A 110,102-nucleotide genomic window follows, 5' to 3' on the forward strand; every position below is an offset into this window, starting at 1 on the left:
AACGGCCGGCGCCCGCGGCTTCTGAGGAAGCGTGGCATGCTTATGTCTACCTGCGCGAAAACCCGGGCGGAAGAATTCGTGAATATTGGCATCACGCGGCCGGTTGCCGTCGCTGGCTTGTCGTTGAGCGGGATAATCTGACCCACGAGGTTTTTGCCGTCAGCGATGCGCGTGACGATGCGAAGGGAGGTGCGGCATGACCTCTTCCCGTATCGCCGATGTCGGTTTGGTCGATCGCGGTCGCGTCGTAAAGTTCTCGTACGATGGCCGCGCCTACAAGGGGTTTGAAGGAGACACGCTCGCCTCGGCGCTTTTGGCCAATGACCAGATGCTGATGGGGCGCAGCTTCAAATATCACCGGCCGCGCGGACCGGTGACCGCCGGGCCGTCGGAACCGAATGCGCTGATGACGATCGGCGCCCAAGCCCGCTGCGAACCGAATACGCGCGCGACCGTGGCCGAGCTTTACAATGGCATGGTGGCGAAGAGCCAGAATGCATGGCCGTCGCTGAAATACGATCTCGCCGCGATCAACGGTCTGCTGTCACCAATGCTGGGCGCGGGCTTTTACTACAAGACTTTCATGTGGCCGGCAGCGTTCTGGGAAAGGCTCTACGAGCCTTTGATCCGCCGCGCCGCCGGTCTCGGCAAGGCCGTCCTGGCCACGGATCCGGACCGTTATGAGAAGAGCTGGGCGCATTGCGATCTTCTGGTCATCGGTTCCGGCCCGTCCGGGCTGATGGCGGCGCTGACGGCCGGTCGCGCCGGCCTGCGCGTCATCCTCGCCGAACAGGATTTTCGCCTCGGCGGATCGCTGCTTTCTGAGACGGCGGTGATCGGTGGCGTTTCGGCGCCGGATTTCGTGGCGGCGACACTGGCCGAACTCGCAGCCATGCCCAATGTGACGATCATGCCGCGCACCACCGTGTTTGGCTGGTATGACGACATGGTTTTCGGTGCCGTCGAAAAGGTGCAGAAACACGTGGCCGTCCCGAGCGCCGACAAGCCGGTGGAGCGGCTGTGGCGCATCGCTGCCGGTCGCGCCGTCCTCGCCTCCGGTGCCGAAGAACGGCCGATCGTCTTCGGCGGCAATGACCGACCCGGCATCATGACCGCCGACGCCGCGCGCACCTATCTCAACCGCTATGGTGTTGCCATCGGCCGTAAGGTGGCAATCTTCACCAATAACGGATCGGGGTATCGCACAGCAGCCGATCTGTCCGCGCGCGGTGTCGATATTGCCGCCATCATCGATAGCCGCGCGACGTCCACGGATTTCGCGCCCTATGGCGTGCGCGTGATCCGCAGCGGCTCCATTGTCGATACGAAGGGCGGCAAGCGTCTTTCGGGCATCATGACCAACCGCTTCGGTTATGACGAGATGATCGAGTGCGATGCGCTCGCCATGTCCGGCGGCTGGTCGCCGATCGTGCACCTGATGTGCCAGCGTGGCGCGAGACCGGTGTGGTCGGAAGCGGCGCAGGCATTCATGGCTCCGAATGTGGGGCCTCTGTTTACCGCAGCCGGTTCGGCGGCCGGACAAACCACGATTTCCGAATGCCTGCGCGATGGCGCGGTAAAGGCGCATGCGGCAGTGGAAGCAGTCGGCGGCGTGATAGGAGATCTGAATACGCCGGAGGTCGAAGGCGAATACGATCCGTCCTTTGCGCCGCTGTGGTATGTGCCGGGCGCGCGTTCAAAGGCGTTTGTCGATTTCCAGAACGACGTCCGTATCGATGATCTGGCGCTTGCGACCCGCGAGGGCTTCGGCCATGTCGAACACGCCAAGCGCTACACGACGAGCGGCATGGCGACTGATCAGGGCAAGCTCGGCAACGTCAATGCCGTGGCGCTGCTGGCCGGCATGCGCGGTGTTTCTCCGGCCGAAGTCGGAACCACGACATATCGTCCGTTCTACACGCCGGTTTCCTTCGGGGCCTTAGCGGGTACTGCGCGCGCCGAACAGTCGCGGCCGATCCGTACCTCGCCGCTGCATGGCTGGGCCAAGAGGAACGGTGCCGCCTTTGTCGAAAGCGGAGCGTGGTATCGGTCGGCCTATTTCGTGCAGGGTGAGGAGAAGAGTTGGCGGGAAAGCGTTGATCGCGAAGCGCTGAACGTGCGCAAGAATGCCGGTCTCTGCGATGTCTCGACACTCGGCAAGATCGAGATTTTTGGCGGTGATGCGGCAGAGTTCCTCAATCGCATTTATTCCAACGCCTTCCTGAAACTGCCGGTCGGCAAGGCGCGGTATGGCTTGATGCTGCGGGAAGACGGGATCGTTTTCGATGATGGCACGACCAGCCGACTTTCGGAAAACCATTACGTGATGACCACGACGACCGCCTATGCGGCTGAGGTGATGGCGCATCTGGAATTTGCCGCGCAGACGTTCTGGCCGGATCTGGACGTGCGGCTCGTCTCCGTCTCAGATCAGTGGGCGCAAATGTCATTGGCGGGGCCCAAGTCGCGAACCATCCTGCAGAAGCTTGTCGAGGACGATCTCTCCAACGCTTCCTTCCCTTTCCTTGCAGCCGGAAAAGTGCAGTTAAAGGGTGGGCCGGAGGCACGTTTGTTCCGCATCTCGTTTTCGGGCGAACTGGCCTATGAACTGGCGGTGCCGGCCGGTTACGGGGAGGCGGTGGCGGATGCGATCATGGACGCGGGTCGGGACGAAGGGATCTGTGCCTATGGCGTCGAGGCGCTCGATGTGCTGCGGATCGAAAAGGGCCATGTCACCCATGCCGAACTGGATGGCCGCACCACCGCAGACGACGTGGGCTTGAGCAGGATGATGGCAATGGCCAAGCCGGACTTTATCGGCAAGCGTCTTTCCAGTCGCTACGGCCTGACCGCCGCCGACCGCCTGCAGATGGTCGGTCTGAAGCCGGTGGAGCGTGACAAGCCGCTGAAGGCCGGCGCCGCACTTCTGCGCGAAGGCGCCGAACCATCGATGACGGCGGGGCAGGGGTTCGTTTCGTCCGCCTGCTTCTCGCCGCATGTCGGCCAGTGGATCGGGCTTGCCATGCTGAAATCCGGGCGCGAGCGGATCGGCGAAAAGATCCTTGTCTGGGATGCCGTACGGGGCAGCGAGTTTCTTGCGGAAGTCTGCGCGCCTGTCTTTGTCGATCCCGAAAACCATAACCTGCATGTCTGAGGTGCTGCCGATGTCGATCCCGTTTACGCCGCGGCATGTCCTGGAAGACCGCATGAGCGGTTACGAGCCGAGCCCGAATGCCAACCATCTGAGGGTGATCCGCAGACCGGTAATCTTTTCCGTGATGGCGCATTCGGACCATCAGGATGCGGTGGTCGGGGCGCTGTCGCGGGTTGCGGATATCGTTGCGCGCTGGGTCAGTCCGTGGGACTGGCTGGTCCTGTCGCAAACGGCGGGCGCTGCAACGGTCGCGGCATCGCTCGGCGCCATTTCCGGCCTCTCCTTTGCCGAGCAAAGCGATGGTCAGGTGCTGATGGCGATCTCAGGCCCGGATGTGCGCAGGATTCTTGCCAAATGCGTGGCGGTTGATCTGCATGCGGATGTGTTTGCCGAAGGTGCCGGCGGGCCGATGATGATCTGTCGCGTCGTCGGCCATCTTGCCCGCACCGGTGCCGATGAGTTCGAAATCATCGTGCCGCGCTCCTATGCCGCCTACGTTTTCGACGAATTGCGGGAGGCCGGACGCGAATACGCGATGACACGCGGCTTTGGCGAATGACGCATGTGCGCGCCGGTCGCGTGCGACGGCACGGTGCGCAAAGAGATCAAGATCAACGAAATATGCCGGGCAGCTAAAATTGCTTCCGCACCCGGTTTCCGCACAGTTTTTGTGATATCGCTGCCGTGTTTTTAGGGCTGATGAGCGTTATTGCGCCATCCTGGGCAAAAGCCCATTAATTTTTTTCTGCCTCTTTCTTTTGCACTTCACATTTCTATCGAAACGGGTAGGAATCAAAAAAATTGAAGATCCCATAAGGGACGCGAAACGAAGAGATGCGGCCATTGCGAGCAGCATCCCAGGGGAAACTACATGGAATATTTTATCCAGCAGCTCGCCAACGGGCTGACTCTCGGATCGATCTATGGCCTCGTGGCAATTGGTTACACGATGGTTTACGGCATTATCGGCATGATCAACTTCGCCCACGGCGATATCTTCATGCTCGGCGGATTTGCTGCCTTGATCGTCTTTCTCATTCTCACCACGTTCTTTGCAGGCATTCCGGTGGCGCTCGCGTTGCTGCTGATGCTCGTCATCGCCATGCTGATGACCGGCCTGTGGAACTGGACGATCGAACGTATCGCCTATCGCCCGCTGCGCGGTTCGTTTCGCCTTGCGCCGCTGATCACCGCGATCGGCATGTCGATCGTGCTGTCCAACTTCATCCAGGTGACGCAGGGCCCGCGCAACAAGCCGATCCCGCCGCTGGTGACGGATGTCTACCACATCGGCAACATCACCATCTCGCTCAAGCAGATCCTGATCGTCGTGATCACCTCGGTCCTGCTGTTCGCCTTCTGGTATATCGTCAACAAGACGCCGCTTGGCCGCGCCCAGCGCGCCACCGAGCAGGACCGCAAGATGGCGGCTCTTCTTGGTGTGGACGTCGACCGCACGATCTCGATCACCTTCATCATGGGTGCGGCACTCGCTGCCGTCGCCGGTACCATGTACCTGATGTATTATGGTGTCGCCTCGTTCAACGACGGCTTCATTCCGGGCGTCAAGGCGTTTACCGCAGCCGTTCTCGGCGGTATCGGCTCGCTGCCGGGCGCCGTTCTCGGCGGTCTTCTGATCGGCCTCATCGAAAGCCTGTGGTCGGCCTATTTCTCGATTGCCTACAAGGATGTCGCAACCTTCGCCATCCTCGCCATCGTGCTGATCTTCAAGCCCACCGGCATTCTTGGCCGGCCGGAAGTGGAGAAGGTGTAACATGGCGACCGGTTATCAAAACGTGCAGGAAGACGTGATGGCCAAGGCCGTCAAGGAAGGTGCCGTCGCCGGCATCATTGCCTTCCTGATGTTCCTCGTCTTCGTCGGCATCGAAACCTATCAGGACATCAACAACCAGCTGGTCTGGCGCACGCGCTGGGGTCTGCTTGCCGTCTTCGTCGGCGTTGCTGCCGTCGGCCGCTTCCTGACCGTGGGTTTCATCAAGCCGCATCTCGACAAGCGCAAGCTTGCCAAGGCGAAATCCGGCGTTCTGGAAATCTCGGAAGAGAAAAGCTTCTTCCACAAGCATTTCCTGAAAATCGCTCTGGTTTTTCTGCTCTGCTATCCTTTCCTGGCAATGATGATCTTCGGTCGTCAGGGCTCGCTGAAATATGTCGACAATTTTGGCATCCAGATCCTCATCTACGTGATGCTCGCCTGGGGTCTCAATATCGTCGTCGGCCTCGCTGGTCTGCTCGATCTGGGTTACGTCGCCTTCTATGCGGTCGGCGCCTATTCCTACGCGCTGCTGTCCTCCTATTTCGGCCTCTCCTTCTGGCTGCTGCTGCCGATGGCCGGCATTCTGGCAGCCCTTTGGGGCATCATTCTGGGCTTCCCGGTTCTAAGGCTTCGAGGCGACTATCTGGCCATCGTGACGCTCGCATTCGGTGAAATCATCAGGCTTGTGCTGATCAACTGGACGGATGTCACCCGTGGCACCTTCGGGATATCCGGTATCGCCAAGGCTTCGTTCTTCGGCATCTGGTCCTTCGACGTCGGGGCAGCGAACAATTTCAACAAGGCCTGGGGGCTTCCGTCTTCCTCGGTCTATTACAAGATGTTCCTGTTCTACGTCATCCTGGCGCTCTGCATGCTGACGGCCTATGTCACCATTCGGCTTCGCCGCATGCCGATCGGTCGCGCCTGGGAAGCCCTGCGTGAAGACGAGATTGCCTGCCGCTCGCTCGGCATCAACACCGTCGCTACCAAGCTGACGGCCTTTGCCACCGGCGCCATGTTCGGCGGTTTTGCGGGTTCGTTCTTCGCGGCCCGTCAGGGTTTCGTGTCTCCGGAAAGCTTTGTCTTCCTGGAATCGGCGGTCATTCTCGCCATCGTCGTTCTCGGCGGCATGGGTTCGCTCACCGGCATCGCCATTGCGGCGGTGGTCATGGTCGGCGGCACCGAGCTGCTGCGTGAAATGGAGTTCCTGAAGCACGTCTTCGGGCCTGATTTCACACCCGAACTCTACCGCATGCTGCTGTTCGGCCTGGCGATGATCATCGTCATGCTGTTCAAGCCGCGTGGCTTTGTCGGCACCCGTGAACCGACCGCTTTCCTGAAGACAAGAAAGGCTGTCTCCGGCAGCTTCACCAAGGAAGGCCACGGCTGATGGCGACGAGTACGACAATGACAAACGATACGATCCTCAAGGTCGAACACCTGTCGATGAAGTTCGGTGGCCTGATGGCAATCAACGACTTCTCGTTCGAAGCCAGGCGCGGCGAAATCACCGCGCTGATCGGCCCGAACGGCGCCGGCAAGACCACGGTGTTCAACTGCATCACGGGCTTCTACAAGCCAACCATGGGCATGCTGACGCTCAAGCGCTCGAACGGCAAGGAGTTCCTGCTGGAGCGTCTGCGCGATTTCGAGATCAACAAGGTGGCGGGCGTTTCCCGTACATTCCAGAATATCCGGCTGTTTTCCGGCCTGACGGTTCTGGAAAACCTGCTCGTCGCCCAGCACAACGCGCTGATGAAGGCGTCCGGTTACACGATCCTCGGTCTGCTTGGCCTGCCGGCCTACAAGACGGCGGCCAGGGAAGCCATCGAGAAGGCGCAATACTGGCTGGAAAAGGCCGATCTGATCGATCGCGCCGACGACCCGGCGGGTGACCTTTCCTATGGTGCGCAGCGCCGTCTGGAAATCGCTCGCGCCATGTGCACCGGTCCGGAACTGCTCTGCCTAGACGAACCGGCCGCCGGCCTCAACCCGAAAGAATCGCTGACGCTGAATTCGCTGCTGCGCGGCATTCGCGACGAAGGCACGTCGCTGCTCCTGATCGAGCACGACATGTCCGTGGTCATGGAAATCTCCGACCACGTCGTGGTTCTCGAATATGGCCAGAAGATTTCGGATGGCACGCCGGATCACGTCAAGAACGACCCGAAGGTGATCGCAGCCTATCTCGGCGTCGAGGATGAAGAAGTTGAACAAATCGAGGAACAGCTCGACCATGCTACCGTCGAAGGAGGGACCGTCTGATGGCCGGTGAACCCCTTCTCAAAGTCCAGGGTGTCGAAACCTATTACGGCAATATCCGCGCTCTCTCCGGCGTCGATGTCGATGTCCACCAGGGCGAAATCGTCAGCCTGATCGGGGCGAATGGCGCCGGCAAGTCGACGCTGATGATGACCATCTGCGGTTCTCCGCAGGCAAAGAACGGTCAGGTCATCTTCGATGGCGAGGATATCACCAAGCTGCCGACGCACCTGATCGCTAGGCGGCGCATCGCCCAGTCGCCGGAAGGCCGCCGCATTTTTCCGCGCATGACCGTGCTCGAAAACCTGCAGATGGGCGCCAATCTCGACAACCTCAAATATTTCAAAGAGGACGTCGAAAAGGTGTTTGCGATGTTCCCGCGCCTGAAGGAACGCCAGACGCAGCGCGGCGGCACGCTTTCGGGCGGCGAACAGCAGATGCTGTCGATCGGCCGTGCGCTGATGGCGCGTCCAAAGCTGCTTCTGCTCGATGAGCCGTCGCTCGGCCTTGCCCCCTTGATCGTCAAGGGCATTTTCGAGGCGATCAAGAAACTCAACAAGGAAGAGGGGCTGACCGTCTTCCTCGTCGAACAGAACGCGTTTGCGGCGCTGAAGCTCTCGGACCGCGCTTACGTCATGGTCAACGGCCGCGTGACGATGTCGGGTTCCGGCAAGGAATTGCTGGCCAACCCGGAAGTTCGTGCCGCCTATCTCGAAGGAGGCCGGCATTGAGCGCGATCCTTTATACCCTCTCGATGGGGAGCAACTGACATGCAGGGCCTGTTTTTCGAAGACGATACGACGGTTCGCTATTTTCTGCGCGGCATCGTCATGCTGCTGGGTTTCTGGACCGCATGGCGGGCCGGCAAAGCGGCGGCAGAAGGCTGGAACGGTTACCGCGAAGTGGTGATTTATGCGGTGCTTCTGACCTGCGCCATGCAATTCCTGCATTACGCCCTGTTCCAAGGTCCGTTCATAAACGCCTTCTATTTCAGTCTGGATCTGGTTCTTCTGATTGGTTTTGCGCTGGCCGGTTTCCGCATCCGCCGCACCAAACAGATGGTGCAGAACTATTACTGGCTCTACGAGCCGACCTCCGCGTTTTCGTGGAAGAACAAAGATTGACAGCCGGTCTAAACTGAATTCAGATCGGCCTGAACAAAAACAAGAACAAGAACAATAACACACCAAAAGGTGGAACAGCTTTCCGGCGCAGCGATGGTGGGTGCTGCGCTGGATCCCAAAAAACCGCTCACCTCATAAATAACTGGGAGTTATTCAATGAAGAAGTCTCTTCTTTCCGCTGTTGCGCTGACGGCCATGGTTGCCTTTGGCGGCAACGCCTGGGCTGACATCGTCATCGCGGTCGGCGGTCCCTTGACCGGCCCGAACGCCGCATTCGGTGCACAGCTCCAGAAGGGCGCCGAACAGGCCATCGCAGACATCAACGCTGCCGGCGGCATCAACGGCGAAAAGCTGACGATCGCGCTCGGCGACGACGTCTCTGACGCCAAGCAGGGCGTTTCCGTCGCCAACAAGTTCGTCGCTGACGGCGTGAAGTATGTTGTCGGTCACTTCAACTCCGGCGTTTCCATCCCGGCGTCTGAAGTTTATGCCGAAAACGGCATTCTCGAAGTGACGCCGGCTGCAACTAACCCGGTCTTCACGGAGCGCGGCCTGTGGAACACGTTCCGCACCTGCGGCCGCGACGACCAGCAGGGCGGCGTTGCCGGCAAGTATCTTGCTGAAAAGTTCGCCGATGCCAAGGTCGCCATCATCGACGACAAGACGCCCTACGGCCAGGGCCTCGCGAACGAGACCCAGAAGGCCTACAACGCGGCCGGCAAGAAGGAAGTCGTGCGCGAAGGCGTCAATACCGGCGACAAGGATTTTTCCGCGCTCATCGCCAAGATGAAGGAAGCCGGCGTCTCGATCATCTACTGGGGTGGCCTTCACACCGAAGCCGGCCTGATCATCCGTCAGGCGAAGGACCAGGGCCTGAAGGCAACGCTCGTTTCGGGTGACGGTATCGTCTCCAACGAACTCGCCTCGATCGCCGGCGACGCCGTCGAAGGCACGCTCAACACGTTTGGCCCGGATCCGACGCTGATTCCGGAAAACAAGGCGCTGGTCGAAAAGTTCAAGGCCGCAGGCTTCAACCCGGAAGCCTACACGCTTTACTCCTACGCCGCCGTTCAGCTGATCGCCGAAGGCATCAAGGCTGCCGGCAGCGCAGAAGATGCGGAAGCCGTTGCCGCCAAGCTCAAGGAAAGCTCGTTCAAGACCGTTCTTGGCGAAATCGCTTTCGACGAGAAGGGCGATCCGAAGCTGCCGGGTTACGTCATGTACGAATGGAAGAAGGGGCCGGACGGCCAGTTCAGCTACTTCCAGCAGGGCAGCTAAGGCCCGACCGGCCTTTAGCCCCAAAACATTCAGGGAGCCCGGTATCACGCCGGGCTCTTTTGCCTTCTGCGATGGATAGAGCGTCCTTGCGAAAGGGGGAGGGAATGACCGTCGATCCGCAGTCAACGCTCCGAGAGGCGCTTGAAGCCGCTTGGTCGATTGAGACGTCGAGCAAATGGCAGCCGGACAATCCGGCTTGTGGTCAATGCAGCGTGACGGCGCTCGTCGATCAGGACATGCGGGGCGGCGAACCTGCCAGGACCAGGGTTGAAGGGGCATGGCATTTCTACAATATCGTCGAGGGTAAGCGGCTCGATTCTTCCGCGAGCCAGTTCGCGGTGCCGGTCGCCTATTCCGACACCATCGCCAGCCGCGAGGAAGCGTTTTGCGACACATTACCCGAACAGTATCGGCTATTGTGGGAGCGGGTTCAGATCGGATTGCCGGGACGGCGAAGGGACGAGCCATGACGTACCAACTCGGCCGAGTGATCGACCATGTGCATCTGCGTGTTTCGGATCTCGAAGCGAGCAGGACGTTCTATCGGGCGATCTGCACGGCCCTGAACCGTGAGGACGCGTGGCGCGACGAAGGCGACCACTTCATGATCGATGAACTCTATTTCGATGCCGCGGATGACGACGTCTCGCGGATACACCTTGCGTTTCAGGCTTCTACCGCCGAAGATGTTGACGCATTCTTCCGTCTGACGACAGCCGCTGGTGGCCGGCCCAACGGCGCGCCCGGCTTTCGCTCCTACCACAACGCCTATTACGCTGCCTTCGTGCTGGATCCGGACGGCAACAATATCGAGGCCGTGTGCGATGTCTCGGCGGTTCGCGATGCAGTGAGCGTCAAGGTGGAGCGCATCGGTACCGGTTGAGGGCGGCGGCCCGCGGCGTTACAGTTTGCGGCTCACTTTCCCTCGTTCCCGCGTCGCTTCATGTCGCGTTCGGATTCGGTCTCTTCGTCCACGGATGCCCGTTCATCCTCGATTTCCACCTTGATGGGGCCGTTTCCCTGCTGCCACGCCTGTTCGACGGCTGTAGCGGCATCGCGGGCGGTTTCGGTTTCGACGGCGGATTCCTTGCCGGCAAGCGGCTTGACCTTGAACGACATGACGCGCTCTCCCTGTTTCCAGCATAAGTCCTTTGCCGACAACCGCTACCGGCAGCTTCTGTTCCGCTGGAGATGGCGACGATCACAATTCATGCAGAACGCGCGTGGCCATGACGGCCGCGGAAGCGCGGTTTTCGACGCCGAGCTTCATATAGATCTGTTCCAGATGCTTGTTCACCGTGCGTGCTGACAGGCCGAGAATATCGGCGATATCGCGATTGGCCTTGCCCTTGGCGATCCACAGAAGCACTTCGGATTCGCGCTGGGTCAGCGGAAAATGCTTTCGCAGCACGGCATCGTCGGGATGCTCGCGTGCGGCGGTGAGACGGAACAGGAACTCGTCCGCGCCGATCGCGCCGAGATACGAAAAGCGCAGACCGGCCGCCTGCAGCACGTCATTGCCGGGCGAGGGCAGCAGAAAACTGGCATCGCGGGAAAAGCCGGGCTTGTTGCGCTCGGCCAGCCAGCCGGCGATGCGCGCGGCGACGAGCTCAAGGCCGTCATCGCTGCCGGTCGTAGTATTGATCAGCCGGATCGCCTGCGGGGTGCACCAGTGCACGGCGCCGGAGCTGCGCGCAGCCAGCAGATGCCGGCCCGCGGCATCGAGCGCCACGCGGGCGCTCTGGGCGGAGCGGGCATTGGACAGGTGCACGCGGATCCGGGCGCGCAACTCGTCAATATTGATCGGCTTGGTGAGGTAATCGACACCGCCGCTATCGAGCGCGTTGACAACATGTTCGGTCTCGGTGAGACCCGTCATGAAGATTACCGGCACCTGCGCCAACGCCCCATGCGCCTTCAATCGGCGGCAGGTTTCGAACCCGTCCATGTCCGGCATGACTGCATCCATTAGGATCAGATCGGGGGTGATGCGTTCGATGATGGAAAGGGCGGCCTGACCGGACGTCGCGATCAGAGCGGAAAAGCCTGATTTCTCGAGCGCTTCGGTAAGAAAACCCAGCGCGTCGGGGCTGTCATCGACCAGAAGCACGATATCGCGCGGCGTCGTTGCATCAGACATGGTCGGTATTTTCCTCGTCGAAACGGTTCAGGAAGGCCAGATAGCCGGCCATGTCGAAGGCCTGCACATAGGCGCCGGCCTGTTCGGCGAAAGCGCGGTGTTCCGGGGCTCTCGCAATTTCGGCAAGTTTCTGCTCGATGCCGCGGACGTAGCCGATTTCGCCCAGTTGCAGGAGGTCCTGCAGGTGCGCGTATCCGGGGCTTTCGATGGCAGCCTTTTTCGGAGCCGGCGCGGTCGGCAGGTTGTCCTCATAGATCCATGTCAGGCCGAGATGGACGGCGAGCTTGTCGGCGAGGCGGCGCAGATCGACCGGCTTGGCGATCGCGTCATTATGCCCGTCGGTGCCTTCGGGCATTCCGGCGCCATCGCCGATATTGGCCGACAGCATCACGATCGGCGCCTTCTGGTCCCGTTCGCGCAAGCGGGCCACCAATTGCCAGCCGGTCATGCCGGGCATCGTGATGTCGACAAGGAAGATGTCCGGTTTGACGCCTTCGATCAGCGTCAGGCATTCCGGACCACCTGCCGCCGTCAACACGACGAAATCCAGCGGCGCCAATGCCTGCCGCATCAGTTCGCGGTGGTCCTCATTGTCGTCAACGATAACGATGGTGCGGCGCGGGCCGGTATGGCCAATGATCTTCTTTTCCGCTGCCGGCGCGGTACTGGGACGGTGCACGGCCGACAGCATCAGCCGCACCTTGAAAGTGGAACCCTGATCCTTCACGCTCGACACGGTGATCTCGCCGCCCAGCGTACTGGTTAGAAGCCGGGTGATGGTGAGGCCAAGGCCGAGGCCGGGCATTGGGCGGATATTGTCGGCCTCTCCGCGCTGAAACGGTTCGTAGATCCGGCCGAGATCCTTCTCCGCGATGCCGCGGCCGGTGTCGGAAACGAGGAAGGTGGCGACCTGACTGCGATAGGAAATATCGAAACCCACGGTGCCGTGGTCGGTAAATTTTATCGCGTTGGACAGCAGGTTGACGAGAATCTGGCGCAGGCGCTTTTCGTCGGTGCGCACATATTGCGGCAGGCTCCGGCTGCGATCGTGTAGGAAGGTCAGGCCCTTGGCATGCGCCTGAAGCGAAAACATCTCGACGATCTGGTCGAGAAAATCCTGGATGTTGATCTCGTTGGAATAGACCTGAAGCCGCCCGGCCTCGATTTTCGAGATGTCTAGCAGGCCGTCGATCAGGCCGGACAGATGATCGGCGGAACGCTTGATGACCTTGATGGCCGATTGCCGCGGTGCAGGGATGGTTTCGTCGCGCTCAAGAATCTGGGCATAGCCGAGCACGGCATTCAGCGGCGTGCGCAATTCGTGGGAGAGGCCGACGACATAGCGGCTCTTGGCCCGGTTGGCGGCCTCCGCGGTTTCCTTGGCCTCCTGCAGGGCGGCATCGGTTTTTTTGTGCGCGGAGATTTCCTTGAGCAACAGGGTATTCTGCCGCGAAGATTCCTCCTCGGCCACCACCCGGCTGTCATGGGCAAGCACATAGAACCACGAGACGATACCCGCCATGATGGCGAAGACGAAGAAGACGATGGAAATCGTGCCATATATGATTTCGGCATTGGCGGGGGCGGCCTCGCCGGCCTGATAGGCGATCATGGAAAGAATAGCCCCCATGGCCGAGATGGACAGGACGGCAGTGGTAGCGTAGCGGCCAAGCCTCGTCGTCAATCTCGCGATGACGGTTTCAGATAAAAAGGTGCGGGCGACGGCACCGATCTGCGTGTTCAGCCGCGCATGCGGCTTGCACATGTCGTGGCAGCGACTGTCGAGCGAGCAGCAGAGGGAACAGATCGGTGCCGCATAGGCGGGACACCATGCCATGTCCTCGTGCTCGAACGGGTGTTCGCAGATGGAGCAGGTGATCGAGCCGAGGGACGACCAGCTTTTGCGCGGTTTGCGGGCGAGATAGTATTTTCCCTTGGTGACGAAGGCGATGGCCGGCGACAAGACAAGCGCGACCAGGGTCAGATAGGTCGAGAGCGAGGCCCAGAGACTTCCGAACAGGCCGAAGTGAGCGGCGAGCGCCAGCATCGCCGCGCCGGACATGGCGCCGATGCCGACCGGGTTGATGTCGTAAAGATGGGCGCGCTTGAACTCGATGCCATCAGGCGACAGACCGAGCGGCTTGTTGATGAAGAGATCGGCGGCGATTGTGACCAGCCATGACATGGCGATGACCGAGAAGATGCCGAGCGTCGCTTCAAGCAGCCGATAGATGCCGAGTTCCATCAGGAGCAGGGCAATGGCGACGTTGAAAACCAGCCAGACGACCCGGCCGGGATGGCTGTGGGTGAGGCGTGCGAAGAAATTCGACCATGCGAGCGAGCCGGCATAGGCATTCATGACGTTGATCTTCAACTGCGAGACCACGACGAAAGCGGCCATCAGCATCAGGGCGGCGGTTTCGTTGGGGATCATGTAACCGAAGGCGGTGAGATACATGTGGGCGGGATCGGCGGCCTCATTCGCGGGTACTGCGGTCGAGAGCGTCAGCACGGCGAGGAAGGAGCCAGCCAGCAGCTTTGGCACGCCGACGACCACCCAGCCGGGGCCGGCGAGAAACACGGCGAGGCGATGCCGCCATTTCCGCATTCCTTCCGGCGGAAGAAAGCGCAAAAAATCGACCTGTTCGCCGATTTGCGGCATCAGCGCCAGAATGACGGCGGAGGCCGCGCCGAATTCGAACAGATCGAAGGGGGCGGCGCCGCCGACCTCTCCGTTGGAATGGCCGATGCCGGCAAAGGCGCGCCAGAGATCGAATTTTTCCCAGTCCAGAAACGCGATGAAAACGAAGGGAAGAATGTTGAGGACGATCCAGAAGGGTTGGGTCAGGAGCTGGAAGCGCGAGATCATCTGCACGCCGTAGATGACCAGCGGGATCACCACCATGGCGCTGATGATGTAGCCGATCCATGCCGGAATGCCGAAGGCAAGCTCCAGCGCGCCGGTCATGATCGAGGCCTCGATCGCAAACAGCATGAAGGTGAAGCCCGCATAGATCAGCGAGGTGACGGTCGAACCGATATAGCCGAAGGAGGCGCCGCGCGTGAGAAGGTCTATATCGACGCCGTGGCGGATGGCGTAGCAGCTGATTGGCAGGCCCACGAAAAGCATGAGGACGGCAGCGGCGATGATGGCGAAAAACGCGTTGGTCGTGCCGTAGGAAAGGGTAATTGCGCCACCGATCGCTTCGAGCGCCAGAAACGAGATCGCGCCGATCGCCGTGTGCGCGATGCGGCTGGAGGAAAACCGCCGCGCGCTCTTGGCGGTAAAGCGTAGCGCATAGTCTTCCAGTGTCTGGTCAGCGACCCAGCGATTGTATTGACGCCGGACCGGGATGATGCGTTGGCGTGCGGCCATGCCTTAAAATCCAGCAGTTTTGCATCGAGTTCGATATTTAGGCAGTTTCAACCGCCGCGCTGCATTTGGCAAGGCGCCGAGAGGTGTGCCAACCATTGTTTTGCCGGATTTTCCCCGCCAGTGCTGTGCCGGCTATACAAACATGTCGACGTGGTCGTGCCGAACTGCCATGCTCAACACGGCTCGTGCCGGCATGGCCTGTCCCGTTCGCTTCGTCCTGTCATAAAAAACGGTGCAGGGCGGTCGTGGTCCGCTGGCCTTGCCCGATCAACTCACCAATTCAGGCGTTTCCCGTGACATCCACACTCAACAATGCACCAGAACCTTCGCAGGATTTCGGCACGACCGGCATTGCGCCGATGGAGCGCGCCAGCCCGGTCACCCGCTTTTTCATGGGCATTGTCGCCTGGGCGGAAAAGCTGAACTTCAAGCATGCGAAGCTCGGCAACCCGCCGGTCTACGATAATGCCACCTTCCCTTGGGCGGCGGACATCGAAAAGGCGGCACCGGCCATTCGCGCCGAACTCGATCGCATCCTCGTGCGCAAGGACGAGCTGCCAAGCTTTCAGGACATTTCCACCGATGTGAAGACGATCTCCACCGATCATGGCTGGAAGACCTTTTTCCTGCTCGGTTTCGGCGTAAAATCCGAACAGAACATCAGGGCCTGCCCCGAAACATGGAATGCCTGCCAGAAGATTCCCGGCTTGACGACGGTGATGTTTTCGATCTTCGAGCCGGGGAAGCACCTGCCGGCACATCGCGGTCCTTACAACGGCGTGCTGAGGCTTCATCTCGGCCTTATCGTGCCGGAAAATTCGGGCGACAATCTCGCCATCCGCGTCAAGGACCAGATCTGCCACTGGGAGGAAGGCAAGGTGCTGATCTTCGACGATGCCTATGAGCATGAGGCCTGGAACCACACCGACAAGACCCGCGTCGTCATGTTCGTGGACTTCGTCAAACCGCTGAATTTCCCGGCCCGGCTGGTCAACTGGATGCTGATGCATATGGCGATCTTCACGCCCTTCATCCGCGAGGGACTGGATAACCACAAGGAGTGGGAAAAGAAGTTTTATGCGCAGGCGGAGGCGCTGAGAAACAGGCCGGGGTGATCTTTACCGGCGATTGCCCCGCTCAAGCATGGCGGGACGTCCCCCGTTTCCTCTCGGTCTCCCCCCAGGCCGGCGTTCAGTTCTCACCTGCGGCTACGTCATTTTGCGTATTCTTGTTTGCAGGGCAGCGGCCGATAGTCCGCTTAAGCAGGCGTTAACAAGAGGCTTTGCCCGCCCTGCTTGAACGAACAAGAAGAGGGGTTCGACCATGACTTTCAGAGCAAAACTGGGAGGCGCGCTGCTGGCCGCCGCTTTGTCCACGACGGCCTTCCACGGCGCGTGCGCGGCCGACGATACGATCAAGATCGGCGTGCTGCATTCGCTGTCGGGCACGATGGCGATTTCCGAGACGACGCTGAAAGACGCCATGCTGATGCTCGTCGAAGAGCAGAACAAGAAGGGCGGCGTTCTCGGCAAGAAGCTCGAAGCGGTTGTGGTCGACCCGGCGTCCGACTGGCCGCTGTTTGCCGAAAAGGCCCGCCAGCTGATCAGCCAGGACAGGGTGGCCGCCGTCTTCGGTTGCTGGACCTCGTCTTCGCGCAAATCCGTCCTGCCGGTGTTTGAAGAGCTGAACTCGATCCTGTTCTACCCGGTCCAGTATGAGGGTGAGGAATCCTCGCGCAACATTTTCTATACCGGTGCCGCGCCGAACCAGCAGGCCATCCCGGCTGTCGATTATCTGGCTGAGACCGAAGGCGTCGAGCGCTGGGTTCTTGCCGGCACCGACTATGTCTATCCGCAGACTACCAACAAGATCCTGAAGGCCTACCTGATGTCGAAGGGCGTCAAGGAAGAGGACATCATGATCAACTACACGCCCTTCGGTCATTCCGACTGGCAGACGATCGTCTCCGACATCAAGCAATTCGGTTCCGCCGGCAAAAAGACCGCCGTCGTCTCCACCATCAACGGTGACGCCAACGTGCCGTTCTACAAGGAGCTCGGCAACCACGGCGTCAAGGCCGAAGACATTCCGGTCGTCGCCTTCTCCGTGGGTGAAGAAGAGCTTGCCGGTCTCGATACCGCGCCGCTCGTCGGCCATCTCGCCGCCTGGAACTATTTTCAGTCCGTCGATGCGCCGGTCAACGCCGAGTTCATTAAGAGCTGGCACGCCTATACCAAGAACGACAAGCGCGTCACCAACGACCCGATGGAAGCCGCCTATATCGGTTTCAATGCCTGGGTGAAGGCCGTCGAGGCTGCCGGTACGACCGAAACCGACAAGGTTCTGGACTCGATCATCGGCGTGTCCGTGCCGAACCTGTCTGGCGGCACCTCCACCGTCATGCCGAACCACCACATCACCAAACCGGTGCTGATCGGTGAAATCCAAGCCGATGGCCAGTTCGAAATCGTGCAGGAAACGCCTGCCGTCGTCGGTGATGAATGGTCGGATTATCTGCCGGATTCCAAGGACCTTATCTCCGATTGGCGCAAACCGATGGAATGCGGCAATTTTAATGTCGCTACGGGCAAGTGCGGCGGCAAGGGCAGCTGATTTGTTTGACCTCGGTGGGGCGCCTAGCCCCTCACCAACAAAACGCTGACCTGGCTGAAGCCAGGTCAGGCTGCTGACATAAGGTTGCGAACCTCTCCGCCGTCATCCTCGGGCCCGTCCCGAGGATCTGCAACTGCCTGCTATCATCGATGTGGTTAGATCCTCGGGACAAGCCCGAGGATGACGAAGAAATCGAATGGCAGGTGAGGGGCTCTGGCGGCAATTCGCCGACGAGGGCTGATGCCATGACGACACGACACCTCCTTCGAATTTGCGCCTTCGTGCTGGCACTTGCCTTCTCGGCTCAGTCCTTCGCGCAGGCCGTCGACCCCAAACCGCTGTTCAACCAATTGGCCGATGCCAATTTCAACGAAGCGGAAAAGCTGGTCGCTGAAATTGCCGCCACCGGCGACACCCGCGTCGTACCGGCGCTCAACGCCTTTGCCGAGGGTGATCTCTATTTCCGCAAATCCGACAAGGCCGTGTTTGCCGCCAAGGCTGCCGGTTCGCAGCTCGATCTGATCGATCCGGTGACGGGTGAGAATGGCGGGCAGGTCGCAAAGGGCGCGGTCACGAAAATCAAGGTCAACAACAATCTGCGCCGCGCCATTCGCGCGGCTCTTGGCGGACTGACGCTGATGAGCCCGGATCGTGGTGCGCGTCTTTCTGCTGCCGACGCCATCCTACGCTCGCCAAGCGCCGAGGCGTTGGAGCTGGTGGAGGCAGCCCTTGCCAAGGAAACCGACGCGCAAGTGAAAGCCCGTATGGAAGAGGCACGCGCCGTGTCGCTGCTCTCCTCCGATCGTTCCATCGACGAGAAGCGCGCGGCGATCGAAACCATTGCCGGCCTCGGTGCCTCCGGTCTCGGTGTGCTGAATTCCGTTTCGTCGTCCATCGATGCCAGCCTGAAGCCTGATCTCGATGCGGCGATCACCGCGATAGAGAACGAACAGCAGATCTGGAACATGGCGCAAAATGTCTGGTACGGCATGTCGCTCGGTTCCGTGCTGCTGCTGGCTGCCATCGGCCTTGCCATCACTTTTGGCGTCATGGGCATCATCAACATGGCGCATGGCGAAATGGTCATGCTCGGCGCCTATTCCACCTTCTTCGTGCAGCAGGTGATCCGCGAAAATGCGCCCGGCCTGTTCGACTGGTCGCTGGCCATAGCGCTGCCGGTGGCCTTCCTCGTCACCGGTGCCGTCGGCCTCGTCATCGAGCGTGGCGTCATCCGTTTCCTCTACGGCCGGCCGCTGGAAACCCTGCTTGCCACCTGGGGTGTGTCGCTGATCCTGCAGCAGGGCATCCGCACGATCTTCGGCCCAACCAATCAGGAAGTCGGCAATCCGTCATGGATGTCCGGTTCGTTCCCGCTCGGCGGCATGACGATTACCTGGAACCGACTGTGGATCGTCGTCTTTTCGCTGTCTATCTTTGTCGGCCTGCTGCTCCTTATGAAGCGTTCCGCCTTCGGCCTGCAGATGCGCGCCGTCACCCAGAACCGCCGCATGGCTTCGTCCATGGGCATCCGCACGCCGTGGGTGGATGCCTTCACCTTTGCTCTGGGCTCAGGCATTGCCGGTATCGCCGGCGTCGCGCTCTCCCAGATCGACAATGTCTCGCCCAATCTCGGCCAGAGCTACATCATCGATAGTTTCATGGTCGTGGTGTTCGGTGGCGTCGGCAATCTCTGGGGCACGCTGGTGGGTGCGCTGTCGCTCGGGGTGTTCAACAAGTTCCTCGAACCGTCCGTCGGGGCCGTGCTCGGAAAGATCCTCGTGCTCGTGCTGATCATCCTCTTCATCCAGAAACGTCCGCGCGGCCTGTTCGCGCTCAAGGGAAGGGCGATCGAAGCATGATTTCCGCCTTCATTTTCCGCGCGCTGAAAGGGCATATTCTGGCGACGGTCGCGGTCATTCTCGCCGCCGCGGTTTTGGTGCCGGCCTCCAACCTGCTTCTGCCGGCCGACTACGCCCTGCATGTCCCGACCTATGTCATGTCGCTGATGGGCAAATATCTCTGCTATGCGCTCTTGGCGCTGGCGCTCGATCTGGTCTGGGGGTATTGCGGCATCCTTTCGCTCGGCCATGGCGCGTTTTTCGCGCTCGGCGGTTATGCCATGGGCATGTACCTGATGCGGCAGATCGGTTCGCGCGGCGTCTACGGCAACCCGGACCTGCCGGATTTCATGGTCTTCCTCAACTGGAAGGAACTGCCGTGGTTCTGGTACGGGTTCGACATGTTCCCGTTCGCGATGCTGATGGTGCTGTTCGTGCCGAGCCTGCTCGCCTTCGTGTTCGGCTGGTTCGCGTTTCGCTCAAGGGTGAACGGCGTCTATCTGTCGATCATCACCCAGGCGATGACCTACGCGCTGATGCTCGCCTTCTTCCGCAACGACATGGGGTTCGGCGGCAATAACGGCCTCACCGACTACAAGGAAATCCTCGGCTTTTCCGTGCAGGCCGCCAGCACCCGCGCGGCGCTGTTTGCGCTGTCGGCGCTGATGCTGGCGCTTTGCTTGCTGATTGCATCCGCCGTCGTCAATTCGAAATTCGGCAAGGTTCTGGTCGGTGTGCGCGATGCTGAAAGCCGGGTGCGTTTCCTTGGTTTCCGCGCGGAAAACATCAAACTGTTCACATTCGTGGTTTCCGCGATGTTTGCCGGGATCGCCGGTGCGCTGTTTGTGCCCCAGGTCGGCATCATCAATCCGGGTGAGTTTGCGCCGGCCAACTCAATCGAGGTCGTGGTGTGGACGGCGGTCGGCGGGCGCGGCACGCTGATCGGGCCGATCATCGGTGCGGTTCTGGTCAATGCCGGCAAGAGCTATTTCACTGGCGCCTTCCCGGAACTCTGGCTGTTTGCACTGGGTGGGTTGTTCATTGCCGTGACGCTTTTCCTGCCGAAGGGGATCGTTGGCACCATCCAGAATGGCTGGTCGGTCCGACGGGCGCTGAAGGCGGCGAGCGGTGCCGAAAAAGGCCGAGGCGACGCCGCGCCGATGCCCCAGGCGGCGGAATAGGAGAGGGCGAAAGATGAACACAATTGCCGAAACACGCTCCAAGAGCCTTCTCTACCTCGAGGACGTTTCCGTCTCCTTCGATGGGTTCAAGGCGCTGAACTCGCTGTCCTTCGTGGTCGAGCCGGGAGAGCTGCGCGCCATCATCGGCCCCAATGGTGCTGGCAAGACGACGATGATGGACATCATCACCGGCAAGACACGACCCGACACGGGCAGGGTTCTGTTCGAGGACGAGATCGACCTGACGAAAAAGGACGAGGCGGATATCGCCCAGCTTGGCATCGGCCGCAAATTCCAGAAGCCGACCGTGTTCGAAAGCCATACGGTCTGGGACAATCTGGAACTGGCGCTGAACCGTCCGCGTGGCGTCTTCTCGACGCTGTTCTACAAGCTGTCGGCAGACGACACGGCCCGTATCGAGGAAATCCTCGACACGATCCGCATGGGCCATCGCAAAAACGACCTCGCCGCCAATCTCAGCCATGGCCAGAAACAGTGGCTGGAAATCGGTATGCTGCTCGCTCAGGAGCCGAAACTTCTGCTGGTGGATGAGCCGGTGGCGGGCATGACCGATGCGGAAACGGCAGAAACGGCAGTGCTGCTGCGGGAAATCGCCAAGAGCCGCTCGGTCGTGGTGGTCGAGCATGACATGGGGTTCATCCGCGAGCTTGGCGTGAAGGTGACGTGTCTTGCGGAAGGATCTGTCCTTGCTGAGGGCTCGATCGATTTTGTGTCCAGCGATCCAAAGGTTATCGAGAACTATCTGGGGCGGTGAAAATGTCGAATTGTGTATGCTCCGGTCCAGGTCTTTTACCGGTTCTTCCTGCGTGGGTGGATCCTCGCGTCAAGCTTGACGATGACGGGTGTGTGTTTGCTCACGGCGCTTACAGCCATCGTCGGAGTGTCATCGACCTATATTCAGGTACGCATCGCAAAACCTCTTTGTCGTCATCCTCGGGCTTGACGCGAGGATCCAATCACAAGCGCGTCGTGCGGGGAGGTTCCTCATGCTGACAGTCAACAAGGTCAACCTCCATTACGGTGCCGCCCAGGCTCTGCGCGGTGTCTCCATCAATGCCGAGATGGGCAAGATCACCTGCGTGCTTGGCCGCAACGGTGTCGGCAAGTCGTCGCTGCTGCGCGCCGTCACCGGCCAGAAGCCGGTGAGCGGCGGAACGATTTCCTTCGATGGCACCTCGATGAACGGACTGTCGCCCTATGTCCGTGCCAGCCGAGGCATCGGTTACGTGCCGCAGGGCCGCGAAATCTTTCCTTTGCTGACGGTGAAGGAGAATCTCGAAACCGGTTATGCGCCGCTCGCTCGTCACGATCGCACCATACCCGAGGATATCTTTACCCTGTTCCCGATCCTGAAATCTATGCTCTCCCGCCGGGGCGGCGACTTGTCCGGCGGGCAGCAGCAGCAGCTGGCGATCGGCCGCGCCATGGTCACGCGTCCGAAAATCCTCGTTCTGGACGAACCGACCGAGGGCATCCAGCCGTCGATCATCAAGGATATTGGCCGCGCCATCCGCTATTTGCGGGATACGACCGGCATGGCGATCCTGCTGGTTGAGCAATATCTGGATTTCTGTCGCGAACTTGCCGACCACGTCTACATCATGGATCGTGGCGAGATTGTGCATGAAGGGGGGGCAGAGACACTGGATACGGCAGAAGCAAGGCGGCACCTGACCGTTTGACGCGTTTTTTCCGCCACAGCAGCCGTTTATTGCATGGCTGCTACCCGGAGCAGCCATTTAAATCGCCTCTAATAAATGTTATTCAGCTGCCATTCAGACAGACAAAAACCACCCCGCACCCGACAATGAGGCGCTTGATGGCATTTGAACGCATGAAGGCTCGATCTGGTTCCCAGGCTCTTGGCACTTTTTTCGCCACCGGAGCCTTTCTTTTGGCCGGGGGATTGGGCGTCGCCCAAGCCGGCTGCGGTGAGGGTTTCAAGCCTGGCCGCCATGTCGCCACGATCGAGGCCGACGGCGTTCAGCGTTCCGCCGTCTATTCTGTGCCCACCTCCTATACCGGCAAGGACAAGGTAGCGGTGGTCTTTGATTTCCACGGCAGCAACAGCAATCCGAACGGTCAGCTGACCCGCAGCTCCTGGGACAAGGTGGCGGAAAAGAACGGCTTCATTGCGGTGGCGCTGCAAGGCAGCCTGCCGGGCAAGACACCGGGCACGTTCGCCTGGAACGTGCCGCATGTCGAAGTCAGCAAGGAAATCATCCCGACCGGCGGCCAAGGCGGCCTCGACGAGATTTCCTTCATCGATGAAGCCGTCGATGAGGTAAAGGAAGATTTCTGCGTCGATCCCAACCGCATCTTTGCCTCCGGCTATTCCGGCGGCGGTCGCATGCTGTCGGCCTATCTCTGCTCGGGTGGCGATGAATTCGCCGCTGCCGGCTTCGTGAATTCGCTGCGCGCCGGTCGCCCGGTCGAGACCGATGGCAAATGGGCGCCTGAAAAGGCCAATTGCAGCCCGGCCAAGCCGGTTTCGATCGTTGCCTTCGCGGGCGAAAAGGACCGCCAGAACCCCTATACGGGTGGCGGCGCCGCCTATTGGCAATATGGTTTCAAGACCGCCATCCAGCGCTGGACGGATCTCGACGGCTGCACCGGCAATGGCCGCACCTCGAGTGTCAACGGCGTGACCTACGGCATCTACGACACCTGCAAGAACGGCGCGCGCATCGCCGCCTATTCCTTTGCCAACGGCACGCATGACTGGCCGAAGCCAACCGAAAAGGAAACGGTGATCGCCGCCGCGACCGACAGTGCCAATGGCGTGGTCAAGGTGTCTGCGGCTGCCAAGAAGCCGGCTTTCGATGCCAATATTGACCCGGCCTACCGCATGTGGGACTTTTTCGGCAAGGCCGACAGCACCGATGTCGTGGCAACCGCCGCTCAAGCCAAGGCCAAGGTAACGGAAGCCGCTGCAAAGGACTGCATGGCAACCGGCGACAGCCAGGAAATGACGTGCAGGACCAACCAGACCACCGAGATGCGCCGCAGCGGGCAAGGGGCGAAGGGCGCCTTGTAACCAAGGCGTTCGAGGGCCGCACGCGGCTTGCGCAACTCTATCAGGAAGGCTGCGCAAAAATCCGCCTGCCGGAGACCTTTTCCCCGGACATGGAAGCGGTTCTGATCAATACGTCCGGTGGCTTGACCGGCGGAGATCGAGTGGGGTGGAAGATCGTCGCTGGCGGTGGGACGGCAGCGACGATCACGACCCAGGCCAACGAAAAGATCTACAAGGCCTCCGCCGGCACGGCGGCGCTTTCGACCCGTATCGAAATCGGTGAGGGCGCGGCCCTCCACTGGCTGCCGCAGGAGACCATTCTCTTCGACCGGTCCTCGCTGACCCGCAGCCTCGACGTCGATCTCGCAGAAAATTCCGAATTTCTGGCCGTCGAAGCGGTTCTGCTCGGCCGCAAGGCGATGGGCGAGGCGGTGGCGAATGGCTTTTTCCGTGATCGCTGGCGCATCCGGCGGGCCGGAAAGCTTATCCATGCCGAGGACCTGCGTCTGGAAGGCGCGATCGAACCTTTGTGCGCGCAATCCGCTGTTCTCTCCGGCCAGGTCGCGTTTGCGACGCTGTTTTGCACCGGCCCTCGCACCGAACTGCTTCTGGAGCCGCTAAGGCAGGTGCTTGGTGCTTCAAATGGCGGCGCAAGCTGCTGGAATGGAAAGCTGGTCGCTCGTATCACCGCGGCCGACGGTTTCGCCTTGAGAAAAATTCTCGTACCGGCAATTTCCGTATTGCGTAATGGCGCAGCAGTGCCGAAAGTCTGGCATATCTGATCAGACCAGCCGGGACGTTCCATGAATCTCACGCCACGCGAAAAAGACAAGCTGTTGATTTCCATGGCGGCGATGGTGGCGCGCCGGCGTCTCGAGCGCGGCGTGAAGCTCAATTATCCCGAGGCCATTGCGCTCATCAGCGATTTCGTCGTTGAGGGAGCGCGCGACGGCCGTTCCGTGGCTGATCTGATGGAGGCGGGCGCGCATGTCGTGACCCGCGAACAGGTGATGGACGGCATTGCCGACATGATCCACGACGTGCAGGTGGAAGCGACGTTTCCGGATGGAACGAAGCTTGTGACCGTTCACGAACCGATCCGTGAAGGAGAGCGCCGATGTTGGCACTGCGACCGAGTTGCGAATGCTGTGATCGAGATCTAGCCCCCGACAGCCGCGAGGCGATGATCTGCACATTCGAATGCACGTTTTGCGCCGATTGCGTAACCGCTGTGCTCGGCGGCGTCTGTCCCAATTGCGGCGGCGAGTTCGTTCGCCGGCCGGTCCGTCCGCCGGCTGCGCTCGCACGCCATCCGGCCTCGACCGAACGGGTCTACAATCCCGATGGTTGCCGGCGACAATCGGCTTTAACCGCCTGAAGGAGCGATTCATGATTCCCGGTGAAGTCATTGCGGCAGAAGGCGAAATCGAGCTGAATGCCGGCGCCGAGACGGTTTCGATTGACGTGTCAAACACGGGAGACCGACCGATCCAGGTGGGCAGCCATTACCATTTTTTCGAGACCAATGAGGGCCTGTCCTTCGATCGCGACCGGGCGCGCGGCATGCGGCTGGATATTCCCGCCGGCACGGCCGTGCGTTTCGAACCAGGCCAGACGCGCTCTGTGACTTTGATCCCGCTCTCGGGCAAACGCGCAGTCTATGGATTCCAGCAAAAGATCATGGGGACACTCTGAAATGTCGACCGAACGCTATGTCGGCGGTTGCCAATGCGGCGCGCTGTCTTTCGAGGCGGATGCCGATCTCGACAAGATGGTGACCTGTAATTGCCCGCATTGCCAACATCTTGGGGCGGTTCTGGCGTTCACGCCACGTGCTGTCTTCTCGCTGAAATCTGGCGAAGAGAACCTGACCGAATACCGGTTCAACTCGAAAAAGCTGCAGCACCTGTTCTGCAAGACCCGCGGCATCCGGAGCTTTTCCTACGGCAATGCAAGCGATGGCGCGGAAATGGTGGCACTTGATGTGAATTGCCTGGAGGGCGTCAATCCGCGCGCGCTGACCTCCTTTCATCATGATGGGGCAGCCGCGTGAAATGGATGGGAGCCGCAATATGCTGAAACTGGCGATGATGCCGCTGCTGTGCGGATGCGTGCTGCTGGTCGATGCACCGATCTCGAACGGTCAGGAGCCGGATGTCGATTGCAGCAACGCTACGACGCAAACGGACATGACGATCTGTGCACGGGAGCGTTACGCGGAGGCCGATGACGCGCTCAATACCCAGTACAGGATAACCCGCGACGCGATGCGTCGTCGAGATGCCGACGACATTCCCGAAAACAAGGGTGCCGAGGATGCTCTCGTCAAGGCGCAGCGCGCCTGGATCGCCTATCGCGACGCGCAATGCGTTTCGGTCGGCTTCCAGGCGAGGGGAGGTTCGATGGAACCGATGCTCGTTGCCAATTGCCAGGCAGAGATGACGCTGAACCGCGCCGAGGAACTCCACAAGATCGCGCAGGGTCTGGAAAACTGACCCTGCTCGGCAAATGACCGCCACGCCCACCAGAGGCCAGAGGTAGAAGGTTAGACCATGTCCTACAAGATGTCGCGTGCCGCCTATGCCTCCATGTTCGGTCCCACGACCGGCGACAGGGTGCGTCTCGCCGATACCGAACTTTTCATCGAGGTGGAGCGCGATTTCACCACCTATGGCGAAGAAGTGAAATTCGGCGGCGGCAAGGTCATTCGCGACGGCATGGGGCAGAGCCAGGCAACGCGGGCGCAAGGGGCGGTCGACACCGTCATCACCAATGCGCTCATCGTCGATCATTCAGGGATATACAAGGCCGACGCCGGCCTCAAGGACGGCCGCATCCATGCGATCGGCAAGGCCGGCAATCCCGACACGCAGCCGGGCGTGACGATCATTATCGGGCCATCGACCGAGGCGATCGCCGGCGAGGGCAAGATCCTGACCGCCGGCGGCATGGACGCGCATATTCACTACATCTGCCCCCAGCAGATCGAAGAGGCGCTGATGAGCGGCATCACCACCATGCTGGGTGGCGGTTCCGGCCCGGCGCACGGCACGCTTGCCACCACCTGCACCGGTGCCTGGCATATCGAGCGCATGATCGAAAGTTTCGATGCTTTTCCGATGAACCTCGCACTCGCCGGCAAGGGCAATGCAGCGCTTCCCGCACCGCTGGAAGAGATGATCCTGGCTGGTGCTTCTTCACTGAAGCTGCACGAGGACTGGGGGACGACGCCGGCTGCGATCGACAACTGCCTGAGCGTTGCCGACGCCTTCGACGTGCAGGTGATGATCCATACGGACACGCTGAACGAAAGCGGTTTTGTCGAGGATACGGTTGCCGCCATTGCCGGCCGCACCATCCATGCCTTCCACACCGAAGGGGCGGGCGGCGGCCATGCGCCCGACATCATCAAGGTCTGCGGCCATCCGAACGTCATCCCGTCCTCCACCAATCCGACGCGGCCCTATACGGTCAACACGCTCGCCGAACATCTCGACATGCTGATGGTCTGCCACCACCTGTCGCCATCAATCCCGGAAGACATCGCATTCGCGGAAAGCCGCATCCGCAAGGAGACGATCGCGGCGGAAGACATTCTGCACGATATCGGCGCGTTCTCGATCATTTCCTCCGACAGCCAGGCCATGGGTCGGGTCGGAGAGGTGGCGATACGCACCTGGCAGACAGCCGACAAGATGAAACGCCAGCGCGGGGCGCTGAAGGAAGAGACCGGCGACAACGACAATTTCCGCGTCCGTCGCTATATCGCCAAATACACGATCAATCCGGCCATCGCGCATGGCGTCAGCCACGAGATCGGTTCGGTGGAGGTTGGCAAGCGCGCCGATCTGGTGCTGTGGAACCCGGCCTTTTTCGGCGTGAAGCCGGATATGGTCCTGCTCGGCGGTTCGATTGCGGCCGCCCCGATGGGCGATCCGAACGCCTCGATCCCGACGCCGCAACCGATGCATTATCGCCCAATGTTTGCGGCCTATGGCAAGCTGCGCACCAATTCCTCCGTGACCTTCGTGTCGCAGGCATCGCTCGACGGCGGTCTGGCGCAGCGTCTGGGTGTTGCCAAGAAGCTGCTGGCCGTGAGGAATGTGCGTGGCGGCATCGGCAAGGCGTCGATGATCCACAATTCGGCGACGCCCCATGTGGAGGTCGACCCAGAGACCTATGAAGTGCGGGCAGACGGCGAGTTGCTCACCTGCGAACCGGCGACCGTTCTGCCGATGGCGCAGCGGTATTTTCTGTTCTGATGGCCATTTTGTCGAGCGCCCCATGAGACGGTTTTCGCGCTGGCTGCTGGTGGCCATGATGGTCGTTCCGCTTGTCGGCGCCATCGGCACATTTCTGCCGCGACCCTTGCTTGCGCCGGAACGACCGGTGCTTGCCGCAGATACGCGCCGGATCCTCGTCCTTTCCAATCCGATCCATACGGATATCGCCATTCCGCTTGATGATGAGACCCGCGCCGCCTACGCGTTTCTCGGTGCGAGCGGTATCCCGGTGGCTGATCCCCGTGCCCGGTGGCTGGTGATAGGCTGGGGTGGACGGTCGTTTTATCTGGAAACGCCAACCTGGGCCGACCTCAAGCCGATGCCGCTCTTCCGCGCCCTGACCATCGACCGCTCGGTCATGCATGTCGAGCTTGCCGGACCCATCGACGAAAGCCATCCTTCGGTGCGCGCCTATCTCCTCTCGCCAGCCGCTTTCCGGCATCTGTCCAGCTTCATTGAAGCAAGTTTCGTGCGGGATGGAACGACGGTTCGGCCTATCCCGGATGCCGGATACGGAGCCTACGATCGGTTCTTCGAAGCGCATGGCGCGTTCAATGCCCTTGTCGGGTGCAATACCTGGACGGCGGCCGCACTACGCGCCGCAAGCCTACGCACCGGCTGGTGGAACCCGTTGCCGCAGACACTGGTGATGTCGCTCGATCTCTACAATCGATCCGAAGAATGAACACGGTCTTGGCCGAGAAATGCTTCCTGTGAATAGCTGCTGTGCAGTGCGGGATTTTGCCAAGTTTGATGCTGCACCGCGGGAAAAATGCCTTTAGAAGCGTTCTCATCTGCTCCGGGACGGGGCAAATGTTCAATTCTCTGGAGACAGTCATGCTGGGCAAACGCGTTCCCCAAGTCACATTCCGCACCCGCGTCCGCGACGAGGCCGTTGGCGGCCCGAACCCCTATCGTTGGCAGGACATGACCTCGGCCGATTATTTCGGCGGCAAGCGCGTCGTGCTGTTTTCGCTGCCGGGCGCCTTCACGCCGACCTGCTCGACTTTCCAGCTGCCCGATTTCGAAAAGCTGTTTGCCGATTTTCAGGCCGAAGGCATCGACGCGATCTACTGCATGTCGGTCAATGACGCCTTCGTCATGAATGCCTGGGCGAAGAGCCAGAATCTGGAAAATGTTTCGGTCATCCCGGACGGTTCGGGTGAATTTACCCGCAAGATGGGCATGCTTGTCGCCAAGGACAATCTCGGGTTCGGCATGCGCTCATGGCGTTACGCCGCCGTCGTCAACGATGGCGTTGTCGAACAGTGGTTCGAGGAAGAAGGCTATTCGGACAATTGCGAAAGCGATCCCTATGGTGCCTCTTCGCCGCAGAACATTCTCGACAGCCTGCGCGCGATCAAGGTTGCTGCCGAGTAAGCGGATCTTCCCTGTAAGTGATACTTGAAAGCCCGGCCTCGTGCCGGGCTTTTGCTGTCAGTCTCTGGGCCCCATGGTGGACCACAACGGCTGGCCGATGCTTTGCAGAAGCTCCGGCTGAACCCCGTCGATGCGCGCAAGCACGGCGCGGGCCAGTTCACGGCCAGCCAGCCGCACGTCCTCGGTGACGGTGAGAATTTCGGGGCGGATCCAGTTCAGGAATTCCGCGGACTGCTTGGCAACGACATCTACGTCGATACCCAGCCTGCGGCCCGCCGCCTCGATCCCTGCAATCAGCGCAATGGTCGAGGAACCGCTCAGCGACACGATCCCGTCCGGTGGTTCGGCCAGCCGCGACAGTCGTTCCGAATGGGTGCGAAGATCGTCAAGTGCCGTTTCCGTCGTCAGCCTGCCCATGGGAATTTCCGTCGCCCGAAAATCGCCAAGCGCCCGCTCGAAACCCAACCGGCTGTGCATATGGTAGGAATACCGGCTTTGCGGGGCCAGAAGCGCGATTCGGCGACGGCCGCGCTTCACCAGCCGTTCGACGGCCTGGTAGACATAGGCCTCGTTGTCGAAGTCGTGAAACGGGTGAGCTATGCCCATATCGGTGCGACCGTGCGTGACGAAGGGCAGATTGCGTTCCGTCATCAGCCGCACCCGCGCATCCTCCGGTTCAAGACGGGAAATGATGACGCCGTCGGCCGATCCGGTGTCAAGAATATAGCGGACCGGCACCATCGGGTCCTTCTCGTAGGAATGCGGGGTGACGACGAGATGATACTGTGTGCCGCCCAGAACCTCGGAAATTCCTTGCACCATCTGGCTGGTAAAACCCATCAGCTCCTGCTCGATGCTGAGCACGAGGGCGATGACGTTGGTCTTGCCGGTGCGCAGACGGACGCCGGCGCGGTTCGGCTGGTAACCCAGCTGACGCGCCACCAGCCGCACACGCTCCTTGGTCTCGGCGCCGATATCAGGCGCATCCTTGAGCGCGCGCGAAACGGTGGTGATCCCAAGACCGGTCATGAAGGCGATCGTCTTCAGGGTGGGCCGTTCGTGGCCGGTGATCCGGCTGGCGGGTCGAAGATCCTGTTCGTTCATGATGTCACGACATAAGAGGGCAGAGACGTCGCGCGTCCGCAAGCCGACCTCATACGGCAAAAAACTGTAACGTTACAGCAGATTCTTTGGGGAGGTTTCCCGCACTTGGCGCATTCTGCAATCCTGCATAGGTACAACGCATGCGCACAAAATTTTTTTCGGTTGCACGAAAGCCCGCCCAAAATTCCGCATGTCGTCGGTAAGTACTGGCGCTTTCGGAACTCAGGCGGACCTTGCCAATTTCTCGTGTAAATTGAATCTGACACTTGCGGCAAATTATTCCACGCCGTCCGGCTTGCCACTCGCGGATCTTTCTCATAGCTTTTTACTGCAACGTTTCAGTGAGGGAGGAGACTCATGCGTATTCGTGCTTTTGCGGCTGTAATGGCCGCCACCGTGGCGCTGCCTGTGATGGGCCAGGCGGCGGATCTGGAGGTCACGCATTGGTGGACGTCGGGCGGCGAAGCCGCAGCCGTCCGGGAGCTTGCGACCGCCTTCGACGCCACCGGCAACAAATGGGTTGATGGTGCGATTGCCGGCTCCGGTAGCACCGCGCGCCCTATCATGATCAGCCGCATCACCGGCGGCGATCCGATGGGGGCCACCCAGTTCAACCATGGCCGACAGGCCGAGGAACTGGTGCAGTCCGGCCTGATGCGCGACCTCACCGAGGTCGTGGAAAAGGGTAAGTGGAAAGAGGTGATCAAGCCGGCCAGCCTGCTCGACAGCTGCACTTATGAGGGCAAGATCTACTGCGCCCCCGTCAACATTCATTCATGGCAATGGCTGTGGCTGTCCAATGCCGCCTTCGAGAAGGCCGGCGTGCCTGTTCCCAAGGACTGGAACGAGTTTGTCGCCGCCGGTCCGAAACTGAAGGCGGCCGGCATCCAGCCGCTGGCCCTGGGCGGCCAGCCCTGGCAGGCCAACAATCTGTTCGACGTTCTGGTCCTGTCGATAGGCGGCAGGGAAATTTACGAAAAGGTCTACAAGGACAAGGATGAGGACGCCGCCGGCGGACCGGAAATCGCCAAGATTTTCGCAGCCGCCGATCAGGCGCGTGAACTCGCCCGCGGCAATAATGTGCAGGACTGGAACCAGGCCACCAATCTGGTCATCACCGGCAAGGCCGGCGGCCAGATCATGGGCGACTGGGCGCAGGGCGAATTCCAGCAGGCCAAGCAGGTGGCCGGCAAGGACTATAGCTGCCTGCCGGGCCTCGGCCTCAGTGAAATCCTGGCGACGGGTGGCGACGCCATCTATTTCCCGCTGCTGGACGATCCCGAGAAGACCAAGGCGCAGGACATGCTGGCCCAGACCATCGTCGATCCGAAGGTGCAGGTGGCATTCAACCTGAAAAAGGGATCGGTGCCGATCCGCAGCGATATTGATCTGGCGGCCGCCAATGACTGCATGAAGAAGGGGATCGAGATCATCGCCAAGGGTGGCACCACCGCCAGCGTCGATCAACTGCTGTCCACCGACACGATGAAGCAGAAGGAGGATCTGATGTCCGAATTCTTCGCCAAGGCCTCGATGACACCGGAAGCCGCGCAGGAACGCTTCGTCGAGATCATCGGCTCGGCCGACTGATCGTTCCGTCACGATCCAGACCGCCTTCGGTTCCATGCCCCCCCGGGGATGGCGCCGAAGGCCAAGGCCGCGCCTTGCGCCGGCCGATCGAGGAGGACCCATGCCCCATTCCATCCCGTCAGGAACGCAGCCGCCCGGATCGGTGGCGTCATCCGTCGGCAAGCCGTCGAGCCGTTCGCGCGGCCGTCCGTCCGGCCGACCCAGCCAGCTGTTTCGCAATCTCCATTCCAAATTTGCCTCCATCCCGATGATCTTCGTCGCTCTGGTAATCTTCCTTGGCGGTTCCATCTGGACGGTGGTCTATTCCTTCACCAATTCGCGGCTTCTGCCGCGCACCAATTTCGTCGGTCTCGATCAGTATGAACGGCTATGGGGCTCGGCGCGCTGGATCGTGTCGATTCAGAATCTGGCCATCTACGGCATCCTGTCGCTGGTGTTCTCGCTGGTCATCGGCTTCGTGCTGGCGGCCCTGATGGACCAGAAGATCCGTTTCGAAAACGTCTTCCGCACCATCTTTCTCTACCCTTTCGCGTTGTCTTTCATCGTCACCGGCCTTGTCTGGCAATGGGTTCTCAACCCGGAATTCGGCATTCAGGCGATCGTGCGCTCGCTCGGCTGGACCACGTTCGAATTCAATCCGGTCTATGATGCCGATCTCGTCATCTACGGCATCCTGATCGCGGGCTTGTGGCAGGGCACGGGGCTTGTCATGTGCCTGATGCTGGCCGGCCTGCGCGGCATCGACGAGGATATCTGGAAAGCGGCGCGCGTCGACGGCATCCCGATGTGGCGCACCTATCTCTTCATCGTCATCCCGATGATGCGGCCGGTCTTCATCACCACGCTCGTCATCATCGGCGCCGGCATTGTCAAACTCTACGATCTCGTGGTGGCGCAGACATCTGGCGGACCGGGCAATGCTTCCGAAGTGCCGGCCAAATACGTCTACGACTACATGTTCCAGGCGCAAAATCTCGGCCAGGGCTTTGCCGCCTCGACGATGATGCTTCTCACCGTGGCGATCATCATCGTGCCCTGGGCCTATCTCGAATTCGGAGGGCGCAAGCGTGGCTGACGTTTCCACTCTCAATACAACCGTCGTGGGTGCCGAGGCATCAGGGATGCCGACCGCCCGCCAGGGGCGCGAGCCTCGCGGCAGGCGGCCGCGCCGCGTCCTCTCCAGTCGCAACATCATGCTTTACGGCATTCTCGGGCTGGCTGCGCTCTATTACATGCTGCCGCTCTATGTGATGGTGATCACGTCGCTCAAGGGCATGCCTGAAATCCGCCTCGGCAACATTTTCTCGCCGCCGGTGGAGATCACGTTCGAGCCATGGGCGAAGGCCTGGGCGCAAGCCTGTACGGGGCTGAATTGCGACGGCCTGTCGCGCGGCTTCTGGAATTCGGTCAGGATCCTTCTGCCGTCGGTCTTCGTCTCCATCCTGGTCGCATCGGTTTCGGGCTATTCGCTGGCCAACTGGCGCTTCAAGGGATCCGAACTGTTCTTCGCGATCCTTATCATCGGGGCCTTCATCCCCTATCAGGTGATGATCTACCCGATCGTCATCGTGTTGCGCGAAATGGGCATTTACGGCACGCTGACGGGGCTGGTCATCGTGCATACCATTTTCGGCATGCCGATCCTGACGCTGCTGTTTCGCAACTATTTCGCCTCGCTGCCGGAGGAACTGTTCAAGGCTGCCCGCATCGACGGGGCCGGCTTCTGGCAGATCTATTTCCGCATCATGCTGCCCATGGCACTGCCGATCTTCGTGGTGGCAATGATCCTGCAGGTCACCGGCATCTGGAACGACTTCCTGTTCGGTGTGGTCTTCACCCGTCCCGATACCTACCCGATGACGGTGCAGCTCAACAACATCGTCAACTCCGTGCAGGGCGTGAAGGAATACAATGTCAACATGGCCGCGACGCTTCTGACGGGCGCCGTGCCTCTCATCGTCTATTTCGTTTCCGGCCGCCTTTTCGTCCGCGGCATCGCCGCCGGCGCAGTGAAGGGATGACCCCAATGAACGTAATTCCCATGCCCGTTTCCAAGGCCGGACACAGTGTATCGGTGCGTGAGCTTACCCTTTCCTTCGGGGCGCTGACGGTTCTGGAAAATCTCAATCTCGATATTCACGATGGCGAATTCCTCGTCTTGCTCGGCTCGTCGGGCTGCGGCAAGTCGACCCTGCTCAACTGTATCGCAGGGCTTCTGGAGCCGACCGACGGGCAAATCTTCATCAAGGACAGGAATGTCACCTGGGAAGAACCCAAGGACCGTGGCATCGGCATGGTGTTTCAGTCCTACGCGCTCTACCCGCAGATGACGGTGGAAAAGAACCTGTCCTTCGGCCTGCGCGTCGCCGGCATGGCGAAAGAGGATATTGCCAGACGCGTGGCACGCGCCGCCGAAATCCTGCAGATCGGGCCGCTGTTGCAGCGCAAGCCGGCAGCCCTTTCCGGCGGCCAGCGCCAGCGCGTGGCGATCGGGCGCGCACTGGTGCGCGACGTCGACGTGTTCCTGTTCGACGAGCCGCTATCCAATCTCGATGCCAAGCTGCGTTCGGAACTGCGCGTGGAGATCAAGCGGCTGCACCAGCAGCTGAAGAACACGATGATCTACGTGACCCATGACCAGATCGAGGCGCTGACGCTGGCCGATCGCATTGCCATCATGAAATCCGGCGTCATCCAGCAACTCGACGATCCGATCACCATCTACAACCGCCCGACGAACCTGTTCGTGGCGGGTTTCATCGGCTCGCCGTCGATGAATTTCCTGCATGGAGAACTGGCGCAGGAGGGCGGGCGCATGGTGTTCCGCGCCCATGGTGTCAGCTTCGGACTGGATGGCTATCAGGGCGTCGAGCCGCTGCGGGCCGGTGCCAGGGTCGTGCTCGGCGTCCGCCCCGAACATATCCGCGTCGATGGCGACGCGTTAGGCGGGGAAGAACACGAGGCCGTGGTCGATATCGAGGAGCCGATGGGCGCCGACAATCTGATCTGGCTGAAACTGGCCGGCCACACGATTTCGGTGCGGGTCGGCGGCGCGCGCCGCTATGCGGTCGGAGCAAAGGTTCGGCTTGGCTTTGACATGACCATGGCATCGCTGTTCGATGCCGAAACGGAAGCGCGTCTGTGACGCCTCCGCGCATTCCCGTGGGCTCGGGTCGGCAATCCGATCCGCCTTCGCAGCGGTTTTCGATTTTCAAGGAGGATGGACATGAGCACTTTCGGTTTCCAGCTTTACAGCGCCCGCAATTTTCCGCCGCTTTCGGATGTTTTCAAGCTCGTCGCACGTGAGGGCTACCGCGAGGTTGAGGGTTATGGGGGGCTTTACGCGACGCTTGACGAGCCTGGCCTGAATGCCATGCGGGCTGAGCTCGATGCCAATGGCCTGACCATGCCAACGGGCCATTTCGGCCTGGACCTCCTTGAAAAGGAACCGGAAAAGGCGATGCTGATCGCCAGAACGCTCGGCATTTCGGCTCTTTATTGCCCGCATCTGGCAGCCGACCAGCGGCCGGCCGATGCCGAGGGATGGTATGCGTTCGGCAAGCGGCTGCAGGAGGCCGGCAAGCGCTATCAGGATGCCGGCTACACGTTCGGCTGGCACAATCACGATTTCGAGTTCGCTCCGTTGGCCGACGGTTCCACGCCGCAAGAGCAGATCTTTGCCGGTGGCCCCGATCTGTCCTGGGAGGCGGATATTGCCTGGGTAATCCGAGGCGGCGCCGATCCGTTCGCCTGGATCGAAAGCTACGGCAAGAAGATCACCGCAGTGCATGTGAAGGATATCGCCCCGCAAGGCGAAAACGCCGATGAGGACGGCTGGTCCGATCTTGGTCATGGCACCGTGCCCTGGAAGGAACTGCTGGCGGCGCTGCGCCAGACGCCCGCCAAACATTACGTGCTCGAACACGATAATCCGAGCGATGTCACACGGCTCGCCAAGCGGTCCATCGCATCCTTCAACACCTACTAATTTCAAACCCTCGGAGTTATCCATGTCGAAGGAACTGGGCGTCGGCATCATCGGATGCGGCAATATTTCCATCACCTATTTCCAGCTTGCGCCCCTATTCAAGGGGCTCAAGATCCTCGCCTGCGCTGATCTCGATCCGGCAGCTGCCCGGCTGCGCGCGCAGGAATATGGCGTGACGGCGCAATCGGTGACGGAACTGCTTGCCAATGACGAACTGGACGTCATCGTCAACCTCACCATTCCGGCGGCGCATTTCACCGTTTCGAAAGCCATTCTGGATGCAGGCAAGCATCTCTATTCGGAAAAGCCGCTGACGATCACGCTTGAAGAGGGCAAGGAATTGCAGGCGCTCGCCCGGGCGAAGAACCTTGCGGTCGGCTGCGCGCCCGATACGTTTCTCGGCGGGTCGCATCAGCTGGCGCGCAAATATATCGATGAGGGTGGCGTCGGTCGCATCACGTCCGGCACATGCCATGTGATGAGCCCGGGAATGGAAATGTGGCATCCCAATCCCGGCTTCTTCTTCCTGCAGGGTGGCGGACCCATCCTCGATCTCGGTCCCTATTACATCGCCAATCTCATCAATTTCTTAGGCCCGATCAAACGTGTGGCCGCGCTGACCTCGATGGCGAACCCGACCCGCACGATCTCCAGCGAGCCGCTGAGGGGGCAGGTCATTCCCGTCGAAACGCCAACCAGTATTCATGCCCTCCTGGAATTCGTCGGCGGCGCGACCATCACGCTGTCGGCGAGCTGGGACGTGTGGTCGCATCGTCATGCCAACATGGAGCTTTACGGCACCGATGGTTCGATCTACGTGCCCGATCCGAACTATTTCGGCGGCACGGTCGAGGCGAGCGGGCGCGACAAGACCATTCTGCCGCTGGCCGACTGGGACCATCCCTTCGCCAGGGTGAACCAGCAGCGGCCGGAAGGACCGCGCGCCAATTATCGCACGGCGGGACTTGCCGACATGGCGGCGGCCCTGATCGACGGACGCGACATACGCTGCTCGATCGACCGGGCGCTGCACGGCGTCGATGTCATGACCTCGATCCTCAAATCGGGGCAGGACGGCAATTTCGTCGCTACCACCACGAGCTGCACCCAGCCGGCTGCTTTCGGCATCGACGAGGCACTGGCGCTGTTGCGCTGAACGCCCGTGTTGCCCACCCGGCTCCGTCCGCCGCGCGCCCGATTGCGCCGGCGGACGATCCGGCAATCCAGGAGACCTCATGATCCGCAACCCTATCCTGCCGGGTTTCAATCCCGACCCCTCGATCTGCCGCGTCGGTGAGGATTACTATATCGCCACCTCCACGTTCGAATGGTATCCGGGGGTGCAGATCCACCATTCCCGTGATCTGGTGAACTGGACGCTGATAAGACGGCCGCTGGAACGCGCAAGTCAGCTCGATATGCGCGGTAATCCCGACAGTTGCGGCGTGTGGGCGCCCTGCCTGTCTTACGCCGACGGCCGGTTCTGGCTTGTCTTTACCGACGTCAAACGCCTCGACGGCAATTTCAAGGATGCCCATAACTATATCGTCACGGCCGAGACCATAGAGGGCGAATGGTCGGATCCGGTCTATGTCAACTCCTCCGGTTTCGATCCGTCGCTGTTTCACGACGACGACGGCCGGAAGTGGTTTCTCAACATGCAATGGAACCATCGTACCGAAAGTTATGGCGGCGCGCCGAAATCGCCCGCCTTCGACGGCATTCTGCTGCAGGAATGGGATGCTGACACCGCAACGCTCAAGGGTCCAATCCGCAATATTTTCGCCGGAAGCCCGCTCGGCCTTGTCGAAGGGCCGCATCTGTTCCGTCGCAACGGCTGGTATTACCTGACGGTGGCCGAGGGTGGCACCGGCTACAATCACGCTGTCACCATGGCGCGGTCGCGGTCGATCGAGGGACCCTACGCGCTGCATCCGGATATGCATGTCATTACCGCCAAGGATCACCCGCAAGCGCCGTTGCAACGCGCGGGCCATGGGCAATATGTCGAAACGCCGGACGGGCAGGCCTATCACACGCATCTCTGCGGGCGGCCGCTGGCACCGCATCGCCGCTCGCCGCTCGGCCGCGAAACGGCTTTGCAGAAATGCGTGTGGATTGACGACTGGCTGTATCTCGCGCAGGGCGGTGTCGTGCCCGATTTGACGGTTCCGGCACCGGCCGAGGCCGTTGCCGTCGAAAAGCCGGCGCGCAACGAGACCGTCTTCGACACGCCGGTGCTGCCTGCTGACTTTCAATGGCTGCGTTCACCTGCCCGCGAGCGGCTGTTCAGTTTGAGCGACCAGCCCGGTCAATTACGGCTGTTCGGACGCGAAAGCCTCGGCTCGTGGTTCGAGCAGTCCCTCGTGGCCCGGCGGCAGGAACACCACCGGTTTCGCGCCGAAACGACGCTTGCCTTTTCTCCCGACACCTACCAGCAGGCGGCGGGCATCGTTCACTATTACAACCGCCACAAGTTTCATGCCGTCGCCGTCACGCTTCACGAAAAACTCGGCCGCGTCGTCACCCTGTTTTCCTGCCCCGGCGATTATCTGAATGCGCGCATGGTATTTCCTGCCGGTAGCGGAGAGGCGCTCGCGCCAGGTGCGGTGGATCTGGCGCTCGAGGTGCGCGACAACGACCTGCAATTCTTCTGGCGGCAGGCGGGCGCAAATGCATGGCAGGCGCTCGGACCGATCCTCGATGCCGGCGTGATTTCCGACGAGGGCGGGCGCGGCGAGCATGGGTCGTTTACCGGCGCTTTTGCTGGCATGTTCGCCTTCGACACGTCGGGCCGCGGCATGCCGGCCGATTTCGCGCATTTTGCCTATGAAAGCCTGGCATAGGGCAGGGATCGCCTCGGCTTTTTTATCGGGCGGCAGACCAACCGCTCTTGTGCTCGACCGCGCGGATGGCAATGATGGCGCACAAACATCGGGACATCACGCATGCAGCACATCCATTCATACCGCCCGGCCGGCGAGATCAGCGATCCGCCGGTCGACACCGTCACCCTGCCGCATGACCTGCGTCATCTGCGGCGCAAGCTTCTGCACCTCTCGAATGGCGACATGGTCATGCTCGATCTCAAACAGGCGGTGCTGTTTCATCACGGCGATCGTCTGGTGCTCGACAATGGCGATACGGTCGAGATACAGGCCGCGCCGGAAAAACTGTACGAAATCAACGGACGCGATGCTCTGCACGTTGTCGAACTCGCCTGGCATCTGGGCAACCGCCACCTGTCGGCGCAGATCGAGGAGGGGCGGATCCTGATCCTGCGCGATCCCGTCATCCGGGCAATGCTGGAAGGACTGGGAGCCCGGGTCTATGACGTCGAGGAACCCTTTCAGCCGGTACACGGCGCCTATCACGCGCATTCGGGAGAGGGGCATTCCGGGCATGGGCATGGTCATGGGCATGGGCATGGGCATGGGCACTCCGGCCCTAGCGGCGGTCACGCGCATGCTCACGACCACGGTCATTCTGGCGACCACAGGAATGGCCACGTGCATGGTCCCGGCTGCCATCATGACTGATCCTGCATGAGCGGCCGGGCCTGACTGACCGAATGACTGACCCAACATGATCGAAACGACGGATCGCCAGCCCCATTCGCATCTCGACACGCAGGGCCTGTTGCGGCTGATGGCCTGGCTCTCGCCGGCCTTCCCGGTCGGCGGTTTTGCCTGGTCGGGCGGGCTCGAGCGGGCGGTGCACGACCGATTGGTCACTGACGCTGCGAGCCTGTCCCGATGGACCACGACGGTTCTGCGCCATGGTTCGCTATGGACAGATGCCGTGCTGTTTTGTCAGGCGTGGCGTCAGCATGCGGATCGACAGGCCGTGGAGGAACTGGCCGAGCTTGGGCTCGCGCTTGCCGGTTCGGCCGAGCGTCACGTCGAAACGCTGTCGCTCGGCACGGCTTTCGTGACAGCGGCGGTGGCGTGGCCGCATCCGGTTTTCGACTATCTGCCGCAAGACACGCCGTTTCCGGTCGCCGTCGGTGCAATTTCGGCTGCCCATGGGCTTGCCTGCGAGAAGGCGCTTGCCGCCTATCTGCATGCGGCGGTCTCCCAGTGGATTTCGGCCGCCATCCGGCTCGGTGTCTGTGGCCAGGCTGACGGCGTGCGGTTGCTTGCCGGCACGGAAGGCGCGATCGGCGCCATCTGCGAAAGCGCCGGAACGTTGACGCTCGACGATCTCGGCACCGCCACCGTGCAGGCGGAAATCTGCACCCTGCGGCACGAAGTCCAGCACTCGCGTCTGTTCCGCTCCTGATCCGCCACCGACCCTCCGGCCGGCGCTCTTCCGCCCTTCTTCCTGCTGCCGATATCCTCCGACCCTGCTGCCGTTTCGTCCGTGACGCCATCCCGCCGTCCCATCCGCCATCTAAGGCATCTTGCCCATTGCACCGTCGGACCGGCGGGCTATTCTGCCTGCAGCATAACGACAAGGACATCGGCGATGAAATCAGCAAACGGTCCCCTGCGGGTGGGTATTGGCGGGCCTGTCGGCTCCGGCAAGACGGCGCTGACGGAAAAGCTCTGCAAGGCCATGCGCGAGACCTATTCGCTCGCGGTCGTCACCAACGACATCTATACCCGCGAGGATGCCGAAGCGCTGGTGCGCTGCCAGGCGCTGTCGTCCGACCGTATCGTTGGCGTCGAGACCGGAGGATGTCCGCACACCGCCATCCGAGAGGATGCGACAATCAACCTGCAGGCCATTGCCGGGCTCAACCGGCGTTTTCCCGATCTCGACGTGGTGTTCATCGAATCGGGCGGCGACAACCTGGCTGCGACCTTCTCACCCGATCTTGCTGACCTCACCATCTACGTGATCTCCACCTGCCAGGGAGAGGAAATTCCGCGCAAGGGCGGTCCGGGCATTACAAGATCCGATCTTCTCATCATCAACAAGAAGGATCTGGCACCTTATGTCGATGTCGATATCGACGTGATGGACCGGGATGCGGCGCGTATGCGCGGGGCGAAACCGCATGTGTTCACCGATCTGAAGCGCGGTGATGGCGTCGAACATGTCGTGCGGTTTTTGGAAACGCAGGGCGGGCTTTGAATTCACAGGCTTGCGGCCCAGACGACGCCCCCACACGCCAGGACATGATGGCCGGCGACCGATGGCGCGCCATCGCCGGACCGTCCTGTCGCGCGGCCACAGGTTGTTTGCGGCGGGCGCTGCGCCGCATCAGTCGCGGACGGGCAAGATGGGGCCTGCCGGTTGCGGCAGATATCACGTTCATTCGGCGGCGAGCGGCGGTAGTCTCAGCACGTTATTGCCCTGGCTGCCCGGCGAACGGTCATCGCCTCTCTCACGTTCCATTCGGTTGACGCGTTCCTCGAGCGCTGCAAGCTCGGCGGCCTGATGGCGGCTTGCTTGGCTGAGCTGTTGTTCCGACAGCGGCAGTTCCTCCTCGTCCTTGCCGCCGACCAGACGGCCGAAGAGACGAGCGAGCAGGCGCGACAGGTCGTCCATGATGAGGAAGAAGGCGGGCACGACGAGCAGCGAGAGCACGGTCGAGACGATGATGCCGCCGATCACGGCGATCGCCATCGGCGCGCGGAAGGAGCCGCCTTCGCCGACGCCGAGCGCCGACGGCAGCATGCCGGCCGACATGGCGATCGAGGTCATGATGATCGGGCGGGCGCGCTTGCGGCCGGCTTCCACCATGGCGTCGACGCGGGACATGCCGGCATGTTTCATCTCGATGGCGAAATCCACCAGCAGAATGGCGTTCTTGGTGACGATGCCCATCAGCATCAGGATGCCGATCAGCACGGGCATGGAAAGCGCGTTCTGGGTGATGATCAGTGCCACCGCCACGCCGCCGATCGCCAGCGGCAGCGAGAACAGGATGGTGAAGGGCTGGATGACATCCTTGAACAGCAGGATCAGCACGACCAGAACCAGAAGCAGGCCGAGCAGCATGGCATTGGCAAAGCCCGCCAGCATCTCGCCCTGCACCTTGGCGTCCCCGCTTTCGGCCAGTTTCACGCTCGCAGGCAATTCGGTTTCCTCGACGATGCGCTTGAACTCCGCCGTCGAGGTTTCGAGCGCGGTGCCCTGCGGCACGTCGGAGCCGATGGCGACGACGCGGTTGCGGGCATTGCGCTTGATCGAGCTTGGCCCTTCCGAATAGTCGATATCGGCGACGCTGGAGAGCGGCACCGTGGCGCCAGAGGCCGTCTTCACCTTGAGCGCGCGGATGCGATCGAGATCGCGGCGCGTATCAAGCGAGGTCTGCACGCGGATGGGGATCTGCCGGTCGTCGAGCGAGATTTTCGTCAGCTGGGCGTCGATATCGCCGATCGTGGCGACACGCACGGTTTGGGAAATCTGCTGCGGCGTGACGCCCAGCCGGGCGGCCTCGTCCTTGCGCGGGCGGATCTGCAGTTCCGGACGGGGCAGGGCGCCATCCTGCGAGACATTGGCGAGGATGGGCGAGGCGCGCAGATTGGATTCGAGAAGCGCGACCGCGTCGTTCAGTTCGTCATTGTTGTCGGACAGAAAGTTGAAGGTGAGTTCGCGTTCCGCCCGGTCGTTTATCTTCGAAATGCGCACGTCCGGGATGGACTGAACCTTTGCGAACAGTTCCTTTTCGATATCCCATTGCGGGCGCGTGCGGCCATGGTCTTCCATCTTCGGCAGGTAGGCGCCGATCAATGGAAGGTTGCCCAACCCCTTGTTGACGATGGTTTTGAGCAGCGAGTGATCCATGTTGCCGAGGATGACGCGGATGGTGGCCCGGCGCAGTTCCAGATCGCCCTTGGGCGATGCTCCGCCCAGCACGAACACGCTTTCTACGCCCTCGAGATCTTTGACCGTATCGTAGATCTGTGCGCTGGTGGCGTCGGTCTCCTCGAGCGTCGCGTTCGGCGGCAGTTCGACGGAGAGTACGATGCGCGAGGAATCCTCGGGCGGCAGAAAACTGCCGGGCACTTTCGACAGCAGGAAGAGCGAGGCACCGAGGAAAGCGATCGCCCCGAGCAACGTCGCATAACGCCAGTACCATTTGTGGGTCGTGCCGGAGACGACCCTCGAATAGGCGCGCATCAGCCTTCCATCATTGTCGTGATGGTCGTCCATCGCATCTTCGGCCCGCATCAGATAGGCGGCCATGAGGGGCGTGATCAGGCGCGCCACCATCAGCGAGAAGAATACGGAAAAGGCAACGGTCAGGCCGAACTGGATGAAATACTGGCCGGGAATGCCCGGCATGAACGATACCGGCACGAAGACCGCGATAATGGTGAAGCTTGTAGCGATAACGGCAAGGCCGATCTCGTCGGCCGCTTCGAGCGCGGCGCGATAGGGCGTCTTCCCCATCTTGATGTGACGGGCGATGTTTTCGATCTCGACGATCGCATCGTCGACGAGAATGCCGGTTGCCAGCGTCAGTGCCAGAAAGCTGACGAGATTGAGCGAAAAGCCCATCACGTCCATGATCCAGAAGGTCGGCACGGCAGAAAGCGGCAGGGCGACGGCGGCGATCAGCGTGGCGCGCCAGTTGCGCAGGAACAGGAAGACGACGATGACGGCAAGGACCGAGCCTTCCACCAGCGTGTGCAGCGCAGCCTCGTAATTGCCGTAGGTGAAGTAGACGGAGTCGTCAACCATCTGGATCGCGACATCGGGATGGGCAGCGCGCACCTGATCGAGGCTTTCGGCAACGGTTTCCGCAACCGATACCTCGCTCGCGCCCTTGGCCCGAAACACCGCGAAAGTCACGGCCGGATTGCCATTGAATCGCGAGAAGGATTTTTCTTCGGCATAGGTGTCTGTGACGCGGCCGAGCTGCGACAGCTTGACGAAATTGCCGGTCGGAAGCGTGATCGTGGTGTTGGAAAGCTCTGCCACGTCACGGGCATCGCCAAGAGTGCGGATCGCCTGCTCGTTGCCGCCGATCTGGCCACGGCCCGAGCCGAGATCGACATTGGTGCCGCGCAGCTGTTCGTTCACTTCGGCCGCCGTGATGCCATAGGCATCGAGCCTTCCGGGTTCGAGCATGACCTGCACTTCGCGGTCCGAGCCGCCATAACGGTCGATGCGGCCCACGCCGCTCTGGCCCTGCAGCGCGCGCTTGACCGTATCATCCACGAACCATGACAGTTCTTCCAGCGTCATGTTGGGTGAGGAAACGGCGAAGGTCTGGATCGCCTGACCTTCGACATCGACCTTGGAGACGACCGGCTCCTCTACATCGGCGGGCAGATCGCTGCGGATGCGGTCAATCGCGTCTTTCGTGTCCTGAACCGCCTCTGCGGTGGGTTTTTCGATGCGGAACAGAACCGTCGTCGTCGACTGGCCATCGACCACGGTGGACTGGATCTCGTCGATGCCGCTGATCGAGGCGACCGCGTCTTCGACCTCCTTGGTCACCTGCATTTCCAGTTCGGCCGGCGCGGCGCCGTTCTGGATGACGGTGATCGACACGACCGGCACGTCGATATTGGGAAAGCGGGTGATCGGCAGCGCGAAGAAGGACTGGATGCCGACGAACATCAGAAGCGCGAAGCCGAGGATCGGCGCGATCGGATTGCGGATCGACCAGGCGGAGAAGTTCATCGCGACAATCCTCAGTTCGACGCTTGTTTCTGCGCTTTGCTATTCGCAGGTTCGGTGTTTTGCGCTTCAACGGGCGCGATGCGGTCGCCGTCGCGCACGAAGGCGCCCGCCTTGGCCACGACCTTGTCGCCTGTCTTGAGACCGCTGACGATCTCGACGAAACCCGCATCCTGTATGCCGGTCTCGATCTTTGCCTGCCGGACGACTTCGCCTTCCACCTTGCGGGCGACCGAGCCATCCCGACCGCTGGTGACCGCCGATTGCGGCAGTGCTGGCGCGGTCTTCTGCGCAACGATGACCTCGGCGCTCGCATACATGCCGGCGCGGGCGGTGCTGGTTGCGTCGACGACGATATGGACGGCGCCGAGGCGGGTGGATGCATCCACGGTCGGCGACACGAGACGCACGACGCCCTCGATACCATTGCGGTTGCCGGCGACACGGATGCTTGCCTTCTGATCCCGCGTGATCTTGCCGATGTCCGTTTCGGCCAGATCGGCGACGAGTTCGATAGCGCCATCGCGAATGATGTTGAACAATGGTTCACCGCTGCCGGCGGCGATTGCGCCCACCTTGGCGTTTTTCACCGAAACGACGCCTGCGACTGGCGATCTCACTTCGGTGCGGGCAAGCTTCAGGTCGATATCGGCGATCTGCGCGTCGACGACCTTGATATCGGCCTCGGCGACGCCGACCGCCTGCTGGGCGGCTTTCAGCTTGGCGTCTGCGACCTGTGCCTGTGCCTGGGCCTGCTCGACCTGCGAGATCGAACTCGTGCCGTTCTGGCCAAGCCGGGCTGTGCGGTCACGCTGGCGGATGGCATCGTCATAGCTCGCCTGCGCCTCGACGACCTGGGCCCTTGACTGCGCGAGCCCGGCCTCCGCCTTGGCCTTGTTGGCCTGATATTGGCTTTTCTGCAGGATCAACGCATCGCCATCGAGCAGGGCCAGCACGGCGCCGGCTTCGACCCGGTCGCCAACATCGACCGCCAGAGACTTGATCGGCAGACCGTCGACGAGCGGTTGAACCAGGATTTCATCGATCGGCCGGATCGTGCCGGTGGCGATGACGCGGTCGGTAAGCGGTCGTTCCGTCACTTCTGTCACGACAATGGCAGGCAATTTGGGTGCGGGCTTCGGCTGCTGCTCCTGTGCGAGAACAGATGGTGCCGCAAGGCAGATCAACGCAAGGACAGCGCAGGCGGAGAGGAATTCGGAGCGGCAGCGAAACATACGGACACTTTCAGTGGAATATGGGAGAGTAATCCAACGGCTACCGGTCGATCGCGCCTCCCAACGCAAAGCTACCAGTCAGATGTGTGTCTCGGCGTGCAAAAGCAAGGTTTCGCAGCTGCGGCGGCGGCCGGAACACATATAATCACCAATCAGCAAAAGTTTGGCGGATTTCTGGCCATGCCGGAGATCGCCTCACCGGCATTTCGGCAACGGACCCCAGCGCGTCCCGTCTTTGAAGGCAATGATGTAGCCCCTGGCGGATTTCGTCAGGTCGACCGTTTCGACCGCGCCGCTCTCGCCTTCGCTTTCGCACTGCGTCTTGATCTTGAAACCGCCGGCGGTCGTCATCGGCCTGTCCTTGAACGCGCAAAAGGCCGTGGCTGTGGTGATGCCCTCGGCATTCAGCAGGAAAAACACGTCAGCGCCGGACGATTCTCCCGTGCGGGCATAGGCGCAGCCCTCCTTGTTGCCATAGGCGCCATCCAGAAATGTGTCGGCATGGACGAGCGTGGCGGAGCTTGCGAGCGGCATGACGGTCAGGGCTCTAAGCAGGCAACCGAGGATCGGCATGGCTTTCTTCGCATGGGTGGACATCTCAGGCCTCGACCAGTTCCAGGCGTTTTTCGATGCGCAGGACACGCTCGTCCATCCGGTCAAGCCGGTTTGATATGATGGCATATTGCTGCCCAAGGATTCCAAGCCCGCCTTTGATTTCCTGCATGTCATCGGACAGGCGCTCGGTGGTTGCACGAATGGCGCGCAAATGTTCAAGGACGAGGTTTTCGACTGCCGGGGACATGCGGGAAGGCTCCGCGTTCGAACTGCCGGCAACTATAGCGGTCAATGCGGCCCGCGACAATCGCGATGTGGCGCCGCTGCCGGGTCCGGTTCGCGCAAAAAAGAAGCCCGGAGCGTTGCTGCTCCGGGCTCTTGTCTTTCCGCTGTCGCGAAGGCGATCAGGCGGCCGAGCGGTAACGGTTGCCTGCCGAAGCCTGATAGCCCTCTTCGAGCTTGAAATTCTGCAGGATGCTCTGCAGCTGGCGGCTTTCTTCGGCAAGGGTTTCGCTTGCCGCCGTGGTTTCTTCCACCATGGCCGCGTTCTTCTGGGTCATCTGGTCCATGTGATTGACCGAGGAGTTGATCTCGGCCAGCGCCATCGACTGCTCCTTGGCAGCGGTGGCAATCGATTCCACATGCTCGTTGACGCGGTTGACGAGGTCCTCGATCTCGAGAAGCGCATCGCCGGTGGAGCGGACGAGCGACACGCCGCCATCGACTTCCGATGCCGAGGTGCTGATCAGCGTCTTGATTTCCTTTGCGGCATTGGCGGAACGCTGGGCCAGTTCGCGGACTTCCTGGGCGACAACCGCAAAACCGCGACCGGCTTCACCGGCACGAGCGGCCTCGACGCCGGCATTCAGCGCCAGAAGGTTGGTCTGGAAGGCAATCTCGTCGATCACGCCGATGATCTGGCTGATCTTGTTCGAAGATTCCTCGATACGGCCCATGGCGGTAACCGCCGAGCGGACGATATCGCCGGACTTCGACGCGCTCTGCTTGGTCTGGCGCACCATGTCGCGCGCTTCGTTGGAGCGGGCCGAGGCGGCGCGCACGGTGGCGGTGATCTCGTCGAGCGCTGCTGCGGTTTCCTCCAGCGACGCCGCCTGCTGTTCGGTGCGTCTGGAAAGATCGTTGGCTGCGGCGGAAAGTTCGGCCGAGTTGTTGTTGATCGTGCCGGCGGCGCCGCGCACATTGTGCATGGTGGCGCGCAGCGTCACCATGGTGGCGTTGACGTTGCCCTGCAGTTCGGCAAACGCGCCCTGGAACTGACCTTCCATCGTCTGCGTCAGGTCGGCATCGGCAAGGGCTGCAATGACGCGGCGGACTTCGGTGACGGCGCTGTCGACGCTGGCCACCAGTTCGTTGACGCTGCGGGCGAAGCGGTTGAGGTCTTCGCTCTGATAATCCTTGTTGATCCGGGCGGTGAAATCACCGGCGACCGCGGATGCGACCACGACCGCAATGCTGGACTGGAGGTCGGTGCTGCGTTCGTGCAGAACGGCTTCCTGTGCCTTGAGCCGGTCCATCGCCAGCGCGTTCTGACGGAACACGTCGACGGCGCGCGCCATCTCTCCAATCTCGTCCTTGCGGTCCGCATCGACGGCGCCGCCTTCGAGATCGCCCTTGGCAAGGCGGGTCATCGCCTCGGTCAGATCACGGATCGGGCGGACGATCCCCTTGCGGGCTACCAGCGTGCTGATGATGCCGCCGAGCGCAATGAAGCCGAGCGCGGCGAGGGCGGAAATCAGCAGTGCGGTCGAGGAGGAGTCGACGGCGGACGCGCGGGCCTGCGCCAGCGACTTGCTGGAATAGGTGCTGTAGACCTTGACGGTATCGGTCACGACCTTCTGGCCGGCGAGCGCCTTTTGCAACGCGCCTCCGATCGCCGCTGTATCGGTCGGGTTCTTCTCGGCGATATCGACCATTTTTCGGATTTCGCCGAAATAGTTCTCCATGGCGCCACGGATCGTCTTCAACTGATCCGTTTCGGTGGCATCCGCGGTGGATTCAATCTTCGGGAGACGGCCGAGCATTTCGGTTGCGCGCTTGTCGGTTTCGGCACGAAAGTCCTTGGCCTTGTCCGGCGCTGCCGCCAGCTGATAGGTCATGCGGCTGATCGCAATGATATCGACGCGCAGGTCCATCGCCTCGCGCGCGACTTCCTCGCGGGTGCCGACCGAGATCATTGCCTGCTGAAGGCCGTAAAGCCCGCTGCCGGCAACGCCGGCGATGACGACGGATGAGAGACCCATCACCACCGTCACAATCCCTAGTTTCTTGGAAATTGCGATATCTTTGAATGCCATAGGACCTACACCCCACCCAAAACTGCAGAACACGAAGGCGCGCGGCGCTCCCGGAATGAGAGACGCTTCAGCTTGCTTGTGCGACAATTTGGCACGCGGGCACTAATTGCCGGTTAAAAATGTCGGCAATTCGTGGTGTGGCGCGAAGAAGTGCGCGTTTTCCGATAAAGGGTCGGCGCGCTTGCCCGAAATTTGTTGAGCGTCATCGTCAACTTTAATGTTTACTCTCAAAATCAAGTTTACTAGGATGCACCTTGATCCTGCATTTCCGCTCTAGGAAATGGCTTGAGAATCGATTGCAGCACTTTGATTGCGAGACGAGATTGGTGATGGCGAAGAAGCAGAAGCGCAAGAGCGCCAACGGCGGTGCCGAAGAGCAGGCGCGTTCCGTTGCCGGCGTGACCGAGGCGCAGCAGGATATTCGCAGCTTTCTCTATGTTGGGGGGCGCGACTGCCAGGTGGCGCATCTGCGCGCTATCGCCAGCGCACACGGCGCCGAACTGATCCATCACGACGGCGGATTGCGCGAGGCGGTGTCGCGTATCGATACCGTACTGCCTTCGGTCGACTGCGTGTTCTGCCCCATAGACTGTATCAGCCACGACGCGTGTCTGCGCGTCAAGACAGGTTGCAAGAAGTTCGGCGTGACCTTCGTGCCGCTGCGCAACGGCTCCAAATCCAGTCTCGACCGCGCCCTTCAGACGATGAAGGACCGGCGTGAGGAACGCCGCGTTTCCTGATCAGCCTTGGGCGCAACGGGGCGGGACCCAGCCATCGGCCTGCGATCCGAGGGCGTAGGTCGGTAACGGAATGTTAATCCTTGTGCCTGTCCAGGCGCACTGGAAAGGCAGCGCCGGCGGCGGTGATCAGCCAGCCGAGCATCATCATCGATCCGCCCAGCGGCGCTGCAAACGGAAACAGCCTTTCTGCGAAGACGTGCCGTGACGCTAGGTCGCCGGCAAACAGGATGGTGCCGGTGCCCAGCACCAGCGCCGCAGCCGTTGCGGTGCGAAACCGGTCGTTCGCGAGATAGAGCCCGAGAAGGACGGGTGCATGCGCAAGACACATGGTGGAGGCCGCGCCGAGAAAGGCGGTGTCGCCGCCATGGCTGGCGGCAGCCGCCAGCGCCACCCCGGAAGCGCCGATGAGGCCGCTTCCCAGGAGAATGAACGGGCGCAGTTTATCCAGTCTCGCCAATGGTCTACTCCCTGTTTTGCATATGAAGGGCCAGCCGCTCGATGGGGGGCCAGATGATGTCGCGCAATTTCGGATTGTCGATCGTCTCATCAAGCGCGCGACGGAAGCAGAGCAGCCATTCATCGCGCTCGGCGGGGCCGATCGCCGCGCCGAAATGGCGCGAGCGCAGGCGCGGGTGGCCGTATTTTTCCACATAGACCGGCGGGCCGCCGAGATAGCCTGTCAGATACTCGTAAAGTCGGGCTTCGCTTCCGGCGAGGCTTTCTGGATGAATGGCGCGGCAGCGCGCTGCCTCCGGCAACGTATCCATCAACTCGTAGAACCGTCGCGTCAGCGCACGGACCGTGATGTCCCCGCCGATTGCGTCGTAAAGCGTAATCGTCTGTCCTGCTGCCATGCGAGATCCACCGTGTCGGAAAGACCGCCGGGATGCGAGGCCCGAAATACGATCGCCTAGATTTTCGATCATGTCCGGGACGTCTGTTACGCCGCGACAGGCACGACGGCAAGCGTCAGCGCGTCGCAGCCCAATGGCTCAAAGGCGATAAATCGTCGTGCGGGAGTGGTGCCGGAGATTGAGCAGGGAGGGGGTCGGTGCGCCGCGATCGCTGAGCGGCAGGGAATTGGTCTGCGACATGCCGCGATCGTGCGGCGAGACAGGCGAGTTAGGCGAGCCCTCAGGGACGCGCAAGGCGAGGTCGCGGGTTCGCATCCTTGCGGGACGCCACGAGTTATCGCGGACGTTGCCGGGTCGCAGCTTCAGCCCACGTTGATCGTTGAAGATCCGGGCCGGGACCCATTTTCCAATTCTGAGAGCAGGTACAGCATTTCGCGCTCAACCTGCACTTTCTGAATGCGCGCCGCGCTTTGCAGAAGCTGAACAAATGCCGCCACTGGCACATTATCTGCCTGAAGCAATTGCACGATCATCGGATCGTTGATCGCTTCGTGGATCGTCAGGTCACTCCTCATGTAGGCGCCTCCTTCGCTCCCGAGCAGTGCGTAGAAATTGCGCCGATTTGATGGTTTTCACAAGCGTTAATTAGTCGATTGAAATGTGCGAAGATTTTGCCGCTACCGGTGTCCCCGGCATCGACATCTGTGAAAAGTCTCGGGCGCATCCTATATGGGGCCAAGAATATTCAAAGATTGGAGCAAGTCATGACGACGGAACGTGCAGTGCTGGCTGGCGGCTGTTTCTGGGGAATGCAGGATCTGATCCGCAAGATGCCCGGCGTCATCTCGACGCGGGTGGGCTATAGCGGCGGCGAGGTGGCGAATGCCACCTATCGCAACCACGGCAATCATGCGGAAGCGATCGAGATCATTTTCGATCCAGCGCGGCTGAGTTTTCGCGATCTGCTGGAATTCTTCTTCCAGATCCACGATCCCTCTACCCCGAACCGGCAGGGTAACGACCTCGGTCCGAGCTATCGTTCGGCCATCTTCTATGTCGATGAAACGCAGAAGAAGGTTGCCGAGGACACGATTGCCGATGTCGACGCATCCGGCCTGTGGCCGGGAAAAGTAGTCACCGAGCTTTCGCCGGTCTCGGACTTCTGGGAAGCCGAACCTGAGCATCAGGATTATCTGGAACGCATCCCGAATGGCTATACCTGCCATTTCGTGCGTCCCAACTGGAAGCTGCCGCGCCGTCAAACAATGACAGCCTGAAATAGACGGTCGGGCAGTGACAGGTCGAGAATATCCGGCGCCCGGCCATGTCGGGCACCGTTTTTGACGGGAAACGGCCAAGGTCGCGTTAATAAGAACGCGGCGACATTGTCGAAGAGGCAACAAAAAAGGCCGGGCGAAACTCGCACCGACCTTCCTCACTTCATCTAAGCCGCGCTGCCAGTACATCCGTGGTCAGGCGGCGATGAATTTCTGTATGGCTGCAATATGGAAATACTTCGTGACGATTTCAAGACAGTTTGGCGAAAAAGCAGTTTTCGTCTGAAAAAGAGACGGGCTGGTGAGGTCACTGGCAACGCCGGCGGCCCGCGCTTCTGGAAAAGCCGTCCGATATGCTCAGTCGCCGCGGCTGAAGGGGATGCGCACGACCCGGCGGCTGACGAGGCGCAGGCTGCGATCCGGTTGCAGCACGTAACGTTCGATAACGCGATAGCCGAACGCGTTGTCGAATTCATGCGTGAGCGTGCTGCCGATGGGTGATTTGGTCAGTCGGGTGCGCGGCTGGCCGCCATAGGTGATGCTGCCCGGGATAGGCTGGATGCCGGGACCGGCATCGAAGGGCCGCATGGCGGGATCCGAAGTCGAGCTGCAGGCCGAAAGCCCAAGCACAAAGACAATGGAAAGCGATCGTTTCTTCATCGAATGGCCTCACCGAGCGGGATCTCTGCCTTTTATCTGGCGTAGCTCAAACGGATAACAAGGTTTTAGGCGCGGCGCGGAAGCCTGCGGCGGCGATTGCCGCGGCGGCATTTTGCGCTATTCCGGACATCCGCCGCAGGTAAAAGCAATATCGGGCAATCGGTCAATCGGAGAACGTTGATGATCGCGGTTCCGGGTCTGCAGGCCATGTCGACTACGCCGTCCTGCGGGCGCTTCTGAAGAGGGAAGCACGGTTCTGGCCCTTGTCCACGCGAGCGAGCGTGCAGCGGCATGGAAGGACCAGAACGTCTCCACTCACTTGGTGGATGTTCTGGCGTGACGGATGTTCTGGACACGCAGGCGCTGCATGACATGTTCAGGGAGGCGAAGCGCGCATTTGACGTTGGCGGTGGAGGATACCGGTATCGCGTATATCGAAGGACCGGAGCGGATCACCTCCCGCCGGATCACCTCCCGCCGGATCACCTGCCGCCGGATCGCCGCCCTCTTGTCGGATGTCTTGGGACATCGCGTCAGTATGGAAACGATTGCCGGCGAAGAGTGCGTGATCCCGACAAGGGCATTGCAGCGGCAGGTGGCGCCGAATTTTCCTTTGCTGCACCGGATCAACCTGGCCAAGGCCTCGTGTTTCTGGACTACCGGCGGTCCCGAGCCTCAGGAGGCGTTCGGAGCCAACGCCGTGGCTGCGGGGGCCGCGCTCGTCCTTTCGAACTTCCGCTCATCTTCAGCGGAATGCCGCCTGATGCGGGTCCACGTGTTCCTGCAATCTGGCCGCGACCAGCGCCTGCAGCCGCCAGAGGTTGCGATCATAGATGTTTCTTTCTGCAAGATCGACGATCGTTCGGCGAAGGTATTCCGCACAGGAACCGGCCGGGCCGCATGCCTGCGCCATGAGTGGGGCCGCCTCTGCAAGCGCAATCTTCTCCGTCAGCGGCGATGCTTTCGGGCTTGCCCAAAAGGTGAGCGCCCGCCGCGTTCCCGAGGGAGTGCGAACGGATACCCAGCGCATCATGTCACAGACCTCGGCATAACGGATTTCGCGGGCAAGCAGGATGCGCAGATCCTCGTCACGGTTCTCCGCGGACATTTTCAGGACGGCGCCCGAGCAGCTTCCGCCGGGTCTCAGCGCCAGCATGAGCCCCGGCGTCTTGGTGCTGGCCCTCAGGCGCTGGATGCGCAGCGAAAAGGCCCGGTGCCAGCCATGCGCGACGGCGGCTTCGCTGGCAGACGGCTCGAACCCCGGATTCCACAACAGCGACCCGTAGGCGAATATCCAGAGATCGTGGCCGGCCGCGTCGTGCTCGACCCTGCGGACAAGTTCGTCGAGTTGCGGACCGGTAATCGGCGTGCGGTCCGGCTCCGGTCCTTCGTCCTTTACCGCCCGCAACGTTTTAAGCACGAGGTCGGACGTAAGTTCCATTGTCCGGGCGGAAGGGCTTTGCGAGGATTTCGGAGGCATGATCGGTCCAAACATAGCGGAAGAAGGAGACGACGGAGGCACGAAAGCCTCCGTCGTTTGGTCGCTTAGCTTCTTACAAAGGCCAGCAGGTCCGCGTTCAGCACGTCGGCGTTGACGGTAAGCATGCCGTGCGAGAAACCCGGATAGGTTTTCAGCGTGCCGTTCCTGAGGAGCTTGATGGATTTGTGTGCGGAATCCGCGATCGGAACGATCTGGTCGTCCTCGCCGTGCAGCACCAGGGTGGGAACGCTGATCGCCTTCAGGTCTTCCGTCTGGTCGGTTTCGGAAAAGGCCTTGATACCGTCGTAATGCGCCTTGGCGCCGCCCATCATGCCCTGACGCCACCAGTTCTGGATCACGCCTTCGGACACCTTGGCGCCGTCACGGTTGAAACCGTAGAACGGGCCGGCCGGAACATTGCGGAAGAACTGCGCGCGGTTGGCGGCGAGCGCCGAGCGGAAGCCATCGAACACTTCCATCGGCAGGCCTTCCGGGTTCGCTTCGGTCTTCAGCATCAGTGGCGGCACGGCGGAAACGAGAACAGCCTTGGCGACGCGGCCGGCAGGCTGACCATGCTTTGCGACATAACGGGCGACTTCGCCGCCACCCGTGGAATGCCCGATATGAACGGCATTCTTGAGGTCGAGATGTTCGGCGACTGCAAACGCATCGGCGGCGTAATGATCCATGTCATGACCTTCCGCCACCTGGGCCGAACGGCCATGGCCGCGGCGGTCATGGGCGACGACGCGATAGCCGTTCTGCAGGAAGAACAGCATCTGAGCGTCCCAATCGTCCGACGACAGCGGCCAGCCGTGGTGGAAGACGATCGGCTGCGCGTCTTTCGCACCCCAGTCCTTGTAGAAGATTTCGACGCCGTCCTTGGTGGTGACATAGGCCATGGTTCTGTTTCCTTCGATAAAGTGGTGAGTGGTTGCAGCCTCTGCTGCATGGGAAAGGGAAGCTGGGATTGCAAAGGCGGCAGCGGCAGCGGCTCCGGAGAGCAGGGCGCCGCGGCGCGTCATGGGAAAATCGTTCGGTGTCATATCGGTTTCTCTCATCATCAGCACCTGGTCTCTGCGACCCCCGTGTTCGTCTGATGAAGCCATATTGAGCGGAAACGAGCGCTCCAACAAGTGCACCAATTGTGTCGAGATAATTGCGATTTTCGAAATTATCTGGTTAGGTCAGAACGTTCCTTACGCTGCTGAGGCGTTCCACAGTTATAGCCATAAGAACGCGAGCATCCGGATGCGGGAGTTCTCAGGCCTTCCTGTGAAGGCTGACGCGCATTCCTCACACCGGTCTGGTGCACTCCGTTTATTGTCTGGACCGAATGCGGCCGTTGATCGTTGAAAAAACAGGTAATCCTCACGAAAAAAATTGCCCGGGGTGAAATAATCGAATGAACGACTACAAGGCTCTGCGCATCTTTCTCCTGGCAGCCGAGAAGCGAAATTTTGCGCAAGTGGCGCGCGAAATCGACATGACGCCCGCGGCCGTCACGCGCGCCATCGCCGCGCTTGAAACGGAACTCGGCGTCCAGCTCTTCGTGCGCACCACCCGCCAGGTATCGCTGACGACGGACGGCGCGATCTTCGCGGCGCAGGTCCAGCCCGCGGTTAAGTCGCTCGAGGACGCGCGGCGCGAGATGATGAACGCCCATAAGGCGGAGGAGGGTCGCCTCAGGATCAGCGCGCCGACCTGGTTCGGAAAGGTCGTGCTGCCGCCGATCCTATCCGGCTTCAGGGACAAGTATCCGAAGATGTGCTTCGAGATCTCGCTGTCGGACGGGCTGGTGAACATCGTCGACGACGACTACGATCTCGCGATCCGCATCTCTTCCCAGCCCTCCGACAAGTTCACGATCTGGAGAAAGATCCGTGTCGTGCCCCGCATTCTCGTCGCAGCACCCGGCAGCCGCTTCGTTGGCATGTCGCATCCTCATGAGCTGACGCCGGACGATTGCCTGGCCTATAGCGGGGAAAGCCGGCGGGAGAACTGGGTCCTGTCCGACGGCGGCTCAAGCATTTCGATCTCCGCCGGTCGTGCCTTCAGCGCCAATAGCGGCGAGGTTCTTGCCGACATGGCCGCAGACGGGGTAGGGGTCGCGCTCCTTCCCGGCTTCAACATCGCGGCGCATATCCGCAGCGGACGTCTCGTGCATGTCTTCAAGGGATGGGCGCCGCCGGATCTCTGGTTGACGCTGTTCTATCCGCCCTATCAGGCGCTGCCGCCGCGCATCGCATCCTTCTCCAAGTTTTTCGAGGAACAGCTTCCGGCGCATATGGTCATGCTGGACTAGCAAGCGCGCACGGCGATCATGCCGGAACTTTCGCGCGCGCTCCTGGCGGGCGGACGCTCGGATTGTTCGCATTTTATTAAATATGTTGGCAAATACTCTGCGCCGAGGGGCGATCTAAATCTGGACAAGCGAGTTCATCTCGTGACCACGGAGCGGAGACTGCCATGTGTTTGCGTACAGTCCTTGTCGTTGAAGACGAGCCACTCATTCGGATGGTGCTCGCCGATACCCTGGCGGACGAAGGATACGACGTCGTCGAGGCCGGCAACGTCCTGGAAGCCGTGGCCGTCCTTGGCCAGCGGACGATCGACGCGGTCGTCACGGATATCGACATGCCTGGAGGCCTGAGCGGTCTCGATCTTGCCCGGATGATCTCGTCGACCCATAGGAACGTGCCCGTGATCATCGCATCGGGCAGACATTGTCTGGCTGAGGACACGCTGCCGGACCACGCCGTCTTCGTTGCAAAACCCTACGGGCCGGACGTCATCGCGACCATGGTCGGCGAGATGACAAGGCGAGACACGGTGCGGATGACCGCTTAAAAGAAGTCACCGATCCTGCCGGACTGGAAGACGATCTCCGGTTCGCCTTCCTCGCCGACCACCGGATCCCCTTCACGCTTGAAGGCGACCGCGCCCTCATGTTGGGCGGCAAGGCGCCGGGCCTGCGCAACGGCGGTTCCCTCGTCAGCGACACCCTGCGGCTCGCTGGTTGCGACCAACTGGTTTCGCCCGTCGAGCGAAAAGGCAAGCACGTAGAAAGCGGTAAACGTTCCAGGCATATGGGGATCTCCTTATGCCATGGAAACGCATTCGCGCGCCGTCGGTTTCGATGGCGCGCGAGGCTTGTTTCGTCCGCCGGCATCACCATCTTGATTGCGTCCTCGAACCTGGAGCCTCGAGATGGAAGACGCGCTCGTCGAAACGACATCCGCCTGCGAAATCGACATCCTTCTGCCGGAGCGTGAGGAACGCTGCGACGGCGGCACTGTGTGCCTCTGCTGCGGACGTCAGCGATCCATGATGGACGAAGACGGATGCGGCATCTGCGAAGAGTGCCTTGCACCGTAGTCGACGAAACTCGTTCGGCCCCAAGGTTTTGCTTCGGCGGCACTTGCTGTGATCAGGGTCGTTCTGATCGAGGGGCGATGCTGTTTTCTCGTAGGCCGTCCACCAGGGGCGGGATCACGGTGATCAGCGAAAGCGGCCGCTGGATCTGTCTGTGATTTTCGTCAAAAAATGGCGCACCCGACAGGATTCGAACCTGTGACCTTTGGAATCGGAATGCAAGCGTCAATTGCTTTCCGATGCTTCCTGTTGTTTTCCGAAACAGGCTAAGCCTATATAGACCAAGGGCGAGGAGCTTTCGCAAATTACAACGGTCATTCCTGAGTTTTCCGCGCTTTGCTTCCTGCTGCTTCCTATACGCTTCCTACAGCAGGGTCCAGAACCATGGCAAAACTCACCAAACGATTGATCGACGGACTTGCGGGCCAAGACAAGGACTACTTCGAATGGGATGACGAGCTGCCAGGGTTTGGCGTCCGCGTTTGGCCTACTGGTCGGAAGACCTATGTGGCCCAATATCGGTCCGGAAAACAGACGCGCCGGTTCAAGATCGGTGTCCATGGCGCCCTGACCGTCGAGGAGGCGCGCAAGGAAGCGAAGTCCGTTCTGGGCGACGTTGCTCGAGGTGAAGACCCTCAGCTCGACCGCTCCACCCGCCGCAAGTCTCTCACCGTGAAGGATCTCTGCGAGACCTATTTCGAGGCGGCGAACAGTGGCCTCGTGCTCGGCAAGCGCGGCAAGCCTAAGAAGGCATCAACGCTCTATGTCGATCAGGGCAGGGCGAAGCGGCATATCATTCCCTTGCTCGGCACCAAGCTCGTCCGCGACCTCACGACGGCCGATGTCGTCAAGATGATGAGAGACGTGACCGTTGGAAAGACGGCAGTATCGGAAAAGACCGACAAGCTCCGCGGGCGTGCCATCGTCGAAGGCGGGGCGGGTACCGCTGGTCAGTCCGTTACCCTCCTGAGCGCCATCCTGTCCTACGCGGCGTCAGAGGGCATCGTTCCCCACAATGTTGCCCGAGGCATCCAGAAGCCAGCCGTAGGCAAGCGCACACGGCGTTTGTCGCCTGACGAGTATCTGAAGCTTGGCAAGGCCCTGAACGAAGCTGACGGGGAAGTGTGGCAAGCAGTGGCGGGCATTCGCCTATTCATGCTCACCGGATTCCGAATGAGCGAGATAGCGGGCCTCAAATGGTCTGAAGTCGATGAGGCTGGCAGTTGCTTCCGGCTGGACGATTCGAAAGAGGACGCGTCCGTTCGCCCTATCGGGCACCCCGTCTTCAAGGTTCTGAAGTCCCTCCCGCGCCAGAAGGGCAGCCCTTATGTGCTTCCCGGCCCAAGGAGCGATGACGGATACTACACGGCGCTGGATGAGGCTATCGAGCGGATCACCAAGAAGGCAAAGATTACCGGCGTCACGTCTCACACGCTGCGCCACAGCTACGCCTCACTGGCTGGCGACCTGGGGTTCACCGAGATCACCATTGCCGCTCTGCTCGGCCATGCCGCCGGCAACGTCACCCAGCGATATGTGCATCACCTAGATACCGTCCTGATCGCCGCTGCGAACAAGGTGTCGGGTGAGGTCGATCGGCTGATGACCGGCAGGACAGCAGAGATCGTCGAGCTGCCTCGACGGGCCTAGAAGGGGATGTCGTCATCGTTGTTTGATGCGTCTGTCTCAAATGGGCTTTGATGAGTTTCGGCGAACTCGTCAGCTAGACGCTCTTGCCAGTAATTGTGGCGCTCTTGAACCATCTCGCGAAAACGCGGCTCGGTGGGAACCTTGTTCCAAATGACATCCGAGATCGTGTCGTCAATTCGCTCGATCAGGGAGTCCAAGCCTTGATACGTGTCCTTCGAGTCCTTCAACATTGAAACGGCGTTCGCCAGTTCCTCCAGCTTCTCCTCAAGCGTCACCTTCGGTGGGAAGGTTTTCTCAAGGCACCAGACGATTGCCTCGTTCATCGACATGCCGGCGAACTCGGCTTTTTCCTTGATGCGGTCCCGCATGCCAGGCGGAAGCCGCAACTGGAACTGGTCATAATCCTTCACCTTGGATTTTTCCCGCTTCATAATCAAAGGCTTCCCCAAATTATATCATTTTATGCTAGGTACAGCTTGACCTAACCACGGCTTTCCCTCTTAATGCAATCATAGCACAACATGCTATGTCAAACTTAGGAGGTAGTTAATCGATGATTAATCCTGACGTTCCCCGTCTGCGCCGCGCCGACGTTCCTGCATACCTCATGCAGAAGCATGGCATCCCTATTGCCGTGAACACCCTGAACAAGATGGCCACAGTCGGTGGTGGCCCTGCCATGCGCTACGCCGGCCGCATCCCGCTCTACGATGTCACCGATCTGGACAAATGGGCTGAAGAGCGCCTGTCCGGGCCGGTCACGTCCACATCGGGGCGCGCAGCATGACCTCCCAGAACGCAAAAGGCCCGGCAACCGCTCCAACGGTTCCGAGCCATGGTTCCAACATTCCCAGCGAGGAAATGAAAATGAACGAGAGCGTAAATAGCACGGCGTCCGCCGTAGCGCCAGCCACCCGTGAGTGGGAGCTGCTGAGGACGATCTACACCTACAAGGGTGAATGGAACACCTACCTCGCTCGATCTCTCGATGATGACCATACCCCGCGCATCTATGAGGAAGCCCTGAAGCGCCTTGAGAACTGGACCCAACCCGCAACGAACTTCTGTGAGGCACTGGCCGCGTTGGAGCTTGCCGAGGAGTTCTATGAGGCGGGAACGAGCGATGTCATCCCATGCATGATCAAGGCAGCCAAAGACTGGATGCAGGACGACAGGCAGGGGAGGGCGATGGCATGACCGCGCGCAATCCTCTCAGCTCGGAGGTGATGGACGTTCGTGACCTTCTTGCCGCAGCCATCAATCTGAACGAGGCTCTGTTTTTGGCTCAAGCCGGCATCGGAAACCTTGGCCACACGAACGCACTGCAGTCGGTCTCGGATGAGCTGAACAACAAACTGCTGATCATCAGCGACCGCCTCGAGAAAATTCAGGAGGCTTTGGCATGAGCAAAAGCCTCTCAACCGCTCGCGAGATCGTCGCGGACATTCGCAAGGACGGTGCTGTGACCGTCAACCAGCAGCTCGAAGCCTTGATCACCCGCTTCGCAGAGGCGGCACACCTGATTGATCCGGCTATTCGGGACGTGTGGGTCTACCGCGCTGGCGGAGACCTGAAGACGCCATCGGGCGTCGTAATCGACCGTGAGGCAACCCCATTCGTGAAGAGGGCAAGCGCATGAGCGAGTATCACGTAAATGGAGGCGATGCTGACTCTGTCATCCGCAATCTGAACGATCTGCTGGATGTCATTTGCGATCTGCAGTTCAACACACAAGAAGTCGACCGCCGCGTCGACAGCCTACTGTGGATTGCCAGAGACATGTCCCAGGGCATTGTCAGATGCTTTAACGATGAAGCGAAAGTAACATTGCGGGAGGTGCGAGCATGACCGCCCCCCGCAACATCCAGACCACCGAAGACGTGATCTGCGCAGCTCAATGGCTGGCCGATCGTCGAGGCGAGGCGTTCGGCGCCGTCGTCTCAACGGTCAAGGCCCGCTTCGGTATCTCTGCCGTCGAAGCGGCCAACGCAATTGAGCTTGCCCGCCAGATGCGGACGCTTCGGAGAGCGTTCGCCTGATGGCCGCGTTCGCTGAATATCAACCCCGCTATGCCGAGCACGGCATCATCACCTTCCCAGTGGTAATCAGCCCTGACCGCAAGAAGCCGGCGGTGAGCGGATATCTGAAAATCGGTCTGCCGACGAGCAGCCAGCTTGTGCTGAAGTTCCCAGAGCATGACGCCTTGGGCTTCGCCTGCAAGCGCAGCCGCATATCTGTGCTCGATGTCGATACCGATGACGAGCGCGAGCTTGCCGACGGTCTGTCCACCTTCGGGCCATCGCCCTTCATCGTCCGCAGTGGCTCCGGGCATTTTCAGGCTTGGTACCGCAACAACGGCGAAATGCGGAAGATCCGGCCGGACCCGGCTCGGCCCGTCGATATCCTTGGCGATGGCTATGTCGTGGCCCCGCCGTCGATGGGCACTCGCGGTCGGTACCAGATCATTCAAGGCAGCATGGACGATCTCGACCGGCTGCCCACGATGAAAAAACTCGAGGCTGCAAACGTGGACCAAGCGCCGTCTTCATCGGTGCCGGAACGGTTCAGCAAGATGCAGCAGGGCGACGGCCGCAATGCATCTCTTTTCAAGAGAGCGCTTCGCCAGGCGCACCAAGCAACCACCAAAGAGGAGCTAATCCAGATGGTATCTCAGGCAAACCAGCAGTTTGCTCAACCGCTGTCTGCCGACGAGGTTCTGAGCGTTTCCCGATCGGCCTGGAAGTACAAGCAGGAAGGCCGACTGATGGTCACCGGCGGCGAAGCAAACGCCGTGATCTTTCAAAGCGACATCGATCATCTGTGGGATCAGCCTCTCGGCCTTTCGTTGCTGGTGCGCCTGCGTATGGCCCATGGTTGGCGCAACGGCAGCCCGTTCCCCTTGGCGAAGGGGATGGCGAAAAGCCTTGACGTCAGCGTGCCGACTTATCTCGCTGCTCGCGATACTCTCGTCGACCGCATGTTCCTCGAAATTGTTCATCCCGGTGGCAAAGGAAAGAATGACCCACCGATTGTGAGGTTGCTGTGATGAGGGGTGAGAGCAGAGAGGAGAGGTGTCTAAGTTATATTGGGGCAAGAATTTTGACCCTAAGAAAACACATGATTGGTGGTGCCGCATGATCGTGAAATCGCACCGAGATGGGACATTCTTCGTTGCCGACAATGGCAACTGGCGTCTGGCCGGACCATTCCCGACTAGCGAAGCTGCATGGCAGTGGATCGATCGGCATCCAAAAGACCATGCTGAAGAGCCGGAGAATCCGAAGCAGCCTCGAATGCACAATCGTCAGCCGCGGACCGACGAGAGCGTCGACAAAGCGGCGGTCCTGCTGGTCGTTCCGCTGGTCGTGGCAGACAAGCGCAGCTCCGTGAAGGAACGCGAGTTCGCGCTTCGCATGGAAATCAAGGCCAAACGGGCGCGGAAGCTTCGGCTGACCGCAGCCCAGGCCGGATGGTGGCATCGCATTGAAAAGAAATTTGGAGGCGCAGCATGACCGAATTTGTCGACATCCAGCCCGGCCAGTGGGTACTGGCGTTCCATCAGCCCTACGGTCCTTACGACCGGACCCTTGCCGAAACGATCGAGGGATATGCCTTCCATCACTGGATGGATAACCGCGACAAGAACGAAGTGTTCTTTGTGATGCAGATCACGAAGGTGATGCCGAACACTTATCAGGTCGCCGGCTCGCAACGGTACATCCGAGATGGCGAACGACTTCCGCGATCGAACGTCATCGCCAGTTGCAAGACGGAGGCAGCGGCTGTCGCCCTTCGCGACAAGATTTTCGACACCGGCGTCGAGACAGGCGAGCGCATCGAAAAGGAAATGTACCGCCGCATTCAAAAGTTTGCGGATCGGGAAAAGGCGAAGAGCATTACCAAGATCCGCCGGCTGCTGCCGGAAGTGTTCGGGAGGGCGCCATGATCCTTTTCGACATCATCAAACTGCGCGTTCGCTTGTGGCTCAGGAGGGCCTACCGATGACAACCATACTCAACGTCACACGCAACGACGACGGCCAGTTCGAAATCACCAACGAGGCCGGTAAGCTCGTCGATGGGCCGTTCGATACTAACGCCGCAGCGTGGAAGGCGCTGGACAGGCTAGATCGGAGCGACGAGCCAGCCAAGGCCAAGCCCCGTAAGAAAGTCCTGTGGGGCAAGGCCGAGCAGCCGAAGGTTGGTAAAAAGGCCCGCCGCAAGGAGCGCAAGCGGCAGGAGCGCGCCGACCACAAGATGAAGGTCAACGCCGCCAAGGCTCCCAACTGGGTTAGATCCGTGGCCGCTGCCAACTTCGACCCGGCCGGCGAACGGGCATATCGAGACCACAAGCTCGGCACGTTCGGTGCGGCCTCAGCTGTAAAGCGCATCGATCCTGCCGAATACCTGGCAGCCAAGGCGAGAGGCGAAGCTTGAAGCGCCACCGGATCAACATCTACAAGATCGCCAGAGAATGCGGCGTCAGGCTGATGGAAGCGAGAGAGCATTCCCCCGCCAGCCGTCGGCCCGGTGACTGCTTTTGCAAGCCGACTGTGCGCGAGATCGGGGAGCAGCATGGCGAAGCGCATCTTCGTCTCGTCTTTCTCCTGATCATGGGTGACAAGGCCAACGGTCGCGAGCTGTATGCCGACATCATGAAAGCCGTATCGCGTCTCCTGGCCCAGCATCCTGACCTTATCCGCCGGCCGTCTCTAGTGAATGAGTTCAACGCCCTCAACATCCACCGCCTGCGCCGGCAGGCAAAGCTGATGAACTGCGACACCCCCATGGCCGATGTGCTCCTCGTCATGCTGACGCTGCAGTTCATCGCCGCCCCCAGCATCGACATTGGAGAAGCAGCATGAAGTTTAAGGACTGGACCGCCAAGGCCGTCGAGGTGCGTATTCTGGAAATGGCCGACACGCTGCGCAAGTCGCCGGCTGTCAGGGGACCGAAAGCATACGGTAATGCCATGCCTGAACCCGTACGCAGGCAATTCGAGGCTTATGGTTCCAACACTGCCAGATATCGAGAAACCGCGTCAGCGGGCTCCCTTGGGCGAATGGAGCAGGTTTGGGCATGGATAAACGCCTTGCCGATCGAAGCCGACCGCAGGCTGATCTACGCTTGGTCGTGGGTGAAGGTCAGGAAAGGCGTCAAGATTTCTGCCTTCGCATCAGAAAACGACATGAACGAAAGAACCTTACGTCGCTCGATAAGCGCGATCTGCCAACGCATTGCGGACAGTCTCAACCAAAATGGTCAGTTTCGGCCTGCTACTGTCGATTTACATCTGTCCGAAATCCAGCCAGATATCACGTCAACAACGGTAACGTCCGAGAAATGCGCCACACACTGGCGGTCATCGGACGCAAGGCCGCACATCGACCCTGCTCTTCCTTCGGTGAGGGTAATCGAACACCGGCAGGCCCGGGCGCGGTAAGAACAGAAAGATTGACTACCTCGGCGGCTCGATAATGCTGTCCTTGGTGTCTACATTGCCGGCGTCGTCAGTCATCCACCACTGGGTGGCGTAGACCGCTGCGCATAGGGCCAGAGATATCGCGATGAGGATTGCGGCGGGGCGAACGTATCTGTTTTCCATGGGCATCAAGTAGGGTCTTGCCGGGGATTTAACAGCCAGGCGCCGCGAGCGCGAGGCACGCCGAAAGGCAGCATAGAATAACGTGGAGTAGAGCAGTCCGGTAGCTCGCTTGGCTCATAACCGCAAACTGTGTTATGAACCGAGGATGACCGAGAAACCTAAAGCTACCAGATCCGACCCCGAAGCTAGGCGTGCTTACACGCGATGGCACTACGAACAGAACAAGGAAGCATACAAGGCCAGAGCTAAAGCGAAGAACGCTGAGGTTCGCGAGGCCGTCCGCTCTTTCTTATTCGGATACCTAAATTCGCATCCGTGTATCGACTGCGGTGAGGCCGATCCGATTGTTCTAGAGTTTGACCACGTCGGGGACGTCACCAAGGCGTTTGATCTCGGTGACGCTGTCCGCCTTGGGTATTCGCTCAAGGCGGTCATGGCCGAGGTGCAAAAGTGTGATGTCCGCTGCGCTAACTGCCACCGACGCATAACCTATCGCAGGGCAGGACGAACGCACCGGGGTTAGTCGCAGGTTCAAGTCCTGCCTCCGCAACCAACATAACCCGCCAACGCATCACAACGATGCGCACCCCGGTGGGTCATTTATCGGGATAGCGTGGTGCCCCGCATTTTCCGGGCATACTGGCCGCTAAGGCGACAGGCGGAGTCCCGTACCCACCCCAGCCGAAAGGCTGCATAGCCCCGCCGCCGGATAGGTCGCGGGGCTTTCGTTTGAGGAGAGCGTGATGCGCAAGAAGATCGCGGCTTATGCCTTTCTGGCCTTCATTGAGCTAATTCCGCACTACGTCGTTCCCTATTCGATCAACGGTCGTATTCGGCTCCGCGCCGCCGCCTAGCCCGAAAGGCAGACCATGAGCAAGCGCCAGGGCATCTACTTCGTTCTCGGTATGGGGATGGTCATGATGTTAGCTGCGATCGTCACCGATCACGCGCCGGCATATGGAATCGCTGCGGTTCTGTTTGTTGCTGCGGCTGCCCTGAATTGGACCGCATGAGCAAAGCAGGCTGGATCTCTATCGGATTGATAGCGTTCGTGGTGCATCTGGCTTCATCGGCCGTTGCGCTTGTTTCCGCCTTTGACCTTGTGCCGACCGCGATCGCCGCCGTTTCCTTCGGTGTCGTGCAGCTTGTTATCGCGCGGGCACCCGCATGATTATCGATCATTGAGACAGATCATGAGCAAGGTAGACCGATACGTGGTGTATCTCGATGGTATCGCGAAGACAGTATGGGCCAGCAAGGCTGAAGCCGTAGCCAGCGCCGTTCGCATCGCCGGGGTCGGGAAAGCAATTGTCGTCAAGCATCCAAAGCGCGGCCTTCCATTTCTTGTCGCCGCATGACCACCGCCCGCGAGCGTGAGGGAGAGTAAGTGACGGCCCGTTCAAAAGGTTTCGTAGAATTTCAACAGCCGCTGTACAGCTGCCGTTAAGAGCAACGAGCTAGTGAACGCAAAACCGACCGAGAGAACGGTCGAAAGGTATCTCGTTTCGATCCGTTGGAAAAAGGTAAAACCGGAGCCGAAAGCAAAAGCAGCGCCGCCGAACAGTAATGAATAGGAAAGAAGCCCGGCGCACTTGGAAAGCGCATCCATAAAGGTCGCGTTGGGTATCGCGTCCGGCGTCGTATTTATGATTGTTAAAATCAAAGAAAGCGCAGCAGCAGATAATCCAGCGCCTGCTTTCCAAGCTATGGTTGATGCGCCTTTGGCGTAACGATACCAAAGTGATTTTTCCATTCAACTTTCTCCACATCAACTACGCGGCGATCAACCTGAACAGCGAACACCGAATATTACTTATTAAGATCTTCATCATCGACACGTCTCTCGATGCGAAGTTTAGTTACAGAAAATGTCTCGGTAAAACATTCAGCACCTTTTGCTTGGTCAGCAAAGGGGAGCGGAATGCCTCGCCAATATGCTTCCGCCCAATCAAGACCGATCATCCCCATCGGTACCACACGGCGGAAATCTGCCCGCGCTTCCATCGCGTGGACATTCAGTCTCGATACTTCGTACCAATTCACGAAATTGAGCCGCTCCGTCTGGTTATACGCGCGCGCATTCTCGATATGGTCGAAATAAAACGCGGCGTCTAGCCGTGACGGCAGATGGGAAAACGATCTGGAACGAACGTCTTCTAGTATGCTTTCGCGCAAAGCCGCGGCGTGTGCATAACCATTTGCGCGCAAAACTCGTCCGTAGTTGCCAGGTTTCACAGAAGAGCCGACCTCTAAAAGGGCGTGAGTGCAATAGAAAGCCATGCTGGTCAATTTCTCACGTGCAGTGGATGAATCTGACCCAAACAGGAAAAGGACGGCGATGCAATCCTTAGCTGAACGATGACAAGAGCTATCGGCTTCAATCAGCAAAAGGCGGACACGATCTGTGAAAGGCTCGCATCCGGCCTCAGCCTTCGGGCCATCTGCCGCAACAAGAGCATGCCCAGCAAGTCAACAGTGTTCAAATGGTTGGGTGAAAACGCCACGTTCGCGGACCAATACGCGCGGGCGCGAGAAGCCCAGGCCGATCTTCTTGTCGACGAGATGGTGGCGATCGCTGACACCCCGAAGATCGGGAAGAAGACCAAGAGAACGAGCGACGGCAAACTCGAGGAAACCACCTTCGATATGACCGAGCATCGCCGTCTGCAGATCGAGACGCGGAAGTGGGTGGCCGCCCGCATGCGACCGAAGAAGTACGGGGACAAGCTGGACGTGGATCAGAAGACGACAGTTGAGGCAGGCGACAGCGTTATGGCGCTGATGCAGGCGATCGATGGCCGAACCCGCACTAAGTGAAGAGGTGGTTGCTCAGTGGGCCGATCGGCGCTGGCGACTGAATAATCTGTATTTCATCAAGGACAAGCTCGGCGCCGTCGTGCAGTTCAAGATGAACCCGGCGCAGGAAAAGCTGCTGGATGATCTGCATTACCTGAACATCATCCTCAAGGCCCGCCAGATGGGGTTTTCGACCTTCATCCTGATCCTTGCGCTCGACTGCTGCATCTTCAATTCGAATTTCGCGGCCGGCCTGATTGCCGACACGATCAAGAATGCGCAGAACCTGCTGGAGCGCATCAAGTTCGCCTATCAGCACCTGCCGGGCCCGATACAGCGCAATGTTGAAATGGTTTCGGACAATTCGACCGAGATAGAATTCAGCAACGGCTCAGGCGTCGAGGTTGGCGTCTCGCTGCGATCTGGTACCAAGAACCTGCTGCACATTTCCGAATACGGAAAGATTTGCGCGAAGGCGCCGGATAAGGCCAAGGAAGTCAAGTCGGGCTCTCTGAACACGCTGGCGGCTCGACAGCTCTGTTTCATCGAGAGCACGGCAGAGGGTAGGGGCGGCGACTTCTACGACAAGGTACAGCAGTCGCGTAAGGCATCGGACGCCGGCCGTGAGCTAGGGGACATGGATTACCGGTTCCATTTCTTCCCGTGGTGGCAAGACAGCAGCTACGAGCTTCATCAGGAAACGCTGATCACTGCTGAGGATCAGACCTACTTCGACGAGCTTGCGGCTGAACACGGCATTCGCCTGACGATGCCCCAGAAATGGTGGTACGTCGCCAAGAAGAACGAGCAGGGCGATGACATGTGGAAGGAATACCCTTCCACGCCTGACGAGGCATTTAAGGCGGCGAAAGACGGTGCCTACTTCGCCAAGGAGATCAGGGCGCTTCGCCAGCGCGGCAAGATCGGTTCGTTCCCGTATGTGCCGAACATCCCGGTAAACACGTTCTGGGACTTCGGCTTAGGGGACGCTCAGACCATCTGGCTGCATCAGGAAGTAGCGGGCGAGCATCGGTTCGTTGGTTACTTCGAAGATAGCGGCATGGGTCTGGGCTACTATTTCAACTGGATGGACCGTTGGGCGGCACTGAGGGGCGCACGATGGGGCGTGCACTATGCTCCGCATGATGTCGATCACAAGCGCCAGACCAAGACGACAGGCCAAGCCGAAACGATCAAGACGATGGCCAAGGATCTTGGTGTCGTCTTCACCACGGTGACGAGAAACCCGGACAAGCAGAACTCGATTATGGGCGTCCGCGCAAAGCTCCCGGGTTGCTGCTTCGATGAGGCGGAATGCGCCAAGGGGCTTGAGCACCTGGAGAACTATTGCCGCGAATGGGACGACCGACTGAGCGTTTTCCGCAGCCATCCTCGACACGATGAGGCCAGCCATGGCGCTGACGCCTTCATGACCTTCTCCGACGGTTACGCGCCGCCGAAGAAGAAGAATGCCGAATGGGACAAGTTTAAAGAGACGAAGGTGGCGTGATGGCTTTAGCGGCGTGCGAAATGTGGGAGGTCGTTTCCCGTATCAGGGCAGGCGAGTTGCCGCGTGAAGTTGACAGCGAGTTACTATGTCGCGCCAGCAAGGCCGGTGCAGAATTCGCAAAGTCTCTGGCGATCAGAGGCAATTACAACCGTCTGAAAGCCGCTGTCAAAGAGCGTGACCGTCTTCTGCGGATTGGAGCCGAGGCGCTTTGCGATCGGGGAGTGCATAATGGCGGATGAGAAGAAGACCGATAACCTGACCGGCGTCGTTGCCAATCTGGTCAAGGACTGCGAAGGGTATCGCGAACAGCTCGCTGAAGACCGGAAGACAGCCGATGAATATTTCGACGGCAGAATGTCGGACGTGCCCGCGCCTGCGAACCGGTCGGCTGTTGTGTCCCGTGACGTGCGATCTACCATCAAGAAGGTGCTGCCGTCGTTAATCCGCGTCATCCTGGGCGGTGACAAGGTGGCGGAATATTCCCCGGTCGGCCAGAACGATGAGGCGTTTGCGGAACAGGCTAGTGATTACGTCAGTAATATCGTCTTTCCCGAAAGCGATGGCGTCCAGGCGGTGCAGGATGCGATCCATGACGCACTGAAGCTCCGCAATGGCGTTCTGCGCTGGTGGCAGGATAAGGAGCACACTGTCACCATCACCCAGCATTCCGGCCTTGATGCCGACGCGCTGGCGCAGCTTCTGCAAGATGATGATGTTACGGTGTTGGGCCAGTCGTCGAGCATGGAACAGATCCAGATGCCTGACGGCAGCCTGCAGGACGTTCCGGTCTATGACGTGAAAATCCGTCGTCGATCGAGCAAGAGCCGGCCGCGCATCGCCGCGGTGCCGCCTGAAAACTTCCTGATCCACCCGGATGCAAAGACGATCAGGGAAAGCCCGTGCACAGGCATCAACGAGAAGATGCGCCGGTCTGATCTCATCGCGATGGGATATGATCGCAAGCTTATCGACGAACTGCCGATCGCCGGAAGCACAGGCGACCAGGATGACGAGGAATCGACCCGCCGCCGTGAATTGCTCGACGAGCGCGACACGTTCGCCCATGCAATGCAGGAGGTCGAATACTACGAGCTTTATGTTCGGGTGGACGCCGACAACGACGGCATCGCTGAACTGCGCCGCATGGTCTATGCCGGCGCGATCAACGAAGAATACCTTTTGGAAGACGAGGAATGGGACGAAGTTCCCTTTGCCGACATCATCGTCGAGCGCCGGCCGCATCAGCGAGAAGGCACGTCGGTCTCTGACGACACGATGGAACCGCAGAAGGTCAAAACCGTCCTGCTGCGTGAATCGCTGGACAACATTTACTGGCAGAACAAGCCCCAGCCGATCATTCAGGAAGAGGCGGTCGTCAACCCGGATGCCGTCTTGCGACCGTCGTTCGGAAAGCCGATCCGTGTCAGCACCGGGGTGAATGTGAACGAAGCCGTCGGCTTCGCCCGCGTGCCGTTCGTCGCTCAGTCGTCCTTCGACATGATGAATTATTTCGACCGTGAAATCGCTGACGTTACCGGCATCACCGATGCGTCGAGCGGCATGGCGCCCGATCAATTGCAGAACATGACAGCGAAGGCGTCGGCAATGTTCGAGGCGGCAGGCATCGGTCAGACCGACCTAATGGCCCGTACAGTCAGCCATGGGCTTATCCCGGTGTTCAAGGGCTTGCTCAAGCTGATCATCAAGCACCAGGACAAGCCGCGCACGGTTCGCCTGCGGAACAAGTGGGTGACGTTCGACCCGCGCCCTTGGAATTCGGAGATGGACGTGACCGTTAATACCGGTCTCGGTGCGGGAACCCGCGAGCGCGACATGATGATGATGCAGATGATTGGTGGCCTTCAAGAGAAGCTGCTTGCATCCTACGGCCCAGTAAACAACCCGTTTGTGACCGTCCGCAATGTCTACAATGCGCTGTCCAAGTTGGTCGAGGCATCCGGCCTGCGGTCTGTCGATCAGTTTTTCACTCTGCCCAGCGACGAGCAGATCGAGAGGATGGAACAGGCGGAAGCGAACAAGCCAGACCCCGCGATGCTCAAGCTTCAGCAGGAACAGGCCAAGTTCCAAGCTGACCAGATCCTCCGCATGGAGGAACTGAAGAGCAAAGAGCGGATCGAGATGGCGAAGCTTCAGCAGGAAGAACAGTTGAAGCGCTACCAGATCGACCGCGAGATCGAATTGAAGCAGCGCCAGAACGTCGCTCAGGTTCTGACCGGCGGGCATGTCAGCACTGCGCAGCTGGGAGGGTTTCCAGGATGAGGGACGAGGAACGCATCGCTTACGCACAGCTGCTCATCGAAAACCCGCTCCTGCATGAAATTATCGACGGCATCGAGAAGCGCGCCACTGACGGGTGTGTCTCTGCCAATGTCGATCACGAGACCCGCGCGGCATACGCTGCCGAGGTCCGTGCAATCCGAGACATCCGCCGCAAGCTCAACCTGGCCAGCCAGGAAGCCAATGAGGACGGATTTCAAGCGCCCGCATAACGCCGGCGCTCCAACGCCCTGAAAGGGGAAATCATGACTGTGAACGAGAGTGCCAACCTGCCGGATGACGGCGGGAGCAAAACCGTTGAACCCTTGGATATCGAGAACTCTAGTGCTCTGAATTTCTGGGAACCCGAAGACGATGTGCCTTCGGATAATCGCAGCGCTCAGCGTGCAGAGACCGCATCTGGGACGGGTGAGGCTGGGGACGACCCCGATCAAGAGCCCGGTGGTGCCGCAACGGAAGATGACGACCCAGAGAATCCCGACGATCCGAACCCGGATGATCCTGACGCTGACAAGCAGCCGACGGATGATGCGGCGATCGACGAGACGGTTGTCACGCTGAAGGGTGGCGAGCAGGTTCCCGTAAAAGAACTGAAGCTCGGCTACATGCGGCTCAGCGACTATCGCACCAAGACCCAGGAGGCCGCCAATCAGCGGCGCTCATTGGAAGACATGTCCAACCGCGTTGCCGGCACGGCACATGCGTTTGCGAACTTCCTTGCCAGTCAGTTGCCGGAAGAACCGTCAACCCAGCTGGCAATGACCAACCCGGCTGCCTACACCCAGCAGAAGGTGATCTACGATTCCGCGCTTCAGCGGATCAACGAAATCATCGCGATGGGCCAGCAGCCCCAGAACGTCGTCAAGCAACTCACCGACCAGCAGAAGCTCGAAAAGCTCCATGCTGAAGACGAGAAGCTACGGGAGCATTTCCCGGAAACGGCGACGAAAGAAGGACGTGAGAAGTTCTTCGAAGGTGCATTCACGACCGGCCACGAGTTCGGCTTTTCCGATGAGGAAATGCAGGGCTTCGACGATCACCGGTATCTGCGCGTCATCCACTACGCCCAGCTTGGCCTTGCTGCCGAGAAGGCAAAGGCGAAGGCGATGCAGAAGATGGAGAATGCCCCGCCTCTCGTGGCGCGCGGTAAGCCCCAGCAGCAGAATGCAGGTCAGGTCCAGAAGAGCAAAGACGCTATGGCGCGGTTGACCCGAACCGGATCGCTCAAGGACGCAATGAACATCGACTTCTGATCGATGTGCGCCTGTCGGTCCTCTTTCATCACCGAAATCCGAGGTTGACCAATGGCAGTCATCACAAACACCGTCCGCACGAATAATGCGGTCGGTAACCGAGAAGAGCTCTCCGACGTTGTTTCGCGTATCACGCCGGAAGATACCCCGATCTATTCCATGATCGAGAAGAAGAAGGCCAAGTCGGTGCATCCCGAATGGGAAACTGACGACCTGGCCGCAGCTGGCGACAACGCCCGAGAAGAAGGCGAGGAATACGACTTCGACAAGGTCGATCCGCCGGCCCGTGTGGGCAATTACACGCAGATCCTGCGCAAGAGCTGGATCATCTCCGGCACGCAGGAAGAGGTCGACGAAGCCGGCAACGTCCAGAAGCGCAAGTACCAGAAGGCGAAGAAGGGCGTCGAGATCCGCAAGGACACCGAGTTTGCCATCGTCGCCAACCAGGGCTCTGTCGGCGGCGCTGTCCGTCGCATGGGCGGCCTGCCCAGCTGGATCACCTCCAACGTCTCCCGCGGCGCGGGTGGCGCCAATGGTGGCTTTGTGGGTGGCTTCACCGTTCCCGCAACGAACGGCACGCAGCGGACCTTCACCAAGGACATCATGGACGGGGTGATGCAGCAGGGCTTCAACAACGGCGCCAAGTTCCGGCACCTTGTCGGATCGGCGTTCGTGAAGTCGAGCTTCGTAAAGTTCATGTCCGACGCCAACGTGGCGCCTTTCCGTTACTCGGTCTCCGAAGGCGGCAAGCGCAACACCATCGTCGCGACGGCCGACTTCTACGAAGGCCCGTTCGGCAAGATCCTCGTGCATCCCAGCACGATCCAGTCGACGCCCGCGCTCGCCCGCAATGCCTTCTTCCTCGATCCCGACTTCCTCGAATTCCTCTGGCTCCGCAAGATCCAGGAGGATCAGAAGGTCGCGAAGACCGGTGACGCCGACAAGGGCGTGATCATCGGTGAAGGCACGCTGAAGGTGCTCAACGAAAAGGGCCTCGGAATTGCCGCTGACCTCTTCGGCATCTCGGCCTCGCAGTAACAGGAGAACGGATCATGCCGACATATCTGCCCTTCAACGTCACGGCGGCATTGCTCGCCCTGAATGCCTCCACCCACGGTACGCCGGCAACTGTCGTCGTCAACCGTCCTGCAGGCTCCACCCTCACGCTGCCGGCGTCTTACGGCTCCGGCGCCGAGTTCGACATCGTGGTCGGTGCGACCATCACGTCGAACAACCTGATTGTTCAGGTCGCCAACGCGCTCGACACCATGACCGGTGTCTGCCTGACGGCTCAGGATGCTGGCGATACCGTCGCCGGTTACGAAACCGCTGCCGATACCGATACTATCACCATGAATGGCTCCACCAAGGGCGGCATCAAGGGTGATCGCATCCGGCTGAAGGACATCGCCGCCAACGTCTGGCAGGTGCAGGTCATCAGCTCCGGTACCGGCACCGAAGTCACGCCGTTCTCTGCGGCAGTCTGATGCAGCGGGGCGGTGAGAAGCCGCCCCAACACTCTGAGGAGAGAATCAATGAGTGCAGAACTGAAGCTTAAGGCTGAAGCGCTCGGCATCACCGTTCCCGGCAACTGGGGCGACAAGCGCATTCAGGAAGAGATCGACCGGCATAATGCAGGGCAACGGAATGGCAATGGTGTTCTTGATCCCGGCCAGGGTTCCACCACGCAGCAGGCGCCCGTGTCGCCCAACGCACCGCCGCCGCCAGTTTCCGGCATCACGCCCGGTGACACTCCGCAGCCGATCGTTGAGGACCCGGAACCGACGAAGAAGGAAAAGCAGGTTGAAATCCTGCTGAAGGCCGACTTCTGGCCGGAAGAAGGTGAGCGCAAGATGGTTGGTGAAAAGGTCACTGTCGGCCTCGGTAAGGCCAAGCAGCTGATCGGCGCCGGCAAAGCCGAAATCCCGCTCGAGGACTGAACATGATCCGAGACGGCCAGTGGGAACTTCACGACTACGATTACGCCACTGGCCGCTCGGTCTGGCGGTATTTCGACGGGATGGACTGGCACATGCGTGTCGATACTCCCGTCGACAACATTGTTCGGGAGAATGAGTTCACCCGGAATGCCACGTCGGGCAATGCGATGGGCGACTGGGTCAAGATCGCATCCATTCCGCTCAATCATGCTCACGCCGAAAACCTCGTGCAGGCCCACAGCGAGGGTGACGACAAGTTCGTGAGCCGATGGCTTAACGATAGCGACAACCGCGCTTGGCGATCGTTTGACGCCCGTGTCTGACGTCCAGCGACTGCGGGAGAGGATGCGCGAACTGGAAGCGCGTCGGCCGAAGCCCGAGGATGATCTCGAAGGGTACCGACGCGTAACCGAAGAGATGGCGAGGATAACCGACCGCTCCCGAGCTTTCCAATCATTTACAGAATGGCAGGTGACCTGATGAGCGCCATCAGCGACTACGCATCACTGCTGATCGACGCAGGCGAGTATGCCGGCGCCGACGACATCGCCCACGTCTTCCCGCGTCTAGTCGCTCTTGCTGAGGCCAAGTTCAACAGGGTTCTCCGCGTCTCGCAGATGGAGAAAGCCGCCAGCCTGACGCTCGTCAATGGCGACGTGCCGCTACCGGCAGATTTCCTTGAGGCGCGCATGGTCACTGGACCCGCAGGGCAGGGCCTGAACGCATGGTCTCTGTCGGAGCTTGATGCGCGGTATCGGAACAACGGCGGTTACCCGCGAGGCTACGCCGTTGTTGGCGGCACCATTCGTGTGCGTCCGACATCAGCCGGTACGATCGCAATCAGCTACTATTCGAAAATCCCGCCTCTGACCCCTGCAAACCCGACGAACTGGCTGCTGAACGAAGCGCCGGACGTTTACCTGTACGCCTTGGTCGAAGAAATCGCGATTTGGAAAAAGGACCCTGACGGCGTAGCCGCCGGTCGCGGGCTGAAAGAACTCGCGATGCGCGGTCTTGCGCTCCAGGACGAACGTGCACGCTGGGGCAATTCCCAAGTCGTCATCGATGGACCGACGCCATGACGCTGATTACGACGATCAACTCGGTTTGCGATGCCGTGAACATCGACAGGTTCGACAGCGTTTATGGGGCGGATGATCCGGCCGCCAATACGATGTTTGAGCTGGCGCAACAGGCCGGCGATGAGATTGCGCGCCGCGCCGACTGGCGGGGTCTTCTGGTCAGCGGGTCGTTGCTGAGTTCTGGTAGCCCGATACCCACCGATTTTCAGCGCTTCGTACCTGGGGGCGGCATTCGCAGTGCTGCTGGAGAATTCATCCGGCCCGTAACAAACTCTGCACAGTGGCGCGTCGTCTCAGCGATCGCGTCCGTCCAGCCTTACTACTTCCTTGACGGTTCCGTCGTTCGTGTGGCGCCGCCTGCGGCAGGAAATGGCGCGCTGCTGGATTACGTGTCGAACCGCTGGGTAAAGGATGGAATTGCCTGGGGCAGCAACCTTACCAAGGACGATAACACGTTCGCTTTCCCTGAAAAGCTGATGGTCAAAGACATCATCTGGCGTTGGCGCCGACTGAAGGGGATGGCCTACGACGATCAGCTTGCCGAGTTCGAGGCGGATCTTTCTCAGGAAATCGACGCCGACAGGGGGCAGTCATGAAGGTGAAACCCGGCCGGATCGGGCTAACGAACCGCGGCAGCGTGTCCACGGGATCAAAACAGGTGTCTGTCCCGCTGACGTTCCCGGCACCTACGCAAGGCCTGATCACCGCTGCCGACATCGCATCTCAGTCAAGCGGGGCTGCGGTTGTCCTTGAAAACTTCTTCCCAACCTTGTTTGGGGCGCGGGTTCGAGGCGGCTGTGAGAAATGGGGCCGGGCCGCTGACGGCGGATCGATCGTCTCCGCATTTCGGTACGTCTATGGCCCGATCGAGCGAATGTTCATGGCTACGAAGACGGCAATCTACGACATGTCCGCGCCAGCCACGCCTCCGGTCACGACACCGGCCGTCGTCGGCGGCTTGACCAGTGGGGAATGGAGCACGTTCCAGCATACGAATGCGGGTACGAGCTACATGATTTGCTTCAATGGCTCGGACCCGCGCTGGATCTACAATGGCTCTACCTGGGGCACGGCGCCGGCCATCACGTTTTCTGACACGACGACGATGGCAAACCTCAATTTCGGATGGGTGTTCAAGAACCGCGAATTCTTCCTCAAGAACGGCTCCATGGACGCCTACTTCCTGAATAACCTTTACACGATCGGCGGCGCTGCATCGGTCTTTCCGCTCGGCGGCGTGATGAAGGAAGGGGGGGCGCTTTTGTCGGGCTTTTCGTGGTCGCTGGAAAGCGGCGACGGTCCGAACGAGTATTGCGTCTTCCTTTCCACAGAGGGCGAGGTGGCCGTCTACAGCGGATCTGATCCGGCAAGCACGACTGATACAGGGTTCGCGCTTGTCGGTGTTTACAAGATTGCCAAGCCGCTGGGAAAGAACGCGTGGATCAAGTCCGGTGGCGACGTTCTGATTGCAACGGTTGACGGGCTAATACCGCTTTCGCAGGCTTTCCAGCGAGACCGCCAGCAGCTTACCTTGGTTTCGGCATCGAAGGCGATTGACGATCTTTGGCGCGCCGCTGCCGGTGCCACCGGTTCGGGCTGGACGCTGACGCTCTGGCCTGAACAGAACCTGGTGTTCGTCTGCTTTCCAGACAACCCGGCTGTTCCAGACACGACGTTCGTCTTCAACACCCAGACGGGCAAATGGAGCACGATCACGAATTGGCAGGCAACTTGCTACGCGCCTCATCAGAAGAGCCTGTTCTTCGGGTCGTTCGATGGCATTTCTTGGCATGGAGACTATACCGGCTCCGACGATGGCATGCCTTTCCAGGCCGGCTACATCTCCCATTTCAATCCCGGCAGGGCTTTGGACAGGTGAAGGTCGCAAGCTTTGCCAAAATGCGTTTCAAATCGTCCTCTAAGCCTAACGCGCTCCTATTTGCGCGCGCCGATATGGACCAAACCCTTCCACACTTCTCTACCGTCACGCTGAATGCCGCAGGTTCGTCCGAGTGGGATAGCGGACGATGGGATGAAGCCGTATGGGATGGCGGTGGGCCGACGCGAACATACTTTGAGAGCAGACAGAACGTTCGCGCCGAGGGGGAAACACTAGCTCTCGGCTGTGTCATTGTCTCAGGCGGATCGGTGCGGCTCGACCTTGAGCTTGATATCGGAACGATGCTTGTTGCACCCGGGGAGGCTGGTGGCTGATGCTTCCATCTGATCCCGTCAAATCCTACGAAGCGCTGATGCGCTGGACAGCTGGCAATGTAGCGGCCGCCGATTTTCTCCGCGAGATGTCAGAAATTGCTCGTCTTGCCGATGACATCGTTGACGAAGTAGCTCACCGACAGCGCAACGTCAGCTGGCTATTGTCGCGCACTCTGGTGGCTTTGCCTGGAAACCCATTCTTTGCCGCGCACGCGGTGCGGCTGGGACCACTGATTAGCACCATCGTCGTCAAGTGGCGTCTCAGCGACGAATACAGGCTTTCCGATGATCAACTCAAGCAGGTGCATGGCTTCGTCATGCGTGAGGCCGTGGGCGATTTGGTGACGGCGACGGCGTCCATTATCGGCGGCGACGAGTTCGCAATGACCGTCGCCGCGGACTTCTTTCAAACTTGCCATGCCGGCTCGATCGAGACCGTTCAGGATTGGGTAGAGGAATAATCAATGGGAATGTACGGTAGCGCACCGCAGGCGCCAGATCCGAAAGAGACTGCAGCCGCCCAGACCGGTACCAACATCTCGACCGCGACGGCGAACTCATGGTTGAGCAACATCAATCAGGTCACGCCCGACGGGTCGCTGACGTATTCCCAGACGGGAAGCGCCTTTACGCCTTCGGAAACGGGCCAGACCTATTACTACAACCCGAAGACTGGCGAGTATTCGACCAACAAAAAGATCACCGGTTACACGCCAGCGACCCCGTCGACCTCACCTGCAAACGGCGGCTTGATGGGCTACCTGTCGGGCGAGACGCGGGGTGGATCCGCCAATGGTGGCCAACCGATCTATGAAGACGGCTGGCAGCAGGTCAAAGGCATGCTCGTTCCGACCTTCACGGCAACGCAGACGCTTTCTCCGGCCCAGCAGGCCATCAAGAACCAGGAGGATCAAGGCAACCTTAACCTGGCCACACTCTGGAATACGCAGTCTGGTAAGTTGAATACACTGCTGAAAGACCCGTTCAGCATTTCTGGAGCGCCTGCGGCCGGAAATGCGTCGAGCTTGACGGCGCCACAGTACCAACAGTTTGGCAGCGGGCCGCAGTTGCAGACCAGCGTCGGCAACGCTGGCGATATCACGAAATCATACGATATCGATTTCGACACGAGCAAATACCAAGATGCCCTGATGGCGAAGCTGCAGCCGTCGCTCGATCAGAACAGGGCCGCCACGGAACAGAAGCTCGCAAATCAGGGTCTGATGCCGGGCACGCCAGCCTATGATCGCGCCTATGCGGCAGTGACGGCGCAGGAGAACGACGCTCGATACGGTGCGATCCTTAACGCCGGGCAGGAGCAGACCCGCTTGGCCAACCTCGCGCAGCAGCAGGCAAGCTTCCAGAATGCCGCCCAGCAGCAGGGTTATAACCAGGCCGCCAACAACATGTCCATGGGCAACGCAGCCCTACAGCAGCAGTATCAGAACCTGACCAGCTCAACTGCTGCGAACAATGCCCTTCAGGATCAGTCGTTCAATGCACAGCAGGCAATGATCGATGCTCAGAACAGGGAACGCGCCAACTATTTGAATGAGCAGTATGCGCAGCGGAACCAGAACCTGAACGAAGTTCTTGGCCTCGCTTCGGGCACGCAGCTGTCAAACCCGAATTTCGTGCCGACGCAGGGGCAGACCATGCCGACGGTCGATTATGCGGGTTTGGTCCAGCAGGACTATCAGAACAAGCTCGGCGCCTACAATCAGAGCCAGGCTGGTATCGGCTCGATCCTCGGCGGCATCGGAAGCATATTCAGCATGTCCGACCGGGATGCCAAGAAGGACATCAACAAGGTCGGTGGGCTTTACGAATACCGGTACAAGGATGATCCGAAGGGCACGCCGAAGCGCATTGGTGTGATGGCGCAGGAAGTCGAGAAGGTACGGCCAGGGGCGGTACGTGAGGGCACCGACGGCTATAAACGAGTGAATTACGGCGCCTTGTTCGCCGCTGGAGGCGCACGCTGATGGAAAACCAGTACGACCCTTTCGGCATGTATGCGTTTATGGCGCAGCGGCCAGCGGCTCCACAGCAAAGCGTTTCCAACCAGATCGCGCAGCAAATCATGGGGCAACCCGCCCAGACCGTCGGGCAGGGCATGGGCCAGCTCGCAACGGGTCTGGGAACCGGCCTTGCCAAGTTTCAGGCAGACAAATTCCCAAAGGCTCCCGGTGGCGCCAAGCCTAGCCCGCTTACCGGGCTCATGAACCTCTTTACCTTCGGCAACAACGGGGGCCTCTACTGATGGTCGGTTTCATTTTCGGCGGCAACACCGGCGAGACTTACACGAGCCTGCAGCGGCGCCGTGCGATGGCTGACGCTTTGGCTGCCCAGGTGATGGGACAGCAGCCGAAGAACACGGCAGAGGGTATCGGCGCCGTGCTGAAGGGAATTGGTGCGGGCATTGGCCGATATCGCGCTGACAAGGCCGAAGACAAAGGCCGGACCGCCGCTGACACACTGTTCCAGTCGATCATCGGCGGCGGGGCGTCAAGCAACCCAATAGCTGCATCAGCGGCGACATCAGGCGTTGCCAAGGAACTTGCAGCGTCTTCGCCAGCTGGCGGCGGTGATTACTTTTCCGCGATCCGCGCGGCCGAGAGCGGCGGCAACGACAGTGCGAAGAACCCGAACTCGTCTGCAACCGGCCGCTATCAGTTCATTGACAGCACCTGGGCCGGGTTGATGAAAAGCAATCCCGAACTGGGCCTTACGGCGGACGGACGCAAGGATCCTGCGCAGCAGGAAAAGGCGATCCGCGCATTCACAGCCCAAAACGCGCAGAGCTTGGCATCTGCCGGCTTGGAAGCAACCCCGGGCAATCTCTACGCGGCCCACTTTCTCGGCGCCGGCGGTGCGCGCAACGTGCTCCGCGGCAACCCGGGCTCTGCGGTCAGCGCCTATGTCGACCCCGGCGTGATCCGTGCGAACCCGTTCCTGCAGGGAATGACGGTTGGCGAGTTCCAGCAGTGGGCATCTCGCAAGGGCGGCGGTGGAAGCGGTCCGGTTCAAGTGGCGAGCCTCGATCCGGCAGCCGGCGCACCGAGTGCGGCTGCGGCCATTGATGCTGTAGCTCCACAAGGCGGCTTTCGTGGCTCCGACTTCAATTCCCCAATGCTGACCTATGACGAGAATGGTGCGCGCATGGAACGCCCCTATCCGGCGCAAGGCGGCAATATTCCTCAGCCTCAGAATGGCGGCGCGGGTTTCGATCATGGTCGATGGGGCGATCCCATCAACCTGGCCGAAATGCCAGCCGGTGCCAGTGACCTCGGCCAGAGGTTGGGCGCGCAAGCGAATGCCTTTGTGGCACCCCAGCAGCCACAGCAGCCGCCCGCAGGCGCGCTTCCGCCGCTGGATCAGCGTCAGGTTGGGCCGACGCCTTCGGTTGCGTCCCAGCCTCAGCAAATGCCGCAGCAGCAGGTGCCGATGCAGGTCGCGCAGGCTGCTCCGCAGGTCGACCAGCGGCTCTATCAGCTTCTGACCAATCCTTTCCTCGACGACGACAAGAAAGCTGTCGTCAAGATGATGTTACAGCAGCAGATGGAGGCAGCCGACCCGGTGCGCCAGATGCAGCTGGAAAAGGGCCGGCTTGAGCTAGACGCGCTGCGGAACCCTCAGCCGAAATACGATTACACCACTCTGCCTGATGGAACGGTCTTGCGGACGAACAGTCGTGGAGGGGCGCCGGAGAAGGTCTATGAATCTGCCCCCAAGCCGACGACCAATCAGCTTGATTACGAATATTACGCCGATCGGGAGATGCGCGAAGGACGGCAACCGCTTGGCCCGCTCGAATGGGAGCAGGCTCAGCGTAAAGCGGGAGCGACCACGGTCAACAACAACATTGGTGAAGGCGACGAGTTCTACAAAGAGCTGGATAAGAAGAATGCAGGTATGTTCGCGACCTTGTCGGACGCTGGCATGTCCGCACGCGCCAAGATGGGTCAGATAAACCGGTTAGAAACGCTCTTCGCCAACGTCCCCCAGGGCATGGAAGGCGGCCTGAAAAAGATTGCCGGCGACTGGGGTATCGCGATCGGGGAAGGCACCAGCGATATCCAGGCGGCAAGCTCGCTGCTCGAGCGAATGGTGCCGGAGCAGCGTGCACCCGGCAGCGGTCCGATGTCTGATGCCGATATCAAAATGTTCCGTGCTTCCTTGCCTCGCATCATCAACCAGCCGGGCGGCAACCAGCTCATCTTCGGAACGCTCCGGGGCATCGCTGAATACGAAACGAAGATGGGTGAAATCGCAGATGCCGTCGCGGACCGGACAATTACCGCTGCCGAGGGACGAAAGCAGATCCGCGAGCTGCAAAATCCGCTGGCGGATTACAAAATCCCAGAAGGCTCCACGCCCAATGAGGGCTGGAAAGAGCTTTCGCCCGGCGTTCGTATCAAGAAGGTTGGTGACTGATGCCACGTTATGAAGTCGAGATTGGCGGCAGCAATTACGAGATCGAGGCGCCGGATGAACAGGCTCTTTCGATCGCAATCCAGCAGGTGCAGGGCGGCGCCGATACATCGCCGGCGCCAAACAATAGGTCCGGCGGAATAGATGGAGCAGTGCGCGCCGTCGGCCGCGGTGTTCTTGGCGTCGGGTCTTTCCTCGACGAGATGAACGCAGCAACAAACGCAACCCTGTCTCCGATCGTCGATCCGCTGCTGCCCGATAGTTTTAACGAGGGCAAGCTTTCGGGCAAGACTTGGGGAGAGCGTTACGACCAGTCGCTTGCCATGCAGCGCCGCAAGGATCAGGAATACGACCAGGATAACCCCTATATTTCCACTGGTCTGAAAATCGCTGGCGGCATTGGCTCGGGCGGGGCTTTGCTCAAGGCTGCCCCGGCGATCGGCGGCTATGTCATGGGCAACACGGGTGCAACATTGCTGCCGCGGGTAGCATCCACGATGGGCGCGGGCGGCGCTACCGGTGCCGTACAAGGCTTCGGGGCGGGCGGGGGCGGGGCACGTAACCGCCTAAATCAGTCTGCAAAAGAAACGTTGATCGGTGCCGGAACTGCCGGCGCGATGATGCCGGTTGCTGCCGGCGCAAACAAAGTCGCATCTGCCCTTGTTCGCCGCATCATGGGGCAGAGTGACGATGCGCTGTCGGTTATGTCACCGGAGGCCCGCCGGTATCTCACCAACGAGCTTGCGGACCCCGACAAGCTGGCGTTGACACAGTCGGCGTTGCGCGACCTCGGACCGGAGGCAATGCTTGCCGATGTCTCTCCCGACTGGCTTGGTGTCGCCCGCGGCGCTGCCGCTCGACCGGGAACGCGTGGAATGGTCGTCGATCCCCTGAACGAGCGCGCCGCCAGCGCAAACCCCCGCATTCGGGCGGACGTTGCACGGAGCCTGGGCCCCGATCCTATCCCGTCGCAGATCGATGCCGAGATCGGAGGCAGCCTGAACCGAGTGGCCCGCGAGTATGGTCCTGTCATGCGTGATCGGACGCCGTATGATTTCACAGCTATCACCGAGGATATCGACAGCTCGATTGCATCGCTTCGGGGAGACGCGCAGCGCCGACTGCAACAGGTCCGGGGTATGCTGAACGAGTTCGGGGAAGATGCTGTCGCAACCGACCCCGCTGTAGCGTTCCAGACCCGCCAGGCAATTGATGGGATGCTCGTCGACGAGACGAACCCCCGTGTCGTGTCTGCGCTGACGGAAGCACGGCAGATGATCGATGACGCTCTTCGTGTCTCGATGCCCCGCATAAAGGAAGTCGATGCCAACTATTCGGAACTGGCCCGTCAGCGGGAGGCGTTGACGCAGGGGCGCCCCATCCTGAACAACGAAGCCAGCGCCATGCGCCCGGTCGAACTTGAGCAGGCTTTGCAGCAAGGCGCGCTGCCGCAGGGAATGCAGATCGGGCCGTCAGCCGTTCCGACACGAATGAAGCAGGGAGCGCTGGGCGAGATCTACCGAGCCGTCGGCACCAAGGCCAACGACACGACAGCCCTTCGCAACGTTGTGCGGGGCGAGGGTGATTGGAACCGGGACAAACTTGGGATGCTGTTCGGCCAGGACAATGCCGATGACGCCTTGCGTGCGATCGATCGGGAAACTGTCTTTGGCGACACTGCCAATCGCGTGACGCGCGGCTCCGATACTGCGATGGCTAATCGCTTCACCAAGTTTCTCGACGACACAGAGAAAGCGCAGGACATCCCGGCGGACACGACCCTGACCGGCGCGGCCGCCCGAATGGGGCGCTCGCTGGCAAGATACCTTGTCCAGGGTGACCCGATGACGAATGCCAACCAGGTTGCATCCGATATTGGGCGGCTGAGTGTCGCGCGAGGGAACGTTCGCGATCAGATCGTCGAGGCGCTAATGAAGACCGGAAAGCAGAACGTAGTGGATAAGCGGCGAGCCGATGCCGTCAGGACGTTGCTACAGAGCAGCGGCCTTGCCGGTTATCAGTCCCTGCCGGGCGTCCGCTGACGCAACGCGTCCCAGCGACCGATGAGGAAGCCGCCACACAATCCCATAACGAGAGTTGCGAGCGGCGGAATAAGATCCGCCGGAAGCAGCTCAACCGCCCATCGGACGCCAAACATCACCGGGACGGCGAGCGCCAGCACGATAGCAGCCGTGAGGATGGCAATCAGCTTCAGCGCCTTGTGGCTCGGTTCATGTGGGTCGTGATCGATCTGCATGGCGCATAGATACATGAATGAAAGTTAGTTGTCTTCCATATTAAAAGTCCGGGTCTCGCCACTCTCGTTGTCGTAAACCTCCAGGTCGACGGATGAGCCGGAGCTGTCGATCGATTGAACTTCCATGTCGCGATACTCGCCAGCATCATAATCGTAGACTTCGATTGTCTCGCCTTCACGGACAAGATTGCCTTTGCCGATCTCAACATTGGCGCCGCTTTCTGCATCTACCCCGTCCCAAGCCATCGTTTGCGTGCCGAACAACAGAGCGGCGAGGGTAACAAGCACGGCGATCGTCTTCATGGGGCTCTCTGATGGTCAGGGGGTTGAGTAAACTTTGATCTGCAATCGATAAGAGGACATCATGGGAACGTCAATTGAACGCGGCTTCTATTCCGCGACTATCCGTTGGCATCTGGGAAATCTGCTTTTGACCATGGCTGACGCTTTATCTCGTCAAGCGCAACGGCTGGGAACATGTGTATCATTGTCCGAAGAAGATGCTCGAAAGCCTCGTCCGATACAGGTAGATCAAGTATGGTCTGGTTTTTCAGATGAAGGCGCAGAATATTGGCTTCTTCGCCATGCGCCTGACCCAGGCTCCGATGCTGGTATTCGAAGCGTTCGAAATCTACCACTCGATAGCTCGTACCGACTTCTAGCGCTGGCAAAATTCTCTGTGACATTGTCGCCCCCCACGTTTGACAGCGGGCAATCTGGAATCGTCTCGCGCTAGAGTCGAATCCGAAATCAGAACATCGTTAAACTGGCTCCGCTTGCGGGGCCTTTTCCATTTGGAGAACGCGAATGCCGTACACCGGTGATATCTACAACCCGCCAGCTGGTACGAAAGGCGCGCCGAAGACAACCATTCAGTCGGCCAAGTACAATGCGATGGTCGATGACATCACAGCCGCGCAGAACTATCCGAGACCGCTTACTGGCGGCGGTACCGGCGCGACGAACGCCCTTCAGGCGCGCGCAAACCTTGGCCTCGCGATTGGGTCTGATGTGCAGGCTTATGACGCTGGGCTTACATCGCTGGCCAACCTCCCCATCGTCGCCGGGCTCATTCCTTACACCGTCGGCGCCGACCTTTGGGCGACAACGGGATTGACGGAGTTCGCCCGGTTCGGGCTCGGGGCCAGTAGCGCCGCAGCGTTCCGTGGCCATATCGAACTGGGCAGCCTTTCGACATTGAATGTCGTGAATGATGTAAATTGGTCTGGCGCTGATCTTTCGATCGCGAATGGCGGGACTGGGGCAAGCTCAGCGGCGGCGGCGCGCGCAAATCTCGACACCTATTCGAAGGCAGAAACGGATGCCGTCGCCAACGGGCGATTGTCATTGAGCGGTGGGACTGTTGCCGGCCCGGTCATCCTTTCGGGGACAGCCGGTCAGCCGGTTCCTATTCTGCAGATGACCTATCAAGGTATCCGATCATGGAAGCTGCAAGTCGATCCGAGCGGGACTCTGGCCATTATCGACCTGACAAGCGGTCTTCAGCTCTCCTCGTTCGACACGCAGGGCAACTTCACCATCTACAACAACGTGAAAGCTGGCGGGATCGTTTACGCCGGCAATGGCGCTTCTGCTCTGACTGCCGTCGGCAACGTCTTCGGCAGCATCTGGTCTGCTTGGGGCGCGAGCGATGCGTTCACGGCGATAGATAGCCGTATATCTGCTTTTTACACCACCGGAATTGCGCAGATCATGCCGACCGTTGCCGCGCAAGGCGTTGGCGCAATCGGCACATACGCCATGCTCGCCTTCACCGACGGCACGACAACAGGAACGCCAGGCCAGAACTTCTCCGGCCCAAATCTTCGTTACGCCAACAATAACGGTTCGGGAGCCGCCGTAAACACTGGCACGTGGAAGCTTATGGGGGACATGTCCACAGCCAATAGAGCATCGCTGTTTTTGAGGATTTCATGATGGAAAATGCCGACAAAGCACAAGGGCAGGAAACAGTCGCAGCAGGTCCTATCGACATCAACGCTTTTTTGTACCGCAATCCCGTGTGGGCCAACGAAGAACACACGGCTATCGCCCTCGATGTGAGGTGGCGTGAAACCGATCCTTGGATGCCCTATGGGACAGCCTCTTTCGACCCCGAACCATCGGGCCGCGTCTTCTTCGCCCGTGTGGTCGAAGAATGCGGAGACAGTATTGGGCCTTATGTGCCGCCACCGCCTTCGCCGTATACCCTGTACGTTTCCGACTTCTGGGACAGGATGACGGTCGAGGAGGGCGACGACTTCGACGCTGCAATGTCGATCGCGACCCCTCTGAAATCCCGCAGGGCCTTCAACGCTGCCGTAACGCTGCAATCCGACAGCGACCTTTTTGCATGGGTCCGAAACGTCCTCCTGGGCGTGACCACCGAGGCCCGCGCCGCCGTCATCATGGCGCAGTAACCAATCACAAGGACATCATCGATATGGACACGACGTTGCAGGAAGCGCAGCGGCGCTTGATCGCGCTCGGCTATAACCTTGGGCCTGCGGGCGCCGATGGTTATCCGGGACGGTTCACGACCGCTGCCGTTACCCGGTTCCAGAAGGACAAGGGGCTCGATATCCAGTTCCCCGGCACCATCGGGCCGAAGACGCTGGAGGCGCTACACGGGTCCGAGCGCGTGAAACCAGTAGAGCTTCCGTGGATCGCGGAGGCCCGCAAGCTGCTGGGCCTGCACGAGGTCAGGGACGCGAAGAAGCTGGACAAGGCGCTTCGTCTCGACACGAGCGAGATAGCATGGTGCGGGGCGTTTGTCGGCATGTGCGTGGCCACTGCCCTGCCCTCTGAGCCAATGATCGCCAATCCTCTCGGCTCCCGCAACTGGCTCAAGTTCGGCCATTCGATTGGCTCTCCGCAGGTCGGCGCCGTCGCCGTCTTCTGGCGCGGCAGCAAGGACGGCTGGCAGGGTCATGTCGGGTTCGTCGTCGGGCATGACAAGACGCACCTGCACATTCTTGGCGGCAACCAGTCTGACAAGGTGAGCGTGTCCCGCATCGCGAAGGACCGCTTGCTCGGCTACCGGTGGCCGACCACGCAGCCGCTGCCGACCGGCACGCTGCCGATGACCACAATCAACGCATCCATCACCACCAACGAAGCTTAGGAGCGATCACCATGAACCCATATTCCAAAGCCATCGGCGCCGCGGTCGGCGGTGCTCTCGTCGGTTCTGCCGGTCTTCCAGTCATGCCGAACGATACGCCTTGGTACGGCTATATCCTGCTCTATGCCGTATCTATCGGTCTGCCGGCGCTGTTGACGTATCTGGCGCCCAAGAACACCGCGTAAGGAGAGGGAACTATGCCCGACGTCAACATATCCTCAACGAACAACCTCCTTGAGAAAATGAAGGACATGGGCAACGGAACTCATGCTCGTGTCATCGCTACAGCTGTCGTCAATTCAGACGGGACCAGCGCCAGTGTTCTTCCGGCCGGCACGAACCGGTCTGGGGCCATCACCACGGGCGGTACTGCGCAGTCTCTCGCGCCAGCCAATGCCGCCCGTAAAATGCTTTCCGGTCAGAATATTTCGGCGGGCGACCTCTGGATAAACGAGATTGGTGGAGCCGCGGCGATCGATGCAGCCGGCAGCTACAAAATCACCGCAGGCGCATCCTTCAAGATCAACACGAACCAAGCTGTGAGCATCATCGGGGCGACAACCGGCCAGAAGTTCACCGCGACAGAGACGTGACATGGAGATCGTTCCATCCCCGACCCCGTTGGCTGATGCACCTCCGAAAGGTGAAGCCAAGATTGCCACGGCAGGCGCCGCAAACACTGCTTCTCGTATGGATCATGAGCATCCGCGTCTGACCTCGGCCACCAGCGGTACGCTCAACGCCTCCGGCGAAGCCACGGTGATGTTCACGCGAACGTTCGACACAAAGCCATCCGTAGCGCTTCTGTATGCCGAGTCCGCCGACGGTCAGCCGATCGTTTTCAAAATCAAATCGTGGCTTGGGGAAAACGGCCTGGCATATGTCTCCGGCGCATATGGCGGTTGCGTCATCAAAGGCTATCGATCCCAGACCATTCCAACGAATCTCGTTTCGCTGCTGATCGGCGGCGTCTTCAACCTGTTCGCAGGATCAGCGGCCGGGGTCGAATATTCGGCAATTGCGCTGCAGACCTCTGCCGTCTGATAGATAATTCAATGCGCATCGAAGGGCATAGGGCATAATGGCGAGCGGTACAACGGAAATGAGCAACGGCAACGGCTTCGACCCCATGGCGCAATACGCTCGACTTTCAGAGCGGGTGGAGAACCAGGGCAAGGACATCGTAGACCTCCGGTCGAACATGAACACCGGGTTCCAGAGCGTCAATGCCAGCCTGACAACGCTGTCGAATGAGCTGCGGTCGAACTCGAAAACCCAGTGGCCCGTCATATGGACCGCGGCCGGCGTGTCGTTCACGGTCCTCGCCGCGCTTGGCGCCTTCGTATACGGGACGCTCTCTACGCGTCAGGACAGGACCGACACGACCATCATCGGCGTCATCGACAAGATGGTGACGCAGAAGGAAATGGAATGGCGCACCGCGCGCAGTCAGGAGGACCGCACAAGAACCGATGCCGCAATTAAGGAAATTCGCGAAGGCTTGGTGCCTCGAGCCGAGCATGAACGGGTCTGGCAGAATTACACCGCAAGCGATGCGAACATGCAGCGCCAGCTTGACGAACTGAAGCAGGCGCAGGGCAGCGTATACGGCGCCCGCGACGTGATCCTCGATCTGCGAGAGCGCCTCGATCGCGTCGAGAGGCAGCGCCTCACGCAACCATGAACTTATCACTCGTGAGAGTGACTCCCGAAGGCGTTCACAGATTTGGAGTATTTACTCGTTCGCGCAATCTCCAGCACTCAATTTCGCGTTCGAACCTCTCCAGCCAGAAGCGCGTTGCGGCTGCCACATCCGCCATCTCAGAGGTCAAACGCATGCTCGACTACGTTCTCGGCCGCTGCAGGGGGGATGCCAAAATGATAAGATATTGTGTCAGCCAGTTGATGCCTGCGCTCGTTCCACAGATCGCGAAAGTCCATAACGGTGGCACTGATCAGCTCCCCGCGACCGTTGTAACGCCACACAATACCGGTCGTGTCTTCCGTTCCGCGGGCTGCCTGCTCGATCCTCTTTGAGATGTAGAGCACGTCAACCTTTGCGTCATACGCTACGGTGAACTCACTCATTGCGATCCCTACTGTTTCTTACGTAAGCAAGTTCAGGCGTCCCGTTCGTCGAGGCGAAGTACGCCGTCTTTACGCGGCCGCTATCCGACGTGATCATCTTGACCGGCACCCGCAGAGGGTCGCCCGATGCATTCGTCGAGTCAATGTCCACGAACACGTAAGAGTTCCCGTAGCTCACTTCAACGTGCGTAGGGTTAACGATAGTTTGAGCAACGGCCGACTCGATGCTTGGGAGTTCAATGGGAACCTCCGGGTGGTGGTTCTTGACGTGCTCAACAGTCTCTTCGTAGAGCCGGATCTCCATGGCCGTCGACAATACGGAAGTGTAGATTATGCGATCCGGCACCCCGCTATCCTCGTGCCTCAGAATAATCCGTTTTGATCACCCCGTACTTTTCTTCATACGCCTTCAGGCCTTCTTGGAGAACAAGCATTAAGTCCTTAGCAGATTGGGGGCTCATTTGTATAATGGCCTGGGTCTCAAGGACGCCAAACATAGAGCCGGCCATGTCACCGGCGTCGATCGTTGCGGGAAACGCTCGACCCAATACCATGCTGACATCTAGTGCAGACCACGAAACGGCGAAATTCGATCCGTAGAATGTAGGAGCTTCAATACGTTTTGCTGGTTGATGATCGGCAGTCTGGCGGAGTTTTTGTGACACTTCATTGATATTCATTGAGACCCCCTATGTTGAAGAACACATGCACCAAAAGCATACGCTCGGCAAGAGTAGCTTCAAGTCGCGAGCACAACTGGAAGCACCTCAGGTCAGCCAGAACTCATGACGGAAGATATTGGTCGGCTGAACATCATTTCGTTAGCCAGTCCAAATAGTGGTGAGCATCCCTACGGCGCCGGGCGGGACGCTCATCGGCTTCGCCGTTACAGTCGCGTTCATAGCCGGGGCCAACTACGCGCAACCCTGACCGCCATTCTCCTACCCACCTATCCCCTCGTGCATTCGGGTGCGAGGGCTTTTTTGCGTTTGGGTATCCCCCTTTCTTAGGGGTGCGCGAAGATAATGAAACGGTAATTTACCTGTGCGTGAAAAAGGGGCGACCATGCGCAGGAAAAATGAGGTCAATGTCGAGCGGGGAAGGCGCATCCGGCAGGCGCTGGCGATGTGCGGGCATTCGAAAGTGACCGGCATTGCGGCTGAGTTGGGGATTTCCCCTGCCGCCTTTTCAAAGTGGTTGCAGGGCCATGCCATGGGCGTCGATCACGCCTGCGAACTAGCACATACGCTCGGTGTGTCCCTCGACTGGTTGCTGGCGGGTGACCCCCAAGCGGAAGCGAGCCGGCCACTCTCTAAGCTGGAACGAAATCTTCTCGACCTTCTCCAGCACCGATCGCCGGAAATTACAGTGCTGATGACGAAGATCGCGTCGGCAATTCCAAAACAGGGCAAGGGTAAAAACCCCCTCTAAAATTAGGATATACCAATATAGCAATCCTGCTACTGTGCTCGCTCATTTGCTTCAGGGGGCGGTAATGCAGCAGGTATTGATCGATCTAACGGCCGTTCGCGCACGTGCCGAGTGTCTCGGCAAGAGCGAATTCCTAGTTTACCTCATCGATATGGCTTTGGAGCTTGCAACCGAGTTGGCGAGGCTCGAGGCGCGCGGGCATCGGCCTGTTTCTGGCGCTCAACCATCGCCTTCACCACCCGCATAGATTCGCGTGCGGACGTGCCGCGGTCGAACTCGGTCTTTATCCGTCGCTGGATCAATTTGTCGCTAAGCCGCATCGGGCCATTATAGCCGACTAGGCGTCATCCGAAAATATCGATAAAGGAACGGACCACGGATAGTGCTGTCATCGCCACAAGGGTGGCGATCAGGGCGTAGGTTACCCAATCCAGCCAGCTTCTCATATCATTCGTGGTCCGGCGCTTAGCTTAATCGCTTGGGGTCAGGTCAACACATACTGCGATCGACGTATGTCTTATTCCCGTTTCCGTTGATGTAATAGCAGCCCCCGCGGGGGCCCCGAATGTATTGCCGGTAAGTCGGCGCGACCGGCATAGGCCGGTTAACTGCTGGTGCGGTAGGGAACGCCGCGGGAGCTGCGGGATAGTAGCCACCCGCCTGCCCACCAGGCCGCACCGAGGCAGCGCGATCACCGCAACGATTGCCGCGCGCATCTAAATCCCAGGGATTTTGGCAGTTGCCAGGTACAGCTGGCGGGCGCTGATAGTTGCCTCCGCCACCGCAATTGTGATTCACGCAGTAAGCTGTAACACCACCAACGACCGCAATTGCTACCAGCGCGGCGGCCGCCTGATCCTGCTTTTGTACCATCTCGCTGCATTCGAGCGGCGAGATGCCACGGTTGCCAAGCTCAGCTAGAATTTGCTGCTGGAACAGCGGGTCAGGGGTTTGTAGGTAGCTCCTACACAAATTCACTTTTGGAATTTGCTTCGGATTGGCCGCCAGCTGTGCCGGCGTAGTTGTGCAGCTTGTAAGCGCAAGCGTTAGCGCTGCGGCAATGTACGGCCGCGCCTTTTTTACGAAAGTCACCCTAATTCCCCCTAAAGCCCTTTCAGAAGGTGACACAACCATGCGGAGAGTCTAGGGGGTGGCGCGCTGCTACCCAGGGATTTTCAGTTCATTTTTGGTATCGAACTTCTCGGCTCAGTCACGCGGTATCATTCTGACTGATATCTTGTTGCCGGCACGGTTGCCGCAAGGTTTGCAACGGAACCGACGACTGACGTCAGCGACCGTGGCAGATGGGCCAAATAACTGTTTGATACGGCTCCAGTAGACCTTCCCGGAATGTCCGCACTTGCCGCAGCTGCCGACCATAACGTGCCAATCGGCAAGTTCATGCACGCCGTCTGTTACCGCCAGGTCAATGCTGCGGGCGTGCTTCATCATGGATCCTCGACAACGAAGCTGACTGCCCAGCCAGCACCCACGTAACGACCGCTCGCCATGCGTCCGATCTCAAGGAACATCAGCGCATCAGCGATTTCATCCGGCCGGTCCACGTTCTTGTTCAGGAACTCTTCCACCTCGCTGCCGGGCACAACCTCATCGATCACGTGGTCTCCGCGAGTAAAATGCAGATGGATCATTCGGTCGTCGTTATTCATTTCCGGCATGCTCGCCTCCATCAATCAGGATCTGCGCACTTAGCAGGCAGGGGAAACACGCCTCACACTCGTCAGTTCCTGCACGGTCGCAGCCCATCGAAAGAATGCGTCGAAGTTGGGCAAACGCAACGCCGGCCCCGAATTTCTTCACGAGCGCCTTACGTTCGAAAATGCCCTGACGCGCGCAGCGGCGGCACCGGATGTCGATCCGATCGCCACGGAAATCCCGGAGCGTTGTCATATTGCCCTCACGATCGGAAGTTCTGAAATCCGCGTCGTGTAGCGCGGCGTGCGCATGTCGGCTTTCGTCTCGAAGGACCGGCGAAAACCTTCAGAGGCCAGCACCACCGTCTTCTTGCCCCAGCGATCGTTGACCGCATCCAGCGCCATCGACAGCTTTGCAGCGGTTGCGCTTTCGTGGGCGAATAGATCGGCCGGCGCCAGCTCCTCCGCTATAAGGTCATCAAGAATGACGCCTGCCTTCGTATAGGCGAATCCATTGCCGCCGGGATCGCCGGGCCAACCTCGTTCGACGCTCCGTAGGGCGGCGTCGACCAGCGCGAAAGTCGTGTTCGACGGCGGCGACAGCTTGGCCGATCGCGAGACGCTGTTCTGGCGCGTGCCGTTGTGCGGATTGGTATGGAAGAACGTGGTGATGTGGCTGGCCACCAGCCCGTGGCGCCGTAGCTTTTCCGCGGCGCGTGTCGCGTGCGCAGTTACGGCCTGGTTGAGAACCGCCAGCGTCGTCATCGGCGTGCCCGCCGATCGCGTCACTGCCATCCCTTTGCGTTGCGGCTCGACATCCTGGATCTCAATGCAACGGACGCCCTGCAGCTCGGCCACCGTTCGCTCCAGCACGACGGTGCCCAGTTTGCGGGCCAAAAGCATAGGCATGTCCCGCAGTTCCGCTACGGTGTTGATGCCGGCCGCACGCAGCTTGGCCGTCGTTTGCCGGCCGACACCCCAGACCTCGGATACGTCCGTGCGGGTCATGCAAAATTCGGCAACATCCCGATTGCTTAGATCGCACACGCCGCCAAAGACGGGGTTTTTTTTGGCGATGAAGTTGGCGAACTTCGCCAGCGTCTTGGTTGGTCCTATGCCAACGCATGTCGGCATGCCGACCTCCCGGCGAACCGTCATTCGCATTTCTGCGGCATGATCGAGCATACGGCCGCCGAAGCCGCTGAGATCGACGAAGGTCTCATCGATCGAATAGACCTCGGTCACAGGTGAGAACCGGCCGATGACAGTCGCAACCCGGCGGCTGATATCGCCGTAGAGCGTGTAGTTTGAGGACAGCAGGCGAATGCCATGCTCTTTCGTCTTCTCCCGAAAGAAGTGCGCGGGATCGCCCATCTTGATGCCCAGCACCTTCGCCTCGTCGGATCGGGCGATGGCGCACCCGTCATTGTTCGACAGCACCACCACCGGCCGGCCGTGCAGCTTCGGGTCGAACAGGCGCTCGCAGGAAACATAGAAATTGTTGCAGTCGATCAGGGCAATTGGATCGGCCATTTTAATCCACCGCATAGCGGCGGGCGATGCCCGCAACGACGCCATAGATCTCGGTCGATTCTGATACGGCAATTGGCGGGTAGCGTTCCTCTGATCGTGCCTCCAGCCATAGCCGGCCGTCGCGTCGGGTGAGTAGCTTCAGCAGCATGTCACCGTTGTGGAGCGCCAGTACCGTTCGGCCTGGCTGCACCTTGCCGGCGCGATCGACGGCGACGAAGTCTCCATCCATGATCCCTGCACCCGACATCGAGTTGCCGCTGACGCGGTACCAGAATGTTGCGTGTTCGTGCCGGATCATCCAGGCAATAAGATCAACAGGGCTTTCCAGGTCATCGCCGGCCGGCGAGGGGAAGCCGGCGGATACGGTGAGGTTCGATGATCGGACTTCACGACGGATGTACTCAATCGATACCGGTTCCAGAATGGCGGCTGAAATGGGCACGCGAATACTCCTTCACGCCGAAGCGCGTTGCATCAGTTGAACATGTGGTGGGAGCACTCGCCGCCAAACGGCCCCGCGTGTTCCTAGTATGTTCTGGTTTGCATTGGAGTCAATCAGTTCTAGCTAAAAATTAGGTGAGCCTTTGTCAGTATGACATTCGGCTGCTCGCCAGCTTTCCTGGCCGATTCTTGGTCTGCGAACTTTCTGCGGATTTCGTATTTCGTCCCGCGGAAGAAGATCGTCAGCAGTTCCTGTCAACCCATCAATTTCGGCTTCAACGACCACGCCTTCTGACTTTGCCACAAGGGCCATGCGCTTCAATACGGCAACGCCTATCGCGGTTTTCCTTGTCATCATCGCTCTTCTCGTCGCGATCCTTGATCAGAGCTGGATGCGCTCTTTCTTGACGGCTGGTTTTTCAGATGCGGGCGAGACGTCCGGCGCCACTCGGATGATGGTCCCGTCGATCTCAATTTCGACTCGCATGCCTGTCTTTTTCGCGACCATTGCCATACGCATCAAGTCGGACGTCTTGATAATCGCCTTTGTTGTCATGGCCTATTCGACCCGGGCGTCTTGCGCTTCTTCCGCCCCGGTGGGACGAGGCCCTCAAGGAATAGTTTCTCGCGTATCCTGTCAGCCTCAGACATTGTCGAACCTCGATTAAGTATCTCATCGACCCTGTTCCCGCCTTCTGATGGAAGGTCAGTAAACGCCGCATCGAGACCTATGCGGTCCCAAATCACGCGACCGTCGATGCGCTTTGGCCTCGGCATACGCCGATCGGCAACCATCTCGTCAAACTTCGTGGTGCCAACGCCGACATAGCGGGCGGCCTCTTCGCGCGACATGCCGCGGGGAGGGTAGGAAAAGGCATCAGAGATTTTTGTGGTCATGTCTGGGATTTCCGTGGGAGAAAGGACAGGATCGCGTTCCTCTACCACCTCGCGCCGGATGCGCATTAGCTTACCTACCCGAAATGCGGGAAGCTCGCCACTTTCGATCATTTTTCGAATGTGCCGCTCCGAGCAGCTCCAGCGCTCGGCAAGAGTCTTAGGCGTAAAGACTTCGGGCATCGCTGCTTCACTATTTACGTTACAGAACGATCAGCCTGCATTTGGTCGATTTCAGTCGATCTCCCGCCAGCGTGTTACCTCAAACATCTCGGCAAAGCCTTCACGGTGATATTGCAGCCGCATCTTCGGTTGCCTCCCGCGTGGCCCTGTCCCAAAACGTCCCGCTGGCTTGAGCGATCCCGTTTCGATTGATCGGTTGTCCCGCTCATACTCGATTTCCCTATCGAGAGGCGGTTCCGTTTTCTGCCATTCCGTCATCGATCTTCCCCCTCTGGATTCTTCATCAGCATCAATTCGGGCCTGTCTTCGCGCCAACGCTCTAACTAGCGCGTGAAGCGGGTTGTCAGAACCATTCCCTGCATCTGCCATTGCGATGACCTTCAGTGCGGACGGGGATATGCGCGAGATGCTTCCTATATGCTTCCTGTGGAAAACAATGCTGTGACTGAGATCGGCCAGAAGCCTTGGAAAATATGGCGCACCCGGCAGGATTCGAACCTGCGACCTTTGGAATCGGAATCCAACACTCTATCCAGCTGAGCTACGGGTGCTAACCGTTCCGGCGATGACTCGCCGGTGACCGATGCATGGTTCTTAGCCTAGCTCGGCAAAGGCTTCAATGCCAATAGCGACCGCGGCAGGGGAAAAATCATGCGGGTGCCGAAAGCCTCGTTCGTCCTCACTGGTCGGAAGCGCCGAGCGGGCTGTGGTCATCGATGCGGCCCGGGTAAAACTGCTTTTGCCGGTCGCGGCGTCTTGCAATTTGGCGGCGCAGGCGAAATACCGGCGCGGGGGCCGCGTTTCTGCAGGCCGCAGGAGGACGCCGTCCATGATCGATCCGAACCATCCTTTCTATGATGCGCCCTGGCGGCGTGGACTTATCGTCGCCGTCTGCTTCGCATGGGTGGGCGTCGAATTGTATTTCGGCAACCTCACCTGGGCGGCGATCCTCGCCTGTATCGGCCTGTTTGCCGGCTACAAGCTGTTTTTCGATCGCGGCAACACGCCGCGATAGGCGCATGCGAACCGATGGCCGGCGAACTCACATAGGGTGCCGGCCGTGGCGTGACGGCAATTGCGTGATGGCCCGGTCGATCAGCTGGTTGGCAATCTTCATGCGGGTCGTTGCCTGATCGCGAAATTGCGGCGCGACGCGGTCGGGGTGGTTGAGCCTCGCAAATTGCCGTCGCCTGTCCTGCAGCACCGCCTCGTCATCGTTTGGAGACAGCGCCAGATCTTCGGCGATCTCGGCTTCCGTCAGCCGTTGCAGTTGTGCCGGCATGATGTCGGCCGGTTGCGGCTCCGGTACATCGGTTTGCGCCGGGCCTTCCATCGGCTGAGGCTGCTCGTCGCCGGGCGGGCGGTCGAGGTCTTCGGCATCATGGTCGAAATAGGCGCTGCCATCGGCACGTATGTCCAAAGGGCGCCCGGCCGGCATGACGAAGCCGGCGCCCAGCCCGCGAATGCGGAAATCCGCATCTTCAGGCGGCGCGTCGTCCGCTTCTTGTCGTTCATCCTCCAGCCTTGTCAGGACCGACTGGAAAAGGGACTGGCCCAACAGCATGTGGTTCTCCGCTTTGGTGGCGGCATTCAAGCAGTCGGAAATGGCGCCGGGCTTGCGCGCGACGGATGGGATCGGCTGGAGGATTGGAGTGGCAGCGGAACTGCGATTGGCAGAGCCTGAACCAGCCCGCTACACCATTTGCACGCGGCTGCGGTGCTGATATGCAGGCGCGGCCGTGTTCGGTTGTCTGTTGAATGCTGTTTCCAGACCCCGGCCGGTCACTCCTCGCGCTACCTGCCTCCAGTCCTCTAATTCTGGGTCTGCTGGCGCTGGACCGAATGGTTCTGACCTTCTGCGCCCTGGCCCTGGTTCTGGCTCTGCGTGCGGACGCCGTGGACGGTTAGCGAGACTTTCAGGTCTTCGTCGGCCGTTCCGAGCCGCATGCCGGAGACCGGGGCGGCGGCGGCATAGTCGAGGCCGCAGGCGAGCCGCACGTAGCGATCGTCCGGGCAGATCGCGTTGGCGGCATCAAACCCGACCCAGCCGAGCCCGGGAAGATGAGCCTCGGCCCAGGCATGGGTCGCAACCTGCTCGTCCTGGCCCTCCATCAGCAGATAGCCGGAGACATAGCGCGCCGGGATGCCGCACAGGCGGGCAGCGGTGATGAAGATATGGGCATGGTCCTGGCAGACGCCGCTTTTCGCCTCCAGCGCCTGTTCGGCCGAAGTCAGCGTGTCGGTGCTGCCGGGCGTATAGGTCACGGTCGCGTTTATCGTCTCCATCAGCGCGTGCATTCTTGCCAGCTCGGTGTCGCCGGCCAGCGTGTCGGACAGTTCGCGTGTCAGCCTGCCGGGCCTGGTTCGCTCGGTCTCGCGCAGGAACAGCCAGAGCGGGCAAAATCCCTGATGCGGGCCGAAGACCCCGGCCTTGTCGGTGGTTTCCACCTCGCCGGCAGCGGTGATGCGGATCGTATGGGCGTCGCCTTCGGTAGATACGAGTTCGGTGCGATTGCCATACTGGTCGGCATAACCGGCCTCGATCGACGCCCCGTCGACCGCAATGTTCCAGGACAGGATCGTCTGCGCGGCCGTATCGGGCGGGGTCAGCCGCAGGCGTTGCAACGAATAGGGCACCGGGGCGTCGTAGCGATATTCGGTCCTGTGGACGATTTTCAGGCGCATCGACCCCTCCGGCTACTGGTAGAAGCGATAGCCGTCGGAAATCTCGGCGCTCAGCTGGTTGTTGCGGTTGATGAAAGTCTCGAGAAACTCGTGCAGGCCCTGATCCATGATCCTGGTGACGGTTCCCTGGCGCAAGGACTGGCGGATCGCCTCGGCGGTAGCATGTGCCGGCAGGTGCGTTCCGTAATCTTCTGCAAGATAGCCGAGATTGCTGACGATCTTGGCGTAGCAATAGGCGAGCGAGCGCGGCATGCGGCCGTTGAGGATCAGGAAATCGGCAATGTTGGCCGACTGGTAATCGCCATCATAGACCCAGCCGTAGGATCGGTGGGCGGAGACCGAGCGCAGGATCGATTCCCACTGCATGTTGTCGAGCGCCGAGCCGACCTGGCTGACGGATGGCAGGAGTACGTAATATTTGACGTCGAGAATGCGGCTCGTATTGTCGGCACGCTCGATGAACGTGCCGATGCGCGAAAAATTGTAGAGATCGTTGCGCAGCATGGAGCCGTGGAAGGCGCCGCGGATAAGCCCGCAGCGGTGCTTGATCACATCGATCAGTTCCGGCAGGTCGGCGGGTTTGAGCGACCCGGCCAGTCGTGCCTTCAGATCGATCCAGGCCTCGTTGGTGGCCTCCCAGGTTTCGCGGGTGAGCGCCGTGCGCACCATGCGGGCATTGTTGCGTCCGGCCTCGATGCAGGACATCACGCTCGACGGATTGGCGCGTTCGCGCAAAAGGTAATCCACGGCATGTGCTGCGGTCAGCCTGTCATGCAACGCGCCATAAGCCGCGCGCGCGCCGGCGCTTTCGAGCACGCCATGCCAGTCTTCGTCCGAATAGCCGACGCGGGTCAGCGAAACGCGCAGGCCGGCATCGACGAGGCGGGCGATGTTTTCGGCCCGCTCGATATAGCGGAACATCCAGTAGAGGCCGTTTGCGGTTCTTCCCAGCATGTCTGAGCCCTCAATCTTCCAGAACCCAGGTGTCCTTGGTGCCGCCGCCTTGGCTGGAGTTGACCACCAGCGAACCTTGCTGCAGGGCGACGCGGGTCAGCCCACCAGGGATGATCTTCACCTTGTCGGACACCAGCACATAGGGGCGCAGATCGACATGGCGGGGCGCGATGCCCTGGTCGACGAAGATCGGCACGGTGGAAAGCGCCAGCGTCGGCTGGGCGATGTAATTGCCCGGTCTCGCCTTCAGCTTGTCGGCGAAGTCGGCGCGTTCCTGTTTCGAGGCGGTGGGCCCGACCAGCATGCCGTAGCCGCCGGACCCGTGCACTTCCTTGACCACCAGATCTTCCAGATGCTCCAGCACGTATGTGAGGCTGGCGGCTTCCGAACAGCGCCAGGTCGGCACGTTTTCAAGAAGCGGCTTGCGGCCGGTATAGAATTCGACGATCTCCGGCATGTAGGAATAGATCGCCTTGTCGTCGGAAATGCCGGTGCCCGGTGCGTTGGCGATGGTGATGTTGCCGGAGCGATAGACATCCATGATGCCGGGAATGCCGAGCGCGGAATCCGGGCGGAAGGTGAGGGGGTCGAGAAAGTCGTCGTCGACGCGGCGGTAGAGCACGTCGATCGTCTCATATCCCCGTGTTGTGCGCATCTTCACCTTGCCGTCGATGACGCGCAGGTCCGATCCCTCGACCAGCTCGACGCCCATCTGGTCGGCAAGGAAGGAATGTTCGTAATAGGCGGAATTGTAGATGCCGGGGGTGAGCACGGCGACGCGCGGCCGGCCCTTGCAGCCGGCAGGCGCCAGCGAGGCCAGCGACTGGCGCAGCAGGCGCGGATAATCCTCGACGCGCTGCACCTTGTTGAGCGAGAACAGTTCTGGGAACATCTGCATCATGGTCTCGCGGTTCTCCAGCATGTAGGAGACGCCGGAGGGCGTGCGTGCATTGTCTTCCAGCACGTAGAACTGGTCCTCGCCGGTGCGAACGATATCTGTGCCGACGATATGGGTATAAACGCCGCCCGGCGGGCGAAAGCCGATCATTTCCGGGAGGAAGGCAACGTTCTTCTCGATCAGTTCGCGTGGAATGCGGCCGGCGCGGATGATCTCCTGCTTGTGATAGATGTCTTCAAGAAAGGCGTTGAGCGCCAGCACGCGCTGCTCGATGCCCTGCGCCAGCTTGCGCCATTCGCGTGCAGCGATGATGCGCGGGATGATGTCGAAGGGGATCAGCTTTTCGGCACTGTCGGCGTGGCCGTAGACGGCGAATGTGATGCCGGTCTTGCGGAAGATGTTTTCCGCATCGCGCGTCTTTCGGATCAGGTGCGAAGGATCCTGGTTCGAATACCATTCGTGATAGATCTGGTAGGGTGGCCGCGGGCGATCCTCCGCGGTCAACATCTCATCGAAAGCCAATGGTGCGTTCCCTTGTTTTACACCATATGAGTACAAGCTTCGGGCCTTTGCAAGCGGGATGCATAATGCTGATGCAGAATTTCCGGCCCGCTCAAAACTGCTGAATTTAAGGGCTTTTTGCTGCAAATCGCGGCAGATGGCGGGCGGCGACGGAACAGGGGGCACCGGCAGGGTTGGCGCGGTTTCCCGCGGCTTGTCCGGCCTTGGATTTGAGCAGCAAGGCCGGTATTGAACCGGGCTGATGACACGCATCAATTTTTCTTCTTTGACCGCAGTGGGCGTCGGCCTTAGAGCATCGCCACGTCAAGCAAATTGGAGCGCTCATGCTCGATCGTCTGGCTCCGGCCGTTTTCGTCCTTCTGTGGTCGACCGGCTGGATCGTGGCCAAATATGCCGCGGTGCACGCTGATCCGATCACCTTTCTCGCCGTGCGGCATGCGCTGACCGCGGTCGCCTTTGCCGGCCTGGCGCTGGCGATGGGCGCAAGCTGGCCGCAAGGCCGCACACTATGGGGCCGGGCGCTGTTTTGCGGCATTTTCCTGCACGGGCTTTACCTTGCGGGGGTTTGGTATGCGATCGGGCGGGGCGTGCCGGCCGGCCTTTCCGGCGTGATCGCCGGCCTGCAGCCGCTGCTGACGGCCATGGCCGCGCCGCTATTTCTCGGCGAACGGCTGACGCGGGTGCAGAAGATCGGTCTCGGCCTCGGTTTTTCCGGTATCCTGATCGCCATTTCGCCGCAACTTCTCGATGCCGCCGAGCGCGGCTTGTCCGGTCTGGCACTGCCGGTGGCGATCAATCTCATCGCCATGGTTTCGGTCACCTACGGCACGCTTTACCAGAAGAGGCACCTGCAGGACGGCAATCTCCTGTCGATCGCTTGCCTGCAATTCATCGGTGCCTTCATCGTGACCTTGCCACTGGCGCTGTCGCTGGAAACGGTGCGCTTCGACTGGACAGGGGAGGCTATCGCAGCCATGGCCTGGTCGGTTCTCGGCCTTTCGGTGGCTGCGGTGGCGCTGCTTCTCTATCTCATTCGCCGTGGTCAGGTGTCACGCGCAGCCTCGCTCATCTATCTCATGCCGCCGATGGTAGCGATCGAGGCCGCCATCCTGTTCGGCGAACCGCTGACGCCGCCGATGGTGATCGGCACGCTGATCGTCGTGGCAGGCGTGTGGATGGTGGGCCGCGCGACGCCCAAGGAAAAGCTTGAACCGGTCGGCGCTCAGTAGAAGAACAGTTTTGCCTGGCCGGCACCCGCCCGGGCGAGATGTGACTTGATATCGAGCAGGTCTTCTGCCGAAACGGCGCGTTTGGGGATCGGATTGAACATGCCGTCCTTGCCGAACATCACGAACATGTCGTCGCTTTCGGCCCAGCGGGCAATCTCCCGCCAGTTCTGCCGGCGTCTGGCCTTGCTTTGAGCGAATTCGATCCCGTCGGCGTTCCATGTCACCTCGGTCGTGCGCCCCCTGTCCGGTGCCGCGCGAAATCTGGAGGCAGCCGTCAGCCGCGATTTTCGTTTGCCGTGCCAGAGCGCCGCGGCGGCCAGAGCAAGGTTGACCGCAAGCACGCCGGCCGACACGGCGGCAAGGGCGGGGCCGGTAACGGTGCGGACGAAATAGGCCGAGATCAGCAGCCATGAAAAGCCCATGACCGCCACCAGCGGCCAGACATTCATCTGGTGGCGCCGCCACATGTCGTTGCCGGCAAGGACGTCCTCTTCCGTCAGTGAATATCGGATCGGCATGATCACTCCATTGTTGCCGACGTGGTAACGAGGCGGAGGGCAAAAGGCAAAGGCAAAGGCGACGCAGGGGGAAGGTCGGCGGCAACGGGCCGGGGGTGGGGGCACTGCCATGGCAACAGCACGGCAAGCGGCGGGACTGTGGGTGAGGCGACAGGCGGAGCCGGGCAAAATGCCTGCGGCCTGCTACCGTTGGCGTATTCGTGCACGGTACTTGCCAAATCCAGGCAGCGCCCGATGTGTGCGGGGCATGAAGGAGCAGTATGATGAGAACTTCTACCACACTTGCCGCCACAGTCCTTGCCTGCCTGACCTTGGCAGGCTGCTTCAGCGAGGGGCCGAGTTACCGGACACATGAGCGCGTCTATGCGCGCCCGGCCGGACCTAGCCACCACTATAACGCCCGTCATGATCGCAGAGACTGGGATCGCGGCCGCAGCCACGCCCGTGATGACCGGCACGACCGCCGTGACTGGAGGGATGACCGACGTGACCGGGACGGGCGCTTCGTCTACCGCGATGGCCGCCGCATCTGGGTGCCGGGCCGCTAAGGGACGATCGAGTGCCGGATACGCATGGCGGTTGAAGACGGTCTAAGGCCAGCAGGGTTTTCAGCTCTTGTTTCAGAGTTGAAACGTCCGTGCAGGCTGTCCGTCAACAATCGCCAGCGATATCGCTCTTACCCACGATCACTCAACGAAAAAGGCCGGGCTGTGACGCCCGGCCTTTTTCGTTTCTGAACGCTGTCGGACGTCATGCCGGGCGGCGCTTTCGGCCCTGCATTCCGCCTTCGTTGCGGCCGCCATTATTGCCGAAGCGGACCGGGCCGCGGGCTTCGCCCTGCTTCTGGCCCGGTTTCTGGTTTGCGCCCTGACCACCGCGGTGGTTGCTGCGCTGGGCAGCCGGCTCATGCGCCCCGTGGGCTGCGTGTTCGGACTTGCCGTTGCCACCCTTGCGGTGATCATCACGGCGCTCGCCGCGATTATCGTTGCGGGCCGGACGACCTTCGCTGCCACGACCTTCATGACGGGGTGCGCCATCCTGCGAGCCGAACTGCTTCTTCGGACGGAAATCCGAGGTGGAAGCGAGATCGTTGTCGATATGCGACTGCGGAGCGGCTTCCTCGCGGCGCTGGCCACGGAAATCCTCGTTGCGACGGTTCGGACGAGCCGGGCGGCCACCATTTGCACGTTCGCCGTGCGGACGTGCGCCGTGGGGGCGATCGCCCCGTTCTTCCGAACGGGCACCGGCTTCCGCATTGGCGCCATCACCGAAAGGCTGGCGGGCAGGGCGTTCGCGGCGCGGCTTGCGCGCCTCGCCAGAGGCGCCGCCGCCATTGCCACGACCGCCACGGCCCTGGGACTGGCCACCACGGTTGCCGCCGCGATTGTTGTTGCCATTACCGCGAACCGGGCGTGCGAGCGCTTCGGGGCGTTCGCCCGAGGCCGTGGCGATCTCAATGCCCATCAGCTTTTCGATGTCGCGCAGCAGCATGGTTTCGTCGGGTGCGCAGAAGGCAATCGCGATGCCGTCGCGACCGGCGCGGGCGGTGCGGCCGATACGGTGAACGTATGCATCCGGCACTTCCGGCAGATCGTAGTTGTAGACGTGGCTGACGGCCGGGATGTCGATGCCGCGCGCGGCAACGTCGGTGGCGATCAGCGTCTTGATCTCGCCGTCACGGAAACCCTTCAAGGCGCGTTCGCGCTGGCCCTGGCTCTTGTTGCCGTGGATCGAGGCGACCGAGAAACCGATATTGTCGAAATGCTTCATCAGCTTTTCGGCTGTGTGCTTGGTGCGCATGAAGACGATCGAGCGGCCATCCGGGTTTTCAAGCAGCGTCTTGCGCAGGATTTCCGTCTTGTCGCCCTTGCCGGCAACGAAGTGGACATACTGTTCGACCTTGTCGGCGGCCTTGCCCGGAGGCGTTACTTCGACCTTGACCGGATCGGTCAGGAATTCGGCAGCCAGATCGGCGATCGCCTTCGGCATGGTGGCCGAAAACAGCATGGTCTGGCGTTTCTTCGGCACGATCTTGGCGATCTTGCGCAGGTCATGCACAAAGCCGAGATCGAGCATCTGGTCGGCTTCGTCGAGAACGAGGAAACGAACGGTGGTGAGGCCGATGGCGCGGCGGGCGACGAGATCGAGCAGGCGGCCGGGGGTTGCAACCAGAATGTCGGTGCCCTTTTCCAGCTGAAGCTGCTGCTTGTTGATCGAGACGCCGCCGACCACGAGGTTGATCTTGAGCGGCTTGCCCTTGATGAAGGTCTTCAGATTGGCAGCGATCTGGTTCACCAGTTCGCGGGTCGGCGCCAGGATGAGCGAACGCGTCGTGCGGTTGTCGGGGCGACGGTCTTCGGCGAGCAGACGCTCGATCAGCGGCAGGCCGAAAGCAGCGGTCTTGCCGGTGCCGGTCTGCGCCAGGCCGATCAGGTCGCGGCCTTCGAGCAGCAGGGGGATCGCCTTTTCCTGGATCGGCGTAGGCGTTTCGATACCGAGCTGCGAAAGCGTCGCGACGATCTGCCTGGAGACGCCAAGCGTTTCGAAATTGGTCAAGTCATAAACCTTTCGGGGCGCCAAAAGCGTATGCGTCGACGCGGCACCATGCCGGATCGGCTGCTTTAGGCGTCAAGAACCCCGCGTGAAGTGGGAACTTGTGAGTTGGAAATTGCTTTCCAGCGCTTGAACCCTCGTCGCGAGGGCGATCTATCTATGCGCCTTGTTCCTTCTTCGCGAATGCGGAAATTCGTCGCGGGGCCAGCTCACGCGGCGGCCGGAAGGTGAAAGCTGGTTGCCATTTGGTTGTTTTCGGCCAGAAAGTCAAGGGCGGCCACGTCAGCGGTTCCGATCGGTCCCGCAGCGCCTACCGCATACGCGTCCTGATTGCCGGATTGTGGCACGCCAACAACCTGTTGTTAACCATCGGCGTGATGATATCCCGCGATCCGGTGACATATCGAATCACGCGCCGCCCGGCGGCGCGCAGTCGGCGAGGGCGGGTTGACAAGCGATAGCGAGCTTCTGGCGCGGGCATGCGCGCGGATCAACGATCTGCGGACGCCCGCCTTCATCAAGGACAGCGCCCTGCGCTATGTCGCGGTCAACGATGCCTATGCCCGCTTGTTCGGCTTCTCGCGTCAGGATTTTACCGGCAAGCGGACCTTCGATCTGGCCGAGCGGTTGGAAACGTTCGATTGCGAGGAGAAGGAACGCCGGTCGCTGGTCTTCGGCAGCGACGAGATCGCGCTGTCGATCGACGAAAACGGTGTTGCCCGACACAAGATCCATATCGAGCGGTTCCTCAGTGAAGACGACCGCGCCTATATCTACGGCGTGCTCGAGCCGATGGGCGAGGCGCCGGTGATCGACATGAAATCCGGCCTGCCGGTGGCGCAGGGCGGCTTCCTGGACGAGCCGGGTGAAGGTGTTGCCGCGTTTGTTGCCGAGGCCCGGCCTGAACTGCAGGAACTGCTGCTTAACGACGCGCTCGACCTTCTCGATATCGGCGTCGGTATATACAGCGAGGACGATTACAGCGACGACAAGACGCTGATCTATTGCAACGCCCAGCTGGTCCGCTTCTTTGCACCGCTCGGGATTGACATCGCGCCGGGCATGACCGTGACGGATATGTTCGGCGCCGCCTACGACCGGGCCTGCGAGCGCGAGCCGCAGCGCATGCCGGAAAAATATCCCGATCGGGCCGCCTGGGTGTCGGCCCGCACCGATCGCTTCAACCAGCCGCAAAGCGATATCATCGAGCGGCTGCCGGGCGGACGCTGGCTTCGCGGCGTCAACAAGCGCCTCGAAAACGGGCTCGTCATCGCACTGCGGATAGACGTCACGGATTTCAAGCAGCAGGAGGCCCAGTTGCGCGAAAATGCGCGACAGAGCGAGCTGTTCCGGGCCGTGCTGGAAGATCTTCCCGTGCCTGTCTTCCTGCGCGATGCCGAACGGCGCCTGGTGTTTGCCAATGATGCCTATGAGGAAATGCTTGGCGGCAAACGGGAGGATTTCCTCGGCAAGACCGAGGCGGAAATGTTTCCCTCCGCCGGCCAGCGTTTCGTCGAGGAAAATACCCGGGTTCTGCGCGAGGGCACGCCGATCGACAAGGTCGAGGAGGTCACCTTCCCCGATGGCGACGTCATTCCCGTCATCACCCGCCTGCGCCGTATCATCTCGCCGGATGGCGAACGCCACCTCGTCTGCTCGCGCACCGATATCACCATGGTCAAGCAGGCGCAGGACAAGGCGGAAAGGGCGCATCGCGACCTGCAGACGATCCTGGATGCGATGCCGGTCGGCATCGGCATTCTCGATGCCGATCTGCGGTTCGAGTTCGCCAATTCGGCGTTTTACGGCTTCTGGGACGCAGGCGAGCAGTTCGAGCTCAAGGGCAGGTTCTATCGTGACTTCCTCAAGGTCAATTTCGACCATGGCATCTACGGCGAGGATCCGCGATCGTTCGACGCCATCTATGCCGAGCGCATCCGCCGACTGAAAGAAGAAGGGGACGGGCCGCCAATCGAGGTGAAGAGCCGCGACGGGCGCATCATCGTCATTTCCGGCACACCGCTTACCGGTGGCAAGATGCTGCTGAGCTACATGGATATTTCGGCGCTGCGCAAGCGCGACGAGGAGGTGCAGGAGGCCCGCGCCGCACTGGAGTTGCAGGGCGCGCTGATGCGCGATGCCACCAGCGCCATGAGCCAGGGCCTGCTCATCCTGCATGACGGCCTGATCGTGTTTTCCAACAATGCGCTTGCGGCAATGCTGGATCTGCCCGAGACGCTTACCGGCGTCGGTGCCGCCTGGCGCGAGATTTTCCGCTTCTGCCAGAAACGCGGCGATCTTGGCACTGCCGATCAGGCCATGGATGCCCTGCGCGGCTGGGAGGGATCGATCGAGCGCGGCCAGCCGGTTTCGCTGACATTCCTTGTCGACGAGAAAAAGTGGGTGCAGGTCGAGGCGAAGCTGACGGGCGACGACCACTGGCTCGCCGTCTTTACCGATATTACCGAGATGAAACAACGCGAGCAGGACCTGACCCGCCTGCTGCAGCGCGCCGAAGCCGCCGACCGGGCAAAATCGGAATTCCTCGCCAACATGAGCCACGAAATCCGCACACCGATGAACGGCGTGCTCGGCATGGCGGAACTCCTGTCGAAATCGCAGCTCGATCCGCGCCAGAAGACCTTCATCGACATCATCGTCAAATCCGGCAACGCGCTCTTGACGATCATCAACGACATCCTCGACTTTTCCAAGATCGATGCCGGACAGATGAAACTGCGCAAGGCGCCTTTCGATCCGGTCGAGGCGATCGAGGATGTGGCCACGCTGCTGTCGTCTTCGGCCGCCGACAAGGATATCGAGCTTCTGGTGCGCGGCGACGTGACCGTGCGCAACACCGTGATGGGCGATGCCGGGCGTTTCCGCCAGATCGTCACCAATCTCGTTGGTAATGCGGTGAAATTCACCGAAAAGGGCCATGTCTTCATCGAGCTTTCGGCGACGCCCATGCAGGACGAGCGCCTGATGCTGGCAATCCGCATCGAGGATACCGGCATCGGCATTCCGGAGGACAAGCTACGCACCGTCTTTGAGAAGTTCTCGCAGGTGGACACGTCCTCGACGCGCCGTCACGAAGGCACGGGGCTTGGCCTTGCCATCACCGCCGGCCTAGTCAACCTGTTCGGCGGCACGATCGCGGTCGAAAGCCGGGTCGGGCGCGGATCCGTCTTTACCGTCAGCATGCCGTTCGAGGTGGTGAGCGAGCGCAACACTGCCCCCGCACTGCCCCTGGCGACCGAAGGCGCGAAAATTCTCGTCATCGATGACAATGCCGTCAACCGTCGCATCCTGACCGAGCAGCTCGGCATGTGGGGTTTCGATACGGTGGCGGCCGATGGCGGGCCGGAAGGGCTCGCCGTCCTGGCCGAGGCCTGCCGTCTGGGCGTTACCATCGATACGGTCGTGCTCGACTATCACATGCCGGAAATGAACGGCATGGAAGTGGCTGCCCATATCCGCGGCGATGCACGGTTTGCCGATATCGCCATCGTCTTCCTGACCTCGATGGACATGGCTGGCGACGACAGCACGTTTGCGGCCATGAACGTGCAGGCGCATCTGATGAAGCCGGCGCGTGCCAACCTCCTGCGCAGCACGATCGTCGATGTCGTTCGCGGCGTGCGCACCCGTCGCAGGGCCGCCGCAATCGCCGAAGCTACGCCTGTCGCAGCCATGCCGCGCCCGCAGCCGGTCGCAGGACCGGTCCGCGCGCAACCGGCGACCCCATCCATGGCAGCGCCATCCCCATCGCTCGATGTTCTTGTCGCGGAGGATAACGAGGTCAACCAGATCGTCTTTACCCAGATCCTGCAATCGACGGATCTGAACTTCGTGATCGCCAAAAACGGGGCCGAGGCGGTTGACGTCTGGCGGGAACGCAACCCGGCGATCATCCTGATGGACGTCTCCATGCCCGTCATGAACGGTCACCAGGCCACCCAGAAGATCCGCGGGATGGAGGCCCGGACAGGTGGCCATGTGCCGATAATAGGGGTGACAGCGCATGCGCTGGAGAGCGATCGCGACCTGTGCCTGGCCGCCGGCATGGACGATTACCTCTCCAAGCCGATCAGTCCGGAAGCGCTGGAGCAGAAGATCAACGCCTGGATGGGCAAAGGGATCACCGCAGACGCGGTGCAGGGCTGACGCCTCGCAGCGTCAGACTTGGCCGGTTTGCAAGGTCCGCGGCTGTCCGCGCGCGCACCGTCCAAGTTCATAAGCTCCGGCTCGACGGTCGCAAAAGGGTCAGTCTTTACGGCCGCACAGCATCTCGCGCTTGCCGGCAAAGCCGGCACGTCGCTCGACCTCGAAGCCGGCTGCCTGAAGGTTGCGGCGCACGAAGCCAGCAGCGGCATAGGTGGCGAAGGAGCCGCCGGCCACGGTCGCGTCGAACACAGCCGTCATCAGCGCCTGCGACCACATGTCGGGATTGCGCGACGGTGCAAAACCATCGAGAAACCAGGCATCGAATGCCGTTTCATGGTCGCCGACCATGTCCAGCGCCGCACCGCAGACGACGCTCAGTTTCGTCTGATCGTCCATTTGCAGCTCGATACGGCCCTGCGGATGGTCGGGCCAGAGCGCGGTCAAGGCCATGCGCTCGCCGTCCAGTTCAGGCCAATGCCCCAATGCCCGGCCGACCGAGGCACGGTCCATAGGATAAAGCTCGAACGAGGTGAAATGCAGGACCGCGTCTGCAGGCCGCACCGCTTTCCACTGCCGCCACGTCTCGCAGAAATTCAGCCCGGTGCCGAAGCCGAGTTCGGCGATCGCGAAGCTTTGCGTATCTTTCCAGCGTTCCGGCAGGCCGTTGCCGGTGAGAAACACGTGGCCGCATTCCAGCCGGCCATCGGTCTGGCAATAAAAATGATCGCCAAACTGCGGCGAATAGGGCATGTCGCCTTCACGCCAGTCGAGCGGCTGGAAACGGCCAACGGAATTGGGATCTGTCATGGGAAAATCCGATAAAGCGGCCACGACCTCCGGTCAATCGTCATCCGCCGACCTGCTGATCATTGGCGGCGGCGTCATGGGGCTGTGGGCTGCGGTGAAGGCCGAGCGCCTGGGGATCGACGCGATCCTGGTCGATGCGGCCGCTCTTGGCGGCGGCGCAAGCCATGGTCTGATTGGTGCCTTGAT

124 protein-coding genes, 1 tRNA gene and 3 pseudogenes (2 of these 128 only partly in view) are annotated in these 110,102 nt (G+C 60.4%); 88 read left to right on the top strand and 40 right to left on the bottom strand.

All coding sequences use genetic code 11. The features are described 5' to 3' along the window. The 11 genes from ACQKKX_RS01955 to ACQKKX_RS02005 form a co-directional block, all read left to right on the top strand. A protein-coding gene (locus ACQKKX_RS01955; RefSeq protein WP_427568269.1) for a sarcosine oxidase subunit delta crosses the window boundary here: on the top strand, nt 1-200 show its 3' portion. It extends 79 nt beyond the left edge of the window; only the last 200 of its 279 coding nucleotides appear in the window; its start codon lies off the left edge, out of view; its stop codon occupies nt 198-200. Continuing rightward, a complete protein-coding gene (locus ACQKKX_RS01960) occupies nt 197-3,154 on the top strand; it encodes a sarcosine oxidase subunit alpha family protein (protein WP_427568271.1) in 2,958 nt (985 codons plus the stop codon). The genes ACQKKX_RS01955 and ACQKKX_RS01960 overlap by 4 nt, the downstream gene beginning before the upstream one ends. Before the next feature lie 10 nt (nt 3,155-3,164). After that, a complete protein-coding gene (locus tag ACQKKX_RS01965) occupies nt 3,165-3,713 on the top strand; it encodes a sarcosine oxidase subunit gamma (RefSeq protein WP_427568273.1) in 549 nt (182 codons plus the stop codon). Nucleotides 3,714-4,025: 312 nt separating this feature from the next. After that, nucleotides 4,026-4,928, top strand: coding sequence for a branched-chain amino acid ABC transporter permease (locus ACQKKX_RS01970; protein WP_427568275.1), 903 nt, complete (start codon nt 4,026-4,028; stop codon nt 4,926-4,928). Nucleotides 4,929-4,965: 37 nt separating this feature from the next. Continuing rightward, nucleotides 4,966-6,318, top strand: a complete 1,353-nt coding sequence (livM, locus tag ACQKKX_RS01975) for a high-affinity branched-chain amino acid ABC transporter permease LivM (RefSeq protein WP_427569326.1) — start codon at nt 4,966-4,968, stop codon at nt 6,316-6,318. 17 nt (nt 6,319-6,335) lie between these two features. Beyond that, nucleotides 6,336-7,193: an ABC transporter ATP-binding protein gene (locus ACQKKX_RS01980; protein WP_427568276.1), complete on the top strand. Its 858-nt coding sequence runs from the start codon at nt 6,336-6,338 to the stop codon at nt 7,191-7,193. Continuing rightward, the gene (locus ACQKKX_RS01985) at nt 7,193-7,921 is read left to right on the top strand and encodes an ABC transporter ATP-binding protein (RefSeq protein ID WP_427568278.1); all 729 of its coding nucleotides are present in this window, start codon (nt 7,193-7,195) and stop codon (nt 7,919-7,921) included. Before ACQKKX_RS01980 ends, ACQKKX_RS01985 begins: the two co-directional genes overlap by 1 nt. A gap of 39 nt (nt 7,922-7,960) precedes the next feature. Then, nucleotides 7,961-8,314 carry a DUF6867 family protein gene (locus ACQKKX_RS01990; RefSeq protein ID WP_427568279.1) on the top strand — a complete coding sequence of 118 codons (354 nt, stop codon included), beginning with the start codon at nt 7,961-7,963 and terminating at the stop codon, nt 8,312-8,314. A gap of 156 nt (nt 8,315-8,470) precedes the next feature. Beyond that, nucleotides 8,471-9,592, top strand: a complete 1,122-nt coding sequence (locus tag ACQKKX_RS01995) for a branched-chain amino acid ABC transporter substrate-binding protein (RefSeq protein ID WP_427568281.1) — start codon at nt 8,471-8,473, stop codon at nt 9,590-9,592. A 104-nt stretch (nt 9,593-9,696) separates the two neighbouring features. Continuing rightward, the gene (locus ACQKKX_RS02000) at nt 9,697-10,062 is read left to right on the top strand and encodes a YunG family protein (RefSeq protein WP_427568283.1); all 366 of its coding nucleotides are present in this window, start codon (nt 9,697-9,699) and stop codon (nt 10,060-10,062) included. Then, nucleotides 10,059-10,475, top strand: a complete 417-nt coding sequence (locus ACQKKX_RS02005; RefSeq protein WP_427568285.1) for a VOC family protein — start codon at nt 10,059-10,061, stop codon at nt 10,473-10,475. The genes ACQKKX_RS02000 and ACQKKX_RS02005 overlap by 4 nt, the downstream gene beginning before the upstream one ends. Nucleotides 10,476-10,507: 32 nt before the next feature. Here the strand turns inward: ACQKKX_RS02005 and ACQKKX_RS02010 are convergent, their stop codons facing one another. From ACQKKX_RS02010 to ACQKKX_RS02020, 3 genes are all read right to left on the bottom strand, one after another. Next, the gene (locus ACQKKX_RS02010; RefSeq protein ID WP_427568287.1) at nt 10,508-10,711 is read right to left on the bottom strand and encodes a hypothetical protein; all 204 of its coding nucleotides are present in this window, start codon (nt 10,709-10,711) and stop codon (nt 10,508-10,510) included. Between the two features lie 82 nt (nt 10,712-10,793). Beyond that, a complete protein-coding gene (locus tag ACQKKX_RS02015; protein WP_427568289.1) occupies nt 10,794-11,732 on the bottom strand; it encodes a response regulator in 939 nt (312 codons plus the stop codon). Beyond that, complete coding sequence (locus ACQKKX_RS02020) at nt 11,725-15,108, bottom strand: hybrid sensor histidine kinase/response regulator (protein WP_427568291.1); 3,384 nt, start codon at nt 15,106-15,108, stop codon at nt 11,725-11,727. Before ACQKKX_RS02020 ends, ACQKKX_RS02015 begins: the two co-directional genes overlap by 8 nt. Nucleotides 15,109-15,401: 293 nt before the next feature. Between ACQKKX_RS02020 and ACQKKX_RS02025 the strand changes: the two genes are divergently transcribed. The 16 genes and pseudogenes from ACQKKX_RS02025 to ACQKKX_RS02100 all read left to right on the top strand — a co-directional run bounded on the left by ACQKKX_RS02025 (nt 15,402) and on the right by ACQKKX_RS02100 (nt 29,440). Further along, nucleotides 15,402-16,223, top strand: coding sequence for an aspartyl/asparaginyl beta-hydroxylase domain-containing protein (locus ACQKKX_RS02025; RefSeq protein ID WP_427568293.1), 822 nt, complete (start codon nt 15,402-15,404; stop codon nt 16,221-16,223). A 208-nt stretch (nt 16,224-16,431) separates the two neighbouring features. Beyond that, entirely contained in the window at nt 16,432-17,721 is a 1,290-nt protein-coding gene (urtA, locus tag ACQKKX_RS02030; RefSeq protein ID WP_427568295.1) for an urea ABC transporter substrate-binding protein, read from the top strand. 245 nt (nt 17,722-17,966) lie between these two features. Next, nucleotides 17,967-19,580, top strand: coding sequence for an urea ABC transporter permease subunit UrtB (gene urtB / locus ACQKKX_RS02035; protein ID WP_427568297.1), 1,614 nt, complete (start codon nt 17,967-17,969; stop codon nt 19,578-19,580). Next, complete coding sequence (gene urtC, locus ACQKKX_RS02040) at nt 19,577-20,740, top strand: urea ABC transporter permease subunit UrtC (RefSeq protein ID WP_427568299.1); 1,164 nt, start codon at nt 19,577-19,579, stop codon at nt 20,738-20,740. Before urtB ends, urtC begins: the two co-directional genes overlap by 4 nt. A gap of 13 nt (nt 20,741-20,753) precedes the next feature. Beyond that, a complete protein-coding gene (gene urtD, locus ACQKKX_RS02045) occupies nt 20,754-21,515 on the top strand; it encodes an urea ABC transporter ATP-binding protein UrtD (protein WP_427568301.1) in 762 nt (253 codons plus the stop codon). 232 nt (nt 21,516-21,747) lie between these two features. Then, the gene (gene urtE / locus ACQKKX_RS02050) at nt 21,748-22,443 is read left to right on the top strand and encodes an urea ABC transporter ATP-binding subunit UrtE (protein ID WP_427568303.1); all 696 of its coding nucleotides are present in this window, start codon (nt 21,748-21,750) and stop codon (nt 22,441-22,443) included. A 137-nt stretch (nt 22,444-22,580) separates the two neighbouring features. After that, nucleotides 22,581-23,798: an alpha/beta hydrolase family esterase gene (locus tag ACQKKX_RS02055; RefSeq protein ID WP_427568305.1), complete on the top strand. Its 1,218-nt coding sequence runs from the start codon at nt 22,581-22,583 to the stop codon at nt 23,796-23,798. Next, nucleotides 23,735-24,559 carry an urease accessory protein UreD gene (locus ACQKKX_RS02060; RefSeq protein ID WP_427568307.1) on the top strand — a complete coding sequence of 275 codons (825 nt, stop codon included), beginning with the start codon at nt 23,735-23,737 and terminating at the stop codon, nt 24,557-24,559. Before ACQKKX_RS02055 ends, ACQKKX_RS02060 begins: the two co-directional genes overlap by 64 nt. A 21-nt stretch (nt 24,560-24,580) precedes the next feature. Next, nucleotides 24,581-24,880: pseudogene (locus ACQKKX_RS02065) on the top strand (urease subunit gamma); the annotation flags it as partial. A 14-nt stretch (nt 24,881-24,894) separates the two neighbouring features. Further along, entirely contained in the window at nt 24,895-25,155 is a 261-nt protein-coding gene (locus ACQKKX_RS02070) for a DUF1272 domain-containing protein (protein WP_427568309.1), read from the top strand. Nucleotides 25,156-25,166: 11 nt separating this feature from the next. Continuing rightward, a complete protein-coding gene (locus tag ACQKKX_RS02075) occupies nt 25,167-25,472 on the top strand; it encodes an urease subunit beta (RefSeq protein WP_427568311.1) in 306 nt (101 codons plus the stop codon). Nucleotide 25,473: 1 nt separating this feature from the next. Further along, a complete protein-coding gene (locus ACQKKX_RS02080; RefSeq protein WP_427568313.1) occupies nt 25,474-25,830 on the top strand; it encodes a GFA family protein in 357 nt (118 codons plus the stop codon). 19 nt (nt 25,831-25,849) lie between these two features. Continuing rightward, nucleotides 25,850-26,272 (top strand): lysozyme inhibitor LprI family protein, encoded by a 423-nt coding sequence (locus tag ACQKKX_RS02085; protein ID WP_427568315.1) that lies wholly within the window; start codon nt 25,850-25,852, stop codon nt 26,270-26,272. Nucleotides 26,273-26,329: 57 nt separating this feature from the next. Then, nucleotides 26,330-28,039 (top strand): urease subunit alpha, encoded by a 1,710-nt coding sequence (gene ureC / locus ACQKKX_RS02090; RefSeq protein WP_427568317.1) that lies wholly within the window; start codon nt 26,330-26,332, stop codon nt 28,037-28,039. A gap of 22 nt (nt 28,040-28,061) precedes the next feature. Then, the gene (locus ACQKKX_RS02095) at nt 28,062-28,745 is read left to right on the top strand and encodes a TIGR02117 family protein (RefSeq protein WP_427568319.1); all 684 of its coding nucleotides are present in this window, start codon (nt 28,062-28,064) and stop codon (nt 28,743-28,745) included. Nucleotides 28,746-28,897: 152 nt separating this feature from the next. Further along, nucleotides 28,898-29,440: a peroxiredoxin gene (locus ACQKKX_RS02100; RefSeq protein ID WP_427569327.1), complete on the top strand. Its 543-nt coding sequence runs from the start codon at nt 28,898-28,900 to the stop codon at nt 29,438-29,440. 57 nt (nt 29,441-29,497) lie between these two features. On the opposite strand, the gene ACQKKX_RS02105 is transcribed toward ACQKKX_RS02100, so the two are convergent. Further along, nucleotides 29,498-30,544, bottom strand: a complete 1,047-nt coding sequence (locus tag ACQKKX_RS02105) for a LacI family transcriptional regulator (RefSeq protein ID WP_427568321.1) — start codon at nt 30,542-30,544, stop codon at nt 29,498-29,500. Between the two features lie 357 nt (nt 30,545-30,901). Between ACQKKX_RS02105 and ACQKKX_RS02110 the strand changes: the two genes are divergently transcribed. The 10 genes from ACQKKX_RS02110 (at nt 30,902) to ureG (ending at nt 41,201) form a co-directional block, all read left to right on the top strand. Beyond that, nucleotides 30,902-32,134, top strand: a complete 1,233-nt coding sequence (locus ACQKKX_RS02110) for an ABC transporter substrate-binding protein (protein WP_427568323.1) — start codon at nt 30,902-30,904, stop codon at nt 32,132-32,134. A gap of 100 nt (nt 32,135-32,234) precedes the next feature. After that, on the top strand, nt 32,235-33,209 hold the full coding sequence (locus ACQKKX_RS02115; RefSeq protein WP_427568325.1) for a carbohydrate ABC transporter permease: 975 nt from the start codon (nt 32,235-32,237) through the stop codon (nt 33,207-33,209). After that, the gene (locus tag ACQKKX_RS02120) at nt 33,202-34,155 is read left to right on the top strand and encodes a carbohydrate ABC transporter permease (protein WP_427568327.1); all 954 of its coding nucleotides are present in this window, start codon (nt 33,202-33,204) and stop codon (nt 34,153-34,155) included. The genes ACQKKX_RS02115 and ACQKKX_RS02120 overlap by 8 nt, the downstream gene beginning before the upstream one ends. A 5-nt stretch (nt 34,156-34,160) precedes the next feature. Beyond that, nucleotides 34,161-35,279 carry an ABC transporter ATP-binding protein gene (locus ACQKKX_RS02125; protein ID WP_427568329.1) on the top strand — a complete coding sequence of 373 codons (1,119 nt, stop codon included), beginning with the start codon at nt 34,161-34,163 and terminating at the stop codon, nt 35,277-35,279. Nucleotides 35,280-35,360: 81 nt separating this feature from the next. Continuing rightward, nucleotides 35,361-36,122, top strand: coding sequence for a sugar phosphate isomerase/epimerase family protein (locus ACQKKX_RS02130; protein ID WP_427568331.1), 762 nt, complete (start codon nt 35,361-35,363; stop codon nt 36,120-36,122). Between the two features lie 22 nt (nt 36,123-36,144). Further along, nucleotides 36,145-37,278 (top strand): Gfo/Idh/MocA family protein, encoded by a 1,134-nt coding sequence (locus tag ACQKKX_RS02135; protein WP_427568333.1) that lies wholly within the window; start codon nt 36,145-36,147, stop codon nt 37,276-37,278. Between the two features lie 79 nt (nt 37,279-37,357). Then, nucleotides 37,358-38,968 carry a glycoside hydrolase family 43 protein gene (locus ACQKKX_RS02140; protein ID WP_427568335.1) on the top strand — a complete coding sequence of 537 codons (1,611 nt, stop codon included), beginning with the start codon at nt 37,358-37,360 and terminating at the stop codon, nt 38,966-38,968. A 102-nt stretch (nt 38,969-39,070) separates the two neighbouring features. After that, nucleotides 39,071-39,661 (top strand): urease accessory protein UreE, encoded by a 591-nt coding sequence (ureE, locus tag ACQKKX_RS02145; protein ID WP_427568337.1) that lies wholly within the window; start codon nt 39,071-39,073, stop codon nt 39,659-39,661. Nucleotides 39,662-39,707: 46 nt separating this feature from the next. Beyond that, complete coding sequence (locus tag ACQKKX_RS02150) at nt 39,708-40,403, top strand: urease accessory protein UreF (RefSeq protein WP_427568339.1); 696 nt, start codon at nt 39,708-39,710, stop codon at nt 40,401-40,403. Between the two features lie 186 nt (nt 40,404-40,589). Continuing rightward, entirely contained in the window at nt 40,590-41,201 is a 612-nt protein-coding gene (gene ureG, locus ACQKKX_RS02155) for an urease accessory protein UreG (RefSeq protein WP_427568341.1), read from the top strand. 180 nt (nt 41,202-41,381) lie between these two features. Here the strand turns inward: ureG and ACQKKX_RS02160 are convergent, their stop codons facing one another. The 5 genes from ACQKKX_RS02160 to ACQKKX_RS02180 all read right to left on the bottom strand — a co-directional run bounded on the left by ACQKKX_RS02160 (nt 41,382) and on the right by ACQKKX_RS02180 (nt 48,810). Next, nucleotides 41,382-44,708, bottom strand: a complete 3,327-nt coding sequence (locus tag ACQKKX_RS02160; RefSeq protein ID WP_427568343.1) for an efflux RND transporter permease subunit — start codon at nt 44,706-44,708, stop codon at nt 41,382-41,384. An 11-nt stretch (nt 44,709-44,719) separates the two neighbouring features. Beyond that, nucleotides 44,720-45,940 (bottom strand): efflux RND transporter periplasmic adaptor subunit, encoded by a 1,221-nt coding sequence (locus tag ACQKKX_RS02165; protein WP_427568345.1) that lies wholly within the window; start codon nt 45,938-45,940, stop codon nt 44,720-44,722. 195 nt (nt 45,941-46,135) lie between these two features. After that, entirely contained in the window at nt 46,136-46,537 is a 402-nt protein-coding gene (locus tag ACQKKX_RS02170) for a hypothetical protein (protein ID WP_427568347.1), read from the bottom strand. Nucleotide 46,538: 1 nt separating this feature from the next. Then, nucleotides 46,539-46,742, bottom strand: coding sequence for a hypothetical protein (locus tag ACQKKX_RS02175; protein WP_427568349.1), 204 nt, complete (start codon nt 46,740-46,742; stop codon nt 46,539-46,541). Between the two features lie 157 nt (nt 46,743-46,899). Next, nucleotides 46,900-48,810 carry a methyl-accepting chemotaxis protein gene (locus ACQKKX_RS02180; protein ID WP_427568351.1) on the bottom strand — a complete coding sequence of 637 codons (1,911 nt, stop codon included), beginning with the start codon at nt 48,808-48,810 and terminating at the stop codon, nt 46,900-46,902. A 329-nt stretch (nt 48,811-49,139) separates the two neighbouring features. Between ACQKKX_RS02180 and ACQKKX_RS02185 the strand changes: the two genes are divergently transcribed. Beyond that, a complete protein-coding gene (locus ACQKKX_RS02185; protein ID WP_427568353.1) occupies nt 49,140-49,550 on the top strand; it encodes a DUF2325 domain-containing protein in 411 nt (136 codons plus the stop codon). Nucleotides 49,551-49,623: 73 nt separating this feature from the next. Here the strand turns inward: ACQKKX_RS02185 and ACQKKX_RS02190 are convergent, their stop codons facing one another. The 3 genes from ACQKKX_RS02190 to ACQKKX_RS02200 form a co-directional block, all read right to left on the bottom strand. After that, complete coding sequence (locus tag ACQKKX_RS02190) at nt 49,624-50,007, bottom strand: DUF423 domain-containing protein (RefSeq protein WP_427568355.1); 384 nt, start codon at nt 50,005-50,007, stop codon at nt 49,624-49,626. Nucleotides 50,008-50,011: 4 nt separating this feature from the next. Beyond that, nucleotides 50,012-50,404 carry a group II truncated hemoglobin gene (locus ACQKKX_RS02195; RefSeq protein WP_427568357.1) on the bottom strand — a complete coding sequence of 131 codons (393 nt, stop codon included), beginning with the start codon at nt 50,402-50,404 and terminating at the stop codon, nt 50,012-50,014. Between the two features lie 362 nt (nt 50,405-50,766). Further along, complete coding sequence (locus ACQKKX_RS02200) at nt 50,767-50,979, bottom strand: hypothetical protein (protein ID WP_427568359.1); 213 nt, start codon at nt 50,977-50,979, stop codon at nt 50,767-50,769. Between the two features lie 189 nt (nt 50,980-51,168). Between ACQKKX_RS02200 and msrA the strand changes: the two genes are divergently transcribed. Next, the gene (gene msrA, locus ACQKKX_RS02205; protein WP_427568361.1) at nt 51,169-51,681 is read left to right on the top strand and encodes a peptide-methionine (S)-S-oxide reductase MsrA; all 513 of its coding nucleotides are present in this window, start codon (nt 51,169-51,171) and stop codon (nt 51,679-51,681) included. A 357-nt stretch (nt 51,682-52,038) separates the two neighbouring features. Here msrA and ACQKKX_RS02210 read toward each other — a convergent pair whose 3' ends face one another. From ACQKKX_RS02210 to ACQKKX_RS02220, 3 genes are all read right to left on the bottom strand, one after another. Continuing rightward, entirely contained in the window at nt 52,039-52,341 is a 303-nt protein-coding gene (locus tag ACQKKX_RS02210) for a hypothetical protein (protein ID WP_427568363.1), read from the bottom strand. 745 nt (nt 52,342-53,086) lie between these two features. After that, nucleotides 53,087-53,782 (bottom strand): gamma-glutamylcyclotransferase, encoded by a 696-nt coding sequence (locus ACQKKX_RS02215; protein ID WP_427568365.1) that lies wholly within the window; start codon nt 53,780-53,782, stop codon nt 53,087-53,089. 104 nt (nt 53,783-53,886) lie between these two features. Beyond that, on the bottom strand, nt 53,887-54,723 hold the full coding sequence (locus tag ACQKKX_RS02220; RefSeq protein WP_427569328.1) for an alpha/beta fold hydrolase: 837 nt from the start codon (nt 54,721-54,723) through the stop codon (nt 53,887-53,889). Nucleotides 54,724-55,226: 503 nt separating this feature from the next. On the opposite strand from ACQKKX_RS02220, the gene ACQKKX_RS02225 reads away from it, so the two are divergent. Together ACQKKX_RS02225 and ACQKKX_RS02230 are read left to right on the top strand one after the other, a co-directional pair. Further along, nucleotides 55,227-56,126, top strand: coding sequence for a LysR family transcriptional regulator (locus ACQKKX_RS02225; protein ID WP_427568367.1), 900 nt, complete (start codon nt 55,227-55,229; stop codon nt 56,124-56,126). 164 nt (nt 56,127-56,290) lie between these two features. Further along, nucleotides 56,291-56,671 (top strand): response regulator, encoded by a 381-nt coding sequence (locus tag ACQKKX_RS02230; protein WP_427568369.1) that lies wholly within the window; start codon nt 56,291-56,293, stop codon nt 56,669-56,671. Here ACQKKX_RS02230 and ACQKKX_RS02235 read toward each other — a convergent pair. Next, entirely contained in the window at nt 56,668-56,910 is a 243-nt protein-coding gene (locus ACQKKX_RS02235) for a hypothetical protein (RefSeq protein WP_427568371.1), read from the bottom strand. The two genes, ACQKKX_RS02230 and ACQKKX_RS02235, sit on opposite strands and share 4 nt — an antisense overlap. A gap of 121 nt (nt 56,911-57,031) precedes the next feature. On the opposite strand from ACQKKX_RS02235, the gene ACQKKX_RS02240 reads away from it, so the two are divergent. Together ACQKKX_RS02240 and ACQKKX_RS02245 are read left to right on the top strand one after the other, a co-directional pair. Then, complete coding sequence (locus ACQKKX_RS02240) at nt 57,032-57,199, top strand: hypothetical protein (RefSeq protein ID WP_427568372.1); 168 nt, start codon at nt 57,032-57,034, stop codon at nt 57,197-57,199. A 381-nt stretch (nt 57,200-57,580) separates the two neighbouring features. After that, a complete protein-coding gene (locus tag ACQKKX_RS02245; RefSeq protein ID WP_427568374.1) occupies nt 57,581-58,846 on the top strand; it encodes a tyrosine-type recombinase/integrase in 1,266 nt (421 codons plus the stop codon). Here the strand turns inward: ACQKKX_RS02245 and ACQKKX_RS02250 are convergent. Beyond that, nucleotides 58,843-59,277 (bottom strand): Arc family DNA-binding protein, encoded by a 435-nt coding sequence (locus ACQKKX_RS02250; protein ID WP_427568375.1) that lies wholly within the window; start codon nt 59,275-59,277, stop codon nt 58,843-58,845. The genes ACQKKX_RS02245 and ACQKKX_RS02250 overlap by 4 nt on opposite strands. Before the next feature lie 122 nt (nt 59,278-59,399). Here ACQKKX_RS02250 and ACQKKX_RS02255 point away from each other — a divergent pair, with 122 nt between their 5' ends. The 15 genes from ACQKKX_RS02255 (at nt 59,400) to ACQKKX_RS02325 (ending at nt 65,808) form a co-directional block, all read left to right on the top strand. Further along, complete coding sequence (locus ACQKKX_RS02255; protein ID WP_427568376.1) at nt 59,400-59,633, top strand: hypothetical protein; 234 nt, start codon at nt 59,400-59,402, stop codon at nt 59,631-59,633. A gap of 80 nt (nt 59,634-59,713) precedes the next feature. After that, the gene (locus tag ACQKKX_RS02260; RefSeq protein ID WP_427568377.1) at nt 59,714-60,043 is read left to right on the top strand and encodes a hypothetical protein; all 330 of its coding nucleotides are present in this window, start codon (nt 59,714-59,716) and stop codon (nt 60,041-60,043) included. Beyond that, complete coding sequence (locus ACQKKX_RS02265; protein ID WP_427568378.1) at nt 60,040-60,252, top strand: hypothetical protein; 213 nt, start codon at nt 60,040-60,042, stop codon at nt 60,250-60,252. The genes ACQKKX_RS02260 and ACQKKX_RS02265 overlap by 4 nt, the downstream gene beginning before the upstream one ends. Further along, entirely contained in the window at nt 60,249-60,485 is a 237-nt protein-coding gene (locus ACQKKX_RS02270; protein ID WP_427568379.1) for a hypothetical protein, read from the top strand. The genes ACQKKX_RS02265 and ACQKKX_RS02270 overlap by 4 nt, the downstream gene beginning before the upstream one ends. Continuing rightward, nucleotides 60,482-60,694: a hypothetical protein gene (locus ACQKKX_RS02275; protein ID WP_427568380.1), complete on the top strand. Its 213-nt coding sequence runs from the start codon at nt 60,482-60,484 to the stop codon at nt 60,692-60,694. Before ACQKKX_RS02270 ends, ACQKKX_RS02275 begins: the two co-directional genes overlap by 4 nt. Next, nucleotides 60,691-60,885 carry a hypothetical protein gene (locus ACQKKX_RS02280; protein WP_427568382.1) on the top strand — a complete coding sequence of 65 codons (195 nt, stop codon included), beginning with the start codon at nt 60,691-60,693 and terminating at the stop codon, nt 60,883-60,885. The genes ACQKKX_RS02275 and ACQKKX_RS02280 overlap by 4 nt, the downstream gene beginning before the upstream one ends. Further along, nucleotides 60,885-61,892, top strand: a complete 1,008-nt coding sequence (locus ACQKKX_RS02285) for a bifunctional DNA primase/polymerase (protein WP_427568384.1) — start codon at nt 60,885-60,887, stop codon at nt 61,890-61,892. Before ACQKKX_RS02280 ends, ACQKKX_RS02285 begins: the two co-directional genes overlap by 1 nt. Before the next feature lie 88 nt (nt 61,893-61,980). Beyond that, on the top strand, nt 61,981-62,358 hold the full coding sequence (locus ACQKKX_RS02290) for a hypothetical protein (protein WP_427568386.1): 378 nt from the start codon (nt 61,981-61,983) through the stop codon (nt 62,356-62,358). After that, nucleotides 62,355-62,792 carry a hypothetical protein gene (locus tag ACQKKX_RS02295; protein ID WP_427568388.1) on the top strand — a complete coding sequence of 146 codons (438 nt, stop codon included), beginning with the start codon at nt 62,355-62,357 and terminating at the stop codon, nt 62,790-62,792. Before ACQKKX_RS02290 ends, ACQKKX_RS02295 begins: the two co-directional genes overlap by 4 nt. Before the next feature lie 55 nt (nt 62,793-62,847). Then, complete coding sequence (locus ACQKKX_RS02300) at nt 62,848-63,282, top strand: hypothetical protein (protein WP_427568390.1); 435 nt, start codon at nt 62,848-62,850, stop codon at nt 63,280-63,282. Next, nucleotides 63,279-63,710 (top strand): hypothetical protein, encoded by a 432-nt coding sequence (locus ACQKKX_RS02305; protein WP_427568392.1) that lies wholly within the window; start codon nt 63,279-63,281, stop codon nt 63,708-63,710. The genes ACQKKX_RS02300 and ACQKKX_RS02305 overlap by 4 nt, the downstream gene beginning before the upstream one ends. Then, nucleotides 63,707-64,288, top strand: a complete 582-nt coding sequence (locus tag ACQKKX_RS02310; protein ID WP_427568394.1) for a DUF6362 family protein — start codon at nt 63,707-63,709, stop codon at nt 64,286-64,288. Before ACQKKX_RS02305 ends, ACQKKX_RS02310 begins: the two co-directional genes overlap by 4 nt. 1,031 nt (nt 64,289-65,319) lie before the next feature. Next, the gene (locus ACQKKX_RS02315; RefSeq protein WP_427568396.1) at nt 65,320-65,463 is read left to right on the top strand and encodes a hypothetical protein; all 144 of its coding nucleotides are present in this window, start codon (nt 65,320-65,322) and stop codon (nt 65,461-65,463) included. Further along, nucleotides 65,460-65,621, top strand: coding sequence for a hypothetical protein (locus ACQKKX_RS02320; RefSeq protein ID WP_427568398.1), 162 nt, complete (start codon nt 65,460-65,462; stop codon nt 65,619-65,621). Before ACQKKX_RS02315 ends, ACQKKX_RS02320 begins: the two co-directional genes overlap by 4 nt. A gap of 22 nt (nt 65,622-65,643) precedes the next feature. Then, complete coding sequence (locus tag ACQKKX_RS02325) at nt 65,644-65,808, top strand: hypothetical protein (protein WP_427568400.1); 165 nt, start codon at nt 65,644-65,646, stop codon at nt 65,806-65,808. Nucleotides 65,809-65,849: 41 nt separating this feature from the next. Here the strand turns inward: ACQKKX_RS02325 and ACQKKX_RS02330 are convergent, their stop codons facing one another. Further along, a complete protein-coding gene (locus ACQKKX_RS02330; RefSeq protein ID WP_427568402.1) occupies nt 65,850-66,203 on the bottom strand; it encodes a hypothetical protein in 354 nt (117 codons plus the stop codon). Between the two features lie 56 nt (nt 66,204-66,259). Beyond that, nucleotides 66,260-66,730, bottom strand: coding sequence for a hypothetical protein (locus tag ACQKKX_RS02335; protein WP_427568404.1), 471 nt, complete (start codon nt 66,728-66,730; stop codon nt 66,260-66,262). Nucleotides 66,731-66,808: 78 nt separating this feature from the next. Here ACQKKX_RS02335 and ACQKKX_RS02340 point away from each other — a divergent pair, with 78 nt between their 5' ends. From ACQKKX_RS02340 to ACQKKX_RS02420, 17 genes are all read left to right on the top strand, one after another. Beyond that, a complete protein-coding gene (locus ACQKKX_RS02340) occupies nt 66,809-67,267 on the top strand; it encodes a terminase small subunit protein (protein WP_427568406.1) in 459 nt (152 codons plus the stop codon). Then, complete coding sequence (locus ACQKKX_RS02345; RefSeq protein WP_427568408.1) at nt 67,245-68,756, top strand: terminase; 1,512 nt, start codon at nt 67,245-67,247, stop codon at nt 68,754-68,756. The genes ACQKKX_RS02340 and ACQKKX_RS02345 overlap by 23 nt, the downstream gene beginning before the upstream one ends. A 228-nt stretch (nt 68,757-68,984) precedes the next feature. After that, nucleotides 68,985-71,036 (top strand): portal protein, encoded by a 2,052-nt coding sequence (locus ACQKKX_RS02350; RefSeq protein ID WP_427568410.1) that lies wholly within the window; start codon nt 68,985-68,987, stop codon nt 71,034-71,036. Continuing rightward, nucleotides 71,033-71,266, top strand: a complete 234-nt coding sequence (locus tag ACQKKX_RS02355; protein WP_427568412.1) for a hypothetical protein — start codon at nt 71,033-71,035, stop codon at nt 71,264-71,266. Before ACQKKX_RS02350 ends, ACQKKX_RS02355 begins: the two co-directional genes overlap by 4 nt. A 33-nt stretch (nt 71,267-71,299) precedes the next feature. Next, complete coding sequence (locus ACQKKX_RS02360; protein WP_427568414.1) at nt 71,300-72,307, top strand: hypothetical protein; 1,008 nt, start codon at nt 71,300-71,302, stop codon at nt 72,305-72,307. 51 nt (nt 72,308-72,358) lie between these two features. Beyond that, entirely contained in the window at nt 72,359-73,345 is a 987-nt protein-coding gene (locus ACQKKX_RS02365) for a DUF5309 domain-containing protein (RefSeq protein WP_427568415.1), read from the top strand. A gap of 14 nt (nt 73,346-73,359) precedes the next feature. After that, nucleotides 73,360-73,794 carry a hypothetical protein gene (locus tag ACQKKX_RS02370; RefSeq protein WP_427568417.1) on the top strand — a complete coding sequence of 145 codons (435 nt, stop codon included), beginning with the start codon at nt 73,360-73,362 and terminating at the stop codon, nt 73,792-73,794. A 48-nt stretch (nt 73,795-73,842) separates the two neighbouring features. Next, entirely contained in the window at nt 73,843-74,247 is a 405-nt protein-coding gene (locus ACQKKX_RS02375; protein WP_427568419.1) for a hypothetical protein, read from the top strand. 2 nt (nt 74,248-74,249) lie between these two features. Beyond that, the gene (locus ACQKKX_RS02380; RefSeq protein WP_427568421.1) at nt 74,250-74,570 is read left to right on the top strand and encodes a hypothetical protein; all 321 of its coding nucleotides are present in this window, start codon (nt 74,250-74,252) and stop codon (nt 74,568-74,570) included. Between the two features lie 156 nt (nt 74,571-74,726). Next, nucleotides 74,727-75,329: a phage adaptor protein gene (locus tag ACQKKX_RS02385; RefSeq protein WP_427568423.1), complete on the top strand. Its 603-nt coding sequence runs from the start codon at nt 74,727-74,729 to the stop codon at nt 75,327-75,329. After that, on the top strand, nt 75,326-75,925 hold the full coding sequence (locus ACQKKX_RS02390; protein ID WP_427568425.1) for a hypothetical protein: 600 nt from the start codon (nt 75,326-75,328) through the stop codon (nt 75,923-75,925). The genes ACQKKX_RS02385 and ACQKKX_RS02390 overlap by 4 nt, the downstream gene beginning before the upstream one ends. 284 nt (nt 75,926-76,209) lie before the next feature. Further along, nucleotides 76,210-77,208: a hypothetical protein gene (locus tag ACQKKX_RS02395; protein WP_427568427.1), complete on the top strand. Its 999-nt coding sequence runs from the start codon at nt 76,210-76,212 to the stop codon at nt 77,206-77,208. Between the two features lie 334 nt (nt 77,209-77,542). Continuing rightward, entirely contained in the window at nt 77,543-78,004 is a 462-nt protein-coding gene (locus tag ACQKKX_RS02400) for a hypothetical protein (protein ID WP_427568429.1), read from the top strand. Between the two features lie 9 nt (nt 78,005-78,013). After that, nucleotides 78,014-79,528, top strand: a complete 1,515-nt coding sequence (locus ACQKKX_RS02405; protein ID WP_427568430.1) for a tail fiber domain-containing protein — start codon at nt 78,014-78,016, stop codon at nt 79,526-79,528. Further along, on the top strand, nt 79,528-79,806 hold the full coding sequence (locus ACQKKX_RS02410; RefSeq protein ID WP_427568432.1) for a hypothetical protein: 279 nt from the start codon (nt 79,528-79,530) through the stop codon (nt 79,804-79,806). The genes ACQKKX_RS02405 and ACQKKX_RS02410 overlap by 1 nt, the downstream gene beginning before the upstream one ends. Further along, nucleotides 79,806-81,980, top strand: a complete 2,175-nt coding sequence (locus ACQKKX_RS02415) for a hypothetical protein (protein WP_427568434.1) — start codon at nt 79,806-79,808, stop codon at nt 81,978-81,980. Before ACQKKX_RS02410 ends, ACQKKX_RS02415 begins: the two co-directional genes overlap by 1 nt. Before the next feature lie 149 nt (nt 81,981-82,129). Beyond that, a complete protein-coding gene (locus ACQKKX_RS02420; protein ID WP_427568436.1) occupies nt 82,130-84,019 on the top strand; it encodes a hypothetical protein in 1,890 nt (629 codons plus the stop codon). Here ACQKKX_RS02420 and ACQKKX_RS02425 read toward each other — a convergent pair. The 3 genes from ACQKKX_RS02425 to ACQKKX_RS02435 all read right to left on the bottom strand — a co-directional run bounded on the left by ACQKKX_RS02425 (nt 83,995) and on the right by ACQKKX_RS02435 (nt 84,920). After that, a complete protein-coding gene (locus tag ACQKKX_RS02425; RefSeq protein WP_427568438.1) occupies nt 83,995-84,234 on the bottom strand; it encodes a hypothetical protein in 240 nt (79 codons plus the stop codon). The two genes, ACQKKX_RS02420 and ACQKKX_RS02425, sit on opposite strands and share 25 nt — an antisense overlap. 24 nt (nt 84,235-84,258) lie before the next feature. Then, entirely contained in the window at nt 84,259-84,537 is a 279-nt protein-coding gene (locus ACQKKX_RS02430) for a DUF5334 family protein (RefSeq protein ID WP_427568440.1), read from the bottom strand. 98 nt (nt 84,538-84,635) lie between these two features. Further along, nucleotides 84,636-84,920, bottom strand: coding sequence for a hypothetical protein (locus ACQKKX_RS02435; protein ID WP_427568442.1), 285 nt, complete (start codon nt 84,918-84,920; stop codon nt 84,636-84,638). Between the two features lie 121 nt (nt 84,921-85,041). Between ACQKKX_RS02435 and ACQKKX_RS02440 the strand changes: the two genes are divergently transcribed. Genes ACQKKX_RS02440 through ACQKKX_RS02470 form a run of 7 tightly spaced genes read left to right on the top strand, consistent with a single transcriptional unit; the run spans nt 85,042 to nt 89,042 of the window. Then, nucleotides 85,042-86,172: a hypothetical protein gene (locus ACQKKX_RS02440; protein WP_427568444.1), complete on the top strand. Its 1,131-nt coding sequence runs from the start codon at nt 85,042-85,044 to the stop codon at nt 86,170-86,172. After that, nucleotides 86,172-86,654, top strand: coding sequence for a hypothetical protein (locus ACQKKX_RS02445; RefSeq protein WP_427568446.1), 483 nt, complete (start codon nt 86,172-86,174; stop codon nt 86,652-86,654). The genes ACQKKX_RS02440 and ACQKKX_RS02445 overlap by 1 nt, the downstream gene beginning before the upstream one ends. Nucleotides 86,655-86,677: 23 nt before the next feature. Further along, nucleotides 86,678-87,358 (top strand): TIGR02594 family protein, encoded by a 681-nt coding sequence (locus ACQKKX_RS02450; protein WP_427568447.1) that lies wholly within the window; start codon nt 86,678-86,680, stop codon nt 87,356-87,358. An 11-nt stretch (nt 87,359-87,369) separates the two neighbouring features. Further along, entirely contained in the window at nt 87,370-87,543 is a 174-nt protein-coding gene (locus ACQKKX_RS02455) for a hypothetical protein (protein WP_427568449.1), read from the top strand. A gap of 12 nt (nt 87,544-87,555) precedes the next feature. Next, complete coding sequence (locus tag ACQKKX_RS02460; RefSeq protein ID WP_427568451.1) at nt 87,556-87,951, top strand: hypothetical protein; 396 nt, start codon at nt 87,556-87,558, stop codon at nt 87,949-87,951. Between the two features lies 1 nt (nt 87,952). Beyond that, on the top strand, nt 87,953-88,402 hold the full coding sequence (locus ACQKKX_RS02465; protein WP_427568453.1) for a hypothetical protein: 450 nt from the start codon (nt 87,953-87,955) through the stop codon (nt 88,400-88,402). 58 nt (nt 88,403-88,460) lie between these two features. Beyond that, the gene (locus ACQKKX_RS02470) at nt 88,461-89,042 is read left to right on the top strand and encodes a hypothetical protein (protein ID WP_427568455.1); all 582 of its coding nucleotides are present in this window, start codon (nt 88,461-88,463) and stop codon (nt 89,040-89,042) included. Nucleotides 89,043-89,179: 137 nt separating this feature from the next. Here ACQKKX_RS02470 and ACQKKX_RS02475 read toward each other — a convergent pair whose 3' ends face one another. From ACQKKX_RS02475 to ACQKKX_RS02485, 3 genes are read right to left on the bottom strand one after another with little or no spacing between them, the layout of a single operon-like run. Continuing rightward, entirely contained in the window at nt 89,180-89,446 is a 267-nt protein-coding gene (locus ACQKKX_RS02475; protein WP_427568457.1) for a DUF2283 domain-containing protein, read from the bottom strand. Continuing rightward, nucleotides 89,439-89,792 (bottom strand): hypothetical protein, encoded by a 354-nt coding sequence (locus ACQKKX_RS02480; protein WP_427568459.1) that lies wholly within the window; start codon nt 89,790-89,792, stop codon nt 89,439-89,441. The genes ACQKKX_RS02475 and ACQKKX_RS02480 overlap by 8 nt, the downstream gene beginning before the upstream one ends. Before the next feature lie 4 nt (nt 89,793-89,796). Further along, nucleotides 89,797-90,126 carry a hypothetical protein gene (locus ACQKKX_RS02485; RefSeq protein WP_427568460.1) on the bottom strand — a complete coding sequence of 110 codons (330 nt, stop codon included), beginning with the start codon at nt 90,124-90,126 and terminating at the stop codon, nt 89,797-89,799. 385 nt (nt 90,127-90,511) lie between these two features. Between ACQKKX_RS02485 and ACQKKX_RS02490 the strand changes: the two genes are divergently transcribed. Further along, nucleotides 90,512-90,877 (top strand): helix-turn-helix domain-containing protein, encoded by a 366-nt coding sequence (locus ACQKKX_RS02490; protein ID WP_427568462.1) that lies wholly within the window; start codon nt 90,512-90,514, stop codon nt 90,875-90,877. Between the two features lie 1,448 nt (nt 90,878-92,325). On the opposite strand, the gene ACQKKX_RS02495 is transcribed toward ACQKKX_RS02490, so the two are convergent. The 8 genes and pseudogenes from ACQKKX_RS02495 to ACQKKX_RS02530 all read right to left on the bottom strand — a co-directional run bounded on the left by ACQKKX_RS02495 (nt 92,326) and on the right by ACQKKX_RS02530 (nt 96,414). After that, nucleotides 92,326-92,556, bottom strand: coding sequence for a hypothetical protein (locus ACQKKX_RS02495; RefSeq protein ID WP_427568464.1), 231 nt, complete (start codon nt 92,554-92,556; stop codon nt 92,326-92,328). Between the two features lie 228 nt (nt 92,557-92,784). Beyond that, nucleotides 92,785-94,110, bottom strand: a complete 1,326-nt coding sequence (locus ACQKKX_RS02500; RefSeq protein ID WP_427568466.1) for a Y-family DNA polymerase — start codon at nt 94,108-94,110, stop codon at nt 92,785-92,787. Continuing rightward, complete coding sequence (locus ACQKKX_RS02505) at nt 94,067-94,507, bottom strand: LexA family protein (protein WP_427568468.1); 441 nt, start codon at nt 94,505-94,507, stop codon at nt 94,067-94,069. The genes ACQKKX_RS02500 and ACQKKX_RS02505 overlap by 44 nt, the downstream gene beginning before the upstream one ends. A 381-nt stretch (nt 94,508-94,888) precedes the next feature. Continuing rightward, nucleotides 94,889-95,062, bottom strand: a complete 174-nt coding sequence (locus tag ACQKKX_RS02510) for a hypothetical protein (RefSeq protein WP_427568470.1) — start codon at nt 95,060-95,062, stop codon at nt 94,889-94,891. Between the two features lie 134 nt (nt 95,063-95,196). Then, a pseudogene (locus ACQKKX_RS02515) lies at nt 95,197-95,403 on the bottom strand (helix-turn-helix transcriptional regulator); the annotation flags it as partial. Nucleotides 95,404-95,451: 48 nt separating this feature from the next. Next, nucleotides 95,452-95,583 (bottom strand): annotated as a pseudogene (locus tag ACQKKX_RS02520) (excisionase family DNA-binding protein); the annotation flags it as partial. Nucleotides 95,584-96,057: 474 nt separating this feature from the next. Beyond that, a tRNA-Arg gene (locus tag ACQKKX_RS02525) sits at nt 96,058-96,134 on the bottom strand. A gap of 43 nt (nt 96,135-96,177) precedes the next feature. Continuing rightward, a complete protein-coding gene (locus tag ACQKKX_RS02530; protein ID WP_427568472.1) occupies nt 96,178-96,414 on the bottom strand; it encodes a hypothetical protein in 237 nt (78 codons plus the stop codon). On the opposite strand from ACQKKX_RS02530, the gene ACQKKX_RS02535 reads away from it, so the two are divergent. Continuing rightward, the gene (locus ACQKKX_RS02535) at nt 96,413-96,598 is read left to right on the top strand and encodes a DUF3329 domain-containing protein (protein WP_427568474.1); all 186 of its coding nucleotides are present in this window, start codon (nt 96,413-96,415) and stop codon (nt 96,596-96,598) included. The two genes, ACQKKX_RS02530 and ACQKKX_RS02535, sit on opposite strands and share 2 nt — an antisense overlap. A gap of 27 nt (nt 96,599-96,625) precedes the next feature. On the opposite strand, the gene ACQKKX_RS02540 is transcribed toward ACQKKX_RS02535, so the two are convergent. From ACQKKX_RS02540 to ACQKKX_RS02555, 4 genes are all read right to left on the bottom strand, one after another. Further along, nucleotides 96,626-97,147, bottom strand: coding sequence for a hypothetical protein (locus tag ACQKKX_RS02540; protein WP_427568476.1), 522 nt, complete (start codon nt 97,145-97,147; stop codon nt 96,626-96,628). 248 nt (nt 97,148-97,395) lie between these two features. Further along, the gene (locus ACQKKX_RS02545; RefSeq protein ID WP_427568478.1) at nt 97,396-98,268 is read right to left on the bottom strand and encodes a transglutaminase family protein; all 873 of its coding nucleotides are present in this window, start codon (nt 98,266-98,268) and stop codon (nt 97,396-97,398) included. Nucleotides 98,269-98,280: 12 nt separating this feature from the next. Continuing rightward, nucleotides 98,281-99,222, bottom strand: a complete 942-nt coding sequence (locus ACQKKX_RS02550) for an alpha-E domain-containing protein (RefSeq protein ID WP_427568479.1) — start codon at nt 99,220-99,222, stop codon at nt 98,281-98,283. A 10-nt stretch (nt 99,223-99,232) separates the two neighbouring features. Next, nucleotides 99,233-100,642: a circularly permuted type 2 ATP-grasp protein gene (locus tag ACQKKX_RS02555; RefSeq protein WP_427568483.1), complete on the bottom strand. Its 1,410-nt coding sequence runs from the start codon at nt 100,640-100,642 to the stop codon at nt 99,233-99,235. Nucleotides 100,643-100,965: 323 nt separating this feature from the next. On the opposite strand from ACQKKX_RS02555, the gene ACQKKX_RS02560 reads away from it, so the two are divergent. Further along, nucleotides 100,966-101,871 carry a DMT family transporter gene (locus tag ACQKKX_RS02560; protein WP_427568485.1) on the top strand — a complete coding sequence of 302 codons (906 nt, stop codon included), beginning with the start codon at nt 100,966-100,968 and terminating at the stop codon, nt 101,869-101,871. Here ACQKKX_RS02560 and ACQKKX_RS02565 read toward each other — a convergent pair. Next, nucleotides 101,865-102,389 carry a YcxB family protein gene (locus ACQKKX_RS02565; RefSeq protein WP_427568487.1) on the bottom strand — a complete coding sequence of 175 codons (525 nt, stop codon included), beginning with the start codon at nt 102,387-102,389 and terminating at the stop codon, nt 101,865-101,867. The two genes, ACQKKX_RS02560 and ACQKKX_RS02565, sit on opposite strands and share 7 nt — an antisense overlap. 263 nt (nt 102,390-102,652) lie before the next feature. Here ACQKKX_RS02565 and ACQKKX_RS02570 point away from each other — a divergent pair, with 263 nt between their 5' ends. Continuing rightward, on the top strand, nt 102,653-102,937 hold the full coding sequence (locus tag ACQKKX_RS02570) for a hypothetical protein (RefSeq protein ID WP_427568489.1): 285 nt from the start codon (nt 102,653-102,655) through the stop codon (nt 102,935-102,937). Between the two features lie 202 nt (nt 102,938-103,139). On the opposite strand, the gene ACQKKX_RS02575 is transcribed toward ACQKKX_RS02570, so the two are convergent. After that, complete coding sequence (locus ACQKKX_RS02575) at nt 103,140-104,945, bottom strand: DEAD/DEAH box helicase (RefSeq protein WP_427568491.1); 1,806 nt, start codon at nt 104,943-104,945, stop codon at nt 103,140-103,142. Nucleotides 104,946-105,389: 444 nt separating this feature from the next. On the opposite strand from ACQKKX_RS02575, the gene ACQKKX_RS02580 reads away from it, so the two are divergent. Next, nucleotides 105,390-109,109 (top strand): response regulator, encoded by a 3,720-nt coding sequence (locus tag ACQKKX_RS02580; protein WP_427568492.1) that lies wholly within the window; start codon nt 105,390-105,392, stop codon nt 109,107-109,109. A gap of 99 nt (nt 109,110-109,208) precedes the next feature. Here ACQKKX_RS02580 and mnmD read toward each other — a convergent pair whose 3' ends face one another. Next, nucleotides 109,209-109,916: a tRNA (5-methylaminomethyl-2-thiouridine)(34)-methyltransferase MnmD gene (gene mnmD, locus ACQKKX_RS02585; protein WP_427568494.1), complete on the bottom strand. Its 708-nt coding sequence runs from the start codon at nt 109,914-109,916 to the stop codon at nt 109,209-109,211. Between mnmD and ACQKKX_RS02590 the strand changes: the two genes are divergently transcribed. Next, nucleotides 109,915-110,102 carry the start of an NAD(P)/FAD-dependent oxidoreductase gene (locus ACQKKX_RS02590; protein WP_427568497.1) on the top strand. Its footprint extends 991 nt past the window's final position, so only the first 188 of its 1,179 coding nucleotides appear in the window; its start codon is at nt 109,915-109,917; its stop codon lies beyond the right edge, outside the window. The genes mnmD and ACQKKX_RS02590 overlap by 2 nt on opposite strands.

This window comes from Neorhizobium sp. NPDC001467, from assembly GCF_050275975.1.
GTDB lineage: Bacteria > Pseudomonadota > Alphaproteobacteria > Rhizobiales > Rhizobiaceae > Neorhizobium.

Coding starts and splice junctions, on each gene's coding strand:
- ACQKKX_RS02100 (WP_427569327.1), top strand. CDS start 28,898: ATGCTGGGCAAACGCGTTCCCCAAGTCACATTCCGCACCCGCGTCCGC.
- ACQKKX_RS01985 (WP_427568278.1), top strand. CDS start 7,193: ATGGCCGGTGAACCCCTTCTCAAAGTCCAGGGTGTCGAAACCTATTAC.
- ACQKKX_RS01995 (WP_427568281.1), top strand. CDS start 8,471: ATGAAGAAGTCTCTTCTTTCCGCTGTTGCGCTGACGGCCATGGTTGCC.
- ACQKKX_RS02345 (WP_427568408.1), top strand. CDS start 67,245: ATGGCCGAACCCGCACTAAGTGAAGAGGTGGTTGCTCAGTGGGCCGAT.
- ACQKKX_RS02230 (WP_427568369.1), top strand. CDS start 56,291: ATGTGTTTGCGTACAGTCCTTGTCGTTGAAGACGAGCCACTCATTCGG.
- ACQKKX_RS02375 (WP_427568419.1), top strand. CDS start 73,843: ATGAGTGCAGAACTGAAGCTTAAGGCTGAAGCGCTCGGCATCACCGTT.
- ACQKKX_RS02465 (WP_427568453.1), top strand. CDS start 87,953: ATGGAGATCGTTCCATCCCCGACCCCGTTGGCTGATGCACCTCCGAAA.
- ACQKKX_RS01980 (WP_427568276.1), top strand. CDS start 6,336: ATGACAAACGATACGATCCTCAAGGTCGAACACCTGTCGATGAAGTTC.
- ACQKKX_RS02405 (WP_427568430.1), top strand. CDS start 78,014: ATGTACGGTAGCGCACCGCAGGCGCCAGATCCGAAAGAGACTGCAGCC.
- ACQKKX_RS02475 (WP_427568457.1), bottom strand. CDS start 89,446: ATGAGTGAGTTCACCGTAGCGTATGACGCAAAGGTTGACGTGCTCTAC.
- ACQKKX_RS02365 (WP_427568415.1), top strand. CDS start 72,359: ATGGCAGTCATCACAAACACCGTCCGCACGAATAATGCGGTCGGTAAC.
- ACQKKX_RS02530 (WP_427568472.1), bottom strand. CDS start 96,414: ATGGACGGCGTCCTCCTGCGGCCTGCAGAAACGCGGCCCCCGCGCCGG.
- ACQKKX_RS02020 (WP_427568291.1), bottom strand. CDS start 15,108: ATGGCCGCACGCCAACGCATCATCCCGGTCCGGCGTCAATACAATCGC.
- ACQKKX_RS02560 (WP_427568485.1), top strand. CDS start 100,966: ATGCTCGATCGTCTGGCTCCGGCCGTTTTCGTCCTTCTGTGGTCGACC.
- ACQKKX_RS02200 (WP_427568359.1), bottom strand. CDS start 50,979: ATGAGGAGTGACCTGACGATCCACGAAGCGATCAACGATCCGATGATC.
- ACQKKX_RS02070 (WP_427568309.1), top strand. CDS start 24,895: ATGTTGGCACTGCGACCGAGTTGCGAATGCTGTGATCGAGATCTAGCC.
- ACQKKX_RS02095 (WP_427568319.1), top strand. CDS start 28,062: ATGAGACGGTTTTCGCGCTGGCTGCTGGTGGCCATGATGGTCGTTCCG.
- urtC (WP_427568299.1), top strand. CDS start 19,577: ATGATTTCCGCCTTCATTTTCCGCGCGCTGAAAGGGCATATTCTGGCG.
- ACQKKX_RS02225 (WP_427568367.1), top strand. CDS start 55,227: ATGAACGACTACAAGGCTCTGCGCATCTTTCTCCTGGCAGCCGAGAAG.
- ACQKKX_RS02110 (WP_427568323.1), top strand. CDS start 30,902: ATGCGTATTCGTGCTTTTGCGGCTGTAATGGCCGCCACCGTGGCGCTG.
- ACQKKX_RS02300 (WP_427568390.1), top strand. CDS start 62,848: ATGACAACCATACTCAACGTCACACGCAACGACGACGGCCAGTTCGAA.
- ACQKKX_RS02370 (WP_427568417.1), top strand. CDS start 73,360: ATGCCGACATATCTGCCCTTCAACGTCACGGCGGCATTGCTCGCCCTG.
- ACQKKX_RS02450 (WP_427568447.1), top strand. CDS start 86,678: ATGGACACGACGTTGCAGGAAGCGCAGCGGCGCTTGATCGCGCTCGGC.
- ureG (WP_427568341.1), top strand. CDS start 40,590: ATGAAATCAGCAAACGGTCCCCTGCGGGTGGGTATTGGCGGGCCTGTC.
- ACQKKX_RS02260 (WP_427568377.1), top strand. CDS start 59,714: ATGAACGAGAGCGTAAATAGCACGGCGTCCGCCGTAGCGCCAGCCACC.
- ACQKKX_RS02245 (WP_427568374.1), top strand. CDS start 57,581: ATGGCAAAACTCACCAAACGATTGATCGACGGACTTGCGGGCCAAGAC.
- ACQKKX_RS02125 (WP_427568329.1), top strand. CDS start 34,161: ATGAACGTAATTCCCATGCCCGTTTCCAAGGCCGGACACAGTGTATCG.
- ACQKKX_RS02135 (WP_427568333.1), top strand. CDS start 36,145: ATGTCGAAGGAACTGGGCGTCGGCATCATCGGATGCGGCAATATTTCC.
- ACQKKX_RS02310 (WP_427568394.1), top strand. CDS start 63,707: ATGAAGTTTAAGGACTGGACCGCCAAGGCCGTCGAGGTGCGTATTCTG.
- ACQKKX_RS02215 (WP_427568365.1), bottom strand. CDS start 53,782: ATGGAACTTACGTCCGACCTCGTGCTTAAAACGTTGCGGGCGGTAAAG.
- ACQKKX_RS02185 (WP_427568353.1), top strand. CDS start 49,140: ATGGCGAAGAAGCAGAAGCGCAAGAGCGCCAACGGCGGTGCCGAAGAG.
- ACQKKX_RS01960 (WP_427568271.1), top strand. CDS start 197: ATGACCTCTTCCCGTATCGCCGATGTCGGTTTGGTCGATCGCGGTCGC.
- ACQKKX_RS02015 (WP_427568289.1), bottom strand. CDS start 11,732: ATGTCTGATGCAACGACGCCGCGCGATATCGTGCTTCTGGTCGATGAC.
- ACQKKX_RS02240 (WP_427568372.1), top strand. CDS start 57,032: ATGGAAGACGCGCTCGTCGAAACGACATCCGCCTGCGAAATCGACATC.
- ACQKKX_RS02295 (WP_427568388.1), top strand. CDS start 62,355: ATGACCGAATTTGTCGACATCCAGCCCGGCCAGTGGGTACTGGCGTTC.
- ACQKKX_RS02350 (WP_427568410.1), top strand. CDS start 68,985: ATGGCGGATGAGAAGAAGACCGATAACCTGACCGGCGTCGTTGCCAAT.
- ACQKKX_RS02540 (WP_427568476.1), bottom strand. CDS start 97,147: ATGCTGTTGGGCCAGTCCCTTTTCCAGTCGGTCCTGACAAGGCTGGAG.
- ACQKKX_RS02170 (WP_427568347.1), bottom strand. CDS start 46,537: ATGTCCACCCATGCGAAGAAAGCCATGCCGATCCTCGGTTGCCTGCTT.
- ACQKKX_RS02005 (WP_427568285.1), top strand. CDS start 10,059: ATGACGTACCAACTCGGCCGAGTGATCGACCATGTGCATCTGCGTGTT.
- ACQKKX_RS02440 (WP_427568444.1), top strand. CDS start 85,042: ATGCCGTACACCGGTGATATCTACAACCCGCCAGCTGGTACGAAAGGC.
- ACQKKX_RS02250 (WP_427568375.1), bottom strand. CDS start 59,277: ATGAAGCGGGAAAAATCCAAGGTGAAGGATTATGACCAGTTCCAGTTG.
- ACQKKX_RS02150 (WP_427568339.1), top strand. CDS start 39,708: ATGATCGAAACGACGGATCGCCAGCCCCATTCGCATCTCGACACGCAG.
- ACQKKX_RS02390 (WP_427568425.1), top strand. CDS start 75,326: ATGACGCTGATTACGACGATCAACTCGGTTTGCGATGCCGTGAACATC.
- livM (WP_427569326.1), top strand. CDS start 4,966: ATGGCCAAGGCCGTCAAGGAAGGTGCCGTCGCCGGCATCATTGCCTTC.
- ACQKKX_RS02330 (WP_427568402.1), bottom strand. CDS start 66,203: ATGGAAAAATCACTTTGGTATCGTTACGCCAAAGGCGCATCAACCATA.
- ACQKKX_RS02490 (WP_427568462.1), top strand. CDS start 90,512: ATGCGCAGGAAAAATGAGGTCAATGTCGAGCGGGGAAGGCGCATCCGG.
- urtD (WP_427568301.1), top strand. CDS start 20,754: ATGAACACAATTGCCGAAACACGCTCCAAGAGCCTTCTCTACCTCGAG.
- ACQKKX_RS02470 (WP_427568455.1), top strand. CDS start 88,461: ATGAGCAACGGCAACGGCTTCGACCCCATGGCGCAATACGCTCGACTT.
- ACQKKX_RS02010 (WP_427568287.1), bottom strand. CDS start 10,711: ATGTCGTTCAAGGTCAAGCCGCTTGCCGGCAAGGAATCCGCCGTCGAA.
- ACQKKX_RS02510 (WP_427568470.1), bottom strand. CDS start 95,062: ATGACAACAAAGGCGATTATCAAGACGTCCGACTTGATGCGTATGGCA.
- ACQKKX_RS02325 (WP_427568400.1), top strand. CDS start 65,644: ATGAGCAAGGTAGACCGATACGTGGTGTATCTCGATGGTATCGCGAAG.
- ACQKKX_RS02435 (WP_427568442.1), bottom strand. CDS start 84,920: ATGTCACAGAGAATTTTGCCAGCGCTAGAAGTCGGTACGAGCTATCGA.
- ACQKKX_RS02395 (WP_427568427.1), top strand. CDS start 76,210: ATGGCTACGAAGACGGCAATCTACGACATGTCCGCGCCAGCCACGCCT.
- ACQKKX_RS02570 (WP_427568489.1), top strand. CDS start 102,653: ATGAGAACTTCTACCACACTTGCCGCCACAGTCCTTGCCTGCCTGACC.
- ACQKKX_RS02160 (WP_427568343.1), bottom strand. CDS start 44,708: ATGAACTTCTCCGCCTGGTCGATCCGCAATCCGATCGCGCCGATCCTC.
- urtB (WP_427568297.1), top strand. CDS start 17,967: ATGACGACACGACACCTCCTTCGAATTTGCGCCTTCGTGCTGGCACTT.
- ACQKKX_RS02495 (WP_427568464.1), bottom strand. CDS start 92,556: ATGCCGGAAATGAATAACGACGACCGAATGATCCATCTGCATTTTACT.
- ACQKKX_RS02380 (WP_427568421.1), top strand. CDS start 74,250: ATGATCCGAGACGGCCAGTGGGAACTTCACGACTACGATTACGCCACT.
- ACQKKX_RS02430 (WP_427568440.1), bottom strand. CDS start 84,537: ATGAAGACGATCGCCGTGCTTGTTACCCTCGCCGCTCTGTTGTTCGGC.
- ACQKKX_RS02445 (WP_427568446.1), top strand. CDS start 86,172: ATGGAAAATGCCGACAAAGCACAAGGGCAGGAAACAGTCGCAGCAGGT.
- ACQKKX_RS02115 (WP_427568325.1), top strand. CDS start 32,235: ATGCCCCATTCCATCCCGTCAGGAACGCAGCCGCCCGGATCGGTGGCG.
- ureE (WP_427568337.1), top strand. CDS start 39,071: ATGCAGCACATCCATTCATACCGCCCGGCCGGCGAGATCAGCGATCCG.
- ACQKKX_RS02500 (WP_427568466.1), bottom strand. CDS start 94,110: ATGGCGTCGTTGCGGGCATCGCCCGCCGCTATGCGGTGGATTAAAATG.
- ACQKKX_RS02335 (WP_427568404.1), bottom strand. CDS start 66,730: ATGGCTTTCTATTGCACTCACGCCCTTTTAGAGGTCGGCTCTTCTGTG.
- ACQKKX_RS02485 (WP_427568460.1), bottom strand. CDS start 90,126: ATGAATATCAATGAAGTGTCACAAAAACTCCGCCAGACTGCCGATCAT.
- msrA (WP_427568361.1), top strand. CDS start 51,169: ATGACGACGGAACGTGCAGTGCTGGCTGGCGGCTGTTTCTGGGGAATG.
- ACQKKX_RS01970 (WP_427568275.1), top strand. CDS start 4,026: ATGGAATATTTTATCCAGCAGCTCGCCAACGGGCTGACTCTCGGATCG.
- ACQKKX_RS02195 (WP_427568357.1), bottom strand. CDS start 50,404: ATGGCAGCAGGACAGACGATTACGCTTTACGACGCAATCGGCGGGGAC.
- ACQKKX_RS02460 (WP_427568451.1), top strand. CDS start 87,556: ATGCCCGACGTCAACATATCCTCAACGAACAACCTCCTTGAGAAAATG.
- ACQKKX_RS02385 (WP_427568423.1), top strand. CDS start 74,727: ATGAGCGCCATCAGCGACTACGCATCACTGCTGATCGACGCAGGCGAG.
- ACQKKX_RS02550 (WP_427568479.1), bottom strand. CDS start 99,222: ATGCTGGGAAGAACCGCAAACGGCCTCTACTGGATGTTCCGCTATATC.
- ACQKKX_RS02105 (WP_427568321.1), bottom strand. CDS start 30,544: ATGAACGAACAGGATCTTCGACCCGCCAGCCGGATCACCGGCCACGAA.
- ACQKKX_RS02290 (WP_427568386.1), top strand. CDS start 61,981: ATGATCGTGAAATCGCACCGAGATGGGACATTCTTCGTTGCCGACAAT.
- ACQKKX_RS02320 (WP_427568398.1), top strand. CDS start 65,460: ATGAGCAAAGCAGGCTGGATCTCTATCGGATTGATAGCGTTCGTGGTG.
- ACQKKX_RS02315 (WP_427568396.1), top strand. CDS start 65,320: ATGAGCAAGCGCCAGGGCATCTACTTCGTTCTCGGTATGGGGATGGTC.
- ACQKKX_RS02220 (WP_427569328.1), bottom strand. CDS start 54,723: ATGGCCTATGTCACCACCAAGGACGGCGTCGAAATCTTCTACAAGGAC.
- ACQKKX_RS02075 (WP_427568311.1), top strand. CDS start 25,167: ATGATTCCCGGTGAAGTCATTGCGGCAGAAGGCGAAATCGAGCTGAAT.
- ACQKKX_RS02410 (WP_427568432.1), top strand. CDS start 79,528: ATGGAAAACCAGTACGACCCTTTCGGCATGTATGCGTTTATGGCGCAG.
- urtE (WP_427568303.1), top strand. CDS start 21,748: ATGCTGACAGTCAACAAGGTCAACCTCCATTACGGTGCCGCCCAGGCT.
- ACQKKX_RS02280 (WP_427568382.1), top strand. CDS start 60,691: ATGACCGCCCCCCGCAACATCCAGACCACCGAAGACGTGATCTGCGCA.
- ACQKKX_RS02360 (WP_427568414.1), top strand. CDS start 71,300: ATGACTGTGAACGAGAGTGCCAACCTGCCGGATGACGGCGGGAGCAAA.
- ACQKKX_RS01990 (WP_427568279.1), top strand. CDS start 7,961: ATGCAGGGCCTGTTTTTCGAAGACGATACGACGGTTCGCTATTTTCTG.
- ACQKKX_RS02340 (WP_427568406.1), top strand. CDS start 66,809: ATGACAAGAGCTATCGGCTTCAATCAGCAAAAGGCGGACACGATCTGT.
- ACQKKX_RS02400 (WP_427568429.1), top strand. CDS start 77,543: ATGCTTCCATCTGATCCCGTCAAATCCTACGAAGCGCTGATGCGCTGG.
- ACQKKX_RS02265 (WP_427568378.1), top strand. CDS start 60,040: ATGACCGCGCGCAATCCTCTCAGCTCGGAGGTGATGGACGTTCGTGAC.
- ACQKKX_RS02085 (WP_427568315.1), top strand. CDS start 25,850: ATGCTGAAACTGGCGATGATGCCGCTGCTGTGCGGATGCGTGCTGCTG.
- ACQKKX_RS02055 (WP_427568305.1), top strand. CDS start 22,581: ATGGCATTTGAACGCATGAAGGCTCGATCTGGTTCCCAGGCTCTTGGC.
- urtA (WP_427568295.1), top strand. CDS start 16,432: ATGACTTTCAGAGCAAAACTGGGAGGCGCGCTGCTGGCCGCCGCTTTG.
- ACQKKX_RS02285 (WP_427568384.1), top strand. CDS start 60,885: ATGGCCGCGTTCGCTGAATATCAACCCCGCTATGCCGAGCACGGCATC.
- ACQKKX_RS02545 (WP_427568478.1), bottom strand. CDS start 98,268: ATGCGCCTGAAAATCGTCCACAGGACCGAATATCGCTACGACGCCCCG.
- ACQKKX_RS02565 (WP_427568487.1), bottom strand. CDS start 102,389: ATGCCGATCCGATATTCACTGACGGAAGAGGACGTCCTTGCCGGCAAC.
- ACQKKX_RS02235 (WP_427568371.1), bottom strand. CDS start 56,910: ATGCCTGGAACGTTTACCGCTTTCTACGTGCTTGCCTTTTCGCTCGAC.
- ACQKKX_RS02455 (WP_427568449.1), top strand. CDS start 87,370: ATGAACCCATATTCCAAAGCCATCGGCGCCGCGGTCGGCGGTGCTCTC.
- ACQKKX_RS01965 (WP_427568273.1), top strand. CDS start 3,165: ATGTCGATCCCGTTTACGCCGCGGCATGTCCTGGAAGACCGCATGAGC.
- ACQKKX_RS02000 (WP_427568283.1), top strand. CDS start 9,697: ATGACCGTCGATCCGCAGTCAACGCTCCGAGAGGCGCTTGAAGCCGCT.
- ACQKKX_RS02210 (WP_427568363.1), bottom strand. CDS start 52,341: ATGAAGAAACGATCGCTTTCCATTGTCTTTGTGCTTGGGCTTTCGGCC.
- ACQKKX_RS02080 (WP_427568313.1), top strand. CDS start 25,474: ATGTCGACCGAACGCTATGTCGGCGGTTGCCAATGCGGCGCGCTGTCT.
- ACQKKX_RS02175 (WP_427568349.1), bottom strand. CDS start 46,742: ATGTCCCCGGCAGTCGAAAACCTCGTCCTTGAACATTTGCGCGCCATT.
- ACQKKX_RS02130 (WP_427568331.1), top strand. CDS start 35,361: ATGAGCACTTTCGGTTTCCAGCTTTACAGCGCCCGCAATTTTCCGCCG.
- ACQKKX_RS02275 (WP_427568380.1), top strand. CDS start 60,482: ATGAGCGAGTATCACGTAAATGGAGGCGATGCTGACTCTGTCATCCGC.
- ACQKKX_RS02255 (WP_427568376.1), top strand. CDS start 59,400: ATGATTAATCCTGACGTTCCCCGTCTGCGCCGCGCCGACGTTCCTGCA.
- ureC (WP_427568317.1), top strand. CDS start 26,330: ATGTCCTACAAGATGTCGCGTGCCGCCTATGCCTCCATGTTCGGTCCC.
- ACQKKX_RS02355 (WP_427568412.1), top strand. CDS start 71,033: ATGAGGGACGAGGAACGCATCGCTTACGCACAGCTGCTCATCGAAAAC.
- ACQKKX_RS02415 (WP_427568434.1), top strand. CDS start 79,806: ATGGTCGGTTTCATTTTCGGCGGCAACACCGGCGAGACTTACACGAGC.
- ACQKKX_RS02425 (WP_427568438.1), bottom strand. CDS start 84,234: ATGCAGATCGATCACGACCCACATGAACCGAGCCACAAGGCGCTGAAG.
- ACQKKX_RS02140 (WP_427568335.1), top strand. CDS start 37,358: ATGATCCGCAACCCTATCCTGCCGGGTTTCAATCCCGACCCCTCGATC.
- ACQKKX_RS02535 (WP_427568474.1), top strand. CDS start 96,413: ATGATCGATCCGAACCATCCTTTCTATGATGCGCCCTGGCGGCGTGGA.
- mnmD (WP_427568494.1), bottom strand. CDS start 109,916: ATGACAGATCCCAATTCCGTTGGCCGTTTCCAGCCGCTCGACTGGCGT.
- ACQKKX_RS02165 (WP_427568345.1), bottom strand. CDS start 45,940: ATGTTTCGCTGCCGCTCCGAATTCCTCTCCGCCTGCGCTGTCCTTGCG.
- ACQKKX_RS02180 (WP_427568351.1), bottom strand. CDS start 48,810: ATGGCATTCAAAGATATCGCAATTTCCAAGAAACTAGGGATTGTGACG.
- ACQKKX_RS02270 (WP_427568379.1), top strand. CDS start 60,249: ATGAGCAAAAGCCTCTCAACCGCTCGCGAGATCGTCGCGGACATTCGC.